Raw genomic sequence first — 115,343 nt, 5'->3', positions numbered from 1 at the left:
GTAATCAGCAACCCAAGGGGCCGCAGACAATCGAGTAACCACAACGAGTAAAGCTGCTTTGTACAGCCAGTCAGGGATCTCAACCTTGTATTTCCAGCTTAAATAGCTCATGGATGCGACTTGCGCCGTAATAGCCAAGGTCAGCGTGCTTGCAGATAACAACATGGTCAAACACAAAGTCAGCATGGCATTTGCTAACACTAAATATGTCACGCGCTGTAACGGTACTGATGATTTGGCAGCCGCAAGTGCTGCGCCGGCGGCGATGAGCTGGAGTTCAAACGCCCAGACAGGGTAGAGGATGGCGTCACTGTCCACAGGCAGTGAAATATAGCTGAGACCAAATAAACTCAGTGGCACTAACACAAGTAGCAGTAAATAAGCATGGCGTGCTGCATCACGTTTGATCATCAAGACGCTAAAGGCCATACCAAACAAGGCTGCGATTTGAATAAACAAATACTTGCCAGTAAATGGATAGAGGATGTCATCAAAATCGATTTTTTGATGTATGTTGCCAAACATAAACAAAGCAAAACCCAGCGCCAAATATGGCCATGTATCTAGGGCACTATGCCTGTAAGCTGAAGCAAAAGCGATGGCAGCAACAATGAAAGCAGCTATTACCATGTGACTGAAAACGGGCGAAAACATCAGGTAAATGGCGAACAAGAATAGAGTGATAAGGGTTGCGACTTGCTCTCTTCTTGCCATCAATAGTGACTTAATGGGCAGTGGATTATGCATGGTTAAATTAAGCCGCCAACCAAGTAGGTTTGAGAGCACATAAAAATATAGAGTTGCAACTGTGTAAAGGGTAATAACAGCAAAGTCACCTTTATCACCTAAAATAATGGCACCGATAAACCACACACAATGGCCAACAAAACTTTGCCACCACAGCCACTTTTGCTTGACGTAATCAGCAACCCATACAGCAGATAAAGTCACAAAGGCCACATACAACAACAGTGCCCCAATATTATTAGACCCAGTCGAGACAAGCGCCGGTACAGCATACGCACCGATGATCCCAATGCCGGCAAGCACAGGCCCGAAGCGCAGTGCCAAATAGGTAGCACACAGCGCAATGACCGCTAAAAAGACAAAGGCGAGGTTGGCAGGTAAAAAATGGTAGTGATTAAACGATACCAAAACCATAGAAAAGCAGGTGATTACACCGCCACTGGCAAGCGCCGCAGAGATGTAGGGCGTATTCACATTGAGCTTAGCTTTATAGCGGTTAACCAGTTCAGCTCCAGCGACTAGCGCACAGCCGAACAAAGCGCCTAAAACAACGCGCACTGCCGGTGGCATAAGACCGGCCTCAATCGAATATTTGGCGAGGAAAACCCCACCAATAGATAAAATAAGTGCACCTAACCAGAAAATACCACTGCCTTTGAGTAGCGTTTCTAAGTTGAACTCGGGCAGTGTAAACTGCTTTTGAAGCGCTTGCTTTGGCGGGCTTTTTATATCCGGCTTTGTAGGGGGAGATAAGTGTGCTGGCTCTACATTGTCAGCCTGCACGGTATCATGTTCTGCGGATTCTATCTGTATTTTTGGCTCATCAGTGGAGCGGGGCGCTGGGGCAGACTCACTCAACGCTTGCTTGAGCTTATCGATTTGCGCTGTTTGAAAGTCGATGATTTTTTGAAGATGTATTACCTTTTTCGCGAGTTTATCTATACGGGCGCGATCTTTAAAAGCAATCACAACCCCCACAAACAAAAACAGATTAAATGCAAAGGAAAACAACTCAGTATCCATACCTTTTCCTTAAAATACTAGAGGTAAGATGAGTTTGCTTTAAAAACAGATAATTATCAAGTTAAGTGCAAAATACACATTGCGGAGCAATGTTACTTTTGCGCAAGGTGAAGTGAGCAATTATATATTCAATACCAATTGCTCATCACCAGTTACTAGCTCGTTAAGGATTTGGGAGAAGATCTTGGACGACGAGTTTAGTAATTTTGTGTCTCAAAAATAGACTACAACAGTGTAATTTGATCGAATTCACAGATGTAAATAGACTGCTTTTATATAATTCTCATGAAGTTTTGAAACTTTTTGTTTTCATTTTTGGTTTCGTTTGTTTACGATAACACATGACCATTAAAAATTAAGATTTGTACGGAACACAAATGATACTAAGGTCCAAAAAGTTAGAAGTAGCGATTTGGAGTAACTCTCCGGACGGTGAAGGTACTAATTATACTTATCGTCTTATTAGAGTTGTTTTCATAACCTTTTTTTATCCTATTATAACGGCACTTATTGTTGTTTCTTTGATTGATTCTTTAACTGATAATGATTACTTTGCGGCTGAGGCGGTGAGAAATATTGAGTCAGGCTATTATAGTGAAAATATAAAAAATATTGCTCTAGTGACGTTTGATAGGAATTACACGCATGATTCTTCATTTCCTGAATCTAGAGAGGATATCATTCAATTAACAGAGCTATTGATCAATCATGGCGCAAAATTTGTTGTGTTAGATTATGTATTCGATTATTCAAAAGATGTAACGGTTATTCCTCGCTTGTTAGCCAACAAGATTGTAGTTGGTAGTCAAGTTCAATTAGGCAAGAGTGTAAGAGAAGTACACCCACCTAAAAATTTTCTATCTGATGAAGTTGTTCGTTATAACTGGGGTGACCTTTATCTGTATGACACGGCAGATCGTTATGGAGAGGTCAACAGCCTTGTATATTACTATCAAGATGAAAAAAAAAGATATCCTTCTCTTTCGCTCGCGGCGTATAACCGAGCTAATGATGGAAATAACTATCAATTAAGAGATACAGGAATGGGTATTCCTGAACGATTAAATGCTAATTCAAGGTATTGGTTATCAACACCTAATAACATATCAGACTTAGCCGATAATACATTTAGTGCCTGGTATCTAAGAGAGCAGTTAAAATATGGCTTTGTAGACATTAGTGATAAGGTAGTATTTGTTGCAAGTACTTGGGACATCAATGAGGATCATTTCTACATTGGCGCAAATAGTACAGGCACTTTTATACAGCGGATCTTAAATTGGTCAGGGTTGATATCAACACAGAGTGTTAATGGTAAAGAACCAGGCGTTTATGCTCATATTATTTCTTACCTTAATTTAATCGATGAAAAAAATTATGTACACCCTTCGGCAGTGAATGGTTTTCATTATAAAAATGTATCACTAATTACCACTTACTTAATTTTTATTTTTATTGTTTTGATTTTTTATGTGAAACTGCTGAGGTTTTTTATAGATAGTAAATATAATGTTTTTGTTTTTTTGTTGTCGCTACTATTCTTTTTTTTCTTTTATCATTTTACTAATTATTTTTCTTTCTGGACGGTTTTATCTCATAGTTACTCTGTAAATTTAACTATATGGTTTTTACTTTATACGTTTTGTTTAGTATTTATATGTTCTAGGAGGCTAGATGAAAATGTCAAAAATCTTTAAGTTAATGATTTTAAATGTTTTTTTATTTGTTTTGTTATTGCTTACAGGAGCTGCTTTAGCAGTGAATAGTGATGAGTATGTTGCTATATTTATCGATGTTAAAGGTAAGGTTCATCTCTCGTCACTTCAAAAAGGCACAATAGAGCTAGCAAAAAATGGCCTAGAGTTAAATTCTGAATATATTGTTAAAATCCCTGATGGTGCGAAGGTTCATTGGATTAAAAGATTATATGGAAAGGTAGAAAGTGAAGTTTTAGTTGGTCCTTTGGAAGTTAAATTTCCTTCTGTATTATCCAAGGGGGTAAAGTCAAACCTACAGGGGAACAGGGTTCTCGGTGGTGTTTACAGAGGAGATAAAAATGATAACTCGAGTGATGTTTATATATGCAATTATCCAAAAATAATTAGAGTTCCAAAATCCGCGGGGTTAATACCTTTTCTTCAAGTGAAATGTAACAACAAGGTGAGGCAAATAAAATTAAACTATTCAATTTTTAAAGGCCAAGAAATCATAGGTAAAGGAAAGGTAATTAAAGGCCTTGCAAGCAATGAGTTGGATAGTGGTAAATATCGCCTTGAAATTAGCGAAGGTAAAAATAAACTTATTGAAAGTACTCTTTTGATTGAGAAGGTTAGTTTAGATGACTTACTTAAAGATGTTGAAAATGAAAATAGCGGTGGAGTTTTAACTGACGATCTATTTGTGACGTTAAGGCTATGTGGGCTTGGCTATCGATATTTGTGTGAGTTAAATCTATATTACAAATTTTGGGGTGAGAAGACTCAACATTCTAATAGCCAAATAGAGGTTATAGAACTAGTCAGAGAACAAGTTGAAGAATCATTTAAATATAAATAAAAGGGAAGTTAATGTGATTTATAAGGTTGCTATTTTATTTTTTATAGTTTTTTCTGGCGTTACATCAGCGGTTTCTCCTAAAGACTTTTATCAACTAGAATTCAGAGAAGTTATCAGTAATGATGTACAGATAAAAAAGTGGAAGTGCACTAATATAAAACTAGTATATGAAAATCTTGCTTGTAATTATGTTAAGGCATTTTTACACCATAAAAATCGCGATTATGAAAAGGCCCAAGAATACTTTAGTCAGTTTTATAAGCCAGTATTAAAAGAAGTGAATAGTCAGTTACCTTTTAAGGGGAGTGGGCAGGGTTTTGAATCTTGGATAAGGTTCATGTCTACACAAATCTCAAAAATTGAGGGTAAGGAGTTTTCATATGGGATCACCGAAAAACTGGATGGAGTGGTCCAAGCTATGTTTTCCGGTGGGGGTGCAAGTGTAGGCAAATTGGCTGCTATATCCGTTTTGGTTAATGATGGTTACTTGCAAGGGGACTTGTCACATTCAAATTACTTATATGAGCAATTAAGGGATGAATTGCTAAGTCTTTATTTTATAAATCATCAAAAAAATCAGGTTAAATCTTCTCTGCTTATCTATAAAAAAGTCATTTCAGAAATAGATGATGATATCAATCTAGTAATATTGAGTAAGAAAAAGATTGAAAGTAAAAATCTGATTATTAGCAAGCTATTGAAATCAATTCCTGACGAAAAAAAGGATGGCAACTTAGAACAGATTATTTCATTTTATCTGATGTTAACGCCTGCAAACTTTAAACCGGGTATGTCTTTTAACTATATTGAGGAGCTGGATAGCAAAGAAAAAAATTACTTTGCTGTTAAGCAAGGTATGCTTCATTTGGATTTGCACAATACAATAAGTAAGTACACAAAAATAGAAAAAAAATTTGACCCTTCTAAAGTTAAATTACGAGTTCATGATAGAATGAGCTCTCCAGATAAGAAAGCCTTAAGAAAGATTTTAATTGAAACTACCGGTTTGGTACTAAAAAAGGGTAGTGAAATTAATAAGCTCGATGAAATTGCATTGGCTACATATGTAATTTATCAAGATGCGCTGTCTTTACCAAAGGTTCAAGGAAGTTACTTTGAAAAAATGGAGGCGAAATACTCAATTCTAGCGGTGGATTATATTAATTATAACCATACAGCCTCGCCCGAAGTTAACGCGATAATGTATTTAGCCTCGATTTTGCAACAAGGCCCATTTTCTAGTTTGTTACTATGAGATTTTTTTTCCTAGTTTTATTGTCATTCCCTTTTTATGGCTTGGGTTGTGACACAGGTAAATTAAAATTTCAGCGTAGCGTATTAATATCAAATGGCGTGTTTTCATCAGTTAATTTGGAGCAGCTACAATGGTTAAAAAAATTAAAGTCTGAGATTGATGATACATGTCCTGATATATTGGATACATTAAGTCTATCTACTTTTATTGTTGAACACCAAATTTTGCTTGAGGTTGAGTTGCTTGAAGCTGAAAGGTCTTTAATAGAAATAAAAAATTATATTAAGCCGGTTAAGAGGTTTTACAAAAAAACTTATGGTGAAGTGTTGTACTTAATGCTCGCTCTTAGCTTGAAATCTGGAAAGCATCATTTAGCTCAATATTATGCGAACCAACTGATACTTGAAGGTGTGAAATTGAGAAAGGATGTTTATGAGCATGTTTCTTTAATCGCACGAGATTATATTGGCTACTCCCCTGCCAAAGATATTGATTTAGTATCGAAAATAAAAAGTGATGAATTATTTGGTAAAAACGTGCGTAGAGTTTCCTTTGGTAATTCTGAGGTTTTATTACATTATATAAATAAAAATTTGAAAGACGGAAATATTGGCGATGTTGAATCTCTTTTAACGTTATTCAGGGCTGACAAATTCATTAACAAAGATACAAGTTATGTCGCTAATAACTTGTTGGCGATAATTCTGGCTTTTGAGGTTGTTACATTAGTAAAAAACAAAGAAAGCTATAAGTTGAATAACAGAATTAAGCTTTATGCTGATAAGAACAAAAAGCACCTGACGATTGAAAATCAATTACTTGTCGATTTGCTTAAAATTTTTGATGAAAATATCAAGACAAGAAAATCAAATGTTATTTATGCAAAACATACTTTTTTAAATTTACTTTCTATTTATGATGTATCTAGAAGTATAAGGTCAAAGCCTCTTTTAAATTTGATTTTAGAGGTGTTACTTGAACGGTATTCAAATGATTTAAGTGTAATTAGTGGAGTATTTGAGTTATCTCAACACGAATTTATTTCAACGCCAGTGTCTGTTGTACCAAAACTAGATGAGAGTAACAAAGAAATATATAAAAAACTCATTGTGAAACAGCAAGAGCTCAAAACGATAATTGATATGGGAGGCTCAGTTAGTAGCGTGCTGCAGGGTGAAATATTTGACTTAACCGATCGATTATCAAAAAACAAAAGGAGTAGGGTTAAAAGTATTGAAGAGGTCCAGCTGGGTTTAACGACCTCAGATATATTAATTTATGCTATTGATCTTTCAGAAAAGGTTGCTTTATATAAGGTTAATAACAACAGCTTTGATGTTAAAGTTTTAAATAAAAGTAAACTCAAAAAGCTGGTTTATGCACATCGTAAGTCGATTATTGGTAGGCAGGATGCAAGAACTACAGGAGCTGATTTATTAATGGAACTAGAACTGTTTGAAAAGATACAGCCTAATTTGCTAGTGGTTACCTCTGGTACACTCGAAACACTTCCAATCTCTACACTCTATAATAACTTAAAAAATAGGTGGCTAGTACAAGATTCAAATATAATAAGGCTTAGTGCAGTCAGTCGCTTAACGAAAAAAAGAAAAAAAGTGGATTTGGTTCATAGTTTACTAACCGTTGCTCCTGTGAACTTTTATTTGCCACCTCCAAGCGATTTTCATACATTTCCTCATTTCTCACTTACTTCAATATTAATGGATCTTGATAGGTTGCCTTTGACAAAGCGTGAGTCTCGTATATTAGCTGAAATTATCGATTTGAAGCACAGTTTAATTTTAGATAATGAGCGGGCGGTGGAATCGAATGTGAAAAACAAGTTGAAGCAGAGTAATTGGGGGTTAGTCAGCTTTTCCACACATACATTGTTTCCATCAAGTGATATTGAGGTCCCATATCCTGGATTGGCAATGAGGATTGATTACTCAGACAAGAAAAACGACAGTATATTATTTACTGATGAAATAGCTCTGATGAACTTTGAAAATAGCACTATACTGTTAGCGGCTTGTAATACTGCAAATGCCTCTGATGTTGGGGGGAGTTTTAATTCATTAATAACATCATTTCAAATCGCAGGTGCTGACTCAGTTATTGCTTCTCAATGGGATATAAACTCTGCAGAAGCGTTTAGCTTTTTCGCTTCTGTGACAGAATATATGAACAAACATAAGGTGAGCTTTCAAATTGCTTTGAGGAAGGCACAAGCTGATATGGCGAGTGCTATGCGGGATAAAAAGGACAATCCAAGTTATTGGGGAGCTTGGGAGCTTTATTTATAATTTTTTTTCTACAGGCAGGAATATAATATTGATTTTAGTGTCGTTAAAAAATGTCTTAAAGCTTGTGATTTTACTACAAACAATAATAAAGGAGTAACTTGTGAACCATGTATTATTAGCCATTACAGGCTACAGCCCACAAGTGATCACTGAGGCCATATACGCAGCTAAACAGCAGCTTAATATCGAATTTAGTGATATTAAAGTCATCACAACGATGCAGGGAAAACAGCGCATTGAACAGGCACTTCTTCACCCAACTCATACAGGTAAAACACAGTTACAATGTTTGTATGAAGACTATGATATAACGCCTTTGGCGTTTGGTCTCGACGATATTTGGATCCCAGAACTAGATGGCGTGCAGCTCGAAGATGTTAAAACCGAACAAGAGATCCAAGCGTGTGCCGACTTTGTTTTAGATAAAATTAAATATTTAACCGACAACAGTGAGCAGCTATTTACGTTAATGGCTGGAGGTCGAAAAACCATGACCTTTTATGTTGGTTACGCGATGACATTGTACGGCCGTTATGGCGACACGTTAAATCATGTGTTTGTATCTCCAGAGTTTGAGCGTAGTCAATTTTTTTATCCGCCAAAAAATAAGCAATTTATCTCCAGCCATAGCGGTCACTTTTTCAATACCCAAGAGGCTGAGGTTCACCTGTCTAAAGTTCCATATTTACATATGCGAGACAGCTTACCTGAAAAACTAATTGAACAGTCCTTAACTTACAGCCAAGCAATTGCTTTTTGTGATAGCTACAAGCACCCTGTAGAGCTGTTGATTGATTTAAACACACATCAATTGACTTGCTCTGGACAGCTAATCGACATTCAAGAGGTTGATTTCGCTTTTTATTGGATGTTTGTCGAAGATTTTTTAAATGAACGAAGCGGGTTCATTTGTCCAAGTCAGCACGAAAGCAGTGAGCAATTGGCGTTACACTACCTAAATACCAGAGCTTGTTTACACGGACTTGGGGAAAATAAGTTTACAACACTGGATGGGGCCGTAAGCTATGTGCGGGATAAATGTGAAACCGTGTTTATCACTGATAAAGAGCTCAATGCACTAGAATTTGGTATGACGAAAAGCTGGTTTAACAGCCGAAAAAACACCATTAAAAAAGCGCTTTACTTTATGCTACCAAAAAGCTTAGCTGAACATTATGATATTGGTATTTGGGGTAAAGTGAAACGAGTTAATGCCCAAAAAGAAGTGCTAGTGCAGGGGCTTACAGTAGAGCAAGACCAGATCACAGTTAAACAAGCTGTACTTGGTAAATCGGCATTATCTGAAATTGCGGCTAAGCAGTGGCCTATTACTTAGCCGTTATTTTTTTAATCTTCTATGCCGCTTGTAGCCAGGCTCTAAGATTGTCTTTGAGTCTGGCTAAGTCGTCTTCACAAATTATTGCTATATCTAGTTCTTTAGCGCGTATTTGTTCACTGGTACGGATCCCTTTGTAACTCACCAGTGCTGCTCTTGCGTCAATCCCTCCGAGTAGGTCGCAAAGCGAGTCTAATTTATAGATCACCTGATTACCTTCGCCTTTATCAAACTTCTTTGTTTTGCATTCAATCAGGTGAAGTTTGTTGTTAGCCAGCACCACAATATCAAGTTCATTTTTAACCTTGGCTCGACCCACAGAGCGAGTAACTTCTACGCCTTGTGCAATATCCTGAATATGAGGTAACTCTTTTTTTAGGCTTAACAATAGGCCATAAACATAGTCTTCTAGCCATCCTCCATTGGCAAAAAATCGCGCTTCTTCATTAAAAAAAGCCAGTTTATCGCCTTGTCGCGTGATAAGTTCTACAGCGTATAAGTCATCAATTAAAGTTTGTAATACAGGATCATTGATTTGTTGGCGACTGAGTTGGGCAGAGGTCAAGGAGGGGTTATCACTCGTTGCTGCGAGGTAATTTAAATGGCTCAGCGCATGAGCATAGCTATCTTGACTGGCTGCCCACTTTGCGCCGAGTTGGCGGTAGCGAATATCCACTGTACCGCTGTTGGCAATATCACTTACCTCACTTTCAATGAGGGTGAAAAAGTCTCTAATTTTTAATGTGTCAGTAAGTTGCGTATTTTTACGCTTAGTCGGTACCAACCAATGTAATTCATCGTTGTCTGGTTCAACCATATAACAGTCAAAATCATAGGCTCTAACGACTTCGTACATGGCTAAAACATGCTGGCGGTCGCCACAACTGGCGTTAAACGTAAAGTGCGTATCTGGGGCATTGGTTACTAGCGCATCAACCTCTTGGTGAAAGAAGCTAACTAGTTCTTCTGTCCTACGTGTGTTGGGGATCACCTTCACATGCACTTTAATGGCTCTTGGTATGAGCACTTGCTTGAGTGCATGTAATTTATCTTGCTCTGCGTGGTTAATAAAAATGATGATTTCACTGGCATCAATCTGGCTATCAAGCAGTGGTGTAACAATATGAATAGGTTGCTCATCTAAAAAGCAAATATGGCTGTGAGTCTGCACGCGATATCCTTTTAGTGCATTGTATTTTTTTACAACACGTTATCGCAAAAAAAGCCTTGGGTAAATGCGACAAATCAGATTTGCAAAATAACGCGCTTAAATTGATCCGTTTTTTACATGGCGCTTGCGCCGATAGGGTTTGACAAGTTTGTCAATTCCTATCGGGATGAAGTTCTCGCTAATCTGGTGTTCAAGGTTTGGCCTACTAGGTGTTAAAGCCTGTGCACTGAAAGTGAAAAGCTGGAGCATGAGATGACTTTAGTGAGTATTGTGATGCTGATTGCGTTGCTGTATTGCGGCTGCTTAATCACGGTCGTGTGGTTTGCTCATAGAGTCGTAGACCCTTATGAACGAATACTACGCTTGGTGATTGGTAGCACATTACTCATGCTAGTGATGTTTTCGTTAGCGTCATATGCCATTTGGGGCATGTTATTGTCCCCAGACTTATAACTCTCACGCTTATAGCCCACAGGCCAATAACCTAAAGAAGAATGGACTGCCTTGCTTTTAGTTCAGATCTTGTCTTGAACTGCGTATTTGTTACCTATAAGGATAAACAACATGATGTTACCGTATAAAAAATTGACTCTTGTTTTGGCTGTTTCTGCAATTTTAACTGGTTGTGGTGGGGGAAGTGATACAACGCCACCGCAAAATGTTGTGCAAAACCCAGGCAACGGGTCCGATAGAGTGAGTGAGCCCAGTCCACCAAGCAATGACATTTCAACACATACAGTGACTGTGATCGGTAGTTGGCAAGATGTACAAGTGTTTATGGATACCAGCGCCGATGGGGTTTTACAAACGGATGAGCCAGCTGACATCAGCAATGCGCAGGGTAAAGCGGTGCTTGATATCACAGAGATACCTAATGCAGACAGTGCGTTTATATTGGCTAATATCACGGCAGTTAACCGTAAAAATCGGAACAGTGTGCTCAGTAGCAGCGATAATTTACTGTTAAAAGCACCGCCACTTAGTGAAACGATTTCAATTTTTACCACTGTGATAAGTGACTTAATGCAAAAAGATGCTATGACGCTGTCGCAAGCGACAAGCTTTTTAGAGGCGCAGTTAGGCATTAACACACTGGACTTGGCTTTGGACTTTAATCAGTCAACAAACGCACAGTATCAGGCAATTGCCAATGCACTGTTAAAAGCTTATTTGCAGCAAGAGGATGCAGACAGTCAGCTTCAAAGTGCAAAGCAGGTATTAGAGGCTATCCATACTTGGCGCAACGAGCAAACTGAGCCGGATTGGCGTCAGCTAGAAGTGAGTTTTAATAATGGTCACTGGCAAGTGACGGTGCCAAATTTAGGCGGGGTTGCCACCGATCAAGTTGAGTTATGGGGCGAAATACCAGCGCCTGCCGATCCCGAAGGGTACATTGAAGGCTGGAAAAATGAAGATAACGACACCGCTATCATTTTAACAACACAAGAAGTAACCGAGCAGCCCATTGTATTCTCATTTGATGCTATCAATAGCACTTTGAGCCAAGCAGGTGAGGCTTATACTCTGCAGCTGAGTGAACTCGGTTATCCTCGTCATCAACAGGGCAAAACTCTACTTGCTTATCAATATACAGCTATGTCTGTTGAAGAAGATAAATTAGAGATCTCACGGGTCGTTAAATCGCTAGATTTAGATATTAATGCGCCTAACTATCAAGAGGTAAAAACACAGAGCTTAATTGATAAAACGTTTTGGTATGGTGAGTATCAAGTTGAAATATACAGCATAGAATTACTCCAGACTTGGTTAGATAAACCTTGGGCTATTGTGCATGTTGTATATGATACAACGCCCAATGACGCAGATGATTCGGCTTATTCTGACGGTTATATCGTGATGCGTCTGGCGGACAATGCGTTAGAGCAGCCACCGGGCTTGAACGAAGGTATTATTTATCGTCAAACCAGCAGTGTTTCGCAGCGGGGTAAAACACAGTTAAAGCTGGTGGATGGCAACACAAATACTGCTTGGTATGATTTGGGGGATTTGCAAGCAAAGCGCATCAACCAAGGAAGTTATCCTATCGATACTATGACACTTGACGCTTCTGCGGTAGATGGCGATGGCAATCAAACGTGGTGTTTTGAAGCAAACGATAGGGCACTGTGCCAATTTTACACTGCAAGCAGTGATACTTGGCAGGCGCCATTTTTATTGTCGCCAAATCTGCCAAGTGGTCAGCTGTTACGCACTAAATTTGTCAGTTTAGATTACAACTCTGAAGGCGTTTTAGGTGTATTAACCAATGGTTGGGATACTCATACTGCGGTAGGGCAATATTACCCGCAAAGCGATACGTGGCAATGGCAGGAGGGAGTGGATTTTTACAATATACACAATACTGGTGATATGCAGTTGGACAATGCTAGCAATTGGGTTGTCAAACTTGGCGATAACCTAAATACGGTGCCACTTCAGACAGAACATGCAGTAATGTTAGAGGACACAGATACGCGCCTTGCGCCCATGTTGTTTGACTCAGGGGTTGGCATATACATAGGTTCAAACATATACAAAACACAAAGAGGGCAGATTTATATCTTAAGTCCAAAAGACTAATTATCTGACGGTGCAAAGGGCTAATCACTTCGAATTTTATGACGTTACAGCGCTTGATGACTGCGAGTACGGTGATTAGTTTCCTTTGCGCAATGTGGAAAGAGTTGCTCTTACAAACAAAAAGAGCGATGAATTATAATTGAGCCATTATTGTTATGTAAAAATATTGAAGTTTACAACAGGGGAGTAAATCGAGATTTAATAAATGGCTTATGGAAAAAAGAGAATAATTTGGTACGACCGAGTGGATTCGAACCACCGACCCCTACCATGTCAAGGTAGTGCTCTAACCAACTGAGCTACGGTCGTACTATAGATGTGTGACTTAACAAGGTTAAGTTGGTACGACCGAGTGGATTCGAACCACCGACCCCCACCATGTCAAGGTGGTGCTCTAACCAACTGAGCTACGGTCGTACTATAGAGATTGACTTAGTTTAGTTTAAGTTGGTACGACCGAGTGGATTCGAACCACCGACCCCTACCATGTCAAGGTAGTGCTCTAACCAACTGAGCTACGGTCGTATCATATAAGTGTTTTAAAACTTAACTAAATTAAGTTGGTACGACCGAGTGGATTCGAACCACCGACCCCCACCATGTCAAGGTGGTGCTCTAACCAACTGAGCTACGGTCGTACAGTGTGCCGTGTTTCTTGGCAACGGCGGCTAATATATAGTGCTCTGCGAAATGGATCAAGTATCTTTGCTAAATTTTTGTTTGTCTGCGGTTTTTTCGATCACAACGGACTAACTTTGCACACTTTGTAGAAGTTTTGCCACCAAAAAACGTGCTCCTTCGCTGATTGCTTTAATTCAACCAATAAAGGCGTGATGACATTAGGGTAGTCTTGTTGGCCAAATTTACGCGAGAAAGTTTCAAAGTGGGGCTCCACATCATGTAAACGTTTCACCAGTTGTGATTGATACGCTTGAATATCTTGAATGTAGAACTTTTGAAATACATTGTTGAGTACTTGAGCGCGCTTTTTGTTTTTCCCAGCAGGACAGACTTTATTCTCTAAATCTAACGAGTTGAGCCACGTTGTGGTTGCCTGATTCCAAGCAATTTGGGATCGGGTACTGGTGATCAGGCTTTGCACATAATTATTGTTATTTAGTTTCTCAAGGGCGTCTGTCAGCATCTCGCCATTGGCTTGGTTTGGTTCACTTAAGCTATCTATTAAGCTGCTTAGCGTATTTAGAGCTTCCAAGGCATGAATTTCTCCTTGGCTAGTTTCACGCTGAACCTCACTGAAGGTAAGTGTATAAAACTGATTGAGTTCTTTCTCATTGGAAAATACGTAAGCCAGCATAGGGTAGAGCTGCGCAAGCTTCTCTTGTCTTGCAAGGTTTAAGGCTTGTTGCACATCTTGTGGTGTTCTGTCGTCATCAATACATGCTTGCGCATAGCGTATAAAGTTAAGATTATATTTGAATTGTTCGCTTGGCTTCGCGAGCTTGCCTAATTGATTGTTATGATTGGCAATGTGTGTAGAAACTCGGCAGTGCCAGAGTTTTGCAAGATCTATAACAGAGATGGAGTAGCTGGCTTTTGGTTTTTCGAGGGCTGAGTGTGGCAGCACACTCAGCGACCCGATAGATAACCCGTCGGTATTGAACACCTTACCAAGGCGTTCTGTATACGTTTGGTTTGTGTCACTGGGTGCTGGTGTGCACCCAAACAAAACCGTGCTAAGTGCTAAGAGCAGCAGTTTGCATTTCAACGAGTTTTCTCCTCACAAAATATATCAGTAGCACAGCCGCCACTGTGAGACCAACAATGATACCAACCCAAAAGCCAGTTGGTCCCATGGCTGGTACTATTAGGTCTGTTTTTGCTAATACGTATCCAAGCGTAAAGCCGATTACCCAGTATGAGATAAAGGTTACCCCAGTAATAGGCTTGGTATATCTTAGGCCACGTAAAACGCCATTTGCAGACACTTGCAGTGCATCAGGTAACTGATAAACACAGGCGAGTATAATTATACTCGATGCGAGCATGGCAACTTCTTTTTCTTGTGTGTAAAGCCAACTGATGTCATGTCTGATCAGATAGGTGCCTAAAGCGACAATGGCTGCAACACCAACGGCCAGTATAAAGCTGGTGTAGGTTGCGTTGACCAAACGTTCAATGTTGTTCTGTCCGCTGATATTGCCAATCCTAATACCGATAGCCATAGATAAACTAAGCGGCAACATAAACAAGATCATGGTTACACTTGCGGCGACCTGATGCCCAGATACGGCAACGGCACCTAAATCAGCAATAAATAGTGGGATACACGCAAATAACGTCACTTCAAAAAAAGTAGCAAATGAGATAGGCAACCCGAGTTTGGCGATCTGCAAAATGGTTTCTTTGTGCGGCTTCATAAAATCACTGATCAGCCATTTGCCTTTTAACTCTTTGCTTTTCAGGCTGTAGCAAATTTGTGCAATGGCCATAGTCCAAATAACGATGCTGGTGGCAACACCACATCCGGCACCGCCTAAGGCAGGCATGCCTAACTTGCCATAAATAAAAATGTAGTTGGCGATAACGTTTATCCCCAAACCGAGTAAGCCAATATAAAAAGCAACTTTAGTATTGCCCATACCCTCGGTAACATTTCGGTACACTGAGAAGACTAAAAACGCAACGAGACCATATTTAACATAATCGATATAATCTTGTGCCATTTGGGCAATTTCAGGGTTTGCGCCGGTACTGGCAAATAGATAGGGAGTGAAATAACTGGCAATAAACCCTAATGAAGATAGCATCAACGCCAAGTATAAACCTTGTTGAAAATACCGTTTTATACTGTCTTCATCATTGGCGCCGACGCTATGGGCAACCATACTGGTAAGCGCTAATAAAATAGCCTGTAAAGAAAACATCAAGGGGTTAAGTGCGCCAGTTGCAATTGAGAGCGCAGCCAAGTCGTTTGGACTCACTTGTCCTGCCATCATGGTATCGACAACAGACATCATCACGAGAGTCACTTGGGCTAATAGAACGGGTGTGGCAAGTCTAATTAACTTTTTGGCTTCCCAGAGTTCAAACTTCATCTTAAAACTCAGTATTTCTAAAAAAAGGCATTCTATTGAAGTTTGTCATTTTTATCTACGAAATAAGTGTGTAAATATGTTTCGACGGAGCAGGGCATCAGGTAGAATGGCGGCATAATTTTTACCTCGGAAAAAACATGTTTACTGGAATTGTTCAAACTCAAGCGTCTGTGGTTAGCGCATCATTAAATGATGGCGTTATGCGTTTAGTCTTATCTGTTGGCAACGAGCATTTACAGCAACTTACCATTGGTGCCAGTATCGCAGTGAATGGCTGCTGTCTAACCGTCGTGCAATTTGAGGCTAGTCAGTCTGATGTGGTTGGTCAAGTCAGCTTTGACGTCATTGATGAGTCATTAAAGTTAACCAACTTAGGCTTACTTAAATGTGGTGATAAAGTCAATTTTGAACGCTCAGTCACTTTTGGCACAGAGCTAGGTGGGCATATAGTCTCTGGGCATATCCATGATATGGCGATTGTAGATAGTGTGATTAAAACAGCGGACAATGTAAAAATAAAGCTGCTGTTAGATGCCAACTGGTCAAAATATGTTTTTTATAAAGGTTTTATATCTGTTAATGGCGCGAGCTTAACTGTCGGCGAAGTGGACGAGCAAGGCTTTTGGTTACATTTAATTCCTGAAACGCTTTCGATCACCAATATCGGCAAGATTAAATCAGGCGATAAGCTCAACATTGAGGTCGATCAGCAAACTTACACCATCGTCAACACGGTCGAGCATTATTTACGTAAAAATACCTTAAGCCCGATGGGCTAAAAAATTTGTTCGTCGTCACTGTCAATTCGTAACTCCAATTTGTTGATTGCTTCGTCGATGTGCATGTTCAAATGAATTGGATTGCAACATGCGGCGCAATCTTCATAAAAATCTTGGTCGCCCTCACTGATATCTAAATCAACAAAAATATGATGACCACAGTGGGGGCAGCTGATCCTTTGGTTATACAGCTGCTTCATAATATGGCTCCAACAACCGCCTTGAATTCCACTATTAACTATAGCAGTTTTTGCAATTATTACCGCGCGATGACAGCTATTTTAAGATGAGCTCAATTTGCTGTTTTGATTGGGTGAGGTAGTCACCCGCAAAGACATTTGCATGGCAAAGCAAGCTATATAATTGATAAATAGGCTTTCTCTGTTGAAAGCCTTTGTCTATTGGATAAGCTTCTTCATATCCTGCATAAAACGCGTCAGGCAGTTGCGCAAATAGCTCACTATTCGCAATATCTACCTCTCTATCGCCGTAGTAACAGGCTGGGCAATATACGCTTGGCTTATCGTTGGAAAAAGCAATGTTACCGCGCCAGAAAAAACCATGTAACAATGAGGGTTGAACAGGGTGATTTACTAGCGGCTTTATGTATTCGACAAAATAATCTATCTCTATGAGCTCTATGCCTTTTTCATGCAGTAATTGCAATTGCCATGCGATCCGCTCTTCGGCAAAAAACACGGACCACTTTTTATGCCACTGGTTAGGTTGGACCAAGCCTAAAATATAGTTGTCTTGCTCAAAGCCAAACATTTCCTGTTCGTGCCTGCTATGCATTTTGGCAAGCGTTTGACCGCATAAATACCAGTCCTCTTTATCTGGTTGAGAAGGCAGCCATTCATAAACGCAGAAGCAATACTCAAGGCTTGACCCGATGGTGATGGGATCGGCGACCAAAAAGTCACTGTCTCTGGTGAGTAATGCATGATTATCGGCTTCACATTCATAGCGTTCTAACGCACTGATATGGTCCACTTTTACTAAAAAGCGGTGCCTGTCGTTTTCAATTTTGTAGTTTTTCGACTTGTGGTTGCTGGGTAGCTGTGTTTTGCGAGTAAATTCAAAATTGTCGTGAATCGCTTCACTAATGTACTGGTTTACTAGGTTCCACATAGTCAGCCCGGTGGGGTGTGAGCACTTTATCTAACTATGATCGATTTTGGCTATAACACAAATACTTGAGTGCAAATTTAAATCGAATAGAATAGCCACAGTTTTGAAATGTTTTGGATGTTCACATTGAATAAAAGTGTTATCACAAACCTGATTGCGGCCGCACTGGTCGCGTTTGGTTATGCTTTAGATCACGATTTAGTTTTTACCATGGGTTTGTTTGCCCTCTCTGGTGCCGTCACCAATTGGCTTGCGGTTCATATGTTATTTGAAAAAGTACCCGGGCTATATGGTTCTGGTGTTATCACAATAAAATTTAAAGAGTTTAAAATTGCCATTAAAGAACTCATACTAGATGAGTTTTTCAATCAAGATAAGCTCAAAAGCTTCGCCGAAAAAAATCAAATCGACATAGACTTAAACCCAGTCATTGAGCATGCAGACTTATCGATTGCTTTTAATAAGTTGGTGCAAGTTATCGAAGGCTCACAGTTTGGTGCAATGCTAGCCATGGTGGGTGGCAAAGAGGCCATCGAGCCAATGCGCGATACTTTTACTGAAAAAATGAAAGAAGCGTTGCGTGAAATGAGTGAGCAGCCAGAGTTCAAAGATAAAATTTCTGGGGTGTTAACTAATGGGCAGTCTTTAGACTCGATCCGTACTGCCATTGAACATGCCGTTGATGAAAGGCTAAATGAGTTAACGCCGGTCATGGTGAAAAACATTGTTCAAAACATGATCCACACACATCTGGGCTGGTTGGTTGTGTGGGGCGGTGTATTTGGCGGTGCATTTGGTTTATTAGCAAGCGTTTTATAACTCAGTCAACGTGGTGTGCATTACTTGTTTTTAATGCACACCTTTTGCTCTCATTATTTAGAGCCTGATAAAACAACGGGCATTGTAGGTTCTACTTTTGCAATGTCTTTTATTGAGGTTTTGGTTTCTAAGTCAATTTTCATAAACTTGGCATTGCGAGTAAGGCTATAAGTTTGCGCGAATTCATCTAAACTCATGTCATTACATTCTAGTTTACTGGTGATACGTGTTTTCGCGGTTTGTTGTCCGCGCATCGCTGCCAACATCACATGTGGGCGGTCTGACGCGAATGCCATACAAAGTTCGGTTGCATGACTGTCGTCAGCGGCAACAAATTCAACAGCATGTGCGTTTGACATCGATACTAGCGCAGTTAATGCAGCAGTTAAAAATACTTTCATCGTTGTTCTCCAAGCAGGTCGTTAAGTGCGATTCCTCTAGAGTATTGGCCTGAACGGCATAAAATGCTGTAAGGGAAGATTGTACGAATGTAAGGAATTATGTATTTGTATTATTGCAACTGTAAGTCCATCTAACTTAAATGAAAAAACACCTCATATTTGTTTCATAACAGCCGAAAAAAATTACAAATAAAATTTGGTTAACAGTTCAATATCGATATGTTTTAACGCTTTTAGCGACTTTTCCTATTTTTATTAAAACCTATTTCAAAAGTATGTATAAGTGTGTCCAAGTGTGTATGTTATTTGCTCAGAAACAGAAAGGGCGTGCCTGTTTGTTATACAATATTGCAATTTCTCACGTAATTTATCGTAATTTATGGCATTTTGAGGTTTTTACATCGAAATTTTTGTGAAATTTCGCTACAGTCTCTTTGATAACTACAGTCACAAAAACTACAGAGACGAAAATATGAATATGTTCAAACCCTCTGTGATCGTGCTTGCTCTAAGCACCGCTCTTTTAGGATGCCAGCAAGACACTGGTCCTCAAAAAGATAAAGTCACAATCGAGAAAAACCCATATCCAAGCACTTATCAGCCTCATTCAACGACAAGTACATTAATTACTAATGCAACAGTGTTAACGGGCACAGGTGAAAGAATCAACGACGCTGATGTTTACATTGTTGATGGTAAAATTAGCCAAGTAGGCAAAGACTTATCAGTAAATGCTGATACAACAATTGACGCTGCTGGCAAGTGGGTTACACCTGGTATTATCGATAACCATTCACACTTGGGCGCTTATCCAAACCCAGGTGTTGAGTCTCACCAAGACGGTAATGAAATGATCCACCCTAATACTGCACAAGTATGGGTTGAGCATTCAGTGTGGCCACAAGACCCTGGTTTTAACCGTGCACGTGAAGGCGGCATTACGTCATTACAAATTTTACCTGGTTCTGCAAACTTATTTGGTGGACGAGCGGTAACGCTTAAAAACGTACCCTCAGAAACTATGCAAGGCATGAAGTTCCCTGAAGCCCCATACGGTCTGAAAATGGCGTGTGGTGAAAACCCTAAACGCGTATACGGTGGTCAAGGTGTTGCACCAAAAACACGTATGGGTAACATGGCAGGCTACCGTGAAGCTTGGATTGAAGCGACAGAATATAAGCGTGCTTGGGAACAATACGATGCAGAATATGCTGCTGGCTTAAACCCTGATGCACCACATCGTGATATTAAGCTGGATACGCTACGCGGCGTACTTGACGGCGAAATCTTAATTCATAACCACTGTTACAAAGCTGAAGAAATGGCCATGATGATTGACCTTTCTAAAGAGTTTGGTTATCACGCTGGTACGTTCCACCACGGTATTGAAGCATACAAAATTGCAGACTTACTAGGTGAGAATGGTAACTGTGCTGCACTTTGGCCAGATTGGTGGGGCTTTAAGATGGAAGCATATGACATGTCACTTGAAAATGTCGCCATTGTTGATGCAGCCAAAAACTCTTGTGCAGTTATTCACTCTGATTCTGATACAACCATTCAGCGCTTGAATCATGAAGCTGCAAAAGTGATGTATTCAGCAAATGAAGTCGGTTTTGATATCAAAGAAGAGCATGCAATTAAGTGGATCACTTACAACGCGGCAAAATCACTGGGCATTGAAGATTTGACAGGGTCAATTGCAACTGGCAAACAAGCGGATGTTGTTATTTGGGACCAAAGTCCATTTAGCGTGTATTCAAAAGCTGAAACAGTATTTATTGATGGTGCAAAAGTATATGACCGCCATGATAGTAAGTACCAAGCAGTTAGTGATTTTATGTTAGGTCAGCGCTAGGGGAGCCACAATGAACAAGTTTAAATTATCTATTCTAACTGGTGCATTACTGAGCTCATCAGCGGTATTTGCGCAAGTAACAGCGATTACAAATGCGACTGTACACACGCAAACAAAGCAGGGTGTACTAGAAAACGCAACTGTACTGATTGAAAATGGCAAAATTACAGCCCTAAATCCGAAGTCATTTAACGCTGATGTGACTGTTGACGCACAAGGCAAAGTGTTGACACCAGGCCTTATCGGTACAATGAACCACTTAGGTTTAGTTGAAGTCGGTGCGGTTTCTCGTTCAGTTGATGCGTACGACAAATCAGGTCTTGAATTTGATCCAAGCACAGCGTTTAATCCGCGCTCTAGCTTGATCCCATACGCAAGAAAAGGCGGCGTAACGCAAAACTTGAGCATTCCATCATTGCCTTGGGGTGAAAGTGGTGTGTTTATGGGTCTTGGCTTTGTTGCTGATCTATCAGGTGAGTTTGGTAGTGTTACTGACCGTAAAACTGCGCTTATCGTAGACTTAGGTGCGGCAAGTGGTGACGGCTCTCGTGCAGCAGCTGTTCAAGCGTTTGCTAAAAAGCTATCTGAGCAAAAGAAAAAGCTAACAGCGAAAAAAGACAAAAAAGCAGATAAAGATCCTTCATCTGAAGAAAAGCTATTGATTGACGTATTAAATGGCAAGCTGCCAGTCGTCGCGTCAGCATCACGTGCTTCACAACTACTTGAGCTAATCAAACTAAAAGAAGAGTTTGGGCTAAACCTTGTCATTTACGGTGCAGATGATGCTGTATTGGTAAAAGAAGAGTTGGCGAAAGCAAAAGTACCAGTGATCGTGAGCGCGGTATCTAACCTACCAACTGGTTTTGATGCACTACATGCACATTTAGGTAATGCGGGTACACTTGAAAAAGCAGGTGTTAAAGTCATTTTAAATGTTGCAGGTGACGGCAGTCACAATGTTTATCAGATGCGCTTCAATGCTGGTATTGCAGTAGCAAATGGCATGTCACATGACGGTGCTTTAAAAGCGATGACAGTAAATGTTGCTGATACGTTTGGTATCGAAGGCGGTAAGATTGCTAAAGGTGAACGTGCTGACGTTGTACTTTGGACTGCTGATCCGTTCGAGTTCAGTACGCGTGTTGACACTATTTGGATTAATGGTGAGCAAGTAACCACAGAGTCTCGTCATGACAAATTGACAGAGCGTTACACCAAAGATTCATCGATGCCGCGTGGCTATACAAAGTAAATTTGTAAATAATGAATAGAGGCGCCTGTTGGCGCCTTTTTTATTGGCGCGTCATTGAGCGATTGCTTTCAGTTATACATGCTGTCAGATGAAATGCGAATCTACATTTGGTTTTATAGCATTTAGACAAGTACTGAGGGCTGACATATAAAAAGAAGTGCTAGGCACTTCTTTTGAGGTTTTAGAAGTATGGATTACTTATATACAGTGTAATCTACTTCAAGGTTGATATCGTTTTCACCTGAAACAACCCACACTTGTGTGCGTTGAATTTGACCAACTGGGCTGTGGCAGGTAACAACTTGTCTGAACGCTGGGCCAGAGTAATCGTATACTGCGTTTTCAAGGCCATAATGGTTAGTGTGGAATAGCGGCGTGCTATCGTAACCATTGAATACACGTGAAGTGAAGCCGTCATTCATGGTAGCTGTACAGTAAGTATCTTCGTTTTTGTTATCAATGTGTAGTGATGATGTATAGCTTACTTGCTCGTACCAACCACGACCGCCACAGTGTGAGCTTGCACCTGTACAGTCAGGCATTTTATATTCGCCAACACCAACTAGGTTAGTATCCCATGTAATCACAGGTAATGCTGAGAATTTGTGATATACCTTGAACTGCTCACCTTCGATGTTTTGACAGTTTAATGCAAGTACACGATTACGTTTTACTTGCTCATCAGAGAAGCCACCATTGAAGTGAACTGTATCAACACGTGCAGCGCCCGGACCTGCAGTACCAAACTGTACAGAACCATATGTTTGACCAGTTACTTCGTCAAAAATTGTACCTGTCGTACATTCTGAACCAGACTCTCTGAAATAAATCCACGCTTCATAGCTACGTGCACTTAAAGAGTCAGTGACGATACGGTCAACAGCGCCATTTGCGTATACTGTTGTTCTGTTATAACCATCTAAGTCTTGCACAACTGTTTGAGCAAATGCAGAAGTAGCTAGTAGGCCAGATGTAAGCGCTGCGAGTAATTTAAGTTTCATTGGTAACTCCATTATATTTTACAGGATGTATTTTTCCTGATTGATTGCCTGACGCAGATGTATTCCCTAATTGGATTTGCCCACCTTGAATATAAATTTATTCATGCGTCGAATTCTTTGTTATCAGCAAGTGTTGATATCTACAGCATTTAAAATGTTGTCATATACAAACGAGCGATTGAGAAAGAAACCTGCTGTTAGCTGGGCTCTAAAATCTTGGCTTCTTAACTTTAACCGTTGCTGATTGCTAAATAAGCTAGCGGCTAAATTTTGGTGTGTAAACCCCTTGGGAACAGGTGTCATCTGATGATTATTTTCATATGTGAAATTTGAAATTAATGAAATTTATATTTATAAAATTGAGCTATATAATGTATTTTATATTCCAATAATGTGGTTTTTGACTATTATGAAAATGTTTTTTATGAGTTTAAGTAATTGAAAGTTATGTCTATAAATGTATCCCTGCTTTTTCATAATTTAGAGTTTAAGTGCGTTAACGTTTATTCAAACTAATGTGGTGTGTTTAATAATTGGGCTATTGCGAAATGGCGGTTTATGAATGTGGAATTTTTTGCTTATTAAAATGTACAGATTAATGCAAAAAATTAACTTATAAAAATTTAAAAAATAAATTTAAATTTGATCTAAGTCTACTTTTAACGTCAACAGACTTTAAAAAATAGGCTTGTTATCGTAATTTTAGCCGGATCAGCTGATGAATATATAGCAAGGCTTAATGCTTTTCAGAATGACGGATTTAGAGCTGCTAAAAATAAATTTAAGGGTGATTCAATTGGGTACACCTAGTGTAATTTGCTAATGTTAATGACACGCATTTAAATTATTAGTAAAGTGAACCATGTGAGTCACAATAGGAAGTGAGCTGTTTCAGGTGCTTAATTTGAAAACCTGTCACTAGACGCTACATTAAACACAGGTTAGTGGGTGACTTTTAGAAGTAAAGAATGTTGAGGTTTTAAAGTGTGTTGGTAGATGTTTTACAAATTGGTTATTTATCAAGTGTTGTCATTGTTTTTTTGATTACGGTTTCTTTGATATCGATACAGCAAGGCTTACCTAAGTTTCAACGGCTTGAGCTTGCATTGTGCTGGCTTATGGTTTTATCACCTGCAGTGGAGTTTATGAGTTTGCAGGAGTTTGAGATCCCCTGGTTTGCAATCGCATTTATCCACGCATCCCCATTATTACTAGGGCCTTTAATTGAGCGCTACAAGCAAGCTTTAACAAATACATATACAGGTTTTTGGCGAACACTTCCTCACTTTTTACCCTTTGCCTTGTTTTTCTCATATCGATTAGTCGATGATGCGGGGGTAACATCTGCGGTAGGAGCCCTGTATCTAACTCAGATCCTGTTTTATCAAGCCAATGTAGTCAGAGCTTGCTTGTCGGATAAATCGTTTTTGCTTTCTCTGAAAGATGCAAAGTATGGGCTTATTCCTCATAGGTTATTGATTGCATTTTATTTTGTCTTCTCATTGGCTGGTATAGTGCAAATGGTTGGATATTTGTTTAACTTTGAGCAAGTCTGGTTACTACTGCACATGACAAATACGTTCGTGTTTATCTATGTCGTGCTTTTATGCAGAGGATATATCAATTTATTGCTTAAAAAGTTAGAAAACCTCAACAAGTCCTCTTGCTAGAACAATTAAAGTGCTAAAGCTATTCACCTAAGAAGTCGCCACTGCTGATATTTAAGCTGAGTAGGCGACTTTTTTGTAGTTTTTTGAGGCAATTTAAAGTACGTTTTTACATCACATCATTCAAATCTAACCACTTGAAATACTATGAGCTAAATGCCGCACGGTTGTGTTTGATAAATTGCCTAAGTGTCGTCAGCGGTCTACCAAGTAGTGCCTCACCATCAGGGCTGACAACAGCTGCATGGTTATCAGCGAATAAGTTAAATAGTTCAACTAACCCCTCTGCTTGCCATTGTGGCCAACCAGTATCAAGCAACGAAGTCAAAGTGGTTTTATTATCTGGTGAGATATGAGCGACTTCTGTGTTTAATACTTCACTGAAAGTATTGGCGATATCTACACCACTTACTAGCTCAGGGCCTGTGATATTGTAGGCTTTATTTTTGTGTTCGTTTGATGTTAGTACATTGGCTGCAATTTCGCCGATGTCAGACACCAGTAGAGGTGCGAATTTACCCTCTCCAGTACCAAGGTAAAGGGCCCCTTGTTTGATGCCATCGGCCCAACCAAATAAATTATCTTGAAAGAAAATAGTACGTAGGTGTGTCCAGTTGAGACCTGATCCCTCTAAGTACTTTTCTCCAAAGCGGAATTGGCGGCCAAACAAAATGGCTTCATATTCTGCGCCAAATACTGAATAAAACACAAAGTCCTTAACTGATTGCGACGCTACAGCTGCGTCAATAACCAATTTAGCATGTTGCTCACGTTCAAATACGTTTCCTGTGATGTAAAAGACTTTATCTACGCCTTGCATTGATGCGGCCAGCGTTTCTGGCTGTTCAATATCCATGATGCGAGTTTCAAGGTCTGGAAACTGGGTTTTTAGCACCTGGGCTTTTTCATTACTTCGTACGCCAGCAATAATGGTGTCTTGTAGGTCCGTTTTTGCGAAAAGGGCTTTGATAGTTGCAATACCGTTTAGGCCAGCTGCACCGATGATAAGAATATTAGACATAAGCATTTCTCCAATTTATTTAGTTTTTGCTTTGATGGAGCTATCTTATGCTTAATTTTTTAGATTGAAAATTTCTTGAATTAGCGTCATCCATTCGCTTAACTAGAATGTTTCAGTTTGTCTATTGGTTTTTTGAAACGCATCACCTGCTTATCATTTTGTTGGAAGTGGAGCAATGGCTGTGAAAGATGCCACAAAAGTATCGTTTACACAAAGTGCTTGAGAGGAGGTGGCGTTATTGGAAGGGCACTTCTTCAAGAGATTAAAAATCGGTTTATTATCTTGTTTTCAATAAAAGCTAAATACTGTTGCTATATAAGTGTCGAGAGATCAATTTGATTGAATGAGGTTTACTGGTTCTCCGGTCATATAAAACAAGCCACAAAACAGGCTATATTTTAAACATGATGTTTACTCAGTTCTTGCTGCGCTTAATCTGATTTTACGAATTACGTGTTCGAAAAATTCAAGAAGTTAGATTAGCTATACTGAGGTAACCTTATTAATACCAAATATTGAAAAGTCGTTTATATCAATAATACGGCTATTTTAACTGCTAAAAGGTAGAAATATGTACGATGATTTGACACTTGGACACTTTATGGAAGGACTAATAAAGCGTAACCCACATGAACCTGAGTTTCATCAAGCAGTAAAAGAGGTGGCGGAGTCTGTAATTCCATTCATTAATAAAAATCCTCAGTATAAATTGGCGCATATTCTTGAACGAATGACAGAGCCGGATAAAGTGGTTTCATTTAGAGTTTCATGGGAAGACGACGACGGTAATATTCGTATAAATCGTGGGTATCGCGTTCAGTTTAATAACTCAATTGGACCATACAAAGGAGGACTTCGTTTTGACCCTTCTGTTAATTTGAGCGTTTTAAAGTTTTTAGGGTTTGAGCAAACATTTAAAAACAGCTTAACAACACTACCAATAGGTGCAGGCAAGGGGGGCTCTGATTTTAATCCTAAGGGGAAGTCAGATCGCGAAATCATGCGTTTTTGCCAATCATTTATGACGCAGCTCTATCAACACATTGGGCCAAATATGGATGTACCTGCTGGTGATATTGGTGTGGGGTCTAGAGAGATCAGCTATCTTTTTGGCCAATATAAACGGTTAACGCATCAGTTTGAAAGCGTGCTAACTGGCAAGTCGCTTGAATTTGGTGGTAGCTTAATTCGTACAGAAGCAACTGGCTATGGCAATGCCTATTTTATGCAAGCGATGCTCGCGCATCAAAAAGAAGAGATAGCGGGTAAGGCATGTTTGGTTTCAGGTTCTGGAAATGTTGCATTGCATTGCGCCGAGAAAATCATCCAGCTCGGTGGCAAAGTACTTACGCTGTCTGACTCTAGCGGTACTTTATATGTCGCTGAGGGCATAGATCAGACTAAGCTTGAGATAATTAAAGATGTAAAAACAAGGCAGCGAAAACGTCTTAGTGTACTGACAGAGCAGTTCACTTGTGAATTCTATGAAGGTAAAAAGCCATGGCATATTCAAGCTGAACTTGCGTTCCCATGCGCGACTCAGAATGAATTGACTGATCAAGATGCAAGAACTTTAGCTGACAACGGCTGTATTGCGGTTTCGGAAGGTGCGAATATGCCATGCACACCAGAAGCGGTGGAAATATTTGCACAGCGCGGTGTGTTGTACGCGCCAGGTAAAGCGTCAAATGCGGGTGGGGTTGCAGTATCTGCATTGGAGATGTCGCAAAACAGTATTCGTATGTCTTGGTCTGAGCAGGAGCTAGAGCAAAAGTTACATGACATAATGCAGCAAATTCATGACCAGTGCGTGAAATATGGCAGTAAAAATGGCCAAGTTAACTATGTAGATGGCGCGAATATCGCAGGTTTTATTAAAGTTGCAGATGCTATGCTCGCGTATGGTGTTGTTTAGTTTTGAGTCAAAAAAGTGTGCATTGGTACTCTGACTTAGAGACTAGTAACGTAAGCTGGTGGTTTATAGCTCCCTAAATAAGGGAGCTTTTCAGTTTGTGTTTATATCTCTTTTAAAATACAAGGTTTAGCGCCACATAGGCCGTGCGGTTGTGGATTTATTTCAACAAATGCGGCATCAAGTGTAGTACTTTCGCATAGACCGGCATTTTTTAGTGTTGAATTGACTTGAAGCGTTTTCCATGAGTTTCTATCGACATAATGCAATTCCGAGTCTTTATAGCTGCTATTATACACAAACTGTAAGCCGCTGTAGTACTGGACCAGTGGCTGACCAGAACAGTCTTGTGATGTGAAATGTAGATCCCTTCGGGAGACGTCATTGGGTCTAAACTGTCTAAAATTGTTACTCTCAGCAGATGGTGCTAGATCCCACACTGGACCTGAATTTATATAACGAAGGCCAATAACGCGTCCAATTTGAGTTACACCATCACCTTTATATAACATGGAAATACCTTTGTAGCTATCTGGTGCTGTTGGTGCAATCGCTAAAGAAATACTTTTAGCTCTCTCTATATCAGCCTCTATCATACAATCCATTGCACTTTTTACGGACACTGGCAGCTTTCCTGCAATTGCAGTAATGAGCAGAGAATACATAGCACGTCCAGATTCAGTGCTTAAAGAGAAGCTATAAAGCGATTTTGTGGTTTGCGCGACACAGCTTGGTAACTGGTGGGTTTTTTCACTGCCAATGGAAAAGCGAATATTATTACCGTCTACGTTCAGCGACGTAATTTGAGATGAAGAAAGTGCATGAGCACTGAAAAAAGTTAAAACGAAAGGGGTTATATATTTTATCATGTTCATTAATGTTATTTTCAATATAGTCAATGATGCCATATTTTAAATTTTATATATAGAAGGGTTTTTAGAGTTTTATTATTTTTATACAATATAATGATCACTGGTTTTTTGGGTTTTTAAACCGCGTTTAAGAAGGGAGTTATGAAATATATCTATGGAGTTTTATGTGTTTTAGGAGCTGTGCTACCTTATTGTGCGTTTATTCCTTGGCTTGCTGAGAATGGGCCGAATTTTTTGCTGTTATACGCTCAAATTAGCACAAATCCACTGTCTTCAATGGCATGGTTAGATGTTATTGTATCAGCCTTAGTATTAGTGGCTTTCATTATTTACGAGGGTAGGCTGTTGAAAATGAGAAAATTGTGGTTGCCTATTGCAAGTACATTTATTGTTGGAGTGTCACTTGGCTTGCCACTATTTCTATTATTAAGAGAATTTCACATGCAAAAGTTGAGGGCGCACAGCTAAAACCTTAGGCCCAAGTACAAACTGACTTTAGCCATAAGATATTTTTGTAACCTAGTGGGCGTTTTGACCTTTTTCTGAAGTAAAAATATGATCTATATATGAAGAATCACATTCTTTGCAAGGCCATGTATTTTCATTTTTCCTCTATAGTGTTAGCTTAATAGTTGCTTTATATACAATGGAATTTTAATAAAGGGATACTGATATGAGAAGAATACTTGCTGCTCTGCTTGTTTCATCAATTTGCTTACCTACTTTGGCTAACGAAACTACCCACAAAGACTGGATCACCAATACAGGCGGTGACGAGTATTATTTTGCAGCCACGGTCAATAATAGTGATCATGTTTTTGGCAAATACTGTTACTTTGATAGCCAGCAATGCATATACCTTCTTAGTGTTGATATTACATGCGATAAGGGTGAGCGTTATCCAGTGCTCGTCAATGCTGAGTCGGGATCGTTAAACGTCAACCTCGTTTGTGGTGATGAAACTGACGAGCAGAATGTGATGATTTTTGATGACTTTGATGAAATTGAAAGGACTACCAAAGACAGTAAACAATTTGGTATTGCGATCCCGATGGAAAGTGGTCAGTTTTTGGTGTCTCGGTTCAGTTTATCAGGCGCAAAACGCAGTATAAATATTATGACAAGAAAGGCTGAAAAGCGTTTAGCCGAGCTGAGTTCTGATAGTGAGATGTTGTAAATAAGGGTTTTAAATCCTTAATTCAACATGTAAGTACACCTCCATGACTTCCATATTAATAGTGAAATCTTTAATCATATTAGTATGACGCTGCATTACATTAAACGGCATCTATGTTAATTAATTTGGATGCCGCCTCTGTATGATGAAAGTTTGAAAATAATACACCCAATTTTTTCACCGACTCACAGAGTGGGTCAAATTCAGGGCAAGATCATGAACTTTACCTTGACATAAATTTGTGATCTTATACTGCTTTTCAGATTAAGCAGTCCAATTATGTCAGCCAATACGTTGTTTGAACACTTTTCTTCCATTGATGACCCACGCCAGCAAAGCAAAGTGCAACATCCATTATCCGATATTCTGTTTCTAACTATCAGTGCCGTAATCGCAGGTTGCCAAGGTTGGGAAGAAATCGAAGATTTTGCCCATGACAAGCTATCTTGGTTACGTAAATTTATAACGTTAGCTAACGGCGTGCCGCGACACGACACGATTGCAAGGGTTATAAGCCGCATTGATATGACTCAATTTCAAGCCTGCTTTTCTCAATGGATGCAAAGCTGTAGCGAGCTCACAGACGGCAGTGTGGTTGCCATTGATGGAAAAAGGCTAAAAGGTTCATTTAAACAGTCAGATAGAAAAGATGCTATCCACATTGTCAGTGCGTTTGCCTGTGAAAATGGCGTGACGTTAGGCCAATGTAAGACCGACTCGAAGTCCAATGAAATCACAGCTATCCCAGAGTTACTTCAGCTGCTAGAGCTAAAAGGTTGTATAGTGACTATTGATGCAATGGGCTGCCAAAAGGAGATTGCGAAACAAATTATAGAAAAAGAGGCGGACTATTTGCTGGCACTCAAAGCCAATCAAGGCAGCTTATTTGAGCAAGTAAAACAACGCTTGCAGCCAGAAATTACACGCCAAATAGCGAGTGACAGCCTACTAAGTGAGGTTGATTATCAACGAGGTCGAGAAGAGTTCAGGGCCGCTGTTGTCTGCCATGACATGGCTCTAATTCCAGCAAGTGCAAGCTGGCCCAATTTACAAAGTGTAGGCGTGATAGTGTCTTACCGTAAATCGGATAACCAAAAGCAAGGTGAGTTAACATATCGATATTACATAAGTTCAGCGAACTTGAGTGCGCAAAGACTAGCTGAAGCTACACGAGCGCATTGGCATATTGAGAACAGCCTTCATTGGTGTTTGGATGTGGCAATGAATGAAGATGGCTGCCGTATACGCCGCGACGGCGCAGCAGAAGTGTTTGCTGGTGTAAGACATATTGCATTGAATTTATTAAAGAAAGAAACATCCTTTAGCAAAGGTGTGCGCGCTAAACAGCTAAAAGCAGCTAGGAACGAGAGCTACCTAGAAAAGGTATTGAATAGCAAGTGATTTTTCATGCTCTTGCCCTGGGGTCAAATTTTATTCTTTTCGCCTTTTTACTTAATATATTCGAAGTTTAATTTTTGTTCTTTTGAGGGTTTTATTTAATATTTGTGGATTTTTTAAATTATAACTGACAAAATATTACTGAGGTCAAAATAAAAACCTCATAATTGGAGAATAAGAAGTTTCTATTAAGGAAAAATATGAAAAAGTTAGTTGTTTTAATCGCGGGTATTTTATCTGCAGGTTCAGTATTTGCAAATCCATCGGTAACGGAAACCTTTGGGGCCACACAAGACCTATTGGTCAATGAAGATGTGAAAGAATTGCAAATTGTTGATATAAACTCTGACAACAGAAAAGATCTTGTTTGGACAACAAGTACAGGCGCCGTTAAATATAAGCTTAGAAATAATGACGCAATTGCTTCGCTTGAAACTTTGCCAGGTACGCGTTGGCGCTTGGAATATACCACGAATGGTCAAGTTAAGTTTGTAAGCTTTACTGCCGGTGGTGGTATTATTGAAACAGAGAATGATAAAGTATATAAAATCAATAAGCTATCCATGGGAGAGGCGGGCGATCTTTGGTTCTGTACACCACTATTAAATGGCCTAGACAGAACAGATTGCGCTTGGCATTACAAAGTCACTGATATTTTACCTAACGTCATGACTGGTATAGATCAGCGTACAGGCGCTAAGTGGGTAGCTAACAAAATTGTAGCAGAATAATTGTTCAACATATAAAGGTAGTTTAATTACTTAAATACCTATTTAGCACGGTTTTTACCGTGCTTTTTATTTTACGAACAACTTCACTGACCAAAAATCGGTTAACTCAATACCAAATCTATTTATTTCATAACGAGTTCAACGACTTCTTTTTTAGCTGAAATTCGGGCTCGGACTACAATTCTTTTATTGTCTATATCACTAATACTTGAAAAGTTACTAGGTAGTTTTCCTAATACTTTTAGGTCCCCGTTAATGAGATTATATGACCACAGTTCGCCTTTATTATTAGTACCAAAAATCGTGTTTTCTTTAATGATAAATTGCTGCTCATCTGCACCATAGCCGTTTAAAGCCGTTATTTGTTCCGCTTCTATCGCGCCTGACAACCAAAACCTGTCCATATGGTCTGTATAAATAAGCTGCCCTTGCTCTGATTTATCGGCCCAATTTACACGTTTATCCGTTAATATGTGTGCTTCGTTTGTCGCTAGGTGGTATTGCATTAGCTTTTTTGTGCCGCGTACGTTGGCAAATGTCAGCGCGATATGACGTGTTTTGTCCCAGTGCAGTAGCTCAATAATGGGGTGTTGGGTGTGATGCTGAGTTTGCTGACCATCAAGCTGTAATTGTATAAGCTGATTATTAACGCTTACGAGTAAATCGGTTCCGTCTTGAGACCACTTCATTGCAGATATATCGCTGTCTATCGGGAAATTCGATAATTGTATTGTCGTATGTCCGTCATACAGCCAAACTTGGTCTTCTCCTGAGCGGTCTGACGATAAAGCCAGTAGACTTCCGCCAGGTTGTAAAATGCCCGTGTTATCGGACATCGTTGAGCGCGCAACTATATAGTCGTCTAATTTATTGTGTGCTTTAGACAACTCTGTGAATGGAATTGCGGCAATATCGAAATCAAAAGTCCCTTTTATGACTAGCGCTTTGCTGCCATCTGGGTGAAAACTAGGGGAGAAGGCAGGTTGATCTAGTGGCATACTCACATTGCGCACTGAGCCATCAAAAGAGAGGGTGAAAAATTGTCGTCCAGTACTAAAAATAAGGTGATCTTTAATTGGTGAGAAGTTGGCGTACACATTAATATGCCGGCGCGCTTCTGGGGTAAACATAATTGGGTTACTTGAAAGTAATTCGCCGCTCGAGGTGAGGATTTCTATATAATGCTGGCTATCTGCATGAATGCTGATAACCGCAAATAAGTCGTCTTTTGGCGAGTAATCATAATAGATAATATTCCCATCGGTGACGTTATGGATAATACGGCTTTCATTTTTTTCAGGAGAATAGCTTATTAGCTGCCATTGAGTAGACTCTCGTTGTAAGAGGGCAATATTGTTGTTGTTTAACCAATGAGGTGATCTGATCTCTGAGTTTTTACACTCTAGTAAAATGTTCATAGGTTGCGGTGCTTTTAATGCCTTTGCAAACTCCATACTCATCAACTGATAGCACTTCTTTTGGGTGATGGGTTTCTCACAGTTCATGGTGCGAATAAACACGAGTTCTTTACCATCAGGGGAAAAACTATGGCTACCATAGCTGTCTATATGCTCTGTCAGTTTGTGTTCTTGCTTGGTTGTTAAGTTTTTAGCCCAAATATTATTGACGCATTCTTCCTCTGAAAATCGATGAAACATAATATAGTTTCCATCTGGCGAGTAGATACTCGCAAATTCTTTTCCATCAGACGCCGTTAGAGCCCGAATTTCGCCTACGGAAAAAAGCGGGGATTCTTCTTGTGTTGCAAAGTGAGCTCCAACGAAGCTACATAGTGTGACAAGGATAAAAAGTAGTAGTCGCTTTTTTTTCCAAAATACGATTGTATCAGGAGAGGTTTGCTCGTAGCGATCAGGCGCGACATGATGTTTTGAGGAGCCCGTCTCTACTTGAACAGGAGCCTGCTCTAAATCATTGAGCCATTTAACTTGGCACTCTAGACTATAGCCTTGTTTTGAATGGGTCTTGATATAGATTTGTTCTTTACCATCATCACCTAGGGCTTTGCGAAGCTGTGCAATGCTGCGTTGCAAACTATTAGGCGAAACCACGGTGTCTGGCCATACTTTTGATAGCAGAATCTCCTGGCTGACCACTTCTCCTTGTTTCTGTGCCAAGTAGGTCAGTACGGATAACGCTTTAGGCGCGACGACTTGCGGCTGTTGATTTTGTGTGATTTGATTTCTGGATAAGTCGACATAAAATTCACCAACCCAATATTGCTTTGTCATAGAGCCTCTATTTCACTTGTTTTGTTTTTATTATTGAATGAAACGCCATCAGAATACCGATGTTAGATATAAAATTCAAACAGGTAACTAGCTGATTGATATATTTAAAATTTCTAGAAGAACCGTAACCCCTGTGTATTTACTGGTCATTTATTCAGTTTAAGCACTTAATTCGCCTGAAAAGCTAAACGAAGAGGCGGCAAGGTTTTTATTGTTGGTTTTATGAGATGTCTGGGCATTTAAGAATGCGTTGTGTATCCAAAAACGCTGTACTATGCCTTTAAATGTAGTTTAATTATATATTCTGAATGAGCGTTAGCTAAAACACTTAGGAAATATGGCAGATGGACCATCTACTTATCACTCGTTAGAAATATGGATATGTGATACTTAGTGCTTTGTTATACCTATTTTCCTAAATTATGTGTTTCACAGTATCCAGTTTAATCCTAAGGCGCTGATTTTATTTTAAAAATTATTGGTCTGTGATATTGTCTGAAGTGTTATTAAGCAATTAAATAAGATAATTACTGAGATATTTAATCTTGTTTTACCATTTGATTTAACACGTTTATAAAAGGAAAGGGTTTATGCTAAGAGTCGGTTTTGGCGCGGTGTTGTTGTGTTGGGGAATGATGGCCTATGCAAACACCAGTCATCCTTTAGCTGCTTGTATGTCTTTACATGAAATTGCGGCTTCAACATTGGAGCAAAAATCACTGGGCCAGCCTAAGCAAGTGCTCTTGGCAAGATTGTCACCAAAACAAGTTTTAGCGCAATCAGAAATGACCAAACCAGCAGACATTATTGCTTTGAATATGCATGAAATAATTGACGAAGTATATGACTTTCAGCCACTTCCTATGAATGTATATGGGCAGTATGCAGTGGAAAGGTGCATTAGGCGAGTTGATAATTTGCCGATAGCATCTTATGAATTGATACACCCCAAATTACAACAGTGTGTGAATGTAGGCTCTCGCCGTGCAATAGCTGGTTGTGTAACTGATGCGCTTGTTAATTCTAAGCAACAAAGTTAAATCTAATATGCCTATTAAGAGCCCTTAGTGCCTGTTAAATTATTTGGTGCACTGGTTTTGAGCTTAGAAAGTAAAATCGCGCACTTGTTTGTTATCTAATGCGCGATTATTTTTATAATATTTAATTTTCACTTCTATTTATGCACAGTGAATAGGGTGTGTAGTAGGGCAAGCGCAGCCAGTTTCATAAGGTAAATTTGATGGGCAAGTGCCATCATTATATGTATTTGGTGCACAGCCAATTGTTCTCCAAAATCCACCTGCGATATTGGGTGTTTGCACATTCGCAAGTTCTTTTTGCTGGCTTAGGTTTTTCAATTTTTTCTTATTTAGCTTCATGAATTTTCCTTATTTTCGTTTTAATAATTTACATTAAATATTTCGTCTAGTTCCTTACGCTATGGTGCTTTAGGAAAAAGCCTATAAAACCGCACAAAGTTAACATTAAGTTAACCCTTGTGGTGTCTTTTAGCAAGACTATTTTGATATAAATAAGAGGGGGAACGAAAATTGGAGGTCATTTTTTTAAATCTGGAAATAATATAAATCGGGCTGTTTTTTCTTCATCTAAAAAGTATCAATACCCATATTAATCTTGATATTATCTATATAAAAACTTTATCGCTTAATTAAATACTAAAGAAACTATCAGAAGTGCCGATAGTCTTTTAGCGAGTGAGCATAAGGAGATCACAATGCAAATCAAATCCGCTCTAAATATAAATCTGGCTGATCCGAAGCCGCAGGCAACAAATATTCGAATTGAACATTCTGGAAAGCTGGAACAAGAGCACATTGCAAAAGTTTACGCGCCGCGTTATCCAGAGCCACAACCTGAGTTATACGACCCTTATATGCGTGCGAAAAAGCACAAAGTTCAAATCATTGATATGTCTAACTCTGGGACTAATAACGCACCTCAGTACGGCTATGGTGATCTCACTGAATTGGAAGATATTGACGCTTTCTTGACTCATGAAGATCGACTGAGTACCGAGCAAAAGGACATACTTAGAGCGCATATTCCTTCGAAAGAGCTCCTTTCAATCATGGATAAAATGGACGATGAAACACTTGAACAATTTGTGGGCGTTTTAGCCAAGTCATTTCGTCTAGATTCATTCATGGGAGCCGGGTTTAACAAAGATAAATCTCAAGAATTGATTTCGTTACTTAGCTCAATGTCAGAAGAGGAAATCCAGGATACGGTAAGCACACTCGCTGCTTTATCTGAGCAGGAAGAAGAAAATGTAAGAATGTTTATTGCTTTGGATACCGATTTTGACCACAGTGAAACTTTGTTTAAACCATTCTCAGAAGCGGCTAATTACAAGCAGCTTGAAAGAGAAAATCTACATTTTGCAAAACTAACACATCAATATGTAGATTTACTGTCTAAAAACCGATATTCACAAGGAGAAATGACGTCTATTAATCAGCATTTAAAAGAAAGTACACGTGAGCAGAGTATAGGCATTATGGAGATGGCTAATCATGTAAAAAATAATGATAGAACATCATTTCTTTCCATGCTCGAAGAGGCTGACAAAGGTAGTGAAAACAATATTTTTTCTTATGTTAGTAAGCTTGTTGATTTAAAGGAATATACCAGCGGGTATGAAAGTTCGAATGGTGGTCATGTTTTATTTACAGATAAAATGGAAACTGAGTCAGAAAGGCGCGACATGTATAGCAATCTAATAGATGCTTACGAGAAGCAAGGTGTTGGGTGGATGCAGGATGTAATTGAACATACTCATGAAACTCCACCTCAGATACAGTCTGATATTTGGAAAAAAATAAACGACACAATTGAAGATAATCCAGCATTATTTGAAAAATCGGACTCTGTAGAGACGTGGATGAAGATTAATTTATCTTCAATTCAACGAGATTTTGAAAATCAGCAGATAGACCAAATTTATGATGCAGCACAAGAGATGGAGCTTCCAATAGATATTGGAAGATTGACCTGGGTGTATCATGAAACTCTGCGCGTAAATAAAGAGCATGTCGTTAGCTAACCTAAGGAGTATAACTTTGCATAGTATACTCCAACACATTGATTATTAAAAAATTAAAAGGTGTTTACGTTGCTAAAGTTTAAAAATGAATACTTCACTGTTTTTGCCTGTACCGGCATACAGAGTACGTTCGTCTGCTGACAAGCTTAAAACCGAAACACCAGTTATTTTATTATTTTTAAATTGCTTAATATGTCTATTTAAAGACAATTTCCCACTTGATGGAGACAATTCATAGACTAAAATGCCTTCCCCAGCTTCACCTGCAGCAAATAGTAACTTCTGTTTGCTTGCAAATGCGATACAGCATGCACCGCTTAAGCTTGTTGGTGCTGGACTTGAGAGGGTTTGGTGGTGCACAAATGTATCTGAGTTGTTTTTCTTGAATACGTTAATGTTATTGCTTTTGGATGCAGCAACGAATAAAAATTGATTATCAGGACTGATTAATATTTGCTGTGGGTTTTGCATCGCATCAATGTTGTTTGTGCCGTGAGCTAGTGTTTGAGCTAACCCATATTTGCCATCTGTGCCCTTTTTCAATACTGATACTTTACTTTCTTCAAAGCCATTTACGTACAGCCAATTTGCGTCGCCAGACTGACTTATGGAAGTTGGCCTTCCCCAGTTTATTTTTGGCAGTAGTTGACCATGAGGGGAGAGCACTCCTGCGCGATCAATGTTAAAAATTGATACTGCATTACTTAGGTAGCTAGCTACATACAAGGTATTACCTTGCTCAGAAAAGTGTGTGCTCCATGCACCGAGTAAGCTTAGCGTATCTTTATGTTTTACTTTTTCATAATCAGAAAAAGCTTGCTTGATATTAATATCATTGCCCAACGTTTGCACATGCTCAAATAGTCCATTTTGATTACGTTTAAATGATGTGAGCGATCCACTGTAAAACGAGGAAACGATGGCAACGTCATTTTGCTCTATGTGTGTCACATCTGACGCCCCTTCGAGTGCTAAGGTCGGATATTTCGAACTAGAGAAACTCTGTAAATAACTGAATTGATTGTCACGATTTTCTCCAAAAACAGACAGCGAATTGCTGTCTCCGCTGGCGATCAACAACGTTCTGTTGTTCGTTAAAGTGATATCACGAGGGTTTGCAATCTCTTGATTTAAGTTTTCTGAATGTCGGAGGATCTGTATTGCTTCGAGCTTATTCTGTTTTTTGCTCTGAGGGAGCGCGTTAGCTTGGCTTGTTAAAGATATAATTAGAAGAGGCGCTAAAATTCGATAATACATAAGATCTCTTGATGGTATGGAGTGGTATGATTAAAAATCGATTTCATATAATCATGGATAGAGATTTTAATCAACTGGCTCATTTTTTTTCATGCTTTATGGTTAGTTATCTTCATTAAACTTGTTATTATATATTCTAAAGGCTTTTGACTTTTCAAGTTAGAAAATTAGTCGACTAAAAACTAAAGGAGTAGTGAATGGAGTTTAATTCTTTATATGTATTTATCATCGCTTGCTTGGCGATTAACCTGATCCCAGGTCCAGATGTGATTTATATTGTCTCAAATACTATGAGAGGTAAAGTCATAGATGGCTTTAAAGCGGCAGCTGGATTAGGCTTTGGCTATGCGTTTCATACAGCAGCGGCTTGTTTGGGCTTGTCGGCAATTATTTTAAGCTCGGCTGTATTGTTCAACTTAATAAAGATTTTAGGTGCTGTGTACTTATGCTATTTAGGTGTGAAATCTTTAATTTCAATGTACCAAGGTACATCTAGTATAAACTTGGAGACAAATAACGAGCGCGATAGCAATGTTTTGCTGCAAGGATTCATTGTCAGTGTCTTAAACCCCAAAGTTGCCTTGTTTTTCTTATCCTTTTTACCACAATTCATAAATCCAAATAGCGAAACGGCAACCCAAAACTTACTTATCTATGGTCTGATATTTAGTGGTCTAGCGACCTTTTGTAATATTATTTATGCTCTGGCAGGGAGTTGGGTGTTTGGTCGACAAAGCGCTAAGCGTTACACGCGGGTACTTGAGGGGGTTTCTGGGGTAATTTTAATTGGTCTGGCAGGGAAAATTGCCATTGATGGCAAGTAAGCCCATCGCTCTTAATATGAGTCAGAGAAACTTATTCATTATGGAAGTGGATGATGAAAAGTAAGGTATTACCTATTTATAGGTGTCTGCTACTAGCTAGTTCTTTATTTTTACTTGTGCCAAGTGTGGTTCCAGGCGCCATGTCAGTCCTTGCATTTTATGCCTCATTGATTGTACTCCTTCTGTCTATCACGACTGTTCAAGGTCATGTTTACTGGTGTTTTAAGCTAGTTAGCATCACTGTAGGTCTAGGCATGTTGCTAGTGAACGATTACCTTAGGTTGTTTGCTGGGCTACCATCTGAATCTTTGTCTGGTAATTTAGTGATGTACTCTGTATTTATTACTATCCTTCTTTTTGGCATTAAGCGAGTCAGGGGCATGCGCGCAAATAGTGCGTAAAAATTTACAAGAGCCAGCAATTAAGCTGGCTCTTTTTTGTTATAAAGGTTGATTTAAAACAGAGGCGATAATAGCAATACCTTCGATGAAGTTACCTACACGTAAATTTTCATTCGGGCTGTGTTGGTTGTTATCAGCATTTACGCTAGGCACAATGGCTGCAGGGATCTCTAAAGTATCTATGATAGGTGCGATTGGGATTGATCCTCCTCCTGAGCGAAGCACAATTGGCCTTTCCCCATAGAGTTTTGTTAGCCCTTGTATTGCCATATTACCGGCAAGGGAGTTTGGCTCACTGCGAAATGCACCGTAGACAGGTCTTGATTTCATCGTCACAATGTATGGGTGTGTCATACGTTCTTTATGCGTAGGTTCACGGTCAATGACGTAGTAACCTAAAGATTCAATATGGTTTTTAACGAGCGAGATTAAGCGCTGTGGGTTGGACTCTTTTACAAGTCGGATATCAATCTCTGCGATTGCTTTATCGGGAACTATGGTTCTAGCCTGTTGCTCTACCCAGCCACTTTGTAGTCCTCGAATATTCAAAGAAGGGAATTGAATAGACTCTTGTAGCGTATTTCCGACCTTATCGTGAACAGAGAACCCTAATTTTTGTTTTAATTGCTGCTCATCGTCAGGCACTTTACTTAATAACTTTTTTAGATCAGCACTGATAGTACTCCCTTCGTAGAAGTTGGGTATGAGAACGCGTCCGTCTTGTGACTTCATAGAACCTAAGATTTGCGATAAATGAAGTGCAGGGTTTGGCGCATAATTGCCATAATGCCCACTGTGTTGTGGTTTGTAAGGTCCGTATGTTGTCAGTTGAATTGTTGCTATCCCTCGAGCACCGAGTGTGACAGTGGGTTGATTCGAATAATGTGGCGGTCCATCAAATATCAACAACATGTCTGCTTTTAGCTTTTGTTTATGGCGAATGATGGCTGTTGGTAAATTAGGGGAGCCAATCTCTTCTTCCGTATCCATGATAACTTTCAGGTTGTAATTTAAAGGGCCTTGCTGTTGTATCAAATCTAATGCAACTAAAAATTGTGCAATAGGGCCTTTAGAGTCGGCCGCTGATCGAGCGAAGATCCTCAAATCAGGATCTATACTCTGAGTTAGGTACGACCAAGGTACAACTTGCCAGCGACCGTCATTCTGCTGTTTTTTTAGCACAGGTTGATATGGGTTTGGTTGCTGCCATGCTTTTGGATCGACCGGTTGACCGTCAGCTTGTAAGTAAACTAAAACGGTTTTCTTTGCGTTTGGGTTGATGCGCTCTGCATAAACAAGTGGGCTGCCTGACATCTCCAAGGTGTGAGATTCAAACCCGCGTTGATTGAATGCTTGGATCAGCCATGAAGAGAGCTTTTTTATGTCTTCTTGATTGTGTGTGTCATTTGGCAAACTGAGTAAGTTTTTATATAGCTGAACTGCCTGCGGTGTTTGTTTTATTACTTGTTGGTATAAATCTTTGTCATATACAACACCAGAAGCATATGCAGCTATTGGTAATACGCTAGATAAAGTTGATACCCATAAAAGTATCGTATTTATTACTTTTTTCATCCTTAATGTCTCTTTTTTGTTTTACTATAAAGTCCACAGTTAGTTATTAATTGTAATGCTCACTGTGTCAATGAAAATAAAATAGATTTTGTCTAGCTTAGAGCTCGGATGATTCATAAAAATAATAAGGAACAATCATGAATATAGCCAAAGGCTTTATATGTTTCATGGCTTTATACTCTGGAGCGGTATTTGCCAGTTGCAAGAATAATCATGAGCAAGTGAATGTAAATGGTACTTGCACAAAGATACAAACATATAAAAGTGATAAATTGACCAAATCACCGATTCTTTTAGTTTCTTTACATGGAGACTCACCGTTTTCTGGCCCAAGCTATCAATACTTTTTTGCCTCAATACTTGCTAAAAAAGTAGACAATTTGGTCGCCGTGGGCCTTTTAAGGCCAGGCTACACAGATGCCATGAACCAAACGTCTGATGGAGAGCGAGGCCAAACAACTGGTGAGAATTATAGTGACGATCGAGTAAAGCAAATTGCACAAGCAATCAGTGCATTGAAAGCTCGGCATAATGCAGATAAATTGATTGTTGCTGGCCATTCAGGTGGCGGCGCGATTACCGCAAAAATTGTCGCCCAATTCCCTAGGTTAATTGACCATGCATATATCGTGTCTTGTCCGTGTGACATTAATGAATGGAGAAAATACATATCTGACACGCGTGGTTGGCGTCAATTTAAGGGAGATATTGATGTCACATCTCCGGTTGAATTGGTAAAACACATACCAAAATCCACCAAAATAACATTGCTGGTTGGAGATCAAGATGATATTACCAAGCCGCAGTTAACACTTAATTATAAAAACGCGTTAGATAAGCATCATATTGACAATGAATTAGAAGTGATTGCTGGTGGACATGACATCTTTTTATTCCCAGAAGTAACGTCACACGTAACGAATACGATTCAAAGTTATAACCAATAACAAAGCGGGCGCTTAATGGCCTTCATAATTTGAAGGCCATAGTTTTTTTGCAATCACTTTTTACAAACAGAAGTACATATAAAATCAGTGTGTAAACAGAGTTAAAACCGAAAGCGCGAGTTTGAACCTGAGGTAAAAACCATAAAAACGCTAAAAATAATCACTATCGACCGACTATTTACCCTTTCGGTAAAGATGCCAGTTAAAAAATAGGCCAAGCCTACCTAAAACTGACATCAGGTGCTGAGTAACTTTATAACTGAACTCGAGGTGTTAGCCGATAACAGTTAACTAAACAGCGGTTACACAAAGCCGGTTACTAGGTCTAACAAAACTTCGGGTTTGTGAGGCACTCCGGCTCTAACACTGAATACGGAGGGCGGAACTTCACAGGATCTTGGTTTTCTATATTTACACCACCAGCTATATGTGGTGTTACATCATTTATAATAGTCTTGTTGTTAGATAGGCTTTTAATGCTCTTTTTAATTAACTTCATTTTTTATCCTTAAATAAGTTTGTTTTATTAAAATTTAACTTTCAAGCTTCAACCATTCTTGATTGTTCCAAAAATTTAGACTCAGAATTAACTTAATTTAATGGTTGAAGTGATTACTATATATTCAACTCTAATTTTTATTCTTATCTTTTCAACACTTTAAAGTGAATGAATTCTGAGCTTTTAATGACAGAATCCTCACAAAAAAATTACCGCATAGAGCGGCTGCTTTTCATGGTGCACTTTTAGGTATTAGGGCTGTGCAGGGGAATCGGAATTTAATTTTTATAATTACAGCGATATGTGTGTAGTTTGACGTTTATTGATAGGTATAGGGAGCATGCAGCTTGAAAGCTGGTGTACGCACAGCATGAACGTTGCGACATGTGTATTTTAGTCGATGGTGAGTTTGGATTCGATGTTGTTTTTAATCATCAATGTCAATGGCTTGTCTTAAAATAGACAAGCCATTGAAGCAGATTGACGGATGTAATAGATCAGAGGCATTAAATGATTACGTAATTGTGTGACTGCGTTTTAATTCGTTGATGATGGCATTCGCAAGAGGAGAGGCCGAATTGTTTTTGGCGGTGATCAATGAAACCGGAATGGTATACGCATATTTTTGCGGTAATATGGCTTTTAAAATGCCTTTATCAACCCAGTAACTGGCGTAGTGCTCGGGTAAGTAACCAATAAATGCACCAGATAAAATTAAATGTGCAATCCCCTCATCATGATAAGCAATGGCAGTATTCATATAATTTAGCCCATCATTTCTGACCTCTTTATCTCGCATATAGTTACTTGAGACAACTTCTGCACTTTTAAGCAGTTTATTGACCTGCGATGGCTTGCAGTCAAATAGAGGGTTATCTTTGGCACAATATAGAAAGTTTTTTTCATCATAAAGGGGAATATACTCAAGGCCACGCAAATGATGCCGGCTGACGCCTAATCCTACGAGAGAACGCCCGTTAATCACCGAGGTCTCAACCTCTTTTGCTTCACATACATTGATATCAAATTGAATATTGTCGCTTTGTGTTTTCAATGACGCGATGGCATTTGCTATTCCACACCGGGGATCGCTGGCCATGGTGTCGATTACTGCAATGGTTACACGCCCAGATAATTCATTCTTAGAGCTCGCAACCGTTGTTGCAAATGCCTCACACTGTTGTAAAAGTTCAAGAGAGGCTTGGTATGTAATACGACCGGGCTCTGTGAGTTCAAAGCCGCCTCGACCGCGTTTGCACAGCTTTATCCCAAGCCTTACTTCTAAGTCCGATAAGTGTGAACTAATGGTAGAGCGGCCAATGTTTAAGCGAGATTCTGCGGCGGATAGGCCTCCAGATTCGACTATGGCCACAAAAATCCTCAATAGTCGTAGGTCAACGTCATGAACTTGCATAGGTTTTCTCCTAAAAGCAGCGCACTAACTGGCTAAAAAGTGGTTGGAATTTAAAACTGGCGTTATTTTAGTGGAAAGTTTGCCAAGGTAACACCATTAAGTTTGATAAAATCGGAATGAATTACGATTATCTATAATTTATAAAACATCATTACAGCGTTAAAATTGCGCCATCAAGCACATAGTTGCTTAGGAAAAGCATATATTTAGGAGAATAAGATGACGTTTAGATATGGTGTAGATCGTCTGAACCTTGATATTGTAAACGGCATAGCCGATGGCAGTATTGAAGCAGAGCTTTGTCAGGAAGCATTAGATAAAATTAACAAAAGCCGCCAACGAGTAGACAAGATGGCAGCGTCTGATAAAGCAGTATATGGTATCAATACTGGTTTTGGTCCGCTGTGCGACACGCAAGTTTCCCCTGAAGAGACCAAACTTCTGCAAAAGAACCTACTAATAACGCATGCCGTTGGTGTGGGTAACCCAATTGCGAAGCCTATCTCTAAGCTAATGCTTATCACTAAAGTACACGCACTTAGCCAAGGCTTTTCAGGCATTCGCCTAGAAGTGGTTGAGCGTATGCTTAAGTTTATTGAACTAGACATTATCCCAGTTGTGCCAGAGCAAGGCTCTGTAGGCGCATCAGGTGATCTTGCGCCGCTTTCTCACTTATTCTTACCTTTATTAGGTGAAGGTGAGTTCTGGGTAGGTGATGAGATCCAACCAGCAGCTAAAGTACTTGCAGATAACAATTTAGAAGCTATGGATCTTGACTCAAAAGAAGGACTTGCGCTTATCAATGGTACACAGTTCATCTTATCTCATGCCATTACTGGTTTGACTAAAATGCGTTACTTATTAGACCTTGCTGATGTAGCCGGTGCGATGAGTATTGAAGGCATGCAGGGCAGTGAGCAGCCATTCCGTGAAGAGCTACATGCTATCCGTGCATTTGAAGGTAACATTGCAGTTGCAAAACGCATGCGCCGTTTATTCAAAGATTCACAGAATATGGCTGATCACGAAGAGTGTGATCGCGTTCAAGACCCATATTCACTTAGATGTATCCCGCAGGTGCACGGCGCATCGCGCAACGCATTTAACCATTTAAAAGAGCTTGCTGAGACAGAAATGAACTCAGTGACAGACAACCCAATTGTTATCAGTGAAGAAGAAGCCATCTCTGGTGGTAGCTTCCACGGCCAGCCTTTAGCAATGGTACTTGATTACGCGTCAATTGCAGCCGCTGAGCTTGGTAACATCTCTGATCGTCGTTGTTATTTATTACTTGAAGGCTTACACGGACTGCCTCGACTTCTAACCACATCAGGTGGTCTAAACTCAGGTATGATGATCCCTCAGTATACGACTGCGGCCTTGGTAACAGAAAACAAATCTCTGTGTTTCCCACCGTCTGCTGACAGTGTACCGACATCGATGGGTCAAGAAGACCACGTATCAATGGGCAGTATTTCAGGTCGTAAGTTCAACCAAATCTTAGGGAACCTTGAAAAGATTTTTGCAATTGAGTTGATGTATGCAGCGCAAGCGGTTGATTTTAGACGTCCGAATACATGTTCAGATATTATTGAACAGAATCACGCCTTGATCCGTACAAAGGTCGCGAAACTTGAAGAAGACAGACTACTTAAGCCAGACATCGATGCCATGGTTGAGTTTGTTAAGTCACAAGCATTTACGGTTACAGTGAACTAAGGAAATCCGACATGAATTTTCAAGAACAAATAAAGCAGGGTATCCCTAGCGTATTGCCTGAAGCAAAGCCATATCCGGCAGGGGCAAACCGTGCGCCAAAGCGTAAAGACATTTTAAGCCCAGAAGAAAAGCAGCTAGCAGTTAGAAACGCGCTGCGTTACTTCCCAAAAGAGTGGCACAATGAACTCGCTACTGAATTTGCACTAGAGCTAAAAGATTTCGGTCGTATTTATATGTACCGCTTTAAGCCTAATTATGAGCTTAAGGCGCGTTCAATTTCAGACTATCCAGCTAAATGCGAGCAAGCTGCGGCAATCATGTTGATGATTGACAACAACTTAGATCCGGCAGTTGCACAGCATCCAGAAGAGCTTATCACTTATGGTGGTAACGGTGCAGTATTCCAAAACTGGGCACAATACTTACTTGCGATGAAGTACTTAAGTGAAATGGAAGAAGACCAAACACTTCACATGTACTCTGGCCACCCGATGGGATTATTCCCGTCATCAAAAGATGCACCACGCGTTGTCGTAACAAACGGTATGATGATCCCGAACTACTCTCAGCCAGATGATTGGGAAAAGTTCAACGCACTGGGTGTAACACAGTACGGCCAGATGACAGCGGGTTCTTTCATGTACATTGGTCCTCAGGGCATTGTACACGGTACAACTATTACGGTAATGAATGCATTCCGTAAAGTACTTGAAAAGGGCGATAGTCCAAAAGGCAAGATCTTCTTAACCGCAGGTCTTGGCGGCATGAGTGGTGCGCAGCCTAAAGCAGGTAATATCGCTAACTGTATTACTGTATGTGCAGAGGTAAACCCTAAAGCGGCGATTAAACGTCACGAGCAAGGTTGGGTGGATGAATTAGTCGACAATATGCCTGATTTGGTTGCACGTGTTAAAAAAGCACAAGCAGGCGAAGAGGTGGTGTCTATAGCATTCATCGGTAACATCGTTGATGTATGGGAGTCATTCCTTGCTGAAGATATTTTTGTACACCTTGGTTCTGACCAAACATCTCTTCATAACCCGTGGTCAGGCGGCTACTACCCAGTTGGGATCAGTTACGAAGAGTCAAACCGCTTAATTCGTGAAGAGCCAGAGGTATTCAAAGAAAAAGTACAAGCGACACTTAAGCGTCACGCAGACGCTGTTAACAAGCATACTGCCAAAGGCACTTACTTCTTTGATTATGGTAACGCGTTCTTACTTGAGTCTTCGCGCGCTGGTGGCGATGTGATGGCCGCAAACGGTATCGACTTTAAATACCCGTCTTATGTTCAGGATATTTTAGGTCCAATGTGTTTTGACTATGGCTTTGGTCCATTCCGTTGGGTGTGTACATCAGGTAAACCTGAAGATTTAGACAAGACTGACGCAATTGCTGCAAAAGTGCTCGAAGAGATCATGGCTGAATCCCCAGAAGAAATTCAGCAGCAGATGCAAGACAACATTACTTGGATCAAAGACGCAAAAGAAAACAAGCTGGTTGTTGGCTCGCAAGCACGTATTCTTTATGCGGATGCCGAAGGCCGTATCAAGATTGCCAAAGCATTTAATGATGCGATTGAACGTGGTGAAATTGGTCCAGTTGTGCTTGGCCGAGACCATCACGATGTATCTGGCACTGATTCACCATTCCGTGAAACATCTAACATCTATGATGGCAGCCGTTTTACAGCTGATATGGCGATCCACAACGTTATCGGCGATGGTTTCCGTGGCGCTACTTGGGTTTCAATTCACAATGGCGGCGGTGTTGGCTGGGGTGAAGTTATCAATGGTGGCTTTGGTATGTTGTTAGATGGGTCAAGTGATGCTGAACGTCGACTAGAATCTATGCTGCTATTTGATGTCAACAATGGTATTGCACGTCGTAGCTGGGCGCGTAACGAAGAAGCTAATTTTGCAATTAAACGTGAAATGGCCAGAACGCCGAAATTGAAAGTAACCCTTTCGAATAATGTGGATGATGATATTTTAGATAACTTATCGCTATAACCGCATTTTAATATAGAGCTTAAGGCAATCTTAAGCTCTATTTTTTGCTCAAAAACCCTCGCCCAGACAAACTATACATTTCTATATCCTCAGCTACATCTTCTTCGATAACTTAGGTGCGTGTGAAAGCTCACTTATTGCTCGATCAAATCTAATTATTAAGTATTTAAATAAGAAAATACTCTAGTGAGTTTTATCTAATAATAACGTACTGGTTTTGTAACTAAATGAGAAAATTTATTCCCATTTTATGCTGATGTGTTAAATCCGCTCAAAATAAAGACATTATTTAATTAGTAAATTCAAAAAAATGGCATAATAATGAAATATAAATCCATGTTTTTGATCAAAAAAGTATAAAATTTCACATAAATAAGGTTTTTAAGGATGAAAAAACCTGATATCGTGTCTGTATTGAATGTAACTAACCAAAGGAAATTATAATGTTACTTAAATTAAGCAAAAAGAAAGTAAAAAATCTAAGCGCGTCTAAAAAGTCGCTTAATAATCAACAGACACCTCAGATTGGTGGTGGACAAACTTTTGAAACAATCGGTTGTTTACCAACCGTGAAGTGCCAGGTTTCTTGGCAGTGTTATTCAGACGACTGCTAACGAAAAAAACAAGCATTGCTTGTGTTTGTAAATATCCTTAACCCTTGTCGTAGGTCTTAATTGACCTACTTTCAGTTTTAAAACGACGCTTTTCATTTCTTAGATATAAACTTCATATATATTTTAATTGGTCTTTGTTAAACCGGATTTCAGAATTTCAATTTAGATTTGTTATTGCCTGTGCTGAGTAAAGCTCGACAAGTCCAATGAGTGAGTTTATGAATACCAAGGCGTACGCGCGGTTTAAAAGTAAAATAAAGGAATAAACATGGCACTAAGTCAGATTAAAAATGTGGTTTTTGATATAGGCAACGTTGTTGTTCGCTGGTCTCCTGCGGAAATTATTAGACTGACGTTCCCAGATTCACAATCTCAGGAGCAATTAGTGCAGTCTGTGTTTGGCTCTAACATATGGCTAGATATCAATAAAGGCATGTTTAGTGAACATGAGACTAAGCAAAAATACCAACAAGCACTTGGATTTAGCGCACAAGATACAGAGCGCCTGTTTTACTACATCAAACAAACGCAAATTCTACTCTATCAAGCAACAGATCTTATTTTACAGGTTAAGCAAGCGGGATATGGCGTATATGCACTGACAGATAATGTGCACGAGACAGTTGAGTTTTTAAAACGTACCTATGATTTTTGGGGCCTATTTGATGGTGAGATTGTCTCTGCTGATTTAGGAGTTTTAAAACCACAACCAGAGATTTATCACGCACTGTTAGAGCAATATAAATTGGCCGCAAATGAAATGGTTTTTCTCGATGATATGCCGCATAACGTTGCTGGCGCAAAGGCGGTGGGTATGGAAGCGATACAATTTGAGAGTGTAGAGCAAGCCCGAAAAGCCTTATATGCTTTGGGGCTAGTATTTTAGAATCGTTTTCACGTCGATTTACAGCTACTTTTACATATTATAGCGATATATAAATGTCGATATTAAAATGCATTTAACTTTTATTTAATCCAGTCGATATAATAAAAGAAATGGTTGTAAGGAAAACGACATGAAAATAAATTCAGGTGTTGGAGCGTTAATAAACGCACGTAATACTGCTATCGATAAAACGCTCCAAAACACTTCCCAAAGCCCAGAAAAAATCACAGAGCAAGACCAACAGATTATACTCAAGAATTCAACGCCGATTAATTCTGAGGCAGAAGCGCTACGAGGTAAATCAGACAATGGCAAACTTGTGACTCTGATCTACACGCGAAGTGGTCGGTTAGATCTGCCCAAAAGATATGAGGAGCATCGAGAGCTGCTTGAGAGAGTCATAAACTCGGCAAGTAAACTGTATTTGCATGATACGCCAGCAGCGGCTGATAGAATGGCGGAGCAGTATGAGTCGATTTTGGCGTCTTTACGCGAGGAGATCCCTCAGCTTGATCACCTAAGTTGGGGTTTTTCTATAGATACATCAGGGAAGTTAATTGCAACAGGTCACCTGAATCAAACGCAAAAAGAGACTGTAGAAGAGGCGTTGAACAGTAATGAGAAACTGGTGAATGCGGCACAAGATTTTAAATCTCATTTTTTAGAAGGGCTACAAATAGAAAGAGGAAGCGTGGGTACGAGTCAGTATTGGGGGAAATATGATGTTAATGAAGAAAACTTTGCTGATATTATCGATTTTAAAGAAATGTTTGAACAAAGCTGGAGCTCTGAGGAACATATAGAGTCCTATGGCTACCTGATAAATAAGTGGGAGTGGACTGGGAACATTACTGATCAACTGCGCGCAAGGGCAGAGCCGAAATTTGCCAAATGATATAACTAGAATAAAAATACAAACATAAAAGTGCAAAAGTGCTCATAACATAATGAGTTTTCCACTGTTTTAACATAATAAATACCAGCTTGATTTTGGCTATGGTTTTATTGGTATTCCTTAGCATTGTTATATGCGCTTGGAGCATGAATAAAAGGGCGGCTCCATAGCAAGTTTAACTTTGACTTGTTTTTATGTACATCTGCACAGTATTCGGTATTTGTCACATACCACTGTTATACGACAATTGACGTACTTTAAGTATTATCAATTTAGTGATATATTGTTAACTTTTTGTTATGGTTGAGGTTATTAAAGTAAGTATCTGAAAAGCTGTTGTTATGCGACATTCGTCGTAGATAAAAATTTTAGGCCCTATGCGCATACTTGGCAACAGTTAAAACTCAAGGAGATTAAATGATCGGATCAATTTGGAGTAAATGGGATTTACACATTCACTCTCCATATACTCATCAAGCTAATGAATATGGGGCTTCTACTATAGATGAGTTTGTTGACAAAATAATCTCTTCAGAACTTAGCCTAACCGGGGTTACCAATTACTTTTTCTTTAAAGATAATGAATTAGATGAAATCAGAGGAAAGTTTCAAGAGAAAGGCGTTGAACATACAGTCTTAGGAAACCTCGAGTTTCGTATTGATCAACAAAATAAAGACGGTGAGTGGATTAACGTCCATTGTATATTTTCGGAAAATATTACCACTCAGCAGATAAACAGCATTTTATCCACACTTCCCATCTCCAATACAACTTCTGACGGCAAGCATATCTATTGCTCCCAACAGTCTTTTACTGACTCCCAAACTAAAACATCTGAAGCGATTGTAAAATTTGATTCATTGATAACTCATCTAAATAATAACTTAAAGTTCGGAGTCGATTTTTTAATAGCAGCTTGCCCAAATGGTTATGGTGGCTTTAGACCTGATATGAAGGAAGGGAGGTCACTAGTTGTTGCACTAGAAATAGAGAAACGGTGCCAAATTATCTTAGGCCGACCTCAAGATAGGAACTTTTTCCTTAAAGAGAATAGATATCCATCTGCTAAGCAAAAGCCGGTTTTTCATGCTTCAGATGCTCACAAGTTGGAAGATATCGGAACAATGTACTCTTGGGTTAAAGCTAAACCAACCTTTGAAGGCTTAAGGCAATCTATTATTGAGCCAGACCTGAGAGTTCAGCAAACTGACGACTTTGTCGAAAACACATACATAAAGCCTTGGTTTAAATCAGTAGAGTTAGGTGGAAAGGTATTTGCTGGAGAGGATATTAACTTTTTTAGTCAAACTATCCCATTAAATCCAAACCTAGTCACAATAGTGGGCGGGAGAGGGACAGGTAAAAGTCTTTTTCTAGATGCGATGCATTCAAGATTCAATCACCAATCTGAGCACTCAAATGCACGAAGAGTAAGTGGAGAAAGTCTTTGCGTTGAACTAGATCAAGGTGATGGAACAGTATTAAAGTTCGACTCATCGGCAAATACCTACTCCTATTTGCATGTTTCTCAAGGAGATGTTCAACACTTTAGCCAAAAACCTGATGATCTAAGTGGCGAAATTAAAAGAATGTTAGGAATTCATGGAGTGGAATTTGATTCTGTTACCAGTTCTGAAATATCAAATAACCTGAGTAAATATCGTACGTTCGTTGAATATTGGGAAGATGTTGATTCTCAAAATCAGCGTATTAATACGCAACAATATCAACAAAGCGTTATCGATAATAATACTCAGTTAATTGGGACACTTACCAACCCACAAAATAAGCTGTTAATTGAACAATATCAAAAGAACTCGAAGAGTATTAACGAAAAAAATAACTTCATTGATGAAGCAAGAAGTACCCTCGCTCTTTTGAATCGGCACGCAATAGAAATAAATCAGAAAATCACACTCTTAAATGCCAATCCTTGCTCAACCAATCAGGCACCATTAATTGATGAGTCTTTGGTTAAAACTCCCATTAATCAAAATATTGATATATGCAATAAGGAAATAGAAGCACTAAGTGAATCAAATAGGGAAATAGCGAGACAGTTTAGACAGCAAGGTATCAATCAAGATATATCATCCTTATTAAGCAAAGTGACTGAATATCAAAAATCTATTGATCAGGCGTCATCAAAATTAGCTGAGATAAACCAAAAGACGATGGATTATCAAGCATTTGTTAAAGAGCGTGGTGAACTTGCATTAAAGTACAAAGAGTACATTGATTGCCAAAAAGACAATATAGATCAGGCTTTTCAAAAACTTAAGATAAAACAGCCAGGCTGGAATGATGAGCAAAATGAATTAGTTCAGGAAATTCTTTCAGACATACACATTAATGGTCGTGTCGTATTTAATGTAAATCATTTCTACAGTGGAATAGAAGAATGCCTAAATCGTGGAAAATTCAGAAACACAAGTGAAAAATCTACTTTTGAACGGTTGCAAGAAACATTTTGCGTAAGATCAATTGATGACTTTTTCAAACTTCTTTCCGGTGAAAAAATCATCAACTGTGATGGAGTTCCAACAAGTATTGAGGAGTTCTTTTGGAAGCCTGAGTTCTTTAATAAAGGAGGACGATTTGAGTTGTTAAATTACCTCTACTCACCTTCAAATATTAGAAAATACCTTTATGCAAATGCAGATTTCCAGTACAAAGGTAAAACAGTCAATAAATTATCTGTTGGTCAACGGGGTACATTCTACGTTTGTTTAAAATTAGCAACAGATCCGTTCGGCAGTCCATTTGTATTTGATCAGCCGGAGGATGACTTAGACAATGAATTTATTATGTCACAGCTAGTTCCCCTGTTTAGGAAAATTAAGAAATATCGACAAGTTATCATAGTTACTCACAATGCAAACTTGGTGGTAAATACCGACGCAGAACAAATCATTATTGCTGATAACCAAGGTGAGAGCATCCGCTATACTTCAGGTTCTGTTGAAGACGGTAATGTTAAAGAAAACAAAGGGATAAGAGCAGAGATTTGTAATATTTTGGAAGGTGGGAGTTATGCTTTCGAGAAAAGAGAGCGTAAATATGGTATTCAAGAATTGGCCTAACAAGTCACTGCACTCGGAAATTTTACTCGCTTCGCTCCCAAAATTCCGGTGAGTGAGGCGTTATATGCACAAGGTAGTCATGAGTAAATATCTAGGTTTTATGATCATTTTATTGAGTGGTTGTTCATCAGTCGTATCAAATGAATACATAGCTACCAACCTTACCGACAAATGTTTTTCAATAGAGAAGCCTGTAAATATATATGTGATTAGACAGTTTCCAAATGACTCTTACGAAGCATTTACAGAGAAAAGCAAATCTCGTTTACCTAGTTTTGAAAGTAAATTTGAATTTGTACGCACTCTAACGAAGGGGGAGCTAATTAAAATCACTAGCGTTGTAGATCAATCTTATGGCTCCGCAGGGCATTGTTGGAAAATTAATGCTAAAAGTGAACAGTTATCAGGTGTAGAGTTTGAGCTTCCATCTTGTTGGATGGATAATATGTCACCTTGGTTTTCTCCTGATTCACCTTCTCAGCTAAAAGGTGGTCAAAAAATAGAGGTAGCTACCGATTTTATTAAAGCTAGTGAAAAGTGCATATAACAAGGCAAATTAAAAAATGCGGACAAAAAACAGTTGGCTTTGTTCGTACCTCACAAATTCTAGCCAACTATTTTTAGCCGTTTATTTGCGGCGTTAGGCATACGAAGAAATGGACATCCAAGAATTATTTAGAATTAAGAAAATTCAAACGAATATCGGTGCAAAAGATTGGCATAAGGATTCTGGAATTGCAGCAATTTATCCGCCGCTTACTGAATCAGATTTAGCCTTTGTCCAGTCAGAACTGAATCAACAAATACCAGATTTATTTAAGACATTTCTGTCACAAACAAATGGGTTATTTTTAAAGAAGCTAACTCTGTTTGGACTGCCTGTTAATGATAGCGTTATGCTAGACAGAAAAAGTCTTCGGCCACAATCGTTGATATCTGCAAATCAGTCATGGCGGATAAAGTACAAAGTAGACAGTCAACACCTAATGATCGGCAGCAAAAGTGGTTGGACAGAAAATACTGGAATATTCCTAAAACCAAATAGGACAGGCACAAATTCTTTGCTCCAAGTTGAATTGGAAAAAATAAAATTGGAAAAAGCGGAAATCGAGTCAAATAGCTTTATTGAAGCTATTTCAAAATCGGTTGCAAAAGTAGGTTCGGTTTTAATTGCTATCTACTTAATCCAGATTTTATTGAGCCTAATTAGATATAATTTCAAAATAGCTGAGCACTATGAATCTATTGCTTCAAGTATTGTTTTATCAAATAATGATATAGATAAGCTTGAAAAAATAATGGAAATTACATCTTCTCGTCATATTGACTTTGGTAAAGCTCCTTCTACGCCATCGACATAAATTACTAATGCAATTCAGAAAATGTTGGATAAAATACCTAACAAAAACATCAACAAGACTTAAAAAGTTTGGCTTGGCTCGAAACCAAATAGGACAGACACAAATTCTTTGCTTAAATTGCGTTTCTTGACTACTGTTTAAATATCCAGCTTTTGATTGAGTTGAATAGGAATGACAAGAGCAAGGAAAGCACTAATAGATGACTGTACCGTTGAAATTGACGACTCGCGCTGGCAGTCATTGCATAGTTCTACTGATTTGGTCTGCTTATCACGCTGTTTTTGTTTGTACTCATGATTGGAGACGTTGAAGATACTTGATGCTGTGTAATATTTTTGGCAACCATCCATTGCTATGATCTTCTGAGTGACCGTGTTTTAGCCCGGCAATGCCTGCTTTTACCCATCCTTGGTCAGAGTTGCTATATAAATTGCTAAACAACATTTTGTTAAATGGGTCATCATTAATTAAACCGAGCGATACCATGTCTTGTGTAACATCCCAATAATATTCGCTCAGTGCTGTCAGGTATTCTGTCGGTACAGAGGTGAAAAAGTGAAAGATCCGAATATATTCCGATGAATCTAAATCTTTTCTGATGGTAAAACTGTGCAGCCCTCCTTTAATATGCCTCTTTGCTTTTGAGAAAAACAATTCGTGTACATAGTCATATAACTGTGACTGAATAAATCTAAATGGTGTAAATGTGGTTAGTTGCACAAAGTGCTGGTATGCAAACTTCTCCAGAAGCATTTTGTTGTTACCTGGCGCGAGTGACAATACTAGCAAGCAAGTAAATGCATCTGGCGTCACGAAATTGGCAATGTGCCGTAGTTGACTTGCGCTTATGTGTTGAGTGCGGTTGGGGTAGGCTAAATCAGTATTTGGCTCAAAAATTTTGCAAGTGACTCGTGAGTCCAGAGAACACAGAAATGAATCTATATTTTTCATACATTGTGCTGGATTATCAAGCAGGGTCCAAAGTGGATTGAGTAGGCATCCAGATGCTCCCGGAACTAGATTATCTAGCAATTGAATCTTAGTCATACTACCAATAGGGCTCTCGTTCCATTTTTTATATAAAAAACTGGCAGAGCAATTTCCCATTTCCCGCTTTTCAATCAGATCGCTTAATTGATTCAAGTTGTCCAATCTGAGTCGAGTAAGTATTAACCCAAGCCAGTATCGGGTTGCCAATAGCTGAATTTCTCTTTTAAGGGCCCTGAATTGAGTCAAACTCATTCTCTGCTCCAAATTAGGCATGCGCATGAACAACTCCAAGGAAAATTATTTAACGTTTTGAGTATTAGGGATTTTGATATTTTTTTGCAGCAAATTTATTCCATATAGCATAGTACAGAAGACAGTTTTCGCAGGTGTGCATAGGGTCTACACTTTGTATTAGTCTCTAACAATGTATGACAAGCGGTATGACGGCTGATTCAGATGGGAGTAAAGATATGCATATGTTGGCTGAAGAGTTTGAAACACAGCTATTACAGCTTTATGGCTCTCCAATTTTATCTGGAGAAAATTTGAGGACGGTATTGGGTTACTCGAGCCTTGATGCGTTCAGGCAGGCAATGCACCGCAAAACAGTGCCTGTACCTTTATACACGATGGAAAATCGCCGGGGTCGTTATGCGTATGTCAAAGATGTGGCTGATTACCTGGCAACCATGCGTCATAAGCAGCCGTAGCGCAAACGGCACTTGATATTAGGGAGGTGAATATTCGATTAACTTATTAGTAATTATCTCTTTTCCAAGGTACAGATAGCGAAAAAGCCAGCATTTGACCGATGCTGACTTCTTCTTGGTTGTCGAAATTTGATCCTATCGACACCCTAATTAAAGCTGTCCAGCGCCAGGCTGTCAAGCTGGAAGACAATCCGGCCTAGGCGTTTATGTGCCTTGATTTCGTTGTTTTAGAAATTAAGGAGTCCCATTATGGACGCACATAAGTTACGTAATTTATTACGTTTATTGTTAAATACAAATTACTCTAATGGTTACATTGCAAACTTGACCGGACTGGCTCCAAATACAGCCAAACGCTATCGAAAGAAGTTACAAAGTCAACCACTGACAATACAAGCATTGGATGAGTTTGACGATAATCAACTCAATAGCCTGTTCACTACCCACAAAGCAAATACTTTTCAACGTCGCCAGCCAGATTGGCCTTATATTCATGGGCTTATGCAGCAGAGACACCAAACGCTAATACAGCTATGGGAAGAATATCGCAGAGTAGATCCCGAAGATGCTTATTGTTACTCCCAGTTCACGCATTATTACCGTAATTATATAAAATCGATTGATATCACAATGCGGCAGCACTATGCCCCTGGAGAAGTGGCCTTTGTTGATTTTGCAGGAAAGCGCCCATCGTGGACAAAGCCTAACGTTGGCAAACAGTTTGCGGAGCTATTTGTGGGCGTTTTAGGCCATTCACAGCTGATATTTGCCGTTGCTGTGTTAAACCAAAAGATGGAAAGTTGGTTGTATGCGCACCAGCAGATGCTCAATTATTTTGGAGGTGTTCCCCAGCTAATAGTTCCTGATAACCTAAAGTCCGCCGTCACTAAGTCTGGTAAGTTTCCGGTTATAAATCGAAGCTATCAGGAGATGTCTGAACACTACGGGTTTGTGATAGAGCCTGCCCGGGTGCGCAGGCCGCAAGATAAATCATTAGCGGAAATTGGTGTTTTGCTGGTCACACGCTGGATCACTGTAGTTCTGAAGAGACGACAATTCTTTAGTTTAGAAGAGATGAACGTGGCAATCAGAGAGCTGCTAGAAGTACTAAACAATCGCCCTTTTAAACGGTACGAAGGGTGCAGGCGTTCTCGGTTTGAAACACAGGAATCTGAAGTATTAATGCCTCTAACTGCCAAGCCATTTGATATTGGTAACTGGATCCACCATCAAAAAGTAGATAAAGACTACCATGTGTACGTTTATGGCCACGCTTACTCTGTCCCCTTTGAGTTTGCGCATCAGTATGTTGATATCAAAATCTGCCCAAAAAAAGTAGAAATCTACTGCCATCATAAGCAGATTGCCATTCATGTCCGCAGCCACGTTCACGGTGGTGCAACAACAGACAATCGGCACAGGCCGAAAAGTCACAGAGCCTATGCAGAGCAATCCAAAGAAAGCTTTTTAAAGTGGGCTAAAGGCGTTGGCTCTAATACGGTTTCAGTTGTTACTGCACAATTTTCACAACACTCTGGCCACTCGTTGAAGGGGTGCAAAGCTTGCGCTCAGTTGCAAAAGCTACTTGGACAATATGGACCAAGTCGGCTAGAAAGTGCATGTAAATGCGCCTGTGAAATCCAATCACTGACCGCGAGTAGCGTGCGTTCTATACTACAATGTAACCTTGATAAAACGGATGCAAACGAGAAGTTAGCTCAACTATCACTGCCACTGCATCATAATGTACGTGGGGCGAATTACTACAGTGGCGGGGGAAATAGCCATGAGTAACGAGCAAACTGTTTATGACAATCTGAAGGCGCTACGGTTAGAGGGGATCAGCGAAGCATTGCAAAAAGTATTGCTGACACCGCAAATGTGTGAATGGCCTTTACTGGATACCCTAGCGTACCTGACGAACGCTGAAATACAGTCGAGAGATGTGAAAAAGCGAGAGCGGTTAAAAAGAGACGCAAAACTAAAACAAAGCTATGCCTGTGTAGAGAGTATTGATTATCAGGCCAGTCGGGGAATAGACAAGGGCTATTTGGCAAGCTTAATCACCTGTGACTGGATTTCACAAAATCAATTTCTTGTTATTACTGGCCCAACTGGTGTTGGTAAAAGCTGGCTTGCCTGTGCTCTGGCAAATCAAGCAATTAATCAAATGCGTTCAGTGCATTACTATCGAAGTGGCTTGTTATTTGAGGAAATTGCCATTGCACATAGGGATGGATCTTTGCCAAAGTTCCGCAACAAACTTTCCAGATATAAGGTCATCATTTTAGATGACTTCGGTCTGAGCCCGATGAACGATGGTAATCGGCATGACTTACTTGATTTGGTCGAGGATAGGGTTGAATCAGGCTCGCTTATTATTACCTCACAACTTCCGGTTGAGCAATGGCATGAGTATATTGGAGAGCCCACTGTTGCTGATGCGATTATGGACCGTATTGTACATCGGGCACATATAGTTCAGTTGCATGGCGAATCAATGCGCAAGCTTCATTCTCCGCTCAGGGAGGTTAAATCATGATAACTCCCGCCAACTCCCTTAACGAGGCTCTCACAATGTCCATAACATCCGATGGGCAAATCGCAGATCAGTTATTTCAGTATTACCACGAAAAGTTGCTGGACATGCCCAAAGTACTTGAGTTGCTGAGAAGTCAGGGTATTGATGATGCACAAATTCTTCATAAATACTTGGGCTATTCAGATCGCTCATTGAATAAAGCTTTACCCGGTGCGAGAACAGCACTGGGCGGATTTGTGCGGGGCCGCTTGCAGGCCATGCAGTTACTTAGAAAATCTGGGCATGAAGTATTTGCTGGCTGTGTAGTGGAACCCTGCTTTGACCTCAATGGAATGGTATGTAGTGCCTGTGGTGTGCGGTTTCGGCGGCAGGCTAGCAGAGCACGACCACGTATGGTGTTTTGGTATCGTGCAGGAATCTACTATGCGCCATTTGAATTTTTACTACCAAAAATGGGAGGTTATTATGCTTAATCCTCCACCAGATCTGGCTCTGTCAGACTGTATTCCATTCTACTTGCAACTATGCAGTGCCAGAGGCCAGAGCGATAAAACTGTTTCGGCAAAAGCCTCCAACTTATCGTTATTTTCCGTCTGGTGCGAACAGCATCAGGTATTGTCTGCGATGGATGTCGATCTTGCGACCTGCGAGCAATATCAGTGCTTCCTGAACCAGTACAGAACCCGCAGCGGACAGCGCCTTTGTAGAGGTACAATCCGCAACCGGTTAACTGCTGTTAAGTTGTTTTTAAGGGCATTGTTTAACCGGTCGCTGATAACGGATTCGGATTTTGAGAAGCTGGAGCTACCACGCTGTGGCAGGGTGTTACCAAGGCCTGTACTAAGCGTAGATGAGGTTAAGCGTATAATTCATCAACCTAACACTGAAACTGTAGTGGGCTTGAGAGATACAACCATACTGGAACTTTATTACGCAACGGGATTGAGACGTTCAGAACTCGCTGAGCTGACAATGGATAATGTAGATTTGGCGCAGCAGCAGCTTAAAGTGTGCCATGGTAAAGGGTTTAAAGACCGGCTTGTTCCCATTGCTCCGAATACATGTGAAAAGTTGCGCGTCTATATCAATCAGATCAGACCTATGCTGACAACTCTTTGCTCTGGAAACACCGTATTTGTTGCCACCCGTGGTAAACCATTCAGACCAACTCAGCTCTCTGAACTGATCGCGGGTTATATTAAAAAGGCGGGGATCACCAAAGGGGGAGCTTGTAATCAACTTCGCCATGCCGCAGCCACGCATTTATATGAAGGTGGTGCAGACTTGAGAGCGATACAGATGATACTTGGACACGCAGATATTTCGACTACTCAGGTATATGTGCATGTAAGCTTATGCCATGTACGAAAGATATATTTGCAAGCCCACCCGCTGGCAACACACAAACTCAGATAACTGGCCGCATTGCGGCCTTTTCTTTAAAGTGCTAAATTATAAAGGTACACATTTTAAAGGTGATTTTATGTCAGCCAAAGAGTCCGTCAAGACGGTTAGTAAAGCGATGATCTATAGAGCAGTAGCGAGCTCAACGGCGATTGAAACCGGAGTCGCTACAAAAGAGATTGAGAAAAAGCTTAAATCTAGCAATAGGCGTTTTGCACATATCAGCCTTGCAAATTAGTTTGTAAGGTATCATTAACCAGCCTTTCTAAATAGCTATAGTTGCCAGCGACGCCTGCTTGAATAGATTTAAAGTAGTATTCTTTGTTTTCGTCCCACAGAGTGTAGTCAAAAGGTGAATAACCAGCTTGCAAAGCCATGACATCCAACAATAATCTAGATATTCGCCCATTTCCTTCTCTAAATGGGTGAGCTAAAATAAACTCAACGTGGCTTTCCGCAAGATATGAAACAAGTTCAGTTCTACTTTTATCGTGCAGGTTGGCAAACTGGACAAGGTATTTGCTTTCAAATTTTTGTGTGAGTGTTGAAATTTGATTGGGGGCTGCAAAACTAAAGCCTTCTTTTCCTAATGTGACGGTACGATTTCTACCAGCCCATTCATAAACATTGCCAAGCCATTTTCTATGCCATATGGCAATATCATCAAATATAAGCACTTCAAAAGGCCAGTAATCTTCAAAAACAACTTCGTACAGTCGAAGAAGTAGCTCTGTTTCCAGAGACTCCATTTCTTCTTCATCAATGATTTGTAGTTTATTGAGGAGAACTTTCTCATCTGAACCAGGCTGGTAGCTGCCTTCAGCCGATTCTACGTCATACTTGGACATTGTATTCATCAATTCTATTTCACTGAGCCTATTTTAACTTATGTAGGTTCAGTACGTTGCACTTTTTTATTGAAAATATTAATTCGATTAGTTCATATGAATGGTCGGATCTACGATGCAGACACAGGCCGATTTATGCAGGCCGACCCGTTTGTGCAAGCACCAAGCAATTTGCAGAACTATAACCGCTATAGTTATGTGCTGAATAATCCGATGTCTTATACGGATCCGAGTGGGTATTTGTTTAAGAAGCTTGAGAAGTTTGTTAAGAAGAACTGGCGGACTATTGCGGCGATAGGATTAGCTGCGGTTGGCGGATATTATGCATTAGAGGCACTAAAAACAGCCATAGCTACGGGAGTCGGTTTTGGAAAAGCATATGGGATCGCAGCTGCATCTGGTTTTGCTTCAGGGGTTATATCAACTGGCACTCTTAAGGGAGGGCTTACAGGAGCTGCGACATCCATGGCTTTTTTGGGTATTGGTCAAGCGACTATGAAAGCCCATGGTGCAATTAAGATACTTACGCATGCGACGGCTGGCGGAGTAGTTTCGAGCTTAAAAGGTGGTAAGTTCGGCCATGGGTTTATCAGTGCGGGAGTTACGAAAGGCGCTCAAGTCGGAGAGTTTGTTCCTGATGAGCTAATATCTGGCAGTATAGCGTCGGCTGTAATTGGTGGTACAGTATCAGAAATTACAGGCGGTAAATTTGCAAATGGTGCGACTACGGCTGCGTTTCAGTTTGCGATGAATCAGTGGGTGACTAGCCAGCAGTCTTCACAACAAGATAACTCGTTGGGAGAGGTCCCTGGTTATAGTGAAACAGGCAGTAATAGTTGGAGAGCAAGCAATGACCAAGCTTTTTCTGATGCAGCTGATTCATATAATCACCAATATGGTTATTCTCCTGGTGACGCAGAGTATGTTACTCCTAGAATGATTAAAGCGTGGGCTATGGTTGAGTCTGGTGGAGATAGAGAAGCATTTTTATCTGATCCTTTACAGGTAAACAACCCAGGGGATTGGGTTGCAAGGAAAGCTGAACTTGGGTTGACTCTTGGTCAAAACATGGACCCACAAACAAGCGCTTTCGCCGCATTGGAGTGGTTAAGGTATAAAGGGTTTGTACATAATTCTGCGGGGCAAAAAGTTTTTTATAGGGGCCACTCCAAAGCCTTAAGAAGATACAATGGAAATGATAGTACGGCTTATAGACAGACTGAAGGTAGAGAAATGCGTGACTGGTATGCCGACAGGGTAATAAATTTACAAACAGGTATGTAAAATGAAAGGAAAAATAATTAAAATTTGTTTATCATCTTTTTTAGTAGGCAGCTTATTTTATTTTGGTGAGACTAGGGCTGAGTGCAGCGAAAATGTAAAGGCAATATCAAAGAAGTTGAGTTTACAGGCGTTTTCTGGAGTTCTAGATGGTCGAGAAAAAATAGAACTTATAGGTGGGATGTCACATCTTGATTTCAATTATTGCATATATTTTTATGCTAGAGAGTTTGGTAATCGCCGCCTAGCCAAAAGATTGGTTATTATAGACAGCAATAATGGCGAGTATATAGGGATGTTTGAAGTTAATGACAAACCAGTGAGTATTGCTGGAAAAAATATTAATTTCGACTATCAAGATGGTTTAGGGAATAAAATAACAATCGGACCTACAGGGCTTCCGAAAGATGTTTATTTGGATGGAGAACCAAAAGAGTTATTTAAATAACAACAGCGTAGGCAAAATTTGAGGTGACATCCATTCAAAATTGGCGCTCAGTGAGCGCCTTTTTTCTGTGCAATCACGCCAGCGCGGTGTGCAGTGGAAACAAGTACAGGCATGCACACCTAACCAGCAGATATTGCATTTGAGGCCAGTCCCACCAAATAGATTTGAAAACCAAATATGACAGGCACATATTTATTGCAATAAGCAGGCACAATAAGAAAATAGGACAGGCACAAATTTATTGCTTAGATTACGTTTCTTGGCTACTGTTTAAATATACAGCTTTTGGTTGAGTTGAATAGGAATGACAAGAGCAAGGAAAGCACTGATAGATTTGTCGTCGACGTCTTATTATCACTTGATAGCATGGTGTGTACGCCGTGCTTTTTTGTGCGGAGATGATAAGTATACAGGTAAAAGCTTTGACCATAGACGAACATGGTTAGTCGAGAGAGTAAAACTGCTAAGCAGTGTATTTGTCATTGAAATAGCGGCTTACGAAGAAAATAGGAAGAAAATAGGACAGGCACAAATTTATTGCTTAAATTACGTTTCTTGGCTACTGTTTAAATATACAGTTTTTGGTTGAGTTAAATCGGAATGACAAGAGCACGGAAAGCACTGATAGATTTGTCGTCGACGTCTTATTACCACTTGATAGCACGGTGTGTTCGCCGTGCTTTTTTGTGCGGAGATGATAAGTATACAGGTAAAAACTTTGACCATAGACGAACATGGTTAGTCGAGAGAGTAAAACTGCTAAGCAGTGTATTTGCCATTGAAATAGCGGCTTATGCCATTATGAGTAACCACTATCATTTGGTTGTTAAAGTGAATATGCAGCAAGCACTTAATTGGTCCGATAACGAAGTGATATCAAGATGGTATAGGTTATACAAGGGTAGCCCGATCATTGATAGATACCTTCACGGCGATATTCTCACTGAAGCAGATCTATTGCTTGTATCTGAACTGATTGAAAAGTGGAGAGCTAGGCTGTTCGATATCAGTTGGTTTATGAAAAACCTCAATGAATACATAGCAAAAGAAGCAAATAAAGAAGATGGTTGTACGGGTAAATACTGGGAAGGGCGGTACAAGTCTCAAGCCTTGCTTGACGAAACAGCACTGCTCAGTTGTATGGCTTACGTAGATTTAAACCCAATCCGAGCCAACATGGCAAATAATCTAGAGAATAGTGATTTTACCTCGATTCAGGAGCGCATAAGGCACTTTAAAAATGCCAAAGCAAGCGCACATAAAGCTAATCAAGATAATGAAGCTGCGCATCAAATTAAACAGCCAAAATCACTAAAATCATTTGGTATAAGTGAGTATGAAAACACATTACCTTTCTCTTTGCTGGATTACCTCGAGCTAGTTGATTGGACAGGTCGTCATGTTCATTCGAAAAAGAAAGGGGTCATACCAAACAGTGTGCCCGATATTCTAGTATCACTGAAAATTGAAGAAGCGACATGGCTGGATAGGATACAAAATTTTGGAAGTCACTACTGTAACTTTGTAGGCTTGAAAACGGTGTTAAGAGCGCATGCAGCTAAAAATGATGTAAATTGGTATAAGGGAGTTGGTTAGTAAAAAGTTACTTAAGCCTTGCTTAGAAATCAAGCTTTTCATGTTTAATAAAATAAAAATATTCCTATTTGAAGTTAATATCTAATGTAAGGTGCTTCTCGATATTCCTATAGTGAAGAACCCACTGTTTTGGAATGACACCTCGAAATTTGCTCAGCTTTTTTTAAATGTACTTGTTAGTTTTTGCAATATTAAAATGTGTCTGTCCACTACTTGCGCACTAATGAGTTTGAATTTCTTCAAAACGAGCTTAAAGTTAGCACTGGAGACGTTTATGTAGGGGGCCCCGTGCCTGCGAGCATGACCAGTGGCACTGTCTACGCGGTTGTTCAATGTTCGAATATCTAGGTGGTAGAAGTTGCATAACCAAAATAGGACAGTCACAAATTTATTGCTTAAATCTCGCCCAGTTTAAAATTTAGTTGAGTGGGAATGACAAGAGCAAGGAAAGCACTGATGGATTTGTCGTCTACGTCTTATTATCATTTAATAGCTCGGTATGGACGACGTACTCTATTGTGGAGAAGATGAATACACATTAGAATTTGTGGGGCAGTCACAATCATGTATGTCACATTCAAATCTTAAATGTTGAGCCTCAACGTTGGTGTGAGGCTCAGAATCATTGTTTTACGATGCTTTATCAACTAATGACGGTTCGGCAACTCTAACTTCATGGATCCGTTGATAAACTTTGACCCATTCACCTAAACTTGGCTGAGGGTAATCTGGGTATTGTAGATATTGATAAATAACCTCACCTTCACTAAAGTCTGGCTCTAGCACTAATGTTGCTTTAAAGTTTGGTGGAATTTGAGGTCCAGGTCCTTGACCAGGGTGCTGTGGCCAATGGATATTAGGGAAGCCGGTAAGATCAATTCTTACTTTTGATCCAGGGCCCATAACCGTTTCATAGATTAGATTACCACTTACATGTGAAACACTGACTATTGGATCTGCCAATGCTTTGGTGACTTCTGCATAGCCTGTCGCTGAATCATGGATCGTATCAAGAGTAAGCTGTAAGTTTAATGTAGGTGCACCGGCATATAATTCACCAGTTTCTGATTGTAGTGCTAGATGAACCAGACCCGCTCGTTGTGTTGTTAAGTGATCTTTTTGCTCTGACATTCTATTCTCCATTAATGAGATAATTTCCTAGTTATGATGTTTTTCTAACATCAAAAAAAGGGTAGCCAGCGCTCGCCAGAAAAGTATTACAAGGCCATTACACATCAAGAAAGACGGTTTTTTAGCAGATCGCTGCTTAGTTATTAAAATTATTCTGCGGGATCTGAATAGCGACTAGCTTATGGTGTCGCTTTAGTAGACACATAACATCTCATATTTTTGTCCATTACTTAACTGTATATAATTGAGTGGCAAATTATTAAGGTATTTGTATACCAATCAAAAATAGTTAACTGCTAGAGATAGTTAATATCGCGATGTATTCAAGGAATTATATGATATTTAGTAAAATAGAAGAAATGCACTGGGACAGCATTTTAGACATTCAAGAAAAATCTTACCAAGAGATTGGCACAGAAGGCTTAGCGGTACTCAAAAGTAAAAATGAGGCATCTCCAGATACTTGCTTTGTGTATTTATCTAGCCAGGGAGAAGTACTCGGATATGTGTTAGCCCACCCATGGAGTGGTATTACGCCACCAAAATTATTCGAGCCTTTGCCAAATATCGCTCATTGTGAGTATTTATACCTTCACGATATGGCCATAACACCCAGAGCAAAAGGAAAAGGAATTGGCAGGGCAGCAGCCTTAAAATTGATAGAAATCGCCCAGAAACAAGGAATCGGTAAAATAAGTTTAGTAGCGGTACAAGGCTCCGACCGCTTTTGGTCGTTGATTGGATTCCAAGAAGTCCAAGGGGTCAATGCATGTGCAAGCTATGGCGATAAGGCCGTTTTAATGGAGAAGGTTCTTAGCGAGTAAAATAAATATTGACCAAATATATACTACTAATTTGTTTGTAGAGAGCAAGGTTATTAATAAAGTATTCACCTCAATAATATTCATAAACTTTGAACATTTGTTATCGTTAAAATATGTGTTGTCAGATTAAAAACAGGAATGACTTTGCAATCCATGATGTAGAGCGCTTTGTCATGCGTTGAAGTTTATCAGCTTCAATAAGGTTATTGTGCGTCGAGAAATCACCATATCGTCTGCTGAAATGTGCAGAGGTCTAAGTTGGGAATTTGAAGTTTCCAAGGAAGTAAAAGTAACGAGTAGCAATGCGTTATCGGATCTCATTTTTGAGAATCAGAAAAATAACCTTTCAACTTTCAGGTATTTTTCAGGCTGTGATCAGCGAACCAGAACATAGCTGAGCAAATAAATGCTCGATTTTTGTAGGCTGACTTACTATTGAAAGTATGAAGCTTAGCTGTTAAGTTACTAAAAATAATGAATAAAATCAGTCTCATTTTGCGTGTGTCTCAGTAGTGGATAACTGGGATACATAAAAGCTATCGCTAATAGTTTGTTAGGTTGTAAGGAGTATTTGTGGAAGTTTCACTCCGTTCAGTAACTAAGTGTAATTACGAAGAGGTTTGCGAGCTTGATGTCACCAAAGAGCAGCAAGAGTATGTTGCATGCAATATGTATTCATTGGTTGAATCAATGTTCAACGAAGGGTATGAAACCAGAGTGATATATTTAAATGAAGAGACAGTTGGGTTTTTCATGTGGGTGCAAGAATCTCACGAAAAAATATCGATATGGCGCTTCATGATTGATAAAAAGTATCAACAAAAAGGGATAGGCCGCAAAGCATTGAACCTTGCTCTAGATGAAATTAAGCAGGCTCCAGACCTTCGAAAAATCGAGATTTGTTATGATCCAGCAAATCCAGTTGCAAAGACGTTCTATTCTAGTTTTGGATTTGTAGAAGTAGGAATGGATGAAGACGGTGAAGATATGCTTGCCGTTATTGAGTTAACACAACAAGCATAAGACGCTTAATAGGGCTCCCTTTACTAGTTAGTGAGGAGGGGACATGTAGCAGAAATGTGGCCAATGACTAGTAGCAAGACAAAACCTATTTTACGGTTGTGCTTGTCTTTACTGAATACGTTAAGCGCAGAGGAGGTAGTATGTTGAAGTTTGATAGAGGCAGTGCCCGTTTTAACTTCCGAAGTGTTGCGGTAATAATTCATAATGAGTCTGTGTTACTTCATCGCAATATTCATGACTCGTTTTGGGCGCTACCGGGCGGGAGAGTAGAGTTTTTCGAAAACTCCGATGCCACTCTTAGTCGGGAGTTGTTAGAAGAGTTAGGAGCAACCTCTGTGGTAAAGCGTCATATTTGGTTTGCTGAGAACTTTTTTGAATATGCAGGAAAAAAGTATCATGAGATTTCGAATTATTTTCTTGTCAAGCTCGATGAACCAGAGCAGTTTCCAAGGGGTGAGGCTTTTCGTGGTATCGAATCTGAAGTCGAGCTTGAATTTAAATGGTTCCCATTAAATAAATTGTCTGAAATAATATTGGAACCGGAATTTTTAAAAGCGGGCTGCTAGATATACCGTCACAGACGCAGTACATTAAAGTCAACAATGTAGCTCAATAGTTTAATTAAATCTGAATACAATGAAATATTACAAAAAAGTCACACCTAAGAGCTTAAATTTCCTCTAACGCTGAATTACTCAGCGCAAGTGATGTAATGAATATACTCTTTTTATGTATGAATTATTCCTTTAAGTTTTATTTGAGTAAAAACTGCCAGTTTCATAAGCAGTCATAAAAGAGAGCCCCCCATTTTTTGACTGTTTGATGGCTAAATTAGGTATGCCATTTTCGTCAGTCTCTATGACTTTGCCTATATCACTTGAGTTTAAGCCTAGCTGTTTGCCGAGTTGTTCCATTTCTTCCTGCATCTTTGGCAGTATTTCAGTTTTTAGTTTTTCCGCAGCTTGTGCGTAACGAGCTTGCTCTTCAGGGGTAGAGGCCGTATTTGCTCGCTGCTCAAATTCAGCGATGCCTTCTTTTGCGCCTCTAACATCACCAACTCTGCCATTATATCCGAAATATAAATCCATGATGTTGCGGGATACTTGCATAACATCCTCCTTGGAAGTCAATATATGTTTCTTTAAGCTTACTAAATATATACAAGTATAGTACCAACAGGTTGTTTTTTTATTAAATACACCTCTGGAAAGTACATATAGAGTTGAAATAATATCGAATTTTAAAGATTTTCTGCCAATAATCTTGCCTGATTTATCGGCAGGTTTTTAATAATATCTAAGAAATTACGAAGCCTTTTGTTAGGCTCGAAATTGGAAGAGAAATAGAGTAGGCACATAGCTCATATGTAATGAAAGTGCTGTTCCAGAGAGTAAATTAATGCAGGATAATGATACATAAGCTTACTATGGTAAGTTGTATTATTGTTCATAAAGTAGGAGTTTAATCTAAATCTAAGCTTGATTTAAGGTACCTGTGACATAGGCGTAGACTTTGCATGGTTTGTCTAGTCATCAATAAAAGGAATTTGTAATGAAGGTACAAGAACAGTCATTTGTATATAGCCAACAGAAAGTCCAACCGAAGCAACTTGCAAATGCCGAAAAAGCAGGAAAAACATTGCCGCCATCTCAGGTGGCAAGGAGTGATACGCAAAATAATAAATTTGATTTTACTCATATGACAATGAAAGAGCTTTCTCAAGCATCAAAAGCTCTATATGACGAAGGTGTAATTACCTTAGGGCAACATGCTTCACTTTCACTGCATTACACTGCGGCTGCAACTGGCCTAAATCAGGGGGATGGAAACGTTTCCTTGAGCGCATTATCTCGAGCTGAAAATGAGAAAGTAGACGTGATAGCAATGCAAAAAGAGCGATTAAGAGAAGCAAAGGCTAACGGTGCTCCAGCCTCGCAAATAGCATTTTCAAAAGAACTCATTCATACATTAGAGGCTTTTCAATTTGGTGGAGCAGGGAATTTCTACGCAAGTGCATAATTATCAGATATACAGATGCATCCATGTTAGCTTGCCTGTTTTAATATGATTCAACTATAAGTTTAAAATTCAAATCTATATCTATTGCGCTCAGTTATAGTTTAAATATGTTATCGCACCACATTGACCGCCTGTGTTATCGGTGACTTTTTTAATCGTAGTTGTTAAGTTGCTAAAATTACTGAATAAAGTTAAATTATTCTGGCGTGTATCTTGATTGTGGATGTATTGCTTTTGTTTGCGGTAAATAATTATGTCATCTATTCAAAGTTAATGTGGATTGCTTTTATCTTCGATACATTATTTTGCGTTTCCGGCAGTATTCATTGAACAAAAAAACTAATGCAAAGGTAATTTAGATAATACATGTCAGTTAAACAGGGTTTTGAGAAAAAATATAGTAGTTAACACAGCTAACGCCAAAGAAAAGCCGAACTTAACAATATATGTGTGGTGAACTGGCCTCAACTATTAGAAAAAGAGTTATAAAATGAACGGAAAAGAATTTGAAAAGTGGCAAAAATTACGAGGTAAAGGGCGTTTAAATTGGCTATTAAGCTCAGCTGGAACTGCATCCATTTTTTACATGATTTTTAGTGTGGTTTTTCTTTACCCATCTTCAGACCACGAAAATATAGCGACTTTTATGTCAGACAATATTATCCAATATTCTATCTACTCTGTAGGTATGTTTTTCGCATTTTGGGGTTACTGGCAATACAACGAGTCTTTGTATCAGAAAGAAATAAAACGCAGAAAAGTCGTAGACAAATTTTAAAATTAAGCCGTAAAGCGTTGTATTTTTACTATGGGCTGAGTTTTGGGTTTAAAGTGTTTCTTGGCATGTTCGCCCTGATAACGTATAGCATTATAAGTTGTATAACAAGTTAAGTTTTGGAATAAAATTGAATATTAGAACAAGAGAAGATTTGGTCGATTTTGTAAATTGCGAAAATGAGGTTAAATACGTCTTTTTCTGGGGCCATCAAGAAAAAAGCAATGAAGTTACAAAAAGCTGTTTTAGCCAATGGTATGAGTCAAAATTTGAAGAAGATGGTAAGGAATTTACGACTGCTGAGCACTATATGATGTATCACAAGGCTAAGCTGTTTGGTGATGACAAAGCATGTGAGAGAGTGCTCTGTGCTCGTGAACCGAGAGAAGCGAAAGCTGTTGGCCGCGAGGTGCTAGGGTTTAAGCAAGAAATATGGGATGAGAAACGATTCGAAATTGTGGTAAATGCTAATTTAGCAAAGTTTTCTCAAAATCCAACGCTAAAGGCGTTTTTGCTAAATACTGGAGAACGAGTGATCGTCGAAGCAAGCCCTGTAGATAAAATATGGGGGATTGGCTTGGCTCAAGATAATTCAGCATCAGAAAACCCCAATACATGGAAAGGTCTCAATCTTTTAGGGTTCGCGCTTATGGAAGTTAGTGTTGTGGTTCAATAAACCCGGACACAACTTTAGGTGGTATGATTACCACTTAACTAGAGGTGTCAAATGGCCAGAAAACGTCGAACATTTAGTAAAGAGTTTAAACTTGAAGCAGCTTGCTTAGTTTTAGATAAAGGTTACTCATTTCCAGATGCATGTCGCTCCTTGGATGTGGGTGAAACGACTCTAAGACGGTGGGTTCAGCAACTTGAGGTTGAAAGGAACGGTGAAACACCGAAGTCGAAAGCTTTGACGCCCGAACAACAGAAGATCCAAGAACTTGAAGCCCGTATCAATCGCTTAGAACGAGAGAAATCGATACTAAAAAAGGCTACAGCTCTCTTAATGTCAGAAGAAACAAACAGTATTCTCTAATAGACCAGTTAAGTGAGCAAGATTCGGTTGAGTTGGTCTGTAATGTCTTTGATGTCGCTCGTTCAAGTTTCTATGACTACAAGCGCCGTCTTAATGTCATTGATACTAACGAGGTGTTCCTTCGAGCTAAGCTCCAAGAGTGCTTTAAATTAAGCCGTGGCTCCGCAGGAAGCCGAACACTCTCGGCAATGCTGGCCGAGTATGATATTGATGTTGGCCTTTTCAAAATCAGGCGGAGCATGCGTGATATGCAACTTGTATCGAAACAGCCAGGGCCTCACGCATATAAAAGAGCAGTGAATGAGCGTCCAGACATACCCAACCGACTAAATCGTGAGTTCGGTGCTCACAAACCAAATCAAGCATGGTGCGGAGATATTACTTATATTTGGACAGGTCAGAAGTGGGCATATTTAGCTGTAGTGATTGATTTATATGCCAGAAGAGTGGTTAGCTGGGCAATGTCAGATAAACCAGATGCAGCGTTGGCTGTCAAAGCGTTAGATAGGGCCTATGAACAAAGAGGCCGACCTAGAGGGCTCATGTTTCACTCGGACCAAGGCTGTCAGTATAGCTCAATCAAATATAGGCAGAGGTTATGGCGCTATCAAATAACACAAAGTATGAGTCGCAGAGGTAACTGTTGGGATAATTCTCCAATGGAACGTTTATTTAGAAGTCTGAAAACAGAGTGGATTCCGAGCACGGGCTATAAATCAATTAAAGAAGCAGAACAAGATATAAGCTTTTATTTGATGAGTTACTACAACTGGAAAAGACCGCACAGTCACAACGATATGACAGCACCAGCTGTAATGGAAGAACAACTTAAATCATTGTCCGGAATTAGTTGACCACAACATAGAGAGCAATTATTAAGCCAAGCAGGTGCTTAACCGATGGCTAAGGTGATCTACTTCTTTAATAGAGAGGACAAATACTTTCAGTTATCAAATTTTGCTGGTTATGGCTTTGTATTGGATGGAAATAAGTGGCGTACAATGGAACATTATTTTCAAGCTATGAAGTTTGAGGGCACACCTCAATTCGATAAGATCCTAAATTGTGGTTCACCAAAACAGGCTAAAGATTTAGGCCAATCTAGAGCTATCCCTATTCGGCAAGACTGGGATTTGGTTAAAGAAGAGATAATGCTTAAGGGACTAAGAGAGAAATTTAAGGACCCAGAACTTAAGAATATTTTGTTGGGTACAGGTAAAAAAGAGTTAGTTGAAAATTCACCCTATGATAAATATTGGGGTATTGGTTCTAATGGAAAGGGTAAAAACAGACTCGGTGTCCTACTAATGCAACTTAGAGCTGAAATAAAAGAATCTAATGTTTAAAAAACGGCTGCGGCTTTTGTCGTTTTACCTAGTTGTTTCGTCTAGTTATTCGGTGACGTAATTTTTTAGCCGTTTTGAAAATGGCATGGTGTTTTATGTTTGAAATTGTTCGATATAAACATGGCATCTTACGAAGGTACCACTTTGGAAGAACCGAAAAGATAACAGTTTCAAAGCTGTGTAAGATTGAATACAGCTATCACGCAGTAGTTGGCTTTATTGGAATATGGTCATTCATAGATATTGATGGCAACAATATTGTCGTGCACTCGCAAGCAATTGGTATTAAACCTACACTCCTTTGTCTTGAAAAAGTTTTGCACGGGTTCTCTTTAGATAATTTTGAACGCCAATTTGATGATGGTGACGTTGTGGATACACTGACTGTGTGGGAAAGTGCGTGACAGTCTTTAGATTTAACGTTTTAAGAAGTACTAAAACCCGCTAATTGCCCGAGCGACGAGCATAGTGATATTCGTATTTTTTAGGCTTCTAGCAAGCTGTATATTCTATTTATAGCTTCTAAGTATCAGAAAACATGAAATATCAATCAAAGAGAGATAAAAACGCGCTTAATTGTTCATGTTAACCAAAAAGTTTTGTATCGTTTAGTTTAGCGCTTTATAAAAATAATAACTGAGTTCTATGAAATACTTTAGAAAAATGATTGAACATTACGTTCCTATCAATGATGAGGAGTGGAGTCATGCTTGCGATCTTTTTGACATAAAGCATGTCAAAAAAGGCACGACAGTACATCACGCTGGCGAAGTATTTAGTGAGATTTGGTTTATCAAAGGTGGCTTAGCTAGGTCTTACCTAGTTGATATGAATGGTAAAGAACATACGTGGCAGCTCTATTTTCGTGGCAAAAGCAAACATGGTTTAAACCACTTTATGGATGACAGTGTCAGTTTTTATGAAAAAACTGGCTCCATGCTCAATTTTGAAGTTTTGGAAGACTCGGTTTTTTATGTGGCATCCTTAAAAGAGCTAGATAAGTTTATATCACAAGAAAAAAAATGGGAGACGCTAGCGAGAATATGGCTACATAACACCTATTATTCTGCAACATACAAACGTGTTCTTTCTCTTATGTCAGAGAGCGCAGCCCAAAGGTATTCGCGTCTGCTGGATGAGTATCCTTTCATCTTTAGTCAAATTAAGTCGTACCATATTGCCTCTTATCTTGGTGTCGCTCCTCAGACGTTGAGTAAGTTGAAAAATGAATCTAGGTGAATGAATTCAGGTGTTCCGTTACTTACCATATGTTTTTTCAAAGGAGGTAAACGATGAATATCTTTCAAAAATCAAAAAAACACCAAGAACAAAGCGCCGAAGTTTATATTGTTATAAGTTGTCATATAAGTAGCACCAGTAGTGGGTCTTGCGTTAAGCAAGCATGGGGACTGTTATGATTGAATTTACTCAAATTGGCTCGGAGCTCATTTTTATTGGTGTGGCCTTTTTTCTAGTTGGTTTAATTCAAGGTGCTTTAATCCCAGCTGTCAAAAATTCAAGAATGGCGCTTTCTGGTCATTTAACTGCTGTCCAGTGCGCAATGGCGCTCATGATCTTTGGTATTGTCTGGTCATTAGTTGATCTTCCTATATCTCTAGAAATATTTACAGCTTATGGTTGTGCGTTTGGGTTCATACTCATTTGGCTAGGTATAACGGTTGCATCAGTAACCGGTGCAAGTAAAGCGTTGCCAATCGCCGGCGATGGCTTTTCGGCTTCTATCGCCACAGAGCATACAGTGACGATTTTGGTTCGTTTAGGCTCAATTCTATCACTCATTACCTGTACATTATTGACGATTGGGATGCTACCAATTGTTTGGTAGTCATAATATTGCTGAAGTTTGAGCGCGACATTGTTACGCTCACTTGACTAAGGGTAATGTATAAAAACGATGAGAGTACTATTTATAATTACGTTTGCTATACGCATTAGTACCAAATGCATTAGTTAAAAAATAAAAGTGAGAGAGAAATGAAGTTAACTGAAAGGTATAAGTTATGTGTTGAGGATTTTTCCTTCTTTAGGTTTCAACACAAAATCGGGGGGAGTATAGTTGCCTTCCTTATTAATATGGGAATTTGGAACCTGTTAGCCCATTTGACTAAAGAAAGCTATTTTTCCAGTTTTACTGTACAGTTAATAGTGTCATTGCTTTTTACTGCTGCATTTTTCGTCGGTAGTAATCCAAAAGAAAAATAAAAAATAGATAAAGTACAACAATAATCTTATTGCTTCGTTTTGAGCTATTATAAGAAAAGGAGTTTTGGTGAAATTTTTACCATTCATATTTATTTTACTAAGTTTTAGCCAGTTAGTTAATGCTCAAAGTATCAACGCTTTTGAGATCCCAAGAAGTCGTGTGATAGACATAAAAGATCCTATTTCTAAAAGAGTTTACCCAATATTTGTAAAATTACCCGCTTCATATGGGCGCGACCATAACAAATCATATCCGGTCATTTATTTAACGGATGCCTTGTACAGCTTTCAAATAGTGTCTGGTGCCACTCGATTCCCAATGAATACAGGCAAAATGGAGGAGGCGATCATTGTTGGAATTTCATATTCAAAAGGTTCTAAAGGGCCTTCAAGTCGCATTCGTGATTTTACGCACAAAAAAGACCATAGCTGGAAGCTTGAAACAGGACAGGCGCTTCAACATGCTAATTTTATCGAGAATGTAATATTCCCATACATGAAATCTCATTATCGCGTTAACAATTCGCGTACATACGTTGGCAACTCTTTGGGTGGCTTACTTGGTGCGTATATATTTCTTACCAAGCCCGACATGTTCACAAATTACATTTTAGGCAGTCCTTCTGTGTGGTTTATGAACAGCGATATACTTAGTATTAAACCCAAGCACAATGTAAATGCACATAAGATATTTATTGCAGTTGGAGAAAGGGAAACGCCTAAATATGACTCACCAAGACATGACATGGTGACTGGCGCGCAAAAGTTGGTATCTAAGCTATCGGGTGAGCACTTTCCAAATGTGGAAATTAAATTATTAACTATACAGGGTGCCAACCATGAAACTGCATTTCCAACTGCGGCAACTCAGGGCTTGTATTGGTTATTTAGAAAGTAGTGGCAATAAGCGAACAGGGATAATTAACAGTTGATGTGGTTTTTACAGAAACCATTGATGATATACTCGCGTTTGTTAAAGCTGACGAGTCAAGTTGGCATTCTACGTTGTACACTTATCCTGCACCTCGAGTTACAGCTGTACTTCAAGGGCATGCGCAGGGTAACGAAATGCTATTGTAGTTCGGGTCAGATTGAGTGGGCGGTTGTACAGCTAAAGTCAGCCCGAAAAAAGCTTACTTATGGGGACTAAATGATAGTAAACCACAAGAACTAAATTTAAACTTGGTATCAGTATGTAGCAAGTTTATCAACATTCGGCACTCGGCTGGACCACTAAAAACGATACTTTACAGCAACCCAAGCTTATATTAACAAGGTGAACCATTTGCAGTATTTTGATTACATTGCCATAGTTGCAATCTACTTACTTTACAAGTCATTGAACGAATGTATAAAAGGTAAATTGCCTTCAGCTCCAGCCGCTATCGGTAGAGGGTTGGGTATTTTGGTTTTTGGGCAATTTGTAACTTTAGGCCTTATGAATTACTTGGTAAATCGTTTTGGCACTGAGAATTTTCAGCAATATAGTGCAGACTATATCGCAATGCTATACGTCCCAATTGGCATTATTTATACTCTTCTCGCGGGCTATATCGCAGCGAGAACCTATGAAGACACCAAGAGTATGAATGTCAAAATGGTTGCTGGCGTTGGTCTGTTACCACAAGTGTTATTTACTGTTTTTAATTTTAATGAAGGTTTAGCCTCATATTTAGTTCTTTTATTGCTTATCCCTTGTGTATTAATTGGGGGGCATTTGAATAAATGTTCATATCATAGGGTGGTAAACGCAGGCAAATAGTAGTCAGCTTTGCTCAAGCCTTGTGGAGCTTTATTGAAAGTCATATTACCTTGCTGCTCCGTGGCTTTATATTAGGACATGCCAAATATTTGGTCGTATTGTGATGTCACAAAGGCTTAGGCATCGTTATTATAATTTTTGCCGCTAGTACGAACAGGTCAGTACTTTCATTAAAAAGTGTGACAATAATTATCGTTTGCTGACTTAGAACCTCAGTTAATGGATTGTTTAGTATAATAATTTTATGAATTTTACACTTGCTATGCTTATCCACTCCGTGGATACTAAAAACAGACTTGGCTAATTCGATGCCAATAATTTAAATTGAAGACATATGGGCCATCCTCGTTTTTTAATATCATTCATGCACATGGTAGCTAAGTGGTTTTGAGCCCATATCATTTGTTAGTCCTTATGGAGTAGTATCGTGTTTAGCGAAATTAAATGGAGATTTAACCTTGCCATTATCAGCTCGATCTTGCTGATTTTATTATCTGCATTTCAATGGTCATTGGTAGATATAGTAACTGTTTTTCTTATGATGCCGCTGTTTGGTGCAGTATGGGGATTCTTCCTCTGCTGTGTTATTTCTAGTTTAACTTGTTTATTGAAGCTTAAAGGTATAGGGCTAAAAAGTGCTGCTCCAATAGGTATTCAGGTAATCGCATTTCTTCTGGTAACGTATGTTCCATTTACAATGCTATGGTTAAAGGCAGATTTCATATCTAATAAAGAACAGCGTGAATTAGTGGTAGCCCAGGTCTTAAATGGGAAGCTGAAGCCAAATGTCTCACATAATTCTTCTTTGATTAACTTAGGTGAGGAGCACTTTGGTCTTTCTCGTGGTGGTAATGATATTGTGGTCGAAAACCATGAAGGCTTAACTTATATTTTATTTTTTACTTTTAGAGGACTTTTAGATAATTACTCGGGTTACCTGTATGCTCCAAGCGGTGGTTTACCTGAAAAGTTTCGTGATCTAAATGAAGCTGATGCAACGGAAATAAAGCACGTTGAGGATAATTGGTATCTTATTTCTCATCATTAATTATGGCTAATAAGTTACTTTAAGGAGCAAAAACAGTTGGCTCTGCTCGTTCCTTGTAAGTGTAGCAACCTATACTCAGTCGATTACTTTCGGCGTTATATAAATCGCAAGGTTAGTTTTCAGATTATCATGAATCAATGGTGTGAATTAAAAGAAGAGTTTGAAACTGATGGTAGCCTTAGAGATATTTATATTGAAAATATCACGGTTACGCAATGGAATAGCTTTATTCATTACGTAAAATCTTCAAAATATAAACTCGAATTCTATCATGGTGGTAAATCTCATGAATTACTGATAATTTTAACCTAATCAAAGAGCTACAAGAAATAGAGCCAACAACTCTTTTTATATGGCTAAATGAAAGCATTCAACTAAATTGCCATTTCTTCATAGAGAATGAAATTGAGCTAGATTTATCTCCTCACGATATACTTAATGAAGAGGGTTTTGTAGCCTTGTTGGCGTTTCTCGAAAACGTGTCTGAAGCGTTAAAAAAAAGAGTGATTCTTACACATGAGGGAATGCAGGAAGAACTCATTTTAAGCTGTGGTGATAAATTCGTATTGTAAGCCACAGCAGTGCAGGGCCGCTAATAGCTTGCTTAGTTACTTTTTGGTGTAAGTGTCGCTTAATAAGTTTATTTTAAAAATTAGACGAATTTAGCAAAATTTGCGTTTAGGAGGGATATATGCCGTATTCGAAAAAGCTTGAAGCTGCGCTAATTGAGCTAGAAAAAGCAAACGTTCACAAAGCTAACGCAATGCCACTGCCTTATAAACTGCTAAGAAAAGTTGGTGTTGAAATTATTCCGTTTCACTATAACAAGTTTTCATCGAATTTTTTGATAGCCACAGCTTGGTTTTCACCTATATGGTTTTTATTAGGATTTTGGCATTTAGGTGACGCTTCAATCGCGACAATTTGTACTTTTAGTATGTTGAGTGGTTCGATATTAGGGCTATGTACAGCAGCTTATTATAGTAATAGTGCCAAAAAGTATAAGTTAAGCGCTTGGGAGGAGTTATAGCGAAGAAACACAAATAGTAACCTCAAACGTGTGATTATCGTTTGTTCGTTATTATCAAGATGTTGTCCACATCTAATATGGGCGTTACATAACTCAATCAAGAACAGGTACTTACCCTTGTTATCAAGAAAAAAAATAATAGTAAGTTTATGTGTATTTATATTGTTAGTTCTTAGTACCGGTATGGTTTATGAACAAGTTTCCCGAAATAATGCTCTTGCACAATATAAACCTCAAGGTTCTTTGGTTGATATAGGTTCACGCTTTTTGCACATCGACTGTCGAGGCGAGGGGAGCCCAATTGTTATTCTTGAATCTGGTCTGGATACTTTAGGCTCATTGAGTTGGTCAGCAGTGCATGACGAACTAGCGAAAATAACGAGAACCTGTGCTTATGATCGTGCGGGTATTATGTGGAGCGAGCCAAGGTTTCATACAAGCAATTTGATGCAAGATATCGCAAGTGATTTAAATAAAGCCCTTGTTATATTGAACGAAAAACCTCCATATATCATGGTGGGTCATTCATTTGGTGGCCCTTATATTACAAAGTTCACTGAGCTTTTTAGTGAAAAGGTTGCTGGTGTTGTGTTTATCGATTCACCTCACCCAGAGCAGATGGATTTGGTCCAAGATATTGAAATGCCATTAATGATACTTTTAAAAAATGCAGCTTATCAAGCATCTAAACCAATCATGGATATAACGGGTTTAACTCGCATTATAAATAATCAAACACATTCCTCTTTTCCGAATCAATTAAATAACCATTCAGAAGCTGTGAAAGCCTTTTTACCTCCATCTGGTTACACTTTATCTCAGGAGATTTCAAATTATTCAAGTGGGTTAAAGCAAGTTAGTTCATTAAGAAACTTTGGTGATAGACCTATGTTTGTTTTAGGTAATATTGTTAACTATACAGAAATGTCAGATCGACAACTTGCTAATGCAGGTTTAAATCGCGATATCGTTCCAGCAGTTATGGCGCAAGATCGATTTATGTTCAATGATCAAGCATCATGGTCACCTAATAGTCATTTGAAGCTATTTCATAATACATCGCATTACATACAATTTGAAAAGCCAACCGAAGTAATTCATGCAGTGGGGGTAGTTATTTCTGAAGTTAAAGGCAGGGTAGAATAAGTGCTTGTCGTGTGCGTATTTTGTAGTTAATTTAGTCTGCTATATTTTCGCCGAATAAGCGCGGTATTATGTGCAAGTTCAATGATAAGGGCTCTTTACTTGAATTATGAATACCCAGATGAATTGGATTTTTTTGAAAGAGGCTTTGGTTACTCTGAAGAGTACAGCCATGTTGAAGGGCTATTTTCATTTATTATGCAGTACGATATGGAGCTAGCTTAATCTTTACCCACTCACCATTTTATAACTGCTCCGTAAGCGTAAAACTGGTGCAGGATGATGTGGTTGTATTTGATGTATATAAAGAAAATGTTTCTTCTATTGCTTTTCAAACATGGGGTTTAGAAAAGGTTTTGAGAGTTTACTCTGCTAAAGGCGCTAGGTGTGTAATGATGTTTAGAACAATCGTTTTTATTTTTACTCTTAACTTGGTTGCTTGTTCAACTTACCAGCCCCATTCAAAGTACAGAGTTTATTCTGGAGTAAAAGTCGAATCTACAATACCTATTGATTCTGCTCGGGAAATAATCAATTATATTGAAAAGTGTTCAGATTTTAGTTGTATAAATAATGATGATCATAAATGGATATTGAATTGGTCAAACGTTTATGAATACGATAAGCCTTACAGAATAAGTGCTAATGTCAGGCATAATTTTAAAGTAAGGCATAAGATCGTTTATTTAGTTGAACTAGACGTTAAAGACGACTACGTTCATTTGTCTTACTATCTTATTAAAGAAAATGGAAACTTTAAAATTATTGGGATCTCGCATGGAGAAGTTGGCTAAAAAACACCTTCCAAGCCAATCAAACGAGGGGCAATAGAAAACTAGAAGGAAGTTATGAGTAAAGAACCATGGATTAATAGTGATATTTTCGCAGGCGAACCGCTCACTGGAAATAGGGAGGGTCTAGAAAAGTTAAAGTGCGCTATTGATCAAGCTTTAAATGATTCTTGCACCGTCGAATGTCATTACTCTTGTACAGAGAACGTAATCGTAAACTTGGAAAATAAAGAGTGCTATAACGAAAAGCTTAATTTAGACGAGCGTTCAAAGTTACAAAAAGTTAGAGATGATCTGATTGTATTCTTATTTTGTGCTTGGTTTATTATTTTACCGTTTGTCGCAGTTGGCTTAATTACCTATGAAGTGTACTTTGAACCAGAACTAGAGTGTCATTGTCTGATCCCCGTTCAACCGAAACAAGTAGTAAAATTACCATGGCATTAATAAAGCCAATCTCGAGGACACAAGCATACTGCAACGGTCATAGATAATATTATTAGGTTTTATGTGTAAAAATACTAGGTTTTTAATATTAACTTTTATCGTTATACCTATTTTTAGTCATGCGTGTGACAAAGATGCGGCTATTAAAAATGGATTTAGCGCTATTTATGAAAAGTATCCTGAATATAAGCATCACATAGGGATTTTCACAATTGAAGAGCACGATGGTATTTGGCTTTTGTTGAGAAAGCAGCAAGTATTTAAAGCGCAGCCTAAAGAATACCCAAGAGCTATAATTGACAAAAAATCGTGCAACGTTACGCGAGTTGTTTGGTCTAAATAAAACATATTATGCTTAAAAACCAATGGCTCGAAATACTTGGCTTGCTTTCCTACGCCGTGCTAACTTAAGCCAGTTATTTTGCCGGTTTGGTGAGCATTAGGACAGTACATGATGATAGAGTCAGCTGAAGAATTCAAAAGGCTTAGAGAAAGCGAAGCTCAAGACGAATATTTTCGCGCCGCTCATGACGAGGCGCCTATGCAAATATGGGAAGAGGTTCTCGTGAAGTATCCAGACTTAGCCGTTTGGGTAGCGCACAACAAAACTGTACCAGTTGCAATACTTGAAAAGCTGGCGGTAGATAATGCCCCAAAAGTCCGTGGAATGGTGGCTCGTAAAAGGAAAATTCCTGAATCAATTATGCTGCAGTTAGCAAAAGATAAAGATGAGTCTGTTAGGCATGCGCTTGTAAATAATAGAAAAGTGACCGTAGCGGTTTTGCAGGTACTAAGTAATGATTCTTGGCAAGTTGTTAGGGAATTGGCTTTGGATAAACTTAGAGCACTAACAAGCAAAAGCAGCGGGCGCTAAACAGCCAACTTGCACTCATTTTTCGCTTGGTTTAGCCTGCTATTTTGTACCATTTATGGTTAGCGTTAGGTATTCATGAAATTTCTTTACAAATTTGCATGTTTTGATTGTCGAGTAGCATTCAAAAGGCGAGCAACTAAAGAGTCAAATACGGGGTCCACTTGGCAAGTAGATTCAGAGGTTGTGCACAATTGTCCCAATTGTGGTCGTAGAATGGCTTTTTTAGGTCGCAACTTTCGCGCACCAAAACAATCAGATAAAAATGGGTGGCAGTCAGCAATGTTACTTTGGGAAGCCGGCTTTAGATATTGTGGAAGTGGCTACCATGAAGAACCTGCTCTTCCAGAAAGCAAAGCTGAAACAATAGAGTTTATAAAAAATAACCTTAGCCACACTCAAAGAATTTCAAGCGGCAGCTGTTGGAAAAGTATATCTAGTAAACCAATCAACTCAGACGAATAACAATTTAGTTCGTTAACAATAATAGCTAACTACTTTCGCCGCTTAATGTTTGGAGATAATATGGGAGTGAGGGGGTTAATAAAATTATGGATGGAGTTCTCTGCGGTACGATTCGAAAGTTAAACTTGCTGATATATTGAAATATTTGGATGGAGAGGCACTAGTTTATTTCAGTAAGCTTCACGATATTTGTAGCCTGATAACGGATGAGTCGACTATTACCTAACAAGCAATTAACTCGGGTTAAAAATATCAGGCTGATTGCTCTTCTTAAAAGTGCTAGCTAACAATTTGATCAGACTCATGAAGCTTTCAGCTAGGCGAAACTACCTTTACCGAAAGGTTTGCGAATGACTATCAAACAGTTGCGTTGAAAGCGTACTTTAAAAGTGAACGTATACTGGGCGTAGTATTAACTTCTCCAGCAGACGCTAAGTCTGATTTAAAGGGATTCTCATCCAGTGAAGAAGTGAGCTTGGTGATTGTTTGGTATGCTGCTAATGGTTGCTATCTTTTCAGGGGAGAGCGCTCGGGTTAAAGTCCGGTTTGCAACCTTAGCTAGGTTTTGAATCATATTTTATATATCAGTTACTCTTCGCCAAAGCGTAGTAGACGCTTTTTCGATACATATTAAGTAATCACGAAACTTTACACCAGTCTCGATGGTTAAATATCAAGATTGCTTGTCCTGACTGATTTTTGCGTTTTTAATTTTCACTGGTTTTAATTTAACGGTCTGAATCTATTGTTTTTTGTCTTGATGATAGAAAGTAAGGACTGATATTTCATAGGTCGTGGTTTATGTACGTTTGATTGCTTTAGACATGGTCAACCAGACTATAAAGAAAGATAAAGTTGCACATAGCTGTTTTTTGAATGCACAGGGACTTACATTCTGATCTCCACAGAATATTAAATTCATTAACTTCTTTGAAGTTATAAATACCTAAACACTTTGATTGCGGTGTTAAATTCGTGATTTTGTATAATTTTGTCGGAAAATCTTCTGTGTTAGGCTTGCGAAAATACCCAATAAAAATGGAAATCATAAATGAGAAAATTGAAAACAAAGTCTGTAGCCAAGTGGGTAGCAATGATGCTTGGTGTTTCTAGCTCAGTAGTACAATCTCAAGAGCTTATTTTAAATGGGGACTTTAGCGCGCAGGGGTTAATGGAATCAGAGACAAGTATGACAGCTGATCACTGGATTTTTTCTGGTGCCGGTGACGCTGGTATTCTAAACCCTTCTCTGGTGCATTACTCAAACGAATCTGAAATCAACAATATTGGTTTTGCTGGACCTCAATCTATGATGATGCAAGATTTAGGTGTACCGTTAGATTTGAACTCAAACTATAGAGTGCGTCTAAACTTAGGTTGGCGAGAAAATGCTGATGCATTCAATTTCAAAATTGGACTTCGTGTAGATAACCATACGTTGGATATTACGCCGAACACGTCGCTTACAAAGGGGGCGTTTACTCAATTAGATGTAGAGTTTAAACCCGACGCCGCGACACATCAGTACTTGGCAGATTTAAATGCTAATCTTTTTTTGGTACTTGAAAACAATGATACACAAGTAAGCTTTATCGATTTTGATAATGTATCTGTCACAATATTACCAAAAAACACTGATTCAGATCAGGATGGTATGCTCGATGCTTGGGAGGTCAATTATGGACTTAACCCGAATGACCCGCTTGACTCATCTTTTGATTTTGATAATGACAAAGTGTCCAATCACGATGAATTTTTAGCTGGTACAGATCCAACTGACCCTACAAGCTTCCCTCATATATTCCAACATCGATTTACTGGCAATGTTGAAATAGAAAGCGCGCTTAGATTAGTGCCACAGAATACAGCCCCGTTGATATGCGATTCAGCACATGAAGGGTCAATGTACTATAACAGTATTGAGCGTCTCGTATTTATTTGTGATGGCACTATTTGGAATGAATTTAAAGGATCACAAGGCGAGACGGGCACAGCTGGCCCCCAGGGAATTCAAGGCCCTCAAGGGGTTCAAGGGGATAGAGGTCCGGAGGGACCAATAGGGGCGACCGGGTTAACTGGGCCACAAGGACTGCAGGGTATCCAAGGTGTTCAGGGGATTCAAGGTATACCAGGTACATCTCACTGGCAGGATAGTGCATCAGCAGTGACTACAAACGTCAGCGTTGGGGTAGGCACCGTCACTCCAAATGCAGCACTTGAAGTAATTGGTAATGCAATTGCTAATGATCCAATCGAGTCAAATCACCTAGTAACAAAAGCATACTCTGATTCTCAATATACAGAATTAAAGCAAAAGTATGATCATCTACTGGCTATGATAAACACACTAAATAAAGATGTTTACCCTAGTGATGGCAGAAGTTGTGCAGATGTATTGTCTAATCATCCAAATGCAAAAAGTGGTGTGTACCAAATTGACACAGATGGCCCTGGTGGTGAGGTGGCCGTAGCGTATTTTTGTGATATGCAAAACCTTGATGCGTCAAGACCAACTATACCGGGTGACACAACGGGCCAAAATGATAATATTGCGCTGATATATAGCAATGGATTACAGCCCCATAGTTATACAGCCAGTGGCACGGTAAATCAATTTAGCCCGGCGGGCGCTTTTGATGGTCACCTTTACTACACAGATCCAGGTGCAAAAGTGAACCCTGACGCAGGTAATATAGTCACTAACGGTATTTGGTTGGCCCCAACAAATAACAATGAGTGGTTGCAGGTCAACTTTGGTAAAAAAGCGGTAGTCACTGGATTTAAAACCCAAGTATCAACCCAACATGCTGAGTTTTCTCCGAGAACGCCTAAAGACGTCATACTTCAAATTTCGGATGATGGCATTAATTTCGTAGACCATGAACATATTGTAATGGAACAGGGTACTGCGCACGTCACCTTGAATAATGCTGCGTTTGCAAAACATTTTAGATTACACGTTACAAATACACATGGCTCGAGTGATTATGTTCAAATTGATGAGATGGAATATTATGGGTTCTTTGTTCAATCTGAGCAGCAAGGTCCAGTAGATTCTCAGGGTTCTAGTTGTCGCACAATCCAGTCTGAAAACCCACAATCTGGTTCAGGCTTTTTCCAAATAGATCCAGATGGTAGCGGTGATATTGCACCCTTTACTACATACTGTGACATGGAAACAAAAGGTGGTGGTTGGACTTTAGTAGGGATCCGATATGTACCGAATAAACCATATGATCACATCAATAACTTTGATGTGTTGTTTACGGAAACAAACAACATCACTTCCTTTGATGACAACTACCATCTGCCTGATACACATTGGCAATATATGAAGGCGAATAGTCAGGAGTTGATGATGAATATGCGAGATGTAGGCGTATACGCTATCGCTGACGTCGCTCAATTGCAAAACGCAAATTGCATGCCTTTAGTTGATACGTTGGGCCGTGTGCCGAATCAAACTGGAGAAAATCAATTTAGACTATTTTGGCATGAAAGTTCAGGATGTTCAGGAACTGGCTTAGACTATTCAATGCTAAATTATCATAATATTTATACACATGATAAGAGTATCTATAAAGATACAAATATATCGACTCTTGCTGTTGAGCAAACGACCTATATTTTCGTGAGATAAATTAGTGCAAAGCACAAGCTGTAACTATACAGCTTGTGCTTTGAGCGTTTTTTATTAAACGAACGTAGCCCTGAACCTCCATATATAGAATTTTGACGGTGAATGTCACAAAAACGCCTATGTAAAGTATTTGGCTATTTCGGCCATGCTATGAGCGAGCGAATTAAAGTTTAACTACTTGAAGTCCCGAATTAATTTGATGGCACAAGACCTGAAAAAGCTCCACCACCACTCCCCCCTATTGGAAAAAGAAACTAGTAAGAAGAGTTTGTACTTTATAAGGTATAGCCAATTATTTTTGCTGTTTATCTCAGACATTATGTATTAGGAAAAATATGACTTCCAATCAAGCTGTTGAGCTAATTGTATCAAAATGTTCTTTAATTGCAGATAAATGGTTGGAACATCAAGCTTTTTTGGGCGATAGTGTTGCAGGGGATTACAATGATATTAATGTTGTTGCTGATTACCTGGTAGAGCAGTATGAGCTAGGTCAAACAAGCGATTTTGAAGCAATATTTGATGCTGTTGAGTCGATATTAGTGAAAACTGAAGACGAAGCTAAAACGCTCATAATAGTAGGATTGTTTGAGGATATTTAAAATATTGCGTCGCATAAAACGTTTAGTTACGAACCTTTTGAGAAGTGGCTGGTCCTATTTCAAAGAAGTATTGGCACGATATAGGTGTATTTTGGGAGCAGAAATCATAGGCTTTCAACATCATGATTAAACGTATTTGAGGTTTTTTCCTTGAATTTACTTAGTAGGCATCAAAATGAAGACTTCATATAACTAATTAACGTTGTGAGTTTAGCTGACAAAAGTCTTTTACCAGAGCCGAAATTAAGTAATTTCTGAAGCAAGCATGAAAGTGAGAACTGTCATTAACTATACAGGACAAGGTTGCAATTCAGTAGGAATCATTATTGACTAATAAAAAGGATAGAGTGGTATGAAACGAAATTTACTAGTCGTGGGGGCAAGCAGAGGGATTGGCTTAGCGGTTGCACAATTTTATAACGCGCAAGGAGATAATGTGATTTCTGTTTCGCGCACGCCATCCAGTGTTGGCCAATGGATTGAAGCCGATATTTCTCATATTGCTGGTATACAAAAAGTGCTTGAAGCAACATCCCACCTTAGCATCGATGCTCTGTTGTATATGGGGGGAATTTGGGAAGAGAATGCCTTTACTCAAGACTATAACTTTGAAGCAAGTCCTTATTCTGAAACACAAAATATAATCAATGTTAATCAGATAGCCCCCATAGAACTTGTTAAGGGCCTCCTACCTAGTTTCAGAAAATCTGAAAACCCAAGGGCCATATTTATAGGTGCTACATCTGGTCTCGATATTTCTACAACGTCTGAGGTTGCATATTCCGCCTCTAAATTCGGATTACGAGGTGCTGTGCATTCATTGCGAATTGGGTATAAAAATGAAGGTATTGGATTCACAGCAATAAACCCAGGCTTGGTGGGAACTGATGAAGTATTGGCAGATATTCATTCTGGAGAATTTGCGGGCCTTATTCCAATACCGATAGAGGATGTTGTGAGAACGGTCGACTTTGTTATGCAATCAAATATCCACACAGATATTGGAGATATAACGCTTACTCAAAAATATAGCGGTTAACTTTTTAAACATTATTTGCTTAGTAAATGTTGCCAAGGGCGGTTAAATATATAGTGATTTAAACTCGCTGTTTTTAATGTTGAGTAATATCTTATGTTGTTATAATTGAATCTTAATGAATATACGCTGAGTAATATATTGTTATATGACTCAGCGGATATTCATTTTTATTTGAAAAAGTTAATAACAGTGAGTCTTGGTTAATCAAACCATAGTAATGAATTGATTTGATCAGGGTAAGCCGCTCTTAGTTGCGCGAAAGCAAGCCCACCAGATCCAGAAAATAAAGATGGCATTTGTGTCGAGTAATGGCTTGATAGAGCTTTAGTCCTGAGTATCTCTGTCGCTTTTTGAAGGTGTGAAGATAAAGTGCTGTTTTTAATGTGCTTGTGCATAGGTTCCAAAGCATCATAAATGCCAGGTGTACCACAGCATAATCCAGGATGCATATCAGTTAATACATCAGATACCTCTGCAGATAAAGCTAGTTTTAAATGATCTAAGGGTGAACTGTTTGATAACGAATCAGATATAGCTGTACGTGCTAAAAGAGCACCTGATCTGCCGTTGCACCAAGCCCAGTTAGTTTGTGATAAAGGAGATGAACCGATTGTCCTAGCATCTATCCAGCCTTTCTCTTTATCACTCCAGAAATCATCTTCTGCACGCAGAGCTGCAAGGGCACAGTGTGCAGAATCGCTGCGGCCAGAATATTGAGCCCAACGAGCCAAGGCCATAGCTATGCCGCTATTCCCGTGGCTTACATTGCTCATAGCTGCTCTATTTGACAGTGGCCAAGCGACACCTGATTTGTAAGGCTGTGCTTTTTTAATTAGCGTATTCGCTGCAAGTTCAGCAACTTTTTCAATTTTGTTCGATTTGTGCCTTTTGAGGTAAGCTATGCAAGCTAATAGCAACCCAGCTCTGCCATATAGCATTTCATCTAAGCCATGCTCCAGAGCAAGCTTTGCTCCGTAATTCTCTAGGTAAGATCCAGCCAATCTCAATAATTCTGGGCTATCTGTCGCTTCTGAGACTCTAATTAAGGAGAATACTAACCCGCCTAACCCTCGCGCTAATCCACCAGAGCGAGAAATACTTTTTGGGGTCGTGCCGGCTAGAAGTGGACTAAAAATACCCGCAGCAATAGATTTCCACTCTGGGTTATCAGCTACTTTTCCTGCTTCGGCAACAATGATGGCTGTGCCAGCAGCACCTTCATAGAGTGATTCGATATCAGCGTGATTCATGGTCGCACCTAAACCCGGTAAGTAGCTAGCGTATACCCAGTGCTTGGTGCCTTCAAAGCTTTGTGCTGACTCTACTATCGCTTGAACAAAGTTTAATGCATTTTTTTTATGGTCACTGCTTTTTACTGTCTTTACTAATGTCTCATGTCTGAGAGCCAATGATTCTCGGATAGCTGCGCTTTGTAAGTTTTTATCAAAACTATCAATTTGTGAAAGGCGTTGCTTTGCAGCATTTAATGGTGATGCATGTAATTTTAGGCAGCAATCGCAGCCATTAGCTTTGAGTTCAAATTTTGGAATGTCGCCATTAAACATGGACTCTACTTCTAACGGAATAGCTTCTTCAATTGCATCGAAACGCAAGCCTGTTGCTACTTGCAAGTCTGATTTAATAAACTCTTTTCTTTTGCTGGTCGAATCAAGTAATTCTGGAGCATATGAGCGCCCGAGAAAATTCGAGTAGTCCATAGTTGGTCTTGCTAGCAGTCTGATTGGTGTATGTCTAACATCGAATGAAAGACTATCTTGGTTAAGAATAGCCTCCTTATTGCTGCAAATGAAGTTGTGCGCAATTTCAAAGCCTTCAATAACTTGCTCGGTAAATTGCTGAGCAAAGTACGGCTTTTTAGAAATATGTGGCAAATTAGGAAAGTTCTTGGCAATTACTGCATGATGAGAGAATTGTAAATTATCTGAGTCAATACCACATGGTAAGAGATCTTTTCGTGGCGCTTTTAGATATGCGGCCAGCCCACCGATTTCATATTCCCCGGTAGACTCTTCACTCTTATTGCGAATTATAGATTGTAGTCGCATGGGTAAAATACCAAGCTCAAGTACAGATTCTCTCGCATCAAGTCCATCTATTGATAGGCTTCGTTCGAATTTTAGCCGGTTTTCTCCGAAATTTGACAAGCCGAGGCGCGATCTAAATAACGGTTCGGCGTCTACAACGATTGGATATTCGCCCATTGATATAATATTTTCGTGATGAAGGTCACAGCAACCTAATGCGTGTGCCACAGCTGTAAGTATCCCAAAACGTTTATAGCTGCGCTCAATGCTCTGTATGTCATTACATGAGTTGTGCTCTATGAACTCCATAAATCCATAGTCTTTACAGTCGATAATTTTTGGTTCGTAGTAGGGTAAATCGCATGAGGCGTTAGCGACAGTTTTCAGTACAGATGAAAAGAATATTTCAGGCTGTAAAGAGCGAGGTTTGTAAAGGATTTTGTCTTTACCAAAAGATAAAATAGCGGCTGTTCTGCCGTTATTTTGTCTTTACCAAAAGATAAAATAGCGGCTGTTCTGCCGTTATTATGAGGGTCTGAAATGCCAAAAGAGGCATTACTTAACGGTGCTAAGTCTTCAATGTCTATGTTTAAAACATTAGCTATTTCTTTGCTATGAGCATGTGTCCTATTGAGTATTTCAGTTACTAAGTTTTGCCAGTTTTCGAGAGAAACTGAAATGAGTCTTGCTAACTCAGGATATGGTCCACCGAAATCTAGAAGCTCTTGCTCTTTTTCCCATTTAATATATGCATCTAGCATCTGTCGTGGTGCACTTAAACCAAAAGGGTGTTTACCTGGAGGGCATACAGTTGGTCGCCATAAAGGGTTTGATACCAAGCGGAAAGCAGAAAACCGTTGTATCAATAAAGGGTTCAGGATTTTTGCAATGCTCTGTATGAAGCATTCAATAAAATCTTTTTTTAAAGACTCAGGTAGATTTTCCTTTGTTATATTTTTTAGTCGCTTTGAAGCTTTATCCTTCAAAGGCTTATATATTTCGGGAATAAAAGGAGTTGTAAGTAAAGTATTGGCTTCATCTATACTGATCGCGTAAGGCTCTAAAGCTTGCGATTCAATATTAATTTTAGAATCATTGGTATCAATTGTTGAGTTCATGATGCATCCATTCAAAGTTAGGCTTTGATTTTAAAAATATAATGTTGGTTTTATTAAGTTTTACTTTGTCATATTTATATATGATGGGCATGCGCGTATATAATATTACATGCCCAGATTTACATTATAAAATTGCACCTTATACTCTACACTCGATAGAGCACCGGTTGGCTAGGTGCTTCTTTTAATTATGCGCAAGTTAATGAGGCTAAAGAGCCGGCGCAAATGGGTGAAGTTGGTGTACAAGTAGTACACTCCCACGTAGAGGCTGCATTTGCTGTTGTATTTTGTATTGATTCTTTTGCTGTATCAGTGCCAACAAATGGTGGTAAAACGATAGTATGTGAGCCGGTTGTATCTTGGGCAACATTAATCTCTACGCCATCAGGAACATCAACGCCATGCTTCTTAAGTGTTTCGATGGGGTTTTTGAGCATTTCTTCTCTCAAAGATTGATTTACTGCCGTCTCTAATTTAACGCGATCCAAAGCAGAAATTGCAACAGTGCCATGTACTTGTTTCATAAATCTTCTCCATAAGTTATTAATAAGATAAATACGCCATATAACTCGTAAATAAAATTTACTGTTAATGGAATGGTGTAACTTAGTATGTTTTTTAAGTCACATATAAAAAATAACCAGATAATTAAAAAAAGATATTACATCTAGATTACGCGTGTGATTTAACCATTTATATTGGTTTTAAGGAGGAGTGAACTTGACTGTCCCGGCGCCTTTTAAATGCAATTTCTGGTTTTAGTTAGTTACAATCTTTTTTCGAAAATCAATGTTCGCATTTCGCGTAATAATCTGTAATGGATTGTTTTCGATTTGTTACTAAACTTAGTTCCTTATTATTCAATTAAAGTCTAATTGAAATTTTCAAGGAGAGGTTATGCCTACAAATTTGGTTCGCGTTTTGCCGTGTCGGTTGCTGAAGGTGACTGGCAGCCATACCCAGCAGTATTCTGCGCTATCCAGCACTTCTCCTTTTCGTCATTCGTTTTGTAAAAACCGAGTTTGATATAACGCGTGTTTATTGCTTGTTATGTTTTGGCTCGGTCAGTTGTGCTTCAAACTTAATTTAATTAAGGACAAACCATGTCAAATTGCCAATATAAAATTTATCCGCCATTGGGTATTGCTAGAGTAGGAAATGGTCCTGCAATAAAGTCGTTATCTATATCGACTCCTGAAGTACCTTGGGCGCATCTGTATGACACCAATGTTCAATATTTGGTGACCGAGCATGAGCTGGTTACACTGGTAGAGTCGTGTTTTGGTAATAAAACCAAACAAGCCATTAGCCAAATTCATAAAAGCTTGAATGAAGAAAAGACATCCAAGCTCGCTCAAGATGATATTGAAACAGTCACAGAGCTACTTGATTTATCTCATTTAGTGCCAAAAACGCAGATTTCACGTAGCCTTGATAATCTTGTGTTAGAGAATTCGGGTGACGTTTGTTCAGTTATACAGCAAATAAAAGATGCCATCTTAAAAGTGTTGAGCGATCATTATTTGCATGCAGTGAAAAAGCAGGCACAAAACTTTTATATCTATAAATGTGATGAACATGGCAACCCAATCGAAAAGCTTCAACTAGGCGAAGGCGATAAGGTTACTTGGCGTGTTGAGGTGGCAAATAAAAAGTCTTTTTGGTACGACTACAACAACGCGCTTGATCTATCTTTGCAAACAGAAGGGTCTGGCAATCTGAGTAAAAATGTCAGCAAACATCGTATCGCACCAGCGCAGACAGCAAAGCGTCGCAATCCGAATGTGACTACAAATGGCTTAAGAAAGCAGTTGGTGATCTCAAGTCAAGGGTGTATTTCAAGTGGACATCATGGCCAAGTTGCATTGCGCGGCAAGTTTCCAGCAAATGAACCAAATGAAAAAAATCGTTTAAGTGACTTACTCAACCTGCAAGAGCGTCACAACGTATTGCAAGGCAGCCTTGAATGTGCAGAAGATGGAACACTTCGTTTTTATGCGGGCAACGGCGTATCACAAGCCTTGTCGCCATCATCGCTAAATACAGACTTTGCGGATAATTCAAATTGGTTTGATGATATTTGCGATGGTCGTATAACCGCTTTAGTCGAACTTAAAGAAGGTGGTTGTTTTGAGCTTAATGATGAAAGTAATAGCGCTTGGGTAGCGACGACTCCACCAGATTATGCGCCACAAATTGAGCCTTTGGTGACTATGTATGACATGGTCACAGGCGCCGCACTTAAAGAAGGCGATTTAAATACATTAGAAACACAATTTAGCGATGTTTTTCCAATTTTGTACCGTTTGTACAGAATGCAATGGGTGAATCAAGCGGACTTTACGGATAATGCCGTTAATACACAAATTCGTGAATTGAATAGCGAATTGAAATTTGCGCAGTTATTAGATACATCAGCTGCGGCTCAATCACTACGTGAAGGGATCTTTAATCAGTTTAGAAACCCACTGTTTGATGAAGGCGTGACGGACGATGATCCAAATACAAGTGGCAGTATTTGGGTGAGTGACAGCCGTATCATCCCAAGTAAGGACAAAACGAATATCGCAGAGCGCCCAGCGACTTACCCGTTAAAACTGCCTTTTTACCCTAATGACGGGGTTGATTATCCGGGTAGTCCAATGCAGTGGTTTGCTATTCCTCCTTTTATGTATCAACATCTACAAAACTGGGCAGCAGGGAAGTTTACTGTGACTCAAGCTGAAAAAGAGTGTGCAAACACAATTGAAGAGTTAGGTGTTTTTTACAGTGAGCAATTTAAAGCTTCTTCAAACAGTGCGCTATTGTGCGCGCGCGCCGCACTAGATGCGCTATACGGGGGCGGGTTTCACCCAGGGGTTGAATTAACTTGGCCGATGCGCCATGCGTTGATCTACAGCCAAAATGAAGCTGTAAGTAGTGTCACCCCTGATATCAGTTTACTGGGCTTAAGAGAGTTTAGGCTTAAACAAGATCCGAATGGCCTTAAGTCTGAAAATATGTATCAAGACTTTGGTTACTCGATAGGGGTCGAAAACGTCACAGAGTCCGTTATTCCAAACTCTGATTCAGCATGGTTATGGCAAAATACGCCGGGCGATTTGACTAAGTGGATGGGGATCCCTTGGCAGTCTGATGCCGCAAGTTGCCAAGCCGTTTACACTCCAGAAGATTTCCCAATTCCGTCGTGGTGGGCAGCCAACTTGCCAGTCCATGTATTGCCTTTGGCAAGGTATAACAAGTTTAAAGACAGCCAATCTGCAGATTTACCTGAAATTAATGGTATGGCGCATAGCATTGCGCAGGGCATGTCTGAGTCGACTTTTGAACACTTAAGGTTGGAGCAATTCTCACAACGTTTAGAGTGGCTTCATACGGCTGATCTTGGCTTTGTTGGCTACCATGCAGAAGGAGGTTACACCAATGGCTTGATTCAAATGGTGAGTCAGTGGAAAAACATGGGCATGGTGATGGCGAGACCTGTCGAAAACCCAGGTTCTTCAGGTATCCCAAATGTGGTCTATGTTGCCTATAGCGAAGCAGACAAAGATTAACCCTAATACATGAAAAAGGCACTTCGGTGCCTTTAAACAGGAAATAGTAAATGAGCGATGTTTTAGAGTGTGACTGTCTTATTATCGGGGGTGGGATAACTGGTACGGTTGCCGCAAAGCTGTTGCTTGAGCACGGTCATAAGGTGGTGCTGGTGGAGGAAAGTTTCTCCTCAAAAATTCGTTTGGCTGAAAGCCTACCGGCAAGCATAGAGCCTTTATTGGCGCGCATTGGGCTTTTTGAATTGTTGACGTCAGGGTCGCATATTCGTCATACGGGTATGGTGTCTTCGTGGGGCTCACCTTTACTGCAAACAGCGCCTTTAGTGGCGGCACATCATGGTTGGAAAGTAGACAAGCCGTTTTTTATTGAACAAATACGCTCAACATTCCCAAAACAATCCACCTTACTCGGCAGAGTAAAGGATGTTTGTCGTGTCGATCAAGGCTGGCAGTGCAGTATCAATTGTGCTAATACTCAAAATAAACAAGTGATCAAAGCGCGCTTTGTACTTGATGCAAGCGGGCGACAGGGCTATTTGCCAAGAGTGTTGAGCTTGCAACGGCATACGTTTGATAAGCTTAGTGCATTTGTGACAAACATTAGTTTAAAAGCACCGATACAAAATCAGCCTGCGGTGGTTGTTGAGGCCTTTAGAGATGGGTGGACCTTGGTTTCAAAAATCAATGATCACGAGAGTATGCTGGCAATCTTTTGTAATCAGTTCACACCTGATTTTGGTAAGCTAAAGCAATGTGAGAACTGGCATAGCATTGCCAAGCAGACACACTGGTTTAGAAAAGTCCTACCTCAAGAACCATTTGATATAAAAACACTCAATGCGAGTAGTCACATAATTAGTCAACTACATGGCGATAATTGGCTCATCGCGGGGGATGCCGCGATGTCGTTTGACCCCTTATCTTCTCATGGCATGACAACGGCAATTTATATGGCGGAAAAGTCAGCACAAGCAATACATAAAGCATTTGAAGGCGAGCAAACTGCACTAGGCAAATACAGTGAAACCATGACGCAAATCTACAACAGCTATTTGAATGAGCTGCTAGGACATTATCGTCGTGAGCAACGATTCACGGACTCCAAGTTTTGGCAAAGTAAGCAACAGTTTTCAGCACCAGAGGTGCTTAAAGTTGTAGGCTAAATTTGGCTGGGAGCTAGTGGATTAATCCAGCTTATTAATGCGTATAAACACAGTCGATAATATCTACATTTGATGTGCTAGATGGCTAGTTAGCCATGCCTTGTAAGGCTTTGTAATACTTTAATTAAATTCTATCAACTAAAGTAAAGGCAGTGATTATCTGAGCTTAAATGCAGAGGTAATTGGAGTGAGCTTATATCAATAAGGTTATTACCTTTAAGCAATGAAGGAATATAGAAAAAGCAGTTTTATTGATAAAAACTTGCCTTTTAAACTTTCCTTCATGCATAAGGGCGTTAAGGTGTTAAATCCTTGAGTAAACCTTGTATTTGTTCCCTCCTGTTTATTTCAGCTTATGGTTCGGTATTGATTTAATTTGAAAGGTAAGGAAAGACTATGGCTAAGTATTATATTTATCCCGCCATTGGTATTGCACGGTTAGGAAATTCGAAATCAGATTTCTTCCTAGGCCCTGAAGTGCCGCATCAAGATGTGAACCCAAACTATACAGGTAATAACTTAAAAGCATGTTACGAAAACTATAGTCTCACGAATCGCCCAGATGTTGAGTTAGATTACAAAGATAAAAAAGGCAGGGTAAAGCGACAAGCGGCTCGTTTTAGAATTTTTGAGGTCAATGACAGTGGTCAAGTCACACGTGAGATCACTGCTGATGATGCCACAATTAAGTGGGAAGTACAGTTAGCGAACAGGAAATCAATCAACTATAAGTTCGAAGATGCAATGGACTTGGGTGATGCCTCAAGGGATTGTGAACTAAGAAACGCGTTCGTCCAAGACCTTAAAAAGCGTAAAGAACAGCTTCTCATTGATCCTAAACCTCGTACGATTAAAGGTAAAAACAAATCAGGCAATGAATATCATTTTGATGATGGCACCATCTTTGGCGGAACAAGCCAAGAAAAAACCGTTTACCTTGGTGAATTGAGAACTGATGAGCAGGGCAGATTGCTTGTACTTGGTGGTCGAGGTCATTCTAGTAGTTATGAGCAAAAACCGATTGAAACTTTTGCTAATAATGATTATTGGCATGACGATATCTCAGATGGCACTGTCCGCGCTAAAATCATCATTAATAGCGAAGAAGTCGAAGCTGAGCCTGCTATGGTGGCGGTTACGCCACCCAACTTTGCGCCGAATATGCCAGGTGTTGTGACCATGTATGACGTTGTCACTGACTTGATGCTCCGAAAACATGAACTTCCTTCATATTCTGCGAAAACAGAATTTTATCGTGACATTTATCCAGTCCTTAGTAGCTTAGTTGAAAATCAAGGGGTGAATTTAGGCTACTTTATGGTGTTTGGTGATGGCTCTCCCGGTAACTTCAATAACCCGATGTTCTTAGACAAGCTGAAATCAAATTGCGGTTCTAATAAGCCTATCAGGGACGCTGTTTTTAAGCTTTTCCGCCTATCTGAGGAAGACACTAAAGCGCAAAGGAAAAAGCTTGTAAAAGAGCTGATAAAGGAAGGTGGCAGCGAAGATATTGATCCTGCTTTGAAAAAAGGCATCAAAGAAAACCTAGATAAGGCCATTGAAAAGTCGCAGGCATTATTACAAGCATCTCAATTGCCGCCTATTTTCGGTGATCTATATGGGGATGATAACGACTCGCCATTAAAGGGGCTTAGTCTGACGCAAACGCAATATAATCATATGCAAAAGTGGGCTGACGGCGATTTCATTGAAGGGGAAAACGCAAAAAGTAATTTAAAGCCGCTGAAAAATATTACCGATCCGTTGGAGACAATTGAGCCGGTAAATCGTCGCCCATTTGCACTGACACAAACGAACCTTGAGCAATGCTTAGGTGGGCCATTCCACCCAGGAATTGAATTGACTTGGTTTATGCGCCGCTTGAGTATGTGGAATGTGAAAGACAAGTTTGATCCAATGCGGCTGAACATTTTGCCAAAAGATGAAGAGGTGCAAGATTACTTTGGGCCTGTTTTAACACCTCATATTGCATTGAAAGACATGTTTAATGCCAGTGGGCCGGGCACACTAACTCGTTTTATGGGCGTGCCTTGGCAATCTGATGAGGGGAGCTGTCGTTCTAATCAAGATTACGATCCGGCGCAGTATTTACCGACAATTACATATTGGTCGGCGAGGGTACCGAATCAGGTGATGAGTCAGCGATCATTTCAGCAACTTGATAACCATGAACTATCAGAAGTTCAGCGCTTCAAGTACTTCAGCTATCGCCAAGACTGGCTAAGATTTTTGCGAGAAAACCAAGAAAACCCCAGAGTTAAGATGGTTGATAACTGGGATAAAATGGGGATTGTCGTTAAAAAGCCCATTAAAAGTCCTATCTCACTTGAGGGAACAGAGGTTAATGAAGTTTGGGTTGAATCTCAAGTAGACGAACGCTATTTAGTTAAAGATGCCAGTTATCGACAGCTTCTTAATATACAGCAACTGGCGGGGCTAGAGAGTGGACAAGGCGCCAGCGCTGAGTCTGAAGATGCGATAAATCAACTGGATAAGGAAGAGAGCAAAGCGGCCAAGCAAAATCTTCCACCGCGCAAAATTATCACGCGTCAAAATCAGCGATAGTTATGACGTCAATGAATTATCAAGTAGTCATTATGGGTGCAGGTGTTGCGGGTATTACCGCAGCACTTGTGCTCGCTAAAAACGGCGTTAAAGTTGCGGTTGTGGATAAAAACTCGAGACAAAAGCAAAGCTTTGGAGAGTGTGTTCATGGAACAATACAACCGATTTTATCTGAATTAAATTTATTTGAGCAATTTTGCCGTGATGGCCATTTTGAATTGCAAGGGTATGAAGTCGACTGGGATAGAGAAGGCCGTTACGAGCGAAACCTAATTGCCAGTCCATACGGAACAGGATGGATTTTAAATAGAGAACGGTTTGATAACAGTTTATTCAGAGCAGCTTTGGCGGCGGGTGTGGATTTTTTCTGGAATACCAGATTAATAGACATTGGCCGCGATAATAATAAGTGGCAGCTGCAATTAAAAAGCACAGAGCGGGTATTTCCTAATACCAACCAAAAGCAGTATTTGACTGCCAGTTATATTGTGGATGCAACAGGGCGTGCTCGGGTATTAACTCGAAAGCTTAATATTGCAGAAAAAAAAGCGGACGCTTTAATGGCATGTTGCACATATTTACATCACGATGGCAGAGCGCTGATGGGCAAGCAAACAGCGGTGATAAAAAGCAGCCCGAATGGTTGGTGGTATTTGGCACCGTTTTCACAAACAATGGCGACATTATGCTTTTTTACAGATAATGATTTAGATATGCCTAAATCACATTCTGCATTGCTGCATCATGCAAATGAGCTTACTTATTTAAAGCCTTATTTAGCCCTGTGCGACCTAGAAAGAACAACTGAATTTAAAGCGATTTCTTCTTACTCTTCCTGTCTAGCGAGTTGCGTTGGAGAAGGGTGGATAGCTATCGGTGATGCGGCTTGTAGTTATGATCCACTTTCTTCTTATGGGATCACGTCAGCGATGGGCAGTGCCTATTATGGTGCAACAGCGATAGTTCAAGCCATGGCGCAGGAACAAGACTCTTTAGCGCAATATCAGCAGCTTATGCATGAGCAGTTCCTAACCTATGTGATTGACAAAAACAAAGAGTATCAGCGTGTTACACAGTACGATACGGACTTTTGGAAAAGACGACAATATTAGATCTTTTTAAGTGTATTTAATTTAAAGTTTTGTTAATTTTTAACTTGTGGCTCTATTGGTGTTTTGCAATCGCTTGGCGCCTATATCAAGCAGATCATCTTTTAATTAAATGCGTATTTTTAGATAAGGAAATAACAATGGATTTTGATTTTGCAGTAGAACAAATTAAATTGGTTGGCCATGAGCAAGGCTATGAAATGTCAGAGGGTAGCCGTACTTTTGAAATATTTATTGATAATCATCATGCTGTTGCATACAGAATAGTCGCAAGCAGCTCGTCTGGGTACATTCAAGTACATCAATGGGAAGCAGGGGATGCTGATTCTGACGGCCAGTACGGCAGGGGAGTATACTCCTTGCGAAATTACAGCGATGTAGCGCATTTTTGTAATATTCTTGTAGCCAGTGCTTATATTCGCGCCCGAAGAAAAGACTAAAGCACAGTTAGTTTGATGCTGTTAAGTTTTCGCGAGCAGCTCAATTTGTAATTCAGTAAGGATATTTACCATTTTTGGTGGTAAATATCTTTTATGTTAATTAGCCATGATCTAGATTTATAACTCAAACGGATAGCCTTTAACGTGTTGCTTATAAATTATTAGGCGTTAATTGATGCACAGTGATGTACTATATAAAGTGAACTTTTCCTTTTTTGTAACCTAGTCTTTTAATTGAAATACCCTTGTCTTTTTTAGAATTCCCTTCGTGATGAAAAGCACTTTTTTAACATCTGTCTGTATAAATGCTTGCTTTTTTGTTTCTGTACCAATACTGTATAAATAACCAGTTTTTGGTTGAGCAATTCAGTCTACTCCAAAATTACAAATAATATAAGGATGAAAAATGTTTGTTGTGCTGCTTAAGTTTTCAGATAATAAATCTCAAGCCAGCGAGTATATGAGTGCGCATAATCAATGGATTAAGCAAGGTTTTGATGATGGCGTATTTATACTGGTGGGAAGTTTGCAACCTGGGCTTGGAGGATCTGTGATTGCGCATAATACATCCCTTGAAGACTTACAAACACGAGTTAATGCAGATCCTTTTGTGGCTGCAAATGTCGTTGCTGCTGAAATTTTAGAAATAGATCCTAAAAAGACGGACGAAAGGCTGTCATTCTTGTTGGGTCAATGATTGTATGAGTGCAATAGTAACAAGTGAAGATGGCCAAAAGCGTTGCAAGTGGACGGCCTCTGTCCCTGAATTTATTGACTACCATGATACAGAGTGGGGTTTTCCTGTCGGTGATGATATTCGCCTATTTGAAAAACTGTGTCTTGAAAGTTTTCAATCTGGTTTAAGCTGGAGAACAATATTAGCAAAGCGAGAGAATTTTCGACGAGCATTCATAGGGTTCGACTTTAATAAAATTGCGGATTTTACTGATGCAGACATTACGCGATTACTATCGGATCAAGGCATCGTTCGCCATCGCGGAAAAATAGAAGCCACTATTAATAATGCGAAAAAAGCCCAAGAAATGGTCGCTGAGATGGGATCGCTCGCAGCCTACTTTTGGCGTTATGAACCATCACCTGAAAGTATGAATGAGCCACAAACGCAATCGACTTCAGATGTGTCTAAAGCGATAGCGAAAGATTTGAAAAAAAGAGGTTGGGAGTTTGTAGGCCTTACAACAGTGTATGCTTTTATGCAGGCAATGGGGTTGATTAATGATCATGCTGCAGAGTGTATTATCAGATCCAAGGTTGAAAAAGCGCGTCAGCAATTTAAAAGACCGTAATTACCTTGATGTGTTTCAATCTAGAAATCGTTTAATGACTTAAAGCTGAGTTAAAAACCATTAACTCAGCTTTACATGCGATTGCACAATGAAAAATAATTAATGCTAGTTATATCAGTATGTTACGATTTATCTAGCGCTTGCGATACATCTGCAATGATGTCATCGATATGCTCTATACCCACTGAAATACGAACGAGATCTTCACTTACACCAGCTGAAGCCAACTCTGCTTTATTTAACTGTCTATGTGTAGTTGACGCAGGGTGGCAAGCTAATGATTTTGCATCACCAATATTGACCAACCGCAGGATCATATTTAAAGCATCGATAAATCGAGTACAGGCTTCAATACCACCTTTGATGCCAAAACTTAAAATCCCAGAAGCTTTGCCGCCAGTAATTTTATGACAGGCATCATGATCTGGGCTGCTTGCAAGGGCGGCGTAATTAACCCATTCGATTTTTGGGTGCTGTTGTAAATATTCCGCTAATTTTTGCGCGTTTTCACAATGACGATCCATTCTTAGCCCAAGGGTTTCTATACCTTGAAGAATTTGAAATGCGTTCATCGGTGATAGTGCTGCGCCGGTGTTTCTCAGCGGGGCAACACGACATCGGCCAATATAAGCCGCTTCAGCAAAAGCTTCCGTGTATACCACGCCATGATAAGAAGGATCGGGCTCGTTCATGACTGCAAACCGTTCTTTATTTGCAATCCAATCAAATTTACCTGAGTCAACAATGATGCCGCCAATTGTCGTACCATGGCCGCCCATATATTTCGTTAATGAATGTACGACAATATCTGCGCCCAGCTCAAAAGGGCGGCACAAATAAGGGGTTGCTACCGTATTGTCTACAATAACTGGTACACCGTGTTTGTGCGCTATTTCTGCAATACGGCTGATATCGACGATATTGCCTGCGGGATTACCTATGGACTCACAAAAAACAGCTTTAGTGTTGCTATCAATTGCAGCTTCGAAGCCATCAAAGTCATCATAAGAAACCATCTTGACTTGAACGCCTTGCCTTGGCAATGAGTGAGCAAATAGGTTATATGTGCCTCCATAGAGTTGGCTGGTACTAATGATATTGTCGCCAACCTCAGTGAGGCATTGTATTGCGTATGTAATTGCAGCCATGCCTGATGACACCGCTAATGCGCCGATACCGCCTTCCATTGCCGCAACGCGTTTTTCTAGCACATCATTGGTTGGATTCATGATCCGTGTGTAAATATTGCCAGGTACTGCGAGGTTAAATAGGTCAGCACCATGTTCTGTGTTATCAAAAGTATATGAGGTTGTTTGATAAATGGGCACTGCCGCAGATTTGGTTGTGGGCTCGGATGTATATCCTTCATGTAAAGCGATTGATTCTAATTTCACAAAACTCTCCCTAACTTAAGTGTAATTGATATAAACGCCTGACTATTGTGATGATAATCTTGCTCTATTTAGCATTTTAAGATGTCTTCGTTATATCAACTTTAAAAAATCCAAATTGAACATAGCATACTTTTTGGACGTTGAGATAACTCAAAGAGACAGTTGAACTGAAGAGAGAAAAAATACGAATTAGTCTATGGTCTGGTATCTCTAAGGTGTGTGAGTTGGATAATTTGCTGGCATGACAACAGCTCGTTCCGATGTTGCAAGTAAAATAAGTCATGGAGCAACATTACAATTGTTATCTATCTAAAATAGGGAAAGCGATATGAAAGTGAAAATCAACGCGATTGGGCCTTCAGCCAAAGAGTTTGTATAATTACGCACTGATGTTGGTTGGGGTGATACAGATTTAAATATGGCGGCATTGAGTTTGGAGCAGTCGCTATTTCATGTTACTGCGCGGGTAGACTCAAAGCTTGTTGGAATGGGCAGGGTTATAGGTGATGGCGCCTTATTTTTCTATATTCAAGATCTCGCAGTACATCCAAATTATCAACAAACAGGGATAGGCGGTATGTTGATGGCGCAGATTGAAAGTTGGTTGGCTGATAATGCTTCAAAAGGCGCAACGATTGGTCTTATGTCAGCGAGAGGGAAAGAGTCGTTTTACGCACGTTACGGCTATGGTCAAAGAACGGGTATGCCTTTAGGTCATGGTATGTGTAAATTCATTAAGTAGTTTTAGTAGTCATTGGTTCATATCACGTCATTCACTGACTTAAAGCTCCCTTTAAGATCCTTGAAAGAAGCCTTTACATTGCTCACTATTGGTGATTAAGCTTCGCAAGTCCATAGGGAGTAATCTTTTCAGTGGTATAAAAGTGCAACAAATCCATCAATAGTAGGTTAATTACAGCCTGTAATAGTATATTGAATATAACTATTATCTGTCTGAAATTTATATTAAAAGAAAAGCACATGTCTGAAAAGCAAACAGACTACCATCTTACTGCTCACATCTAAATCTTGAACATTTCTTATGCTGTGTGTATCCTGCGCCTTTTTTGTAAACATTGGTGAGGAAATTGCAATTGAATAGTGCGGTAAGTAAGATTTGCCTCGCAGGCTTGATAGGCATAATGTCAGGTTGCGGTGGCGGATCTTCAGATACGAAGGAAGAAGGTATAACACAGCCAGTTGTTGTTAATAGTGTACCGGTGGTGTCTATTGAAGGGCAAATGCATTCAGATGAGATGCAAGCTATTAGTTTGGTTGCAAATGGACATGATAAAGAGAGTCAATTGCTGAGCTATACATGGTCACATGATGGAGGTTCGGCGATTGCCGTCGATGGTGAAAACAACGCCAGTATTACCGCACGCAGCAATGATTTAGTAAAGGACACGGCGATCACATTTTCTGTCACCGTGTCAGACGAACAAGGTGCAACAGCAACAGCGACTCATTTGGTGACATTCATTGACACCCCTGTTTTGACAATTGAGGCACAAGAACATGCCATCGAGCAATCCTCCTTTTCTGTAAAGGCTGGTGTTTCAACGAGTAAAGAAATTACGTCTTATGAGTGGACGAGCAATGCACCAGATTATGTTGAAGTGATTGGTACAGATACCGATACACTTGTAATAAGCAGTGGTGATATCAACGAAGATATTCCGATCACTTTTAATCTGACTGTCACAGATGAGACAGGCGGCAAGGCGACATCATCTACTTCGGTTGTGATTAAGGCATTTGAACAACAATTAAAAATATCGGGCAAGGTAACAGATCAGCCTATTGAAAACGCCAATGTTAAAGCGCAGATTGGTGATAAGGCATTTACGGCAGTCGCAAATAGTCTTGGCGAATACACGCTTGCTATCAATTTAGAGCAAGGTGAAGAGGCGTATGCAAATGAATTAGTGAAGCTGAGCGCAACAGGTCAAGATAAACAAAGCTTTGTTGAGTTTGTCTCGCAGCTAGGGTCTTTGTCTCAACTTAGCTTAGCAGCTGGCGATGATGAAGTTCTTGATGCAGAAGAAAAATTTGGTGTAAATGTAACCAATGTGACAACTGCTGAGTTTGTATTATTGTCTAAATTTGACGATGCATTTAATTCTAATGAGCTTCTTGAGCAACGTAAACTTAGTGTCAGTGCCAAAGAAAAGTTAGATATTGCAACTTTGCTCAAAGCGATTGTAGATAATGACACAGTAGACCTGCCTGACGGGTATGCTACAACGTTAGAATTGGTGAAGGACGAAAATGTCGCTACTCAGTACCTTGCCCAATTAAAAGAAGAGCAGCCTGAGCTCATTGAGCGCACTATCGATGCTTTGAAGTCGGACGCTGATTTACTGCAGCCCGCTGAGATCATCTTAGATGAAGTTTTGTGGGTAACTGAACCTGATTTTCAATATGGTATTTACTTCGGTCTTGAGCTGAACGACGATAATACTGGTTATTATATATTAAACGAGCGACATAAAGTGTCTTGGGAGCGTGAAAATAATCGTGTTGTAGTTACTTTTTTAGAGCCTGCTACACTCAATTACAACGCTTATATGGATGAATACCACTTTCTAGAACTTAATCGTATCGAGTTAGATTTCTACGCGCAAAATGCGCACTTTAACTCTGCAACCGTTACCTTTATTGGCGATGCTTATGTGGATTCAAAGTTACAGACCCGTCAGTTCTCTTTTCACTCTCAAACTTATACAAAAAGTAGCTTCGCGCAATTGTCTCAGCCTACATTGGAGGGAACTTGGTCATTACATAAAATAATCGACGCGACAGAAGACCTATACTATGAGTATGAGTTTGATGAGAACGGTATAGCTACAAATTTACAAAGCTCAGAGCAAAGCAAGTGGCAAATCTCGGGGAATGAACTTACCTTTCAACAAGGTAACAGAATACAAATATTGCAGCTTATTGCGCATAATGATTTTGGTTATCATTTTATGGGTCACACCATAGAAAATGACCAAATAACTCAATCCTATAACGCGTATATGGTTAAGCATCAAGATGTAAGTTTTGATACATTTGATTATCAACGTACTTGGGTAAGGTTAAAAGACATTCACAATAATGTATTTAGACTTGATGAACAGGGGTTGGTTCATTATGGTCTTAGCACTGGGAGGCAGTATTCGCTAGAATCCGGAAAGCTCGTATCATATACCTATTCTTTTGATGGGAAAAGAAGGTATATGGCTTGTGAAAATAGCGAGTTATGTGTTCGTACTACTGAATACTCTTATAAGTTATTAGCTGTTTCTGGCGATAAAATCGCAGTTAATTATACTCTCAATCTCCTAGACCGCGATTATGCTTTTGAGATGATAAAGTTTATCGAAGTAACAGACAAACAGGGGCTACTGTTGTCTTTTGATGATGCGTTGTCAGAAAGTGAAATTAATTTATATAGCGAAAATGGAAATATCATAACTAATGTTAATTTTTGTTATGAAGATAAGCCTTGCGAGTTATCCCTAAGGTTCATCAACCAAGAGAGATCTGACTATTATTCATTTGAAAAGCGAGAAGGCTACTATGAGTTAACGTCACCGTATGACAATAGCAAATTTTTCCTTGAAGTCACTGAGCTTGGTTACCAAACTTATGCCATATGCTTAAAATCGGAGCTCACTGCCGCATGTGATGAATCAAATACCTCCGTTTATACGACAACGCCGGTCACCTTTCCTGTTACAACTAAAACCAATGGATCTGGCCGTATAGATTTACGTACAGAAAATGTTCCTCTTGGCGAGAGTATTGGCCTTCGAGTATTAGCAGATGAAGGCTACTATATTTCTGCTCTAAACATATGTGGTCAAGACTACTCTGTAGCTTTAGAAGATATTCCAACTGAATTTTCTCATACAGAAAAGTATTTCGGTGCATGTGAAATCGAAGCAACGTTTGAAGAAAAGCTACCAGTATATGGTCAACATATTTTATATGATTCGTCTTTATATCTCCCCCTGCTACATGAATTGAAATTTAACCCTAATGGAGAAGGGGTTTATAGATTTAATGAAAGCGCTGATTACACACATAGGATAAATTTCGTTTGGGATAATTTATCTGAGTATCATACTCGTGCTGAGTTTGAATACATTTTTTCAGTTAATTTCGCAAGTTACTATGCGGATGTTTTAACTGAAAGTGACCTTTATCAACCTATTAATGCCTTGGAGTTTAGCTATTTAGATGACAAGTCTTTAGTTTGGGCACTTGATGAAGGTGAAAGTCATGATGGTATAGGTTTTGAACTTGGCCCTGTTCTCCATAAAGATTTTGCAGGGGAAGAAGTTCAGGAGGTGACTAACTGGGAAGGAAATTGGGTTTTTGTATATCAAAATTCATATACATATTATGAAATTGAGATTGCAGCAGATGGTCAGGCGTTGTTAAAAGCTTTCTCAGAGCAAGGTTTTCAAACTAGCCAAGTACAATTGAGCTGGGAAGTAGATGAATTAGGGCAATTGAAATTAACTTCTCTAGATAATACTTTCGACACTTATATTTTAAAGCCTGTTAATCAGCATAATGGTTTTATTCAAATAGAGACTCGAGACTCTCATTGGTTTGATGGTAATAGCTATTTCCAAAACGGAATAGGCATCATGGCAAAAGCAATGGATGAGCCATTAACTATTGAAAAACTCGCTGGGCAGTGGCGCTTTAAGCGGAGCCCTGAGTCAAGCGTGTATCATGGCTTTGTTATAAATGAAGACGCATCAGTAAATAAGTATGCTAAGTTTGGTGATGTTCAACTGGACGAGAATGCTTTTGTTGTCAGGTATTATCTCGATTACTCTCCAGAGTGTGAGACCGACCCAACGTTTTGCATAGTAGAGCAATCAGAGCGATTTAAGGTATTGTCTAAAAATAATGGGTTGGTGTTACTAGCAAAAAGTAATGGTGAATATCATATCGCTGAACACAGCTCCGACATGCATGTTGAGCAATTTATTCCAAGTGCATTAGATAGATTTAGCTTTTACTACCTAAAAGGTGAGAGGTATGTAGCAGGAGACATATACTACAGATACTTTGATGAGGAAAAAAATAGCTGGGACACTTCATCAATCTTTAACGAAACAAGCGGGGCTGCAAAATTCATTGACGGGAAGTTTTATCAACAAACCCCGCAAGGCGCTTATTGGATTGCACCCGTTATGCATATACCTAATGGCATTAAGGTATGCGTATATCAAGACGGCCAAAGTTGTGAGCAAGGGATTGAACAAACTTGGTTATACCAAACCCCAGGTTTTGATATTACGCTAGATGTCAGTCAAGGTGGAGTGGTCAACACTGGTGCATCATTAGAAAATGTACCTTTTTATAATGATACTCACATGACACTATTGGCTGATGAAGGTTATCGCATTGCTGACTTTGATGGGTGTAATGCGCGTTTCGTATGGGAAAGTAGTATTTCTGAGATTGGTATTGTTGTACCTTCGCTTGTGTCTGATTGCACATTGAAGGTGTCGTTTGAGCAGGATAATGGGCAACCTATACTTGATTCGCTGGGTATTGAAGATCCAGCCTTTAAAGCTTGCTTAGAAAACCAAGGCAATATCTTTCCACAATATTCGAACTATTTTTATTGTTACGCACATTCTGATGAAAACCTTAAAATTGATAATTTTAATGGAATAGAGCAGTTTAAATTTTTAACGTCAATGTCTTTTAATAACGTTAGTTTATCTGGGCAGGCGCTTGCTGACCTTGAAAATTTGACGCAATTAGAATCACTGGATTTTTCAGGTGGCGATTTTACTGATTTAAATTTACGTGGTTTCGATAGTTTGAATGACTTACGATTACTTGATGGTTCGTCAGTGACAAGCATTGCACTACCCACACACAGCACATTAGAGAATTTACAGATAGAGGGTGCATTGATCAGTGAACTAGATTTGTCTAATCAGGTTAGTTTAAAAAGCTTATCAATCAGAAGTTCAACCCTAACACATTTGGATTTAACTAATAATGTTGAGCTAAGTTCATTGAATATCGAGTGGAGTAAAATAGAGCGTATTTCAGGTGTGACAACAGCACATAAAATACAAAGTATATATGCTCAACACTCTGCACTGACTGCGTTGGATTTACGTAATTTTGATGATATTGAGTTTATCGATTTAAGCGAAACGCCAATCACTTTGCTAGAGCTTGGTGGAAATTCATTGCTGACGTCACTTGACGCGTCTAATTCACATCTAGCCCGTTTAGATGTTGAACCTGGTACCTACGCCTTGTCTTACTTGACACTCAATCATACGAAAATTGAAGCTCTAGATTTGAGCTACTTTGAGCAGTTACGTTCTTTGGAAGTTGCTTCTACTCCTTTGACGAGCTTAAGCTTAGAAAGCAATGAGAATCTATCTTCACTAAACGCTGCCGAGGCAAAACTTATTGAGGTTAAATTTGGAGAATTACAGACTTTATATAATGTTAACCTAGATGGAAACCCATTAACAAAGTTTGAGTTTAACGAGAGCATGACCTATTTGAATGATTTAAGTCTATCAAATACAAATGTGACTGAGTTGCATATACCTCAGGGAACAAACTTACAGTTTTTGCACTTCTCAAACAATACACTGGGAAATATAACTGGTGTTGAGCATATATCAACAATGAATCCAACGTTCTGGTTATTTGATACGACTATTAGCGATGAACTATTGCAGTATATTCAAAGCAATAATGTACAAGTTTATCAATAATTAATTTGGGGGCCTGTGCCCCCAAATTCACTATATTCTTATTTGAAAATGTGATAAATCTGGCGTTTTCAATCATACCCACCTGCACGATACATCGTGGTTAAAACGCCTTTTTCTTTCATAGTTTCTATGCCGTTTTGTGTTATGTTGAGTAATACCTGTTTTCTCAGGCTCAATAACCAATTTAATACGCTTAAAAGGAATGAATGTATGCAGATTAGCGTTATTACAGATGAAAACCTTATTAAATCATATATCAGTAAACTCTATTCAGAGTTATTTGGTGAGGCAAAAGTCCCGACATCCGCTGAGTTTGATAGCATATTTGAAGCCTTACCTGCGCATGGGCACACTGCATATGAGGTAAAAATAGATGATCAAGCTATGGCATTTTTTACCTTATCGGAGTCTTTTTCATTTTTTGCCAGTGGCCGTTATGGGATCATCAATGAGCTTTGGGTCAGCCCAGATCACCGTGCAAATGGGGTAGGGTCTAAAGTGATTGATGAAATAATCACTCTTGCAAAGGAGCATAACTGGTCGAGAGTCGACGTATCAGCGCCGCCAAATGCGCAATGGGACGGGACATTTGCGTTTTATCAAAAGTGTGGTTTTGAATTTACTGGTAGAAAGCTAAAGCGCTACGTGTAGTGTGTGGTTTGATCAGGCTGCCTTTACTTTATGGTTATTTATAAATAACTTAGAAAGTGATAAATACAATTAGGTACACTTGTGTAGAGGTAAAGGACTATGTATAGAGAAGCAACATTAAAAGACAGTGCAAATATCGCCGCATTGTCGGCGCAGGTTTGGCTTCACAATTATGCCCTTGATGGAGTAAACGATGCAATTTCAGCGTATGTTTTGAGTGAGTTTACCGCTGAAAATATCGCAAATAAAATCAAGGATAATAGTTATCAATATATTCTTTGTGAAAACGCGAGCAATCTTACAGGGCTAGTATCTTTGGATTATTCGGCCACTTGCCCAATTACATCAACACCCAGTCCTGAATTAGATAGACTGTATATTCAAGAGCCGTTTACAGGCAAAGGCTTAGGCAGAAAATTGCTTAATGCTGCCATTAATACTTGCAAAAACGCTGGACACACTAAGCTTTGGTTAACTGTTTTTCACAAAAACGAGCGCGCCTTGGCTTTTTATAAACGTCATAATTTTAAAATCATTGGCGAGACGTATTTTGTGTTAAACAATGAGCGACACCTCAATTACGTATTGAGCATAGAGACGTTTTAAACATCGCTAGCAACACAGGTTAGACTGCGCTTTATAAAGGAAAAGTATGAAATCAAAGGATATACGTCCATTTATTCCGGTAAAAGAGTTAGCTGTGTCGAAAGCCTTTTATGAGGCGTTAGGTTTTATCAGTGACGATGCCAATGAAGACATGAGTGTGATTAGCAATGGCACATGTACGTTCTTTTTGTATCAAGCTGCTGAAATAAATTTTGACGCGGGTTTGATGTTTCAACTCAGTGTGCCTGATATTCAAGCCGCTCTGAATTACATCCAAAAAGTAAAAAACATAGATATAAGGTATGAACCTATCAAAGAAGAGAGATGGGGTAAAATCATCTACCTTTGGGGGCCATCAGGTGAAATGTGGCATATTACTGAGCTGAATAGGTAATTTATCTGGTGTGCTAAACAGCGTTTTTCATCACGTAGTTAAATAAATCATTATGCTGTATATTTATACAGTTACATGTATAATCATATGAGTTTTACCTAGGAGTGATTATGAATTATACAATTGAAGAACATGTACCTACGCCCCAAGAATACTGTGATATGCGCGTGACGGCTGGCTTGTCAGCGAAAACTTTAAAAGCAGCTGAAATTGGCTTGCCGAATACGTTATATGGTGTGTCTATTCGCCACGATGGTGAGCTCATCGGTATGGGCCGAGTTGTGGGCGATGGCGCATGTAATTTTGAAATTGTAGATGTTGCAGTTGACCCACAATATCAAGGGCAAGGCTTAGGCCGAGAAGTGATGGAATATATTGATAGATACCTAACATGGGTTGCACTTGAAGGCTCGTATGTATCCATGATCGCTGATGAACCAAAATTTTATGAAAAACTAGGCTACCGCTTGGTGGCACCAAAAAGCCAAGGTATGACCAAAAAGTTTTATCAAGCGAAATGATTTGTGGGGAGTATGTGCTTCCCTTTGAATATTTGCCTTCTTTGTATTAAAAACTGAGGTGTATTTTTGCGATTTTCATTCCATGATTAAAGAAGGAGTATTCCAATACTCCACCCAATTTATTGTCATAGCAGCCTTGTTATTGCACTTTGATGGTTTAATCTATATTGCATTAAGTAATATTTAAGTTATGCAATTATAAAAATGATACGGAAAATATTCACTGACAACGACATAGATGCGCTTTTAAATAAAGCGTGTACTGGTAAATATGAGCTTAAAGATAGATATCTAATTAGTCAGCTTGCATATGTTCCGCTGTCGATCACAGAGCATAATTTACTGCGGCTGCATCAATTGATGAACGATAAGGGTGATGTATATCGCAAATGGGTTTTACCTGCGGCCTACAGTCGAAACAAAAAAGAACGCATTATTGAAGTGCCTGACACATTTTGCCAAGCGCTTGAGCAGTATCTAAGTTGGTACGAACTGCAAAAACTGCCAGAAAATTACAGGCACAATTTGAATACTTATAGAGGTTTTAGCGAGTATGCGCCAGCTTTACTTAATGATCGTCTTAATGAGTTCGCAATGAGCGAGCGACCCGTTAAAAGTGGTGTAAACAAACAACCTACAAACCTAAGAAGCAAAATAAATACGCTACTAAAAAAAGCGGGTCTTCATTGGGCCACTGCAAAAACATTTGAAGATTCGTTAATCATTCATTTGGCTAAAAATGTTGATCATGGTGTTGTTGCTGATTTATTTGGTTACGCATCGAGACAAGTGGTAACAGACAAGTATAACGGTAATTTATTGCATATATCAGATGCGATAAATAGCGTTTACTCAAGAATTAAAGTAACAGGGCATTAAATTAATTGGAGCAATTTAACAATGAAAAAGAAAAAATTAAGCTTGCGTAAATTAAAGGAATGGGCAACATCGGCAGTAGTCGGCACTGTTATCTCTTTGTCTTATGTAAGTAAGATAGATGAACATTTTGAGTACTCCTTTAGCTCGCCTACCGCATTAATTAAGTCAATTCAGAGTGATCATGGAGATTTATTTAAAAGCGGAAAATACACTCTCACTCTTAGTGATGAAATGGTCGAACAAGATGATGAAGACTTCTCAAAAGTTAGTTATGCATACGCGCTAAGCGTGACTATAGATAAAGAGTCTAGAGGTGCCGTTCATACATTCGGCGCACATGAAAAGCTAATGGAAAGCATTTCTGAATTTGAATTTGTAGTGCAAAAGCCTTCTAACAAGGGGGTTACATCTATATGGATTGAGATGCCAGAATCAAAGGAGGATTTGGCTAATCTTGCTCATATACTTAATAACTTTTCGTCAAGTTACGCTTTCCCTGACGGATCAGGGACTTTTAACGAGGCTAATATGCGTGCAGGAAAAGGGCCATTTCATATAAGTCAGGTTGATAACACGATAAGCTAAGTTAGAATAAACGTAAGGAAATCATATGGCTTCGATTAAGAGATTTTGTTCAATACTGAGAAAGCGTTCTGCAGAGCATAAAGAAGCGATTAATAAAGTGCAGGGTCTGCACGGCATAGTGGTTTCAATCCTACGACAAGAACTAGACTCAATGGTCCGAGCTATTTATTTGCTTAATATTTCCGAGCAGGATGAGTTGGAAAGGCTTGTAAAGCAAACCCTTGATGGGGAGGTTTGGACAGTATTAACGGCAAAAGGGAAAGTAGCAAAGGTGACTGACAGAGATATGGTTGAATTATCAAATGAGCTGAATGGATGGACGCGCTCAGTTTACAAATTTGGATGTTCTTTTATACATTTATCAAATTACCATGACTACAGCAGTGAAAACCCTTTTGATCAATTAACTGAAGATGATCAAGCCAGTATTTTAGAGCATATGCGAAAATATCACGGTGGACCAATGAGTGATTCACCAGGCTTTACAGAGCTAGCTTATTACTTTCCCAGAGTGTTTAAGAAGATTGCTGGTAATCTGGAATGTTGTATTAAAGAGTTAGAGTCAAAAGGATTGCAGAGCTAAAGTGCGATATTGGAAACAATTGATAATGAAAGCATCCGTTTTCGGTTAAATAACGCCCTACGGCGGCCAGGTGTACTGGAATCGAAATTCACAAAAGTGACAACTGTTCCGTTTATTAAACTCAACCTTTTAACGTGATGGAGTAGAATAATGCAAACGGCCGACAATCTAAGAAAAAACGCTGAAGAAAAGATAAGGAGTAAGATTAACACCGGTAAAGACGACACTAATATTAATGCACATAATTCTGATTTTGGTCCTCTGGCATTCCATAGGATGCCGATGATTGGTCCGGTTAATTTTTTCAATCCAACAAAACATCAAACACGAGGCATTGCTAGTGGTACTTGGGCGAGCAATTATTATTTATATGGAGAGGGTATTAAAACGGGGGGCGATGCTAACGGATATAAAGAATTACATCAACAAATGAAAAATGATTATCGGGTAGCTGTAGAGCGATGCCACCTATGGGCTAATGCTGCTGGCGGGCCAGGGGAATCCAAAAACTGGGTACCAATGACCCGGGATGCTAACATGACACAGAGAACTGAATATGAAGATGATTACGTCAAAGCGCTGAAAGAGGGCGCAAAGGCTACAAAAACGGTCAAAGATTTAAAAACAATTAATACTGGTACAGACGTTGGCAATTATCAAATAGCAAAGTACACACACAACCCCAAGCCAGAAAAAGGAGAATTTGATGGAGAAGTTGAATGGGAAACCGGTAAATTTCGATGGAAAACTAACGAGTTTGGGCAAGGTGCACTTTATCTGAATGACACACATACAAAATCAGGGACAGTGAATTCTGAAATTACTTTAAGAGAGATAAAAGATAACACCATAAATTCAGTAACAACCGAAAAACAAGTGTTGGAAAATAAGTTAAACAAAGCGGATGCTTATGGAAAGGAGTTAGAAGATGTCATTAAAGGGCTCTATAACTTAACGCTTGATCCTGACGAGTCCATCCAGGAAGAAAATATAACTGGACAAGAAATGGTGGAAGCCATTGTGAAAAAATTACAAAATGGATAGGCAACAGAAACCACGGAAAAGAATATTGGAAATCGGAAAAAAAAATATGAACGGAGCAATAATGGCTAAATTGTTACAAGGTGAAGCTCTGGAGAAACGAGCTGAAGAACTTGGGATCGACATCCAAGGTGGGCCGATTACACAAAGCGCGTCAGGACGTCATCGAAGAGCTGATGATTCTGAGCTTCAAAAGCGTGTGCTAGATGCAGAGCGGAGTGTTAGAGAGTCGAAGCTCTGGATAGTGGCGCTAACATCTTCGATTGCCTCCGTAGTTAGTGCAGTAACAGCAATCGTGGCTGTTGTAATATCTAAGTAAGATGTTGAAATACGTACTTAAATAAGGAAGGTTAAATGATGGATAAAGAAACAATTTCACTAATATTCGCTTGTATTTCTGCAATCGGTGCGGCTTTTTCAGCTTTTTATGCAAAAAAAGTCAAAGATATACAAAAGAGTGCTACTTTCATGCAAAACAGATTGGATGTTGCTAACGCGCTGCATCAATTGTTAATTTCCCTTCGTCAGGAACATGATGGGTTTAAATTATCTGAAAATATAACAATCCAAAGAACGTTACTTAATTCTAAGTTTTTTGTAGATAAAGATAAGCATGCGGAATTTAAGTCAATAATTTTTAAACTTAAAGAACTAGAAAGTGAAAGAGATCCCCAAAATAAGTTGACTTTGGCGGGAGAAGTCATCGAATTGGTTGAAAA

The 115,343-nt window shown here is 39.3% G+C and carries 107 protein-coding genes and 4 tRNA genes (2 of these 111 cut by a window edge); 84 read left to right on the top strand and 27 right to left on the bottom strand.

Annotation, left to right across the window (positions count from 1 at the left end):
• Window positions 1-1,770, bottom strand: partial view of a DUF2339 domain-containing protein gene (locus AC2CZC_RS18415; RefSeq protein ID WP_484582923.1) — the 5' portion only. It extends 879 nt beyond the left edge of the window; 1,770 of the gene's 2,649 nt are visible here — the first part of the coding sequence; its start codon is at window positions 1,768-1,770; its stop codon lies beyond the left edge, outside the window.
• A gap of 377 nt (window positions 1,771-2,147) precedes the next feature.
• Between AC2CZC_RS18415 and AC2CZC_RS18410 the strand changes: the two genes are divergently transcribed.
• From AC2CZC_RS18410 to csm6, 5 genes are all read left to right on the top strand, one after another.
• Window positions 2,148-3,467 carry a CHASE2 domain-containing protein gene (locus AC2CZC_RS18410; protein WP_484582922.1) on the top strand — a complete coding sequence of 440 codons (1,320 nt, stop codon included), beginning with the start codon at window positions 2,148-2,150 and terminating at the stop codon, window positions 3,465-3,467.
• Entirely contained in the window at window positions 3,445-4,326 is an 882-nt protein-coding gene (locus tag AC2CZC_RS18405) for a hypothetical protein (protein ID WP_484582921.1), read from the top strand. Before AC2CZC_RS18410 ends, AC2CZC_RS18405 begins: the two co-directional genes overlap by 23 nt.
• Window positions 4,327-4,339: 13 nt before the next feature.
• Entirely contained in the window at window positions 4,340-5,581 is a 1,242-nt protein-coding gene (locus tag AC2CZC_RS18400; protein ID WP_484582920.1) for a hypothetical protein, read from the top strand.
• The gene (locus AC2CZC_RS18395; protein ID WP_484582919.1) at window positions 5,578-7,887 is read left to right on the top strand and encodes a CHAT domain-containing protein; all 2,310 of its coding nucleotides are present in this window, start codon (window positions 5,578-5,580) and stop codon (window positions 7,885-7,887) included. Before AC2CZC_RS18400 ends, AC2CZC_RS18395 begins: the two co-directional genes overlap by 4 nt.
• A 100-nt stretch (window positions 7,888-7,987) precedes the next feature.
• Window positions 7,988-9,223 (top strand): CRISPR-associated ring nuclease Csm6, encoded by a 1,236-nt coding sequence (csm6, locus tag AC2CZC_RS18390; protein WP_484582918.1) that lies wholly within the window; start codon window positions 7,988-7,990, stop codon window positions 9,221-9,223.
• Window positions 9,224-9,242: 19 nt separating this feature from the next.
• Here csm6 and AC2CZC_RS18385 read toward each other — a convergent pair whose 3' ends face one another.
• Complete coding sequence (locus tag AC2CZC_RS18385; RefSeq protein WP_484582917.1) at window positions 9,243-10,394, bottom strand: Card1-like endonuclease domain-containing protein; 1,152 nt, start codon at window positions 10,392-10,394, stop codon at window positions 9,243-9,245.
• Window positions 10,395-10,646: 252 nt separating this feature from the next.
• Between AC2CZC_RS18385 and AC2CZC_RS18380 the strand changes: the two genes are divergently transcribed.
• Together AC2CZC_RS18380 and AC2CZC_RS18375 are read left to right on the top strand one after the other, a co-directional pair.
• Entirely contained in the window at window positions 10,647-10,847 is a 201-nt protein-coding gene (locus AC2CZC_RS18380) for a hypothetical protein (protein ID WP_484582916.1), read from the top strand.
• Window positions 10,848-10,958: 111 nt separating this feature from the next.
• Window positions 10,959-12,974 (top strand): hypothetical protein, encoded by a 2,016-nt coding sequence (locus tag AC2CZC_RS18375; protein ID WP_484582915.1) that lies wholly within the window; start codon window positions 10,959-10,961, stop codon window positions 12,972-12,974.
• 232 nt (window positions 12,975-13,206) lie between these two features.
• Here the strand turns inward: AC2CZC_RS18375 and AC2CZC_RS18370 are convergent.
• From AC2CZC_RS18370 to AC2CZC_RS18345, 6 genes are all read right to left on the bottom strand, one after another.
• Window positions 13,207-13,283 (bottom strand) — tRNA-Val (locus AC2CZC_RS18370).
• Window positions 13,284-13,314: 31 nt separating this feature from the next.
• Window positions 13,315-13,391: transfer RNA gene (locus AC2CZC_RS18365), tRNA-Val, on the bottom strand.
• Between the two features lie 31 nt (window positions 13,392-13,422).
• Window positions 13,423-13,499 (bottom strand) — tRNA-Val (locus AC2CZC_RS18360).
• Between the two features lie 36 nt (window positions 13,500-13,535).
• A tRNA-Val gene (locus AC2CZC_RS18355) sits at window positions 13,536-13,612 on the bottom strand.
• Window positions 13,613-13,713: 101 nt separating this feature from the next.
• Window positions 13,714-14,700, bottom strand: coding sequence for a DUF3080 family protein (locus AC2CZC_RS18350; RefSeq protein WP_484582914.1), 987 nt, complete (start codon window positions 14,698-14,700; stop codon window positions 13,714-13,716).
• Window positions 14,669-16,030 (bottom strand): MATE family efflux transporter, encoded by a 1,362-nt coding sequence (locus tag AC2CZC_RS18345; RefSeq protein WP_484582913.1) that lies wholly within the window; start codon window positions 16,028-16,030, stop codon window positions 14,669-14,671. The genes AC2CZC_RS18350 and AC2CZC_RS18345 overlap by 32 nt, the downstream gene beginning before the upstream one ends.
• A 137-nt stretch (window positions 16,031-16,167) precedes the next feature.
• Here AC2CZC_RS18345 and AC2CZC_RS18340 point away from each other — a divergent pair, with 137 nt between their 5' ends.
• Window positions 16,168-16,809: a riboflavin synthase subunit alpha gene (locus tag AC2CZC_RS18340; protein WP_484582912.1), complete on the top strand. Its 642-nt coding sequence runs from the start codon at window positions 16,168-16,170 to the stop codon at window positions 16,807-16,809.
• On the opposite strand, the gene AC2CZC_RS18335 is transcribed toward AC2CZC_RS18340, so the two are convergent.
• Both AC2CZC_RS18335 and AC2CZC_RS18330 read right to left on the bottom strand, forming a co-directional pair.
• Complete coding sequence (locus AC2CZC_RS18335) at window positions 16,806-17,009, bottom strand: CPXCG motif-containing cysteine-rich protein (RefSeq protein ID WP_023399951.1); 204 nt, start codon at window positions 17,007-17,009, stop codon at window positions 16,806-16,808. The two genes, AC2CZC_RS18340 and AC2CZC_RS18335, sit on opposite strands and share 4 nt — an antisense overlap.
• Before the next feature lie 76 nt (window positions 17,010-17,085).
• On the bottom strand, window positions 17,086-17,940 hold the full coding sequence (locus tag AC2CZC_RS18330) for a fructosamine kinase family protein (RefSeq protein ID WP_484582911.1): 855 nt from the start codon (window positions 17,938-17,940) through the stop codon (window positions 17,086-17,088).
• Window positions 17,941-18,066: 126 nt separating this feature from the next.
• On the opposite strand from AC2CZC_RS18330, the gene AC2CZC_RS18325 reads away from it, so the two are divergent.
• Window positions 18,067-18,759 carry a DUF445 domain-containing protein gene (locus AC2CZC_RS18325; protein WP_063361204.1) on the top strand — a complete coding sequence of 231 codons (693 nt, stop codon included), beginning with the start codon at window positions 18,067-18,069 and terminating at the stop codon, window positions 18,757-18,759.
• A 53-nt stretch (window positions 18,760-18,812) separates the two neighbouring features.
• Here the strand turns inward: AC2CZC_RS18325 and AC2CZC_RS18320 are convergent, their stop codons facing one another.
• Entirely contained in the window at window positions 18,813-19,160 is a 348-nt protein-coding gene (locus tag AC2CZC_RS18320) for a DUF3718 domain-containing protein (protein ID WP_237136457.1), read from the bottom strand.
• Window positions 19,161-19,632: 472 nt separating this feature from the next.
• Here AC2CZC_RS18320 and AC2CZC_RS18315 point away from each other — a divergent pair, with 472 nt between their 5' ends.
• Entirely contained in the window at window positions 19,633-21,018 is a 1,386-nt protein-coding gene (locus AC2CZC_RS18315) for an amidohydrolase (RefSeq protein WP_484582910.1), read from the top strand.
• Window positions 21,019-21,028: 10 nt separating this feature from the next.
• Window positions 21,029-22,270, top strand: coding sequence for an amidohydrolase family protein (locus AC2CZC_RS18310; RefSeq protein WP_484582909.1), 1,242 nt, complete (start codon window positions 21,029-21,031; stop codon window positions 22,268-22,270).
• 194 nt (window positions 22,271-22,464) lie between these two features.
• Here the strand turns inward: AC2CZC_RS18310 and AC2CZC_RS18305 are convergent, their stop codons facing one another.
• On the bottom strand, window positions 22,465-23,271 hold the full coding sequence (locus tag AC2CZC_RS18305) for a hypothetical protein (protein WP_063361180.1): 807 nt from the start codon (window positions 23,269-23,271) through the stop codon (window positions 22,465-22,467).
• A 986-nt stretch (window positions 23,272-24,257) separates the two neighbouring features.
• On the opposite strand from AC2CZC_RS18305, the gene AC2CZC_RS18300 reads away from it, so the two are divergent.
• Complete coding sequence (locus AC2CZC_RS18300; RefSeq protein WP_284019156.1) at window positions 24,258-24,941, top strand: hypothetical protein; 684 nt, start codon at window positions 24,258-24,260, stop codon at window positions 24,939-24,941.
• Between the two features lie 142 nt (window positions 24,942-25,083).
• Here the strand turns inward: AC2CZC_RS18300 and AC2CZC_RS18295 are convergent, their stop codons facing one another.
• A complete protein-coding gene (locus tag AC2CZC_RS18295; protein ID WP_484582908.1) occupies window positions 25,084-25,959 on the bottom strand; it encodes an SDR family oxidoreductase in 876 nt (291 codons plus the stop codon).
• A gap of 571 nt (window positions 25,960-26,530) precedes the next feature.
• On the opposite strand from AC2CZC_RS18295, the gene gdhA reads away from it, so the two are divergent.
• On the top strand, window positions 26,531-27,874 hold the full coding sequence (gdhA, locus tag AC2CZC_RS18290) for an NADP-specific glutamate dehydrogenase (RefSeq protein WP_484582907.1): 1,344 nt from the start codon (window positions 26,531-26,533) through the stop codon (window positions 27,872-27,874).
• A 101-nt stretch (window positions 27,875-27,975) separates the two neighbouring features.
• Here gdhA and AC2CZC_RS18285 read toward each other — a convergent pair whose 3' ends face one another.
• On the bottom strand, window positions 27,976-28,740 hold the full coding sequence (locus AC2CZC_RS18285) for a hypothetical protein (RefSeq protein WP_484582906.1): 765 nt from the start codon (window positions 28,738-28,740) through the stop codon (window positions 27,976-27,978).
• A gap of 144 nt (window positions 28,741-28,884) precedes the next feature.
• On the opposite strand from AC2CZC_RS18285, the gene AC2CZC_RS18280 reads away from it, so the two are divergent.
• The 4 genes from AC2CZC_RS18280 (at window position 28,885) to AC2CZC_RS18265 (ending at window position 32,049) form a co-directional block, all read left to right on the top strand.
• Window positions 28,885-29,211 (top strand): DUF2834 domain-containing protein, encoded by a 327-nt coding sequence (locus AC2CZC_RS18280; RefSeq protein WP_484582905.1) that lies wholly within the window; start codon window positions 28,885-28,887, stop codon window positions 29,209-29,211.
• A gap of 205 nt (window positions 29,212-29,416) precedes the next feature.
• On the top strand, window positions 29,417-29,920 hold the full coding sequence (locus AC2CZC_RS18275; RefSeq protein ID WP_484582904.1) for a hypothetical protein: 504 nt from the start codon (window positions 29,417-29,419) through the stop codon (window positions 29,918-29,920).
• Window positions 29,921-30,199: 279 nt separating this feature from the next.
• Complete coding sequence (locus AC2CZC_RS18270; RefSeq protein ID WP_484582903.1) at window positions 30,200-31,321, top strand: ISAs1 family transposase; 1,122 nt, start codon at window positions 30,200-30,202, stop codon at window positions 31,319-31,321.
• Between the two features lie 197 nt (window positions 31,322-31,518).
• Window positions 31,519-32,049: a hypothetical protein gene (locus tag AC2CZC_RS18265; RefSeq protein ID WP_484582902.1), complete on the top strand. Its 531-nt coding sequence runs from the start codon at window positions 31,519-31,521 to the stop codon at window positions 32,047-32,049.
• 122 nt (window positions 32,050-32,171) lie between these two features.
• Here AC2CZC_RS18265 and AC2CZC_RS18260 read toward each other — a convergent pair whose 3' ends face one another.
• A complete protein-coding gene (locus AC2CZC_RS18260) occupies window positions 32,172-34,298 on the bottom strand; it encodes a winged helix-turn-helix domain-containing protein (RefSeq protein ID WP_484582901.1) in 2,127 nt (708 codons plus the stop codon).
• 590 nt (window positions 34,299-34,888) lie between these two features.
• On the opposite strand from AC2CZC_RS18260, the gene AC2CZC_RS18255 reads away from it, so the two are divergent.
• Window positions 34,889-35,338 (top strand): hypothetical protein, encoded by a 450-nt coding sequence (locus AC2CZC_RS18255; protein WP_484582900.1) that lies wholly within the window; start codon window positions 34,889-34,891, stop codon window positions 35,336-35,338.
• Window positions 35,339-35,476: 138 nt separating this feature from the next.
• Here the strand turns inward: AC2CZC_RS18255 and AC2CZC_RS18250 are convergent, their stop codons facing one another.
• Window positions 35,477-35,677 carry a hypothetical protein gene (locus tag AC2CZC_RS18250; RefSeq protein WP_211037461.1) on the bottom strand — a complete coding sequence of 67 codons (201 nt, stop codon included), beginning with the start codon at window positions 35,675-35,677 and terminating at the stop codon, window positions 35,477-35,479.
• Window positions 35,678-36,033: 356 nt separating this feature from the next.
• Here AC2CZC_RS18250 and AC2CZC_RS18245 point away from each other — a divergent pair, with 356 nt between their 5' ends.
• Window positions 36,034-37,362 carry a hypothetical protein gene (locus AC2CZC_RS18245; protein WP_211037460.1) on the top strand — a complete coding sequence of 443 codons (1,329 nt, stop codon included), beginning with the start codon at window positions 36,034-36,036 and terminating at the stop codon, window positions 37,360-37,362.
• Window positions 37,363-37,434: 72 nt separating this feature from the next.
• On the opposite strand, the gene AC2CZC_RS18240 is transcribed toward AC2CZC_RS18245, so the two are convergent.
• Window positions 37,435-38,619: a lactonase family protein gene (locus AC2CZC_RS18240; protein WP_211037459.1), complete on the bottom strand. Its 1,185-nt coding sequence runs from the start codon at window positions 38,617-38,619 to the stop codon at window positions 37,435-37,437.
• A 197-nt stretch (window positions 38,620-38,816) separates the two neighbouring features.
• Here AC2CZC_RS18240 and AC2CZC_RS18235 point away from each other — a divergent pair, with 197 nt between their 5' ends.
• Both AC2CZC_RS18235 and AC2CZC_RS18230 read left to right on the top strand, forming a co-directional pair.
• Window positions 38,817-39,443 (top strand): LysE family translocator, encoded by a 627-nt coding sequence (locus tag AC2CZC_RS18235; RefSeq protein WP_211037458.1) that lies wholly within the window; start codon window positions 38,817-38,819, stop codon window positions 39,441-39,443.
• Between the two features lie 50 nt (window positions 39,444-39,493).
• Entirely contained in the window at window positions 39,494-39,844 is a 351-nt protein-coding gene (locus tag AC2CZC_RS18230; protein WP_211037457.1) for a hypothetical protein, read from the top strand.
• Window positions 39,845-39,883: 39 nt separating this feature from the next.
• Here the strand turns inward: AC2CZC_RS18230 and AC2CZC_RS18225 are convergent, their stop codons facing one another.
• A complete protein-coding gene (locus AC2CZC_RS18225; RefSeq protein WP_211037456.1) occupies window positions 39,884-41,419 on the bottom strand; it encodes a M20/M25/M40 family metallo-hydrolase in 1,536 nt (511 codons plus the stop codon).
• A 137-nt stretch (window positions 41,420-41,556) separates the two neighbouring features.
• Between AC2CZC_RS18225 and AC2CZC_RS18220 the strand changes: the two genes are divergently transcribed.
• The gene (locus AC2CZC_RS18220; protein ID WP_484582899.1) at window positions 41,557-42,366 is read left to right on the top strand and encodes an alpha/beta hydrolase family protein; all 810 of its coding nucleotides are present in this window, start codon (window positions 41,557-41,559) and stop codon (window positions 42,364-42,366) included.
• 1,013 nt (window positions 42,367-43,379) lie between these two features.
• Here the strand turns inward: AC2CZC_RS18220 and AC2CZC_RS18215 are convergent.
• Window positions 43,380-44,279 carry a LysR family transcriptional regulator gene (locus AC2CZC_RS18215; RefSeq protein WP_063361197.1) on the bottom strand — a complete coding sequence of 300 codons (900 nt, stop codon included), beginning with the start codon at window positions 44,277-44,279 and terminating at the stop codon, window positions 43,380-43,382.
• A gap of 219 nt (window positions 44,280-44,498) precedes the next feature.
• Here AC2CZC_RS18215 and hutH point away from each other — a divergent pair, with 219 nt between their 5' ends.
• From hutH to AC2CZC_RS18180, 7 genes are all read left to right on the top strand, one after another.
• Window positions 44,499-45,998, top strand: coding sequence for a histidine ammonia-lyase (hutH, locus tag AC2CZC_RS18210; protein WP_063361198.1), 1,500 nt, complete (start codon window positions 44,499-44,501; stop codon window positions 45,996-45,998).
• A gap of 11 nt (window positions 45,999-46,009) precedes the next feature.
• Window positions 46,010-48,010 (top strand): urocanate hydratase, encoded by a 2,001-nt coding sequence (locus AC2CZC_RS18205; RefSeq protein ID WP_063361199.1) that lies wholly within the window; start codon window positions 46,010-46,012, stop codon window positions 48,008-48,010.
• A gap of 882 nt (window positions 48,011-48,892) precedes the next feature.
• Window positions 48,893-49,510, top strand: a complete 618-nt coding sequence (locus AC2CZC_RS18200; protein ID WP_484582898.1) for an HAD family hydrolase — start codon at window positions 48,893-48,895, stop codon at window positions 49,508-49,510.
• Between the two features lie 130 nt (window positions 49,511-49,640).
• Window positions 49,641-50,405 (top strand): hypothetical protein, encoded by a 765-nt coding sequence (locus tag AC2CZC_RS18195; RefSeq protein ID WP_484582897.1) that lies wholly within the window; start codon window positions 49,641-49,643, stop codon window positions 50,403-50,405.
• Window positions 50,406-50,822: 417 nt separating this feature from the next.
• The gene (locus AC2CZC_RS18190) at window positions 50,823-53,489 is read left to right on the top strand and encodes a TrlF family AAA-like ATPase (RefSeq protein ID WP_484582896.1); all 2,667 of its coding nucleotides are present in this window, start codon (window positions 50,823-50,825) and stop codon (window positions 53,487-53,489) included.
• Between the two features lie 79 nt (window positions 53,490-53,568).
• On the top strand, window positions 53,569-54,036 hold the full coding sequence (locus AC2CZC_RS18185) for a hypothetical protein (RefSeq protein WP_484582895.1): 468 nt from the start codon (window positions 53,569-53,571) through the stop codon (window positions 54,034-54,036).
• A 109-nt stretch (window positions 54,037-54,145) separates the two neighbouring features.
• On the top strand, window positions 54,146-54,850 hold the full coding sequence (locus tag AC2CZC_RS18180) for an SMI1/KNR4 family protein (RefSeq protein ID WP_484582894.1): 705 nt from the start codon (window positions 54,146-54,148) through the stop codon (window positions 54,848-54,850).
• Window positions 54,851-55,141: 291 nt separating this feature from the next.
• Here AC2CZC_RS18180 and AC2CZC_RS18175 read toward each other — a convergent pair whose 3' ends face one another.
• Complete coding sequence (locus AC2CZC_RS18175) at window positions 55,142-56,119, bottom strand: hypothetical protein (protein WP_484582893.1); 978 nt, start codon at window positions 56,117-56,119, stop codon at window positions 55,142-55,144.
• A 161-nt stretch (window positions 56,120-56,280) separates the two neighbouring features.
• On the opposite strand from AC2CZC_RS18175, the gene AC2CZC_RS18170 reads away from it, so the two are divergent.
• From AC2CZC_RS18170 to AC2CZC_RS18145, 6 genes are all read left to right on the top strand, one after another.
• Entirely contained in the window at window positions 56,281-56,550 is a 270-nt protein-coding gene (locus AC2CZC_RS18170; protein WP_484582892.1) for a hypothetical protein, read from the top strand.
• 249 nt (window positions 56,551-56,799) lie between these two features.
• Window positions 56,800-58,344, top strand: a complete 1,545-nt coding sequence (istA, locus tag AC2CZC_RS18165) for an IS21 family transposase (protein ID WP_484582891.1) — start codon at window positions 56,800-56,802, stop codon at window positions 58,342-58,344.
• Window positions 58,337-59,092, top strand: a complete 756-nt coding sequence (istB, locus tag AC2CZC_RS18160; protein ID WP_484582890.1) for an IS21-like element helper ATPase IstB — start codon at window positions 58,337-58,339, stop codon at window positions 59,090-59,092. The genes istA and istB overlap by 8 nt, the downstream gene beginning before the upstream one ends.
• A 35-nt stretch (window positions 59,093-59,127) precedes the next feature.
• The gene (locus AC2CZC_RS18155; RefSeq protein ID WP_484582889.1) at window positions 59,128-59,565 is read left to right on the top strand and encodes a hypothetical protein; all 438 of its coding nucleotides are present in this window, start codon (window positions 59,128-59,130) and stop codon (window positions 59,563-59,565) included.
• Window positions 59,558-60,508, top strand: coding sequence for a tyrosine-type recombinase/integrase (locus AC2CZC_RS18150; protein WP_484582888.1), 951 nt, complete (start codon window positions 59,558-59,560; stop codon window positions 60,506-60,508). Before AC2CZC_RS18155 ends, AC2CZC_RS18150 begins: the two co-directional genes overlap by 8 nt.
• A gap of 67 nt (window positions 60,509-60,575) precedes the next feature.
• Entirely contained in the window at window positions 60,576-60,734 is a 159-nt protein-coding gene (locus AC2CZC_RS18145) for a hypothetical protein (protein WP_185843583.1), read from the top strand.
• On the opposite strand, the gene AC2CZC_RS18140 is transcribed toward AC2CZC_RS18145, so the two are convergent.
• Entirely contained in the window at window positions 60,718-61,344 is a 627-nt protein-coding gene (locus tag AC2CZC_RS18140; RefSeq protein ID WP_484582887.1) for a Fic/DOC family protein, read from the bottom strand. The two genes, AC2CZC_RS18145 and AC2CZC_RS18140, sit on opposite strands and share 17 nt — an antisense overlap.
• A gap of 69 nt (window positions 61,345-61,413) precedes the next feature.
• Between AC2CZC_RS18140 and AC2CZC_RS18135 the strand changes: the two genes are divergently transcribed.
• From AC2CZC_RS18135 to AC2CZC_RS18120, 4 genes are all read left to right on the top strand, one after another.
• Window positions 61,414-62,628, top strand: a complete 1,215-nt coding sequence (locus AC2CZC_RS18135) for an RHS repeat-associated core domain-containing protein (protein WP_484582886.1) — start codon at window positions 61,414-61,416, stop codon at window positions 62,626-62,628.
• Between the two features lies 1 nt (window position 62,629).
• Entirely contained in the window at window positions 62,630-63,073 is a 444-nt protein-coding gene (locus AC2CZC_RS18130) for a hypothetical protein (protein ID WP_484582885.1), read from the top strand.
• 304 nt (window positions 63,074-63,377) lie between these two features.
• Window positions 63,378-63,662 (top strand): hypothetical protein, encoded by a 285-nt coding sequence (locus tag AC2CZC_RS18125; RefSeq protein ID WP_484582884.1) that lies wholly within the window; start codon window positions 63,378-63,380, stop codon window positions 63,660-63,662.
• 11 nt (window positions 63,663-63,673) lie between these two features.
• The gene (locus tag AC2CZC_RS18120) at window positions 63,674-64,669 is read left to right on the top strand and encodes a transposase (protein WP_484582883.1); all 996 of its coding nucleotides are present in this window, start codon (window positions 63,674-63,676) and stop codon (window positions 64,667-64,669) included.
• Between the two features lie 630 nt (window positions 64,670-65,299).
• Here the strand turns inward: AC2CZC_RS18120 and AC2CZC_RS18115 are convergent.
• Entirely contained in the window at window positions 65,300-65,800 is a 501-nt protein-coding gene (locus AC2CZC_RS18115) for a DUF1842 domain-containing protein (protein ID WP_484582882.1), read from the bottom strand.
• 335 nt (window positions 65,801-66,135) lie between these two features.
• On the opposite strand from AC2CZC_RS18115, the gene AC2CZC_RS18110 reads away from it, so the two are divergent.
• The 3 genes from AC2CZC_RS18110 to AC2CZC_RS18100 all read left to right on the top strand — a co-directional run bounded on the left by AC2CZC_RS18110 (window position 66,136) and on the right by AC2CZC_RS18100 (window position 68,213).
• A complete protein-coding gene (locus AC2CZC_RS18110; protein ID WP_484582881.1) occupies window positions 66,136-66,624 on the top strand; it encodes a GNAT family N-acetyltransferase in 489 nt (162 codons plus the stop codon).
• Window positions 66,625-67,197: 573 nt separating this feature from the next.
• Complete coding sequence (locus AC2CZC_RS18105; protein WP_484582880.1) at window positions 67,198-67,647, top strand: GNAT family N-acetyltransferase; 450 nt, start codon at window positions 67,198-67,200, stop codon at window positions 67,645-67,647.
• A gap of 140 nt (window positions 67,648-67,787) precedes the next feature.
• Window positions 67,788-68,213: an NUDIX hydrolase gene (locus AC2CZC_RS18100; protein ID WP_484582879.1), complete on the top strand. Its 426-nt coding sequence runs from the start codon at window positions 67,788-67,790 to the stop codon at window positions 68,211-68,213.
• A 180-nt stretch (window positions 68,214-68,393) separates the two neighbouring features.
• Here AC2CZC_RS18100 and AC2CZC_RS18095 read toward each other — a convergent pair whose 3' ends face one another.
• On the bottom strand, window positions 68,394-68,756 hold the full coding sequence (locus AC2CZC_RS18095; RefSeq protein ID WP_484582878.1) for a hypothetical protein: 363 nt from the start codon (window positions 68,754-68,756) through the stop codon (window positions 68,394-68,396).
• 442 nt (window positions 68,757-69,198) lie between these two features.
• On the opposite strand from AC2CZC_RS18095, the gene AC2CZC_RS18090 reads away from it, so the two are divergent.
• The 23 genes from AC2CZC_RS18090 (at window position 69,199) to AC2CZC_RS17980 (ending at window position 87,884) form a co-directional block, all read left to right on the top strand.
• Window positions 69,199-69,666, top strand: coding sequence for a hypothetical protein (locus AC2CZC_RS18090; protein ID WP_484582877.1), 468 nt, complete (start codon window positions 69,199-69,201; stop codon window positions 69,664-69,666).
• Between the two features lie 490 nt (window positions 69,667-70,156).
• Window positions 70,157-70,444, top strand: a complete 288-nt coding sequence (locus AC2CZC_RS18085; RefSeq protein ID WP_484582876.1) for a hypothetical protein — start codon at window positions 70,157-70,159, stop codon at window positions 70,442-70,444.
• A gap of 127 nt (window positions 70,445-70,571) precedes the next feature.
• Entirely contained in the window at window positions 70,572-71,117 is a 546-nt protein-coding gene (gene ybiA, locus AC2CZC_RS18080; RefSeq protein WP_484582875.1) for a riboflavin biosynthesis intermediates N-glycosidase, read from the top strand.
• 51 nt (window positions 71,118-71,168) lie between these two features.
• Window positions 71,169-72,331 (top strand): IS3 family transposase gene (locus AC2CZC_RS18075; RefSeq protein ID WP_484582874.1). Its coding sequence is split into 2 segments (ribosomal slippage): window positions 71,169-71,424 and window positions 71,424-72,331, totalling 1,164 coding nucleotides; the frame shifts between segments, so codons are not numbered across the junction.
• Window positions 72,332-72,376: 45 nt separating this feature from the next.
• The gene (ybiA, locus tag AC2CZC_RS18070; protein ID WP_484582873.1) at window positions 72,377-72,823 is read left to right on the top strand and encodes a riboflavin biosynthesis intermediates N-glycosidase; all 447 of its coding nucleotides are present in this window, start codon (window positions 72,377-72,379) and stop codon (window positions 72,821-72,823) included.
• A 95-nt stretch (window positions 72,824-72,918) separates the two neighbouring features.
• Window positions 72,919-73,227 (top strand): hypothetical protein, encoded by a 309-nt coding sequence (locus AC2CZC_RS18065; RefSeq protein WP_484582872.1) that lies wholly within the window; start codon window positions 72,919-72,921, stop codon window positions 73,225-73,227.
• Window positions 73,228-73,468: 241 nt separating this feature from the next.
• On the top strand, window positions 73,469-74,062 hold the full coding sequence (locus AC2CZC_RS18060; RefSeq protein WP_484582871.1) for a Crp/Fnr family transcriptional regulator: 594 nt from the start codon (window positions 73,469-73,471) through the stop codon (window positions 74,060-74,062).
• Window positions 74,063-74,237: 175 nt separating this feature from the next.
• On the top strand, window positions 74,238-74,669 hold the full coding sequence (locus AC2CZC_RS18055; protein ID WP_484582870.1) for a hydrogenase: 432 nt from the start codon (window positions 74,238-74,240) through the stop codon (window positions 74,667-74,669).
• 444 nt (window positions 74,670-75,113) lie between these two features.
• Window positions 75,114-75,944, top strand: coding sequence for an alpha/beta hydrolase (locus AC2CZC_RS18050; protein WP_484582869.1), 831 nt, complete (start codon window positions 75,114-75,116; stop codon window positions 75,942-75,944).
• Window positions 75,945-76,331: 387 nt separating this feature from the next.
• Window positions 76,332-76,808, top strand: a complete 477-nt coding sequence (locus tag AC2CZC_RS18045) for a hypothetical protein (protein WP_484582868.1) — start codon at window positions 76,332-76,334, stop codon at window positions 76,806-76,808.
• A gap of 427 nt (window positions 76,809-77,235) precedes the next feature.
• Window positions 77,236-77,856, top strand: coding sequence for a hypothetical protein (locus AC2CZC_RS18040; protein ID WP_484582867.1), 621 nt, complete (start codon window positions 77,236-77,238; stop codon window positions 77,854-77,856).
• 691 nt (window positions 77,857-78,547) lie between these two features.
• Window positions 78,548-78,886, top strand: coding sequence for a DUF6404 family protein (locus tag AC2CZC_RS18035; RefSeq protein WP_484582866.1), 339 nt, complete (start codon window positions 78,548-78,550; stop codon window positions 78,884-78,886).
• Window positions 78,887-79,003: 117 nt separating this feature from the next.
• The gene (locus AC2CZC_RS18030) at window positions 79,004-80,032 is read left to right on the top strand and encodes an alpha/beta fold hydrolase (RefSeq protein ID WP_484582865.1); all 1,029 of its coding nucleotides are present in this window, start codon (window positions 79,004-79,006) and stop codon (window positions 80,030-80,032) included.
• Window positions 80,033-80,131: 99 nt separating this feature from the next.
• Entirely contained in the window at window positions 80,132-80,254 is a 123-nt protein-coding gene (locus AC2CZC_RS18025; protein ID WP_484582864.1) for a hypothetical protein, read from the top strand.
• Window positions 80,255-80,301: 47 nt separating this feature from the next.
• Window positions 80,302-80,823 carry a hypothetical protein gene (locus tag AC2CZC_RS18020; RefSeq protein WP_484582863.1) on the top strand — a complete coding sequence of 174 codons (522 nt, stop codon included), beginning with the start codon at window positions 80,302-80,304 and terminating at the stop codon, window positions 80,821-80,823.
• Between the two features lie 54 nt (window positions 80,824-80,877).
• Window positions 80,878-81,267: a hypothetical protein gene (locus AC2CZC_RS18015; protein ID WP_484582862.1), complete on the top strand. Its 390-nt coding sequence runs from the start codon at window positions 80,878-80,880 to the stop codon at window positions 81,265-81,267.
• 61 nt (window positions 81,268-81,328) lie between these two features.
• Window positions 81,329-81,610 carry a hypothetical protein gene (locus tag AC2CZC_RS18010; protein WP_484582861.1) on the top strand — a complete coding sequence of 94 codons (282 nt, stop codon included), beginning with the start codon at window positions 81,329-81,331 and terminating at the stop codon, window positions 81,608-81,610.
• Window positions 81,611-81,718: 108 nt separating this feature from the next.
• Entirely contained in the window at window positions 81,719-82,141 is a 423-nt protein-coding gene (locus AC2CZC_RS18005; protein ID WP_484582860.1) for a HEAT repeat domain-containing protein, read from the top strand.
• 213 nt (window positions 82,142-82,354) lie between these two features.
• Window positions 82,355-82,603: a hypothetical protein gene (locus AC2CZC_RS18000; protein WP_484582859.1), complete on the top strand. Its 249-nt coding sequence runs from the start codon at window positions 82,355-82,357 to the stop codon at window positions 82,601-82,603.
• Window positions 82,604-82,973: 370 nt separating this feature from the next.
• Window positions 82,974-83,141, top strand: coding sequence for a hypothetical protein (locus tag AC2CZC_RS17995; protein WP_484582858.1), 168 nt, complete (start codon window positions 82,974-82,976; stop codon window positions 83,139-83,141).
• A 513-nt stretch (window positions 83,142-83,654) separates the two neighbouring features.
• Window positions 83,655-86,243: a fibrinogen-like YCDxxxxGGGW domain-containing protein gene (locus AC2CZC_RS17990; RefSeq protein ID WP_484582857.1), complete on the top strand. Its 2,589-nt coding sequence runs from the start codon at window positions 83,655-83,657 to the stop codon at window positions 86,241-86,243.
• Between the two features lie 335 nt (window positions 86,244-86,578).
• Entirely contained in the window at window positions 86,579-86,845 is a 267-nt protein-coding gene (locus AC2CZC_RS17985; protein ID WP_484582856.1) for a DUF7674 family protein, read from the top strand.
• A gap of 352 nt (window positions 86,846-87,197) precedes the next feature.
• Window positions 87,198-87,884: an SDR family NAD(P)-dependent oxidoreductase gene (locus AC2CZC_RS17980; RefSeq protein WP_484582855.1), complete on the top strand. Its 687-nt coding sequence runs from the start codon at window positions 87,198-87,200 to the stop codon at window positions 87,882-87,884.
• A gap of 200 nt (window positions 87,885-88,084) precedes the next feature.
• On the opposite strand, the gene lanM is transcribed toward AC2CZC_RS17980, so the two are convergent.
• The 3 genes from lanM to AC2CZC_RS17965 all read right to left on the bottom strand — a co-directional run bounded on the left by lanM (window position 88,085) and on the right by AC2CZC_RS17965 (window position 91,571).
• Complete coding sequence (lanM, locus tag AC2CZC_RS17975) at window positions 88,085-90,367, bottom strand: type 2 lanthipeptide synthetase LanM (protein WP_484584900.1); 2,283 nt, start codon at window positions 90,365-90,367, stop codon at window positions 88,085-88,087.
• A complete protein-coding gene (locus tag AC2CZC_RS17970; RefSeq protein ID WP_484582854.1) occupies window positions 90,313-91,047 on the bottom strand; it encodes a DUF4135 domain-containing protein in 735 nt (244 codons plus the stop codon). Before AC2CZC_RS17970 ends, lanM begins: the two co-directional genes overlap by 55 nt.
• Window positions 91,048-91,235: 188 nt before the next feature.
• Window positions 91,236-91,571 (bottom strand): hypothetical protein, encoded by a 336-nt coding sequence (locus AC2CZC_RS17965; protein ID WP_484582853.1) that lies wholly within the window; start codon window positions 91,569-91,571, stop codon window positions 91,236-91,238.
• 579 nt (window positions 91,572-92,150) lie between these two features.
• On the opposite strand from AC2CZC_RS17965, the gene AC2CZC_RS17960 reads away from it, so the two are divergent.
• The 7 genes from AC2CZC_RS17960 to AC2CZC_RS17930 all read left to right on the top strand — a co-directional run bounded on the left by AC2CZC_RS17960 (window position 92,151) and on the right by AC2CZC_RS17930 (window position 101,206).
• On the top strand, window positions 92,151-94,601 hold the full coding sequence (locus tag AC2CZC_RS17960) for a LodA/GoxA family CTQ-dependent oxidase (RefSeq protein ID WP_484582852.1): 2,451 nt from the start codon (window positions 92,151-92,153) through the stop codon (window positions 94,599-94,601).
• A 50-nt stretch (window positions 94,602-94,651) separates the two neighbouring features.
• A complete protein-coding gene (locus AC2CZC_RS17955; RefSeq protein WP_484582851.1) occupies window positions 94,652-95,764 on the top strand; it encodes a tryptophan 7-halogenase in 1,113 nt (370 codons plus the stop codon).
• Between the two features lie 396 nt (window positions 95,765-96,160).
• Complete coding sequence (locus tag AC2CZC_RS17950; RefSeq protein WP_484582850.1) at window positions 96,161-98,350, top strand: LodA/GoxA family CTQ-dependent oxidase; 2,190 nt, start codon at window positions 96,161-96,163, stop codon at window positions 98,348-98,350.
• An 11-nt stretch (window positions 98,351-98,361) separates the two neighbouring features.
• Window positions 98,362-99,462 carry an NAD(P)/FAD-dependent oxidoreductase gene (locus AC2CZC_RS17945; RefSeq protein WP_484582849.1) on the top strand — a complete coding sequence of 367 codons (1,101 nt, stop codon included), beginning with the start codon at window positions 98,362-98,364 and terminating at the stop codon, window positions 99,460-99,462.
• A 137-nt stretch (window positions 99,463-99,599) separates the two neighbouring features.
• Window positions 99,600-99,899 (top strand): hypothetical protein, encoded by a 300-nt coding sequence (locus AC2CZC_RS17940; protein WP_484582848.1) that lies wholly within the window; start codon window positions 99,600-99,602, stop codon window positions 99,897-99,899.
• 406 nt (window positions 99,900-100,305) lie between these two features.
• Window positions 100,306-100,596 carry a YciI family protein gene (locus AC2CZC_RS17935; RefSeq protein WP_484582847.1) on the top strand — a complete coding sequence of 97 codons (291 nt, stop codon included), beginning with the start codon at window positions 100,306-100,308 and terminating at the stop codon, window positions 100,594-100,596.
• Between the two features lie 4 nt (window positions 100,597-100,600).
• Window positions 100,601-101,206, top strand: coding sequence for a DNA-3-methyladenine glycosylase I (locus tag AC2CZC_RS17930; protein WP_484582846.1), 606 nt, complete (start codon window positions 100,601-100,603; stop codon window positions 101,204-101,206).
• A gap of 122 nt (window positions 101,207-101,328) precedes the next feature.
• Here the strand turns inward: AC2CZC_RS17930 and AC2CZC_RS17925 are convergent, their stop codons facing one another.
• Window positions 101,329-102,600 carry an O-acetylhomoserine aminocarboxypropyltransferase/cysteine synthase family protein gene (locus tag AC2CZC_RS17925; RefSeq protein ID WP_484582845.1) on the bottom strand — a complete coding sequence of 424 codons (1,272 nt, stop codon included), beginning with the start codon at window positions 102,598-102,600 and terminating at the stop codon, window positions 101,329-101,331.
• 418 nt (window positions 102,601-103,018) lie between these two features.
• Here AC2CZC_RS17925 and AC2CZC_RS17920 point away from each other — a divergent pair, with 418 nt between their 5' ends.
• From AC2CZC_RS17920 to AC2CZC_RS17865, 12 genes are all read left to right on the top strand, one after another.
• On the top strand, window positions 103,019-103,342 hold the full coding sequence (locus tag AC2CZC_RS17920) for a GNAT family N-acetyltransferase (RefSeq protein WP_484582844.1): 324 nt from the start codon (window positions 103,019-103,021) through the stop codon (window positions 103,340-103,342).
• A gap of 352 nt (window positions 103,343-103,694) precedes the next feature.
• The gene (locus tag AC2CZC_RS17915) at window positions 103,695-109,364 is read left to right on the top strand and encodes a leucine-rich repeat domain-containing protein (protein WP_484582843.1); all 5,670 of its coding nucleotides are present in this window, start codon (window positions 103,695-103,697) and stop codon (window positions 109,362-109,364) included.
• Between the two features lie 210 nt (window positions 109,365-109,574).
• Complete coding sequence (locus AC2CZC_RS17910; protein ID WP_484582842.1) at window positions 109,575-110,015, top strand: GNAT family N-acetyltransferase; 441 nt, start codon at window positions 109,575-109,577, stop codon at window positions 110,013-110,015.
• Between the two features lie 99 nt (window positions 110,016-110,114).
• The gene (locus AC2CZC_RS17905; protein WP_484582841.1) at window positions 110,115-110,621 is read left to right on the top strand and encodes a GNAT family N-acetyltransferase; all 507 of its coding nucleotides are present in this window, start codon (window positions 110,115-110,117) and stop codon (window positions 110,619-110,621) included.
• A 46-nt stretch (window positions 110,622-110,667) separates the two neighbouring features.
• Window positions 110,668-111,015 carry a VOC family protein gene (locus tag AC2CZC_RS17900; protein WP_484582840.1) on the top strand — a complete coding sequence of 116 codons (348 nt, stop codon included), beginning with the start codon at window positions 110,668-110,670 and terminating at the stop codon, window positions 111,013-111,015.
• 110 nt (window positions 111,016-111,125) lie between these two features.
• The gene (locus AC2CZC_RS17895; protein WP_484582839.1) at window positions 111,126-111,536 is read left to right on the top strand and encodes a GNAT family N-acetyltransferase; all 411 of its coding nucleotides are present in this window, start codon (window positions 111,126-111,128) and stop codon (window positions 111,534-111,536) included.
• 204 nt (window positions 111,537-111,740) lie between these two features.
• Complete coding sequence (locus AC2CZC_RS17890; RefSeq protein WP_484582838.1) at window positions 111,741-112,415, top strand: hypothetical protein; 675 nt, start codon at window positions 111,741-111,743, stop codon at window positions 112,413-112,415.
• Window positions 112,416-112,436: 21 nt separating this feature from the next.
• The gene (locus AC2CZC_RS17885) at window positions 112,437-113,000 is read left to right on the top strand and encodes a hypothetical protein (protein ID WP_484582837.1); all 564 of its coding nucleotides are present in this window, start codon (window positions 112,437-112,439) and stop codon (window positions 112,998-113,000) included.
• A gap of 25 nt (window positions 113,001-113,025) precedes the next feature.
• Entirely contained in the window at window positions 113,026-113,583 is a 558-nt protein-coding gene (locus AC2CZC_RS17880) for a hypothetical protein (protein ID WP_484582836.1), read from the top strand.
• A gap of 150 nt (window positions 113,584-113,733) precedes the next feature.
• On the top strand, window positions 113,734-114,627 hold the full coding sequence (locus AC2CZC_RS17875; RefSeq protein WP_484582835.1) for a DNA/RNA non-specific endonuclease: 894 nt from the start codon (window positions 113,734-113,736) through the stop codon (window positions 114,625-114,627).
• A gap of 61 nt (window positions 114,628-114,688) precedes the next feature.
• The gene (locus AC2CZC_RS17870) at window positions 114,689-114,943 is read left to right on the top strand and encodes a hypothetical protein (RefSeq protein WP_484582834.1); all 255 of its coding nucleotides are present in this window, start codon (window positions 114,689-114,691) and stop codon (window positions 114,941-114,943) included.
• A 35-nt stretch (window positions 114,944-114,978) separates the two neighbouring features.
• Window positions 114,979-115,343, top strand: the 5' portion of a protein-coding gene (locus AC2CZC_RS17865) for a hypothetical protein (protein ID WP_484582833.1). It continues 31 nt past the right edge of the window; the window shows 365 of its 396 coding nt (coding positions 1-365); it begins with the start codon at window positions 114,979-114,981; its stop codon lies off the right edge, out of view.

It is taken from the genome of Pseudoalteromonas sp. MMG033 (assembly GCF_057197785.1).
This window is presented reverse-complemented; position numbering and strand designations above follow the sequence as displayed.

Coding starts and splice junctions, on each gene's coding strand:
- AC2CZC_RS18410 (WP_484582922.1), top strand. CDS start 2,148: ATGATACTAAGGTCCAAAAAGTTAGAAGTAGCGATTTGGAGTAACTCT.
- AC2CZC_RS18405 (WP_484582921.1), top strand. CDS start 3,445: ATGAAAATGTCAAAAATCTTTAAGTTAATGATTTTAAATGTTTTTTTA.
- AC2CZC_RS18395 (WP_484582919.1), top strand. CDS start 5,578: ATGAGATTTTTTTTCCTAGTTTTATTGTCATTCCCTTTTTATGGCTTG.
- AC2CZC_RS18380 (WP_484582916.1), top strand. CDS start 10,647: ATGACTTTAGTGAGTATTGTGATGCTGATTGCGTTGCTGTATTGCGGC.
- AC2CZC_RS18375 (WP_484582915.1), top strand. CDS start 10,959: ATGATGTTACCGTATAAAAAATTGACTCTTGTTTTGGCTGTTTCTGCA.
- AC2CZC_RS18345 (WP_484582913.1), bottom strand. CDS start 16,030: ATGAAGTTTGAACTCTGGGAAGCCAAAAAGTTAATTAGACTTGCCACA.
- AC2CZC_RS18340 (WP_484582912.1), top strand. CDS start 16,168: ATGTTTACTGGAATTGTTCAAACTCAAGCGTCTGTGGTTAGCGCATCA.
- AC2CZC_RS18335 (WP_023399951.1), bottom strand. CDS start 17,009: ATGAAGCAGCTGTATAACCAAAGGATCAGCTGCCCCCACTGTGGTCAT.
- AC2CZC_RS18330 (WP_484582911.1), bottom strand. CDS start 17,940: ATGTGGAACCTAGTAAACCAGTACATTAGTGAAGCGATTCACGACAAT.
- AC2CZC_RS18320 (WP_237136457.1), bottom strand. CDS start 19,160: ATGAAAGTATTTTTAACTGCTGCATTAACTGCGCTAGTATCGATGTCA.
- AC2CZC_RS18315 (WP_484582910.1), top strand. CDS start 19,633: ATGAATATGTTCAAACCCTCTGTGATCGTGCTTGCTCTAAGCACCGCT.
- AC2CZC_RS18310 (WP_484582909.1), top strand. CDS start 21,029: ATGAACAAGTTTAAATTATCTATTCTAACTGGTGCATTACTGAGCTCA.
- AC2CZC_RS18305 (WP_063361180.1), bottom strand. CDS start 23,271: ATGAAACTTAAATTACTCGCAGCGCTTACATCTGGCCTACTAGCTACT.
- AC2CZC_RS18295 (WP_484582908.1), bottom strand. CDS start 25,959: ATGTCTAATATTCTTATCATCGGTGCAGCTGGCCTAAACGGTATTGCA.
- gdhA (WP_484582907.1), top strand. CDS start 26,531: ATGTACGATGATTTGACACTTGGACACTTTATGGAAGGACTAATAAAG.
- AC2CZC_RS18285 (WP_484582906.1), bottom strand. CDS start 28,740: ATGATAAAATATATAACCCCTTTCGTTTTAACTTTTTTCAGTGCTCAT.
- AC2CZC_RS18280 (WP_484582905.1), top strand. CDS start 28,885: ATGAAATATATCTATGGAGTTTTATGTGTTTTAGGAGCTGTGCTACCT.
- AC2CZC_RS18275 (WP_484582904.1), top strand. CDS start 29,417: ATGAGAAGAATACTTGCTGCTCTGCTTGTTTCATCAATTTGCTTACCT.
- AC2CZC_RS18270 (WP_484582903.1), top strand. CDS start 30,200: ATGTCAGCCAATACGTTGTTTGAACACTTTTCTTCCATTGATGACCCA.
- AC2CZC_RS18265 (WP_484582902.1), top strand. CDS start 31,519: ATGAAAAAGTTAGTTGTTTTAATCGCGGGTATTTTATCTGCAGGTTCA.
- AC2CZC_RS18260 (WP_484582901.1), bottom strand. CDS start 34,298: ATGACAAAGCAATATTGGGTTGGTGAATTTTATGTCGACTTATCCAGA.
- AC2CZC_RS18255 (WP_484582900.1), top strand. CDS start 34,889: ATGCTAAGAGTCGGTTTTGGCGCGGTGTTGTTGTGTTGGGGAATGATG.
- AC2CZC_RS18250 (WP_211037461.1), bottom strand. CDS start 35,677: ATGAAGCTAAATAAGAAAAAATTGAAAAACCTAAGCCAGCAAAAAGAA.
- AC2CZC_RS18245 (WP_211037460.1), top strand. CDS start 36,034: ATGCAAATCAAATCCGCTCTAAATATAAATCTGGCTGATCCGAAGCCG.
- AC2CZC_RS18240 (WP_211037459.1), bottom strand. CDS start 38,619: ATGTATTATCGAATTTTAGCGCCTCTTCTAATTATATCTTTAACAAGC.
- AC2CZC_RS18235 (WP_211037458.1), top strand. CDS start 38,817: ATGGAGTTTAATTCTTTATATGTATTTATCATCGCTTGCTTGGCGATT.
- AC2CZC_RS18230 (WP_211037457.1), top strand. CDS start 39,494: ATGATGAAAAGTAAGGTATTACCTATTTATAGGTGTCTGCTACTAGCT.
- AC2CZC_RS18225 (WP_211037456.1), bottom strand. CDS start 41,419: ATGAAAAAAGTAATAAATACGATACTTTTATGGGTATCAACTTTATCT.
- AC2CZC_RS18220 (WP_484582899.1), top strand. CDS start 41,557: ATGAATATAGCCAAAGGCTTTATATGTTTCATGGCTTTATACTCTGGA.
- AC2CZC_RS18215 (WP_063361197.1), bottom strand. CDS start 44,279: ATGCAAGTTCATGACGTTGACCTACGACTATTGAGGATTTTTGTGGCC.
- hutH (WP_063361198.1), top strand. CDS start 44,499: ATGACGTTTAGATATGGTGTAGATCGTCTGAACCTTGATATTGTAAAC.
- AC2CZC_RS18205 (WP_063361199.1), top strand. CDS start 46,010: ATGAATTTTCAAGAACAAATAAAGCAGGGTATCCCTAGCGTATTGCCT.
- AC2CZC_RS18200 (WP_484582898.1), top strand. CDS start 48,893: ATGGCACTAAGTCAGATTAAAAATGTGGTTTTTGATATAGGCAACGTT.
- AC2CZC_RS18195 (WP_484582897.1), top strand. CDS start 49,641: ATGAAAATAAATTCAGGTGTTGGAGCGTTAATAAACGCACGTAATACT.
- AC2CZC_RS18190 (WP_484582896.1), top strand. CDS start 50,823: ATGATCGGATCAATTTGGAGTAAATGGGATTTACACATTCACTCTCCA.
- AC2CZC_RS18185 (WP_484582895.1), top strand. CDS start 53,569: ATGAGTAAATATCTAGGTTTTATGATCATTTTATTGAGTGGTTGTTCA.
- AC2CZC_RS18180 (WP_484582894.1), top strand. CDS start 54,146: ATGGACATCCAAGAATTATTTAGAATTAAGAAAATTCAAACGAATATC.
- AC2CZC_RS18175 (WP_484582893.1), bottom strand. CDS start 56,119: ATGCGCATGCCTAATTTGGAGCAGAGAATGAGTTTGACTCAATTCAGG.
- AC2CZC_RS18170 (WP_484582892.1), top strand. CDS start 56,281: ATGACGGCTGATTCAGATGGGAGTAAAGATATGCATATGTTGGCTGAA.
- istA (WP_484582891.1), top strand. CDS start 56,800: ATGGACGCACATAAGTTACGTAATTTATTACGTTTATTGTTAAATACA.
- istB (WP_484582890.1), top strand. CDS start 58,337: ATGAGTAACGAGCAAACTGTTTATGACAATCTGAAGGCGCTACGGTTA.
- AC2CZC_RS18155 (WP_484582889.1), top strand. CDS start 59,128: ATGTCCATAACATCCGATGGGCAAATCGCAGATCAGTTATTTCAGTAT.
- AC2CZC_RS18150 (WP_484582888.1), top strand. CDS start 59,558: ATGCTTAATCCTCCACCAGATCTGGCTCTGTCAGACTGTATTCCATTC.
- AC2CZC_RS18145 (WP_185843583.1), top strand. CDS start 60,576: ATGTCAGCCAAAGAGTCCGTCAAGACGGTTAGTAAAGCGATGATCTAT.
- AC2CZC_RS18140 (WP_484582887.1), bottom strand. CDS start 61,344: ATGTCCAAGTATGACGTAGAATCGGCTGAAGGCAGCTACCAGCCTGGT.
- AC2CZC_RS18130 (WP_484582885.1), top strand. CDS start 62,630: ATGAAAGGAAAAATAATTAAAATTTGTTTATCATCTTTTTTAGTAGGC.
- AC2CZC_RS18125 (WP_484582884.1), top strand. CDS start 63,378: ATGACAAGAGCAAGGAAAGCACTGATAGATTTGTCGTCGACGTCTTAT.
- AC2CZC_RS18120 (WP_484582883.1), top strand. CDS start 63,674: ATGACAAGAGCACGGAAAGCACTGATAGATTTGTCGTCGACGTCTTAT.
- AC2CZC_RS18115 (WP_484582882.1), bottom strand. CDS start 65,800: ATGTCAGAGCAAAAAGATCACTTAACAACACAACGAGCGGGTCTGGTT.
- AC2CZC_RS18110 (WP_484582881.1), top strand. CDS start 66,136: ATGATATTTAGTAAAATAGAAGAAATGCACTGGGACAGCATTTTAGAC.
- AC2CZC_RS18100 (WP_484582879.1), top strand. CDS start 67,788: ATGTTGAAGTTTGATAGAGGCAGTGCCCGTTTTAACTTCCGAAGTGTT.
- AC2CZC_RS18095 (WP_484582878.1), bottom strand. CDS start 68,756: ATGCAAGTATCCCGCAACATCATGGATTTATATTTCGGATATAATGGC.
- AC2CZC_RS18090 (WP_484582877.1), top strand. CDS start 69,199: ATGAAGGTACAAGAACAGTCATTTGTATATAGCCAACAGAAAGTCCAA.
- AC2CZC_RS18085 (WP_484582876.1), top strand. CDS start 70,157: ATGAACGGAAAAGAATTTGAAAAGTGGCAAAAATTACGAGGTAAAGGG.
- ybiA (WP_484582873.1), top strand. CDS start 72,377: ATGGCTAAGGTGATCTACTTCTTTAATAGAGAGGACAAATACTTTCAG.
- AC2CZC_RS18065 (WP_484582872.1), top strand. CDS start 72,919: ATGTTTGAAATTGTTCGATATAAACATGGCATCTTACGAAGGTACCAC.
- AC2CZC_RS18060 (WP_484582871.1), top strand. CDS start 73,469: ATGAAATACTTTAGAAAAATGATTGAACATTACGTTCCTATCAATGAT.
- AC2CZC_RS18055 (WP_484582870.1), top strand. CDS start 74,238: ATGATTGAATTTACTCAAATTGGCTCGGAGCTCATTTTTATTGGTGTG.
- AC2CZC_RS18035 (WP_484582866.1), top strand. CDS start 78,548: ATGCCGTATTCGAAAAAGCTTGAAGCTGCGCTAATTGAGCTAGAAAAA.
- AC2CZC_RS18015 (WP_484582862.1), top strand. CDS start 80,878: ATGAGTAAAGAACCATGGATTAATAGTGATATTTTCGCAGGCGAACCG.
- AC2CZC_RS18010 (WP_484582861.1), top strand. CDS start 81,329: ATGTGTAAAAATACTAGGTTTTTAATATTAACTTTTATCGTTATACCT.
- AC2CZC_RS18005 (WP_484582860.1), top strand. CDS start 81,719: ATGATGATAGAGTCAGCTGAAGAATTCAAAAGGCTTAGAGAAAGCGAA.
- AC2CZC_RS18000 (WP_484582859.1), top strand. CDS start 82,355: ATGGCTTTTTTAGGTCGCAACTTTCGCGCACCAAAACAATCAGATAAA.
- AC2CZC_RS17990 (WP_484582857.1), top strand. CDS start 83,655: ATGAGAAAATTGAAAACAAAGTCTGTAGCCAAGTGGGTAGCAATGATG.
- AC2CZC_RS17985 (WP_484582856.1), top strand. CDS start 86,579: ATGACTTCCAATCAAGCTGTTGAGCTAATTGTATCAAAATGTTCTTTA.
- AC2CZC_RS17980 (WP_484582855.1), top strand. CDS start 87,198: ATGAAACGAAATTTACTAGTCGTGGGGGCAAGCAGAGGGATTGGCTTA.
- AC2CZC_RS17970 (WP_484582854.1), bottom strand. CDS start 91,047: ATGAACTCAACAATTGATACCAATGATTCTAAAATTAATATTGAATCG.
- AC2CZC_RS17965 (WP_484582853.1), bottom strand. CDS start 91,571: ATGAAACAAGTACATGGCACTGTTGCAATTTCTGCTTTGGATCGCGTT.
- AC2CZC_RS17960 (WP_484582852.1), top strand. CDS start 92,151: ATGTCAAATTGCCAATATAAAATTTATCCGCCATTGGGTATTGCTAGA.
- AC2CZC_RS17955 (WP_484582851.1), top strand. CDS start 94,652: ATGAGCGATGTTTTAGAGTGTGACTGTCTTATTATCGGGGGTGGGATA.
- AC2CZC_RS17950 (WP_484582850.1), top strand. CDS start 96,161: ATGGCTAAGTATTATATTTATCCCGCCATTGGTATTGCACGGTTAGGA.
- AC2CZC_RS17945 (WP_484582849.1), top strand. CDS start 98,362: ATGAATTATCAAGTAGTCATTATGGGTGCAGGTGTTGCGGGTATTACC.
- AC2CZC_RS17940 (WP_484582848.1), top strand. CDS start 99,600: ATGGATTTTGATTTTGCAGTAGAACAAATTAAATTGGTTGGCCATGAG.
- AC2CZC_RS17935 (WP_484582847.1), top strand. CDS start 100,306: ATGTTTGTTGTGCTGCTTAAGTTTTCAGATAATAAATCTCAAGCCAGC.
- AC2CZC_RS17930 (WP_484582846.1), top strand. CDS start 100,601: ATGAGTGCAATAGTAACAAGTGAAGATGGCCAAAAGCGTTGCAAGTGG.
- AC2CZC_RS17920 (WP_484582844.1), top strand. CDS start 103,019: ATGGCGGCATTGAGTTTGGAGCAGTCGCTATTTCATGTTACTGCGCGG.
- AC2CZC_RS17910 (WP_484582842.1), top strand. CDS start 109,575: ATGCAGATTAGCGTTATTACAGATGAAAACCTTATTAAATCATATATC.
- AC2CZC_RS17905 (WP_484582841.1), top strand. CDS start 110,115: ATGTATAGAGAAGCAACATTAAAAGACAGTGCAAATATCGCCGCATTG.
- AC2CZC_RS17900 (WP_484582840.1), top strand. CDS start 110,668: ATGAAATCAAAGGATATACGTCCATTTATTCCGGTAAAAGAGTTAGCT.
- AC2CZC_RS17895 (WP_484582839.1), top strand. CDS start 111,126: ATGAATTATACAATTGAAGAACATGTACCTACGCCCCAAGAATACTGT.
- AC2CZC_RS17890 (WP_484582838.1), top strand. CDS start 111,741: ATGATACGGAAAATATTCACTGACAACGACATAGATGCGCTTTTAAAT.
- AC2CZC_RS17885 (WP_484582837.1), top strand. CDS start 112,437: ATGAAAAAGAAAAAATTAAGCTTGCGTAAATTAAAGGAATGGGCAACA.
- AC2CZC_RS17880 (WP_484582836.1), top strand. CDS start 113,026: ATGGCTTCGATTAAGAGATTTTGTTCAATACTGAGAAAGCGTTCTGCA.
- AC2CZC_RS17875 (WP_484582835.1), top strand. CDS start 113,734: ATGCAAACGGCCGACAATCTAAGAAAAAACGCTGAAGAAAAGATAAGG.
- AC2CZC_RS17870 (WP_484582834.1), top strand. CDS start 114,689: ATGGCTAAATTGTTACAAGGTGAAGCTCTGGAGAAACGAGCTGAAGAA.